Source organism: Nonomuraea sp. NPDC054003 (assembly GCF_055585125.1).
Genome location: NZ_JBVJKR010000003.1, coordinates 340,096 through 443,665 on the forward strand (window position 1 = coordinate 340,096; position 103,570 = coordinate 443,665).

Consider the following 103,570-nt stretch of genomic DNA (forward strand, 5'->3'; position numbering starts at 1 on the left):
GAACCTCGGCGTGGCCCACCCGCTGCACGCGGGCGCCTCGTCCAAGGCCTTCCTCGCCTTCCTCACCGAGGAGGAGATGGAGAACTACCTGTCGCTCGGCGCGCTGGAGCCGCTGACCGGCAACACCATCGTCGACAAGGCCCGGCTCCGCAGGGAACTGGCCTCGATCCGCGAGGGCGGCTACGCCCAGTCCTTCTCCGAGCGCATGTCCGGCGCGGCCTCCGTGGCGGCGCCCATCCTCGACCACCACGGCAGGCCGGTGGCGGTCGTCAGCGTCTGCGGGCCGGTGGAGCGCTTCCGCGCCGAGGTCGGGGAATGCGTCGCGAGGCTTCTCGAATCAACCGCACGACTGTCCGCCCAGATGGGCTGGAACGCATCCGAAAGGGGGTGACGGCCGGTACCCCCGGGCCCGGCCATCTCCATGTCTCGATACGACCTTCTCGTCAAGGGTGGCACCGTCGTCCTGCCGTACCACGGCGAAATCCGCGCAGACCTGGCGGTCTCCAACGGCAAGGTCGCCGCCCTGGCCGACGACATCCCGGCCGCCGAAGCCGATGAGGTGGTCGACGCCCGCGGCAAGGTGGTGCTCCCCGGCGCCGTCGACGCCCACTTCCACCTCGGCATCTACCGGGACCTGGCGCTCGACGCCTTCGAGGAGACCCGCTCCTCGCTGGTCGGCGGCGCCACCACGGTGCTGTCGTACTTCCGCACCGGCTCCCACTACCTCGACCGTACGGGACCGTACAAGGAGATCTTCCCCGAGGTGCTGAACGCGGTGGCGGGCCGCACCTGGACCGACTACGCCTTCCACCTGGCGCCGATGACGGTGGACCAGATCGCCGAGATCCCCATGCTGGTGGAGGAGCACGGGGTCACCTCGTTCAAGTACTACATGTTCTACAAGGGGTTCGACCTGGCGGCCAACAGCCGCGACGCGCGCTCCTTCACCATGGGCGACGAGTACGACCTGGGCCACCTCTACCTGCTGATGGAGCAGATCACCGCGGTCCAGAAGGCGAACCCGGACAAGCGGCTCTCGGTGTCGCTGCACTGCGAGCAGTCGGAGCTCATGCGGGTCTTCATCGACCGCGTACGGGCCGACGGAGACCCGCAGACGCTGCGCGCCTACCACGAGGGCCGCCCGCCGCTGACCGAGCGGGTCGCCATCGGCGAGGCCACCACGCTGGCCTCGCACACCGGCACCAACCTCAACCTGCTCCACCTGTCGAGCGCGGAGGCCGTGGACGCGGTCGCGCTGGCCCGCCGCTCGTTCGGCGGTGACCTGCGCGCCGAGACGACCCTGCACCACCTGTGCCTGGACCACGACACCCTGGACGCGACCGGCAGCCTCGGCGGCAAGGTCAACCCGCCCATCCGCACCAAGGCCGACAACGAGGCGCTGTGGCGGCACGCGGCCGAGGGCACCATCGACTGGGTGGCCTCCGACCACGCCTGCTGCATGGAGGCCGAGAAGGGCGACCAGCTCTGGCCGGCCCGCCCCGGCTTCGGCGGCACCGCCCTGCTCTACCCGGTGCTGTTCTCCGAGGGGCACCGCAAGCGCGGCCTGTCGCTGTCCAGGATCGCCGAGCTGGCCTCGGCCAACCCGGCCCGCGCCTACAACCTGTGGGGCCGCAAGGGCAGCCTCATGGTCGGCTTCGACGCCGACCTGACCGTGGTCGACCCCGAGCTGGCGCAGCCGGTCACCAACGAGGTGTGCCTGTCGGGCCAGGACCACACCCCGTTCGAGGGGGTCGAGCTCACCGGCTGGCCCGTCGTCACTGCCGTCGGCGGGCAGGTGCGCTTCCGTGACGGCGAGACCGTCGGCGAGCCCACCGGCCGCTACGCACGCCACTGACCTGCGTTGATCAGGGGTCGCTCAAACATCAGACCTATTGACAGGGTTCTTGGGCGACCCCTAGCTTTTTCCATTGAAACGCTGTTTCGTTTTGTGGAACGACTCTGGCACTACCCGTAACACCCCCGAGGAGCGGTGCTGATGAGCCCCGAGGCCATCATCGATGGGCTGTTCGCCGGTTCCATCTACGCCCTGGTCGCACTCGCCCTGGCGATCGTCTTCCAGCCGACCCGGATCATGAACTTCGCTCAGGGCGAGGCGCTGATCCTCGGCGCCGCCGTGGCCTACCAGATCGTCGCGCTGGAGAAGCTGGGCTGGGCCGCGGCGATCGGCCTGACCATCGTGCTGGCCTGCGTCATGGGCGTGCTCATGGAACGCATGATCACCCTGCCCATCAAGCTGTCCGGATCGCGCAACGCCTGGATCATCGCGACGCTGGCCGCGGCGCTGATCTTCCAGTCGGTGTTCAACCTGGGCTACTTCGACGTCGACGCCCTGAGACCCAGCCCGATCATCCCCGGCGGGTTCGAGGTCGCCGGGATGACCATCCAGTGGCAGGAACTGCTGACCATCGTCGCCGCGCTGGCCGTCATGGGGCTCTACGACCAGTTCCTGCGCCGCTCCGCCTACGGCAGGGCGATCCGGGCCACCGCCCACAGCTCCGACACCTCGGTGCTGATGGGCATCCCCGTGCAGCGCATCGTGGTGCTCTCCTTCGTCATCGCGGCCGTGATCAGCGCCGTCGCCGGCCTGCTCGCCGCTCCCGTGATCTTCGTGGCCCCGGCGGCCGGCCTGGTGTTCACCATCAAGGGCTTCACCGCCGCGGTCATCGGCGGCGTCGGGTCGCCCCGCGGCGCGCTCATCGGCGGCATGATCGTCGGCCTGCTCGACACGATCGTGCGCAGCCTGGTCGGCGGCTCCATCGGCAACTTCGCCGTCTTCGCCGCCCTCGCCGTGATCCTCGTCATCTTCCCGTCCGGACTCTTCGGCAAGCCCATGGAGGCGCACTGATGGCAACGGTGGAAACGACCCCCGCCCGCGCCGGCGGGCGCGGCGGCTCCTTCTTCGACTCCGCGGGCTACCACCGATGGCGCACCGTGGCCCTGGCCGGGCTGACGATCGTGGCCGTCGCCGTGCTGCTCGCCTGGCCGTACATCACCGACTACTACAGCTACAACGCCTCCTACTACAACGGGCTGGTCGCCTCGGCCGGCATCAGCGCGATCCTGACGATCTCCCTCAACCTGTGCATGGGGTACGGCGGGCTGCTGTCGATGCTCCACAGCGGCCTGCAACTGGCGGGCGGGTACGCCACCGGCTACATCGTGGTCAAGGCGAGCGGCTCGTGGCTGCTCGGCATCGTGGCCTCGACCGCCGTCGGCACCGTGATCGCCCTCATGGTGCTCGCGGTCAGCCTGCGGGCCACGTACCTGTACTTCGGCATGATCACCCTGGCCGCCAACCTCATCGTGGTCGAGGTCGGCCGCGAATGGGAGCCGGTCACCGGCGGCATCGTCGGCATCAGCGGCATCGCGCCCGCCGCCGGCGGCGAGATCATGCCCAAGGAGGTCTTCTACTACGTGGTGCTGGGCTTCCTCGTCCTCGCCTACATCGTGCAGCGCAACCTCGTGCGCAGCGGCGTCGGCCGCGCCTCGATGGCCGTGCGCGAGTCCTCCGACACCGCCTCCGCGATGGGCATCTCGCCGAACCGGGCCAAGCTCCTGCTGTTCGGCATCTGCGGCGGCATGGCGGGCCTGTCCGGAGCCCTGTACGCGCTGCAGCTCGGGTTCATCAACCCGGACGTCGGCCTGCTCGACAACGGCATCATCTTCTTCGTCGGCCTGTTCCTCGGCGGCAGCGCCACCCTGGCCGGGCCGATCATCGGCGTCGGGTTCATCGCCCTGATCGTCGAGCTGATCAAGGACCAGGCCCGCTACACCACCCTCGTCCTCGGCCTGCTGCTGCTGGCCGCCATGATGCTGATCCCCGGCGGCATCGTCGGCACCTGGAAGAACTCGCGCTTCGGCCGCGACCGGGTGACCGAGGCCAGGGACGAGGAGCTGCCCGAACAGGTGCCCGACGTGGTGCCCGAGCTGCGCGACGCCCGGCCGGACGTGCCCGCGCTGGAAGGCACCGGAATCGTCAAGCACTTCGGCGGCGTGCACGCGCTCGACGGCGTGGACGTGCGCATCATGCCCGGCACCGTGCACGGCATCATCGGGCCCAACGGGTCCGGCAAGTCCACGCTGGTGTCCTGCCTGACCCGCTATCACAAGATCGACGCCGGCACCGTGAAGGTGTTCGGCGAGGAGGCAGCCGCGACCGCGCACGGCGTGGCGCGGGCCGGGGTCACCCGGGTCTTCCAGGTCCCGCACCTGTTCGAGCGGGTCAGCGTGCTCGACAACGTGCTCACCGGCATGCGGACGCGCGAGTCCTACAGCTGGCTCGGCGCCGTGCTCCGCTCGCCGTCCTACCGCCGCCAGGACGAGGTCGAGCGGAAGGAGGCGCTGGAGCTGCTGGCCTTCGCCGGGCTCGCCTCCCGCGCCGACTGGCTCGCCTCGTCCCTTTCGCACGGCCAGAAGCGCCTGCTGGAGGTCGTCCGCGCGGTGGCCAGCCGGCCCAAGGTGCTCATCCTGGACGAGCCCGCCACCGGCCTGACCACCGGCGAGCTGGACGCCCTGGCCAGGCTCTGCCGGGCGCTACGCGAGCGCGGGCTGGCCGTCGTGCTGATCGAGCACAACGTGGACTTCGTGATGAACCTCTGCGACGAGATCACCGTCCTGGAGAGCGGAAAGGTGATCGAGCAGGGCAACCCGGAACGGGTGCGCAACTCGGCGGCGGTCCTCGAGGCGTATCTCGGCCGCCCGGACCTCATGGGAGACGAGTCGTGAGCAGACTGCTGGAACTGTCGGGGCTGGGCGCCGCCTACGGCGGCGTGCGCGCCCTCGACGGGCTCGACCTGCACGTCGACGAGGGCGAGTTCGTCGTCCTGCTCGGCCCCAACGGGTCGGGCAAGACCACGACCATGAAGTGCGTCTCCGGGCTGCTCAAGCCCGTGGCGGGGCGGATCAGCTTCGCCGGGAAGGACCTGGCCAAGGTGCCCGGCTGGAAGCGGCCCGCCCTCGGGCTCGGCCACGTGCCCGAGGGCCGGCAGATCTTCCCCGAGCACACCGTCATGGAGAACCTCACCCTGGGCGCCTTCCCGGTGCGGCGCAAGCGCGCCGAGACCGAGCGGCGGCGTGAGGAGATGCTGGAGCTGTTCCCGCGGCTGGCCGAGCGGAGCACCCAGCTCGCCGGCACGCTCTCGGGCGGCGAGGCGCAGATGCTCGCGGTCGCCCGCGCCCTGATGGGCGACCCGCGCCTGCTCATGCTGGACGAGCCGTCGCTGGGGCTGGCGCCGCTGAAGGTCATCGAGCTGTTCGGCTATCTCAAGCGGCTGCACGAGGAGCGCGGGCTCACCATCCTGCTCGTCGAGCAGCAGGCCAGCACCGCGCTGCGGCTCGCCGACCGAGGCTACGTGCTCGACCACGGGACGGTGGGGCTGGAGGGCACCGCGGCCGAGCTGCGCGACGACCCCCGCGTCCAGGCCGCCTACCTGGGACAGCTCCGAGAGTCCGCCTGACACCCCCGACGACGAACGTCCGGCACGGGCCCGCGAGGCCCGTGCCGGACGTTCTGTTCTGTACGGGTCCCGGTCAGCCGAAGGCGGTGGTGCCGGGCTTGACGACGCCGAGGAAGGCCGCCAGGAGCACCAGGAACCAGATCGCGTACACGTACGGCAGGCACGTCTGCACGGACGTGCGGATCCTGGCTTCGACCTCCGGCGTCGAACCCTCGGAGACCAGCTTGCCGAACGCCGGCCCGAACGGCTTCAGCCGCCAGCGGATCATCACGCCGGCGAGGATGCAGAGCCCGTAGGCGGCGAGCTTGGCGCCCAGCCACTTCGGGTTCGTCTGGACGCCGAACGGCTCCGGCACGACTAGCATGTACGCGCCGATGCCGACCAGCACGACCACCAGGCCGTACCGGACCACCAGGTCGAGCCGCTGCACGATCCGGCCGAGCGCGGTGGCGCCCTTGGTGTAGTCGTAGACGACCAGCACCAGCCAGCACAGCGCGGCCACCCAGACGAGGGCGACGAACCACCAGGGGAAGTAGTCCTCGGCGAACGGCCCGAGCGCCATCAGCGTCACGCCGCTGGGCAGGAACAGCACCAGGCAGATGCGCGGCGCCATGTCGACCGCGTGCATGATCTTGGCGGCCACCGACCGGGCCGGGGTGGGCAGGTCGGACTTGAGGATGAAGCGGCTGGAGTAGAAGACGCCGATGTCGCTGCCCAGCCAGTACACGAACAGGACGATGTGCAGGAAGATCGCCAAACTGTAGGCGTTGAGCCCATGAACCGGTTCGATGGGCGCGGCGAGGATCATGAGTGAGTCTCCGTAGGAGTGCGTGTGGCCGGGCCCCTCGGGACCCGGCCACGGTGATTCAACACGGTGATCTATGAGGTGTCAGGCGTGACTACATGCCGTCGCCGTCCCAGCGGCCGCGCGAGCGGCTGCGCACGGGCAGGCTGGAGAGGATCGGCGCGGGGATGGGGTCGCCCTGCTTCCAGACGCGGCCCGCGCCCCAGTTGTGCGCGTGCTCGTCGGTGCGCTGGTCGGGGTGCTCCAGGTCGGCCGGGGCCGCGCCCCAGTCGGCCTCCAGGGCCCCGTGGTCGTGGTCGCCGTGGTCGTGGTCATGACTGTGGTCATGGTCGTGGTCGCCGTGGCCGCCCTGCAGCCGGGCGGTGTCGAGGGCCTTGGCGATGGCGATCAGGCTGGCGTCGGTGCCGAGGCCGTGCTCCACGACGTCGCCCTCGTCGGCGCCCTGGCTGCGCGCGTACTCCAGCGACGCCCGCAGCATCTCCATGTCCTCGTCGCTGCGCCGGGACTCGCCGCCGAGCTCGTGGGAGGACTGCGACCAGCGCATGGCGCCGCCGCCGGGGCCGTAGTTGATGCCCTCGCCGCCCCAGCGCACCCACTCGTTCTGGGTGTACCAGTTGAACAGCTCGCCGTCGGAGCGCAGCAGCCAGGTCGCGCCGCCCTCCATCGAGGTGAAGTGGCCGTGCTTGACCCGGGCCGGGCGGAAGAAGTAGGTGCCGAGGTCCAGGGTGCCGAAGTTGTACTCCATGTGGCCCTGGGTGGTGTACGCCTCCTCGTAGCACGGGTGGTGGGCCAGGCGGTGGTCGGCCCAGCCCTCCTGGGCGTGCACCAGCCGGGTGTAGAAGCCGGTCACGGGGTCGACGTGCAGATACTTGATGAACAGGCCGGGCATCGGGCCGGGGTTCGGCACCGCGTCCCACTGCATGGCGTCGCTGTCGATGACGATGACGTCCTCGCGGGCGTCCGCCCAGCGCGGGGCGGCGAGCGAGTCGACCGCGTCGAAGCCGGCGTCGCCGTACTCGCGGTAGTGCAGGATGCGGGTGCCCTCGGCGAACGTGATCGCGTCGGCCGGCACGCCCTTCGGCGCGTACACGTATCCGCCCTTGCCGATCTGACGGCCGCCGTACGTCATCGAGCCTTCGAGCACGTAGTACTCGGTGTTGGCGTGGTGGATGCCCGGGCCGCGGCCCCAGTCGGTGTGGAAGTCGACCCGCAGCGACGAGGAGCCGTCCTCCTCGTCCACCGACAGGCGTCGCTCGCTGGCCCGTCCTTCCCCGCCGACCAGCTCGGCGCCGTGCCAGACGTAGTCATCTTCTTGGATCAGCTCGACATGCGGGCGCACTTGGTTGTCCTTCCACCGACCGTGAAGCCGATTGTTCCGGTATGCGAAACGTTGTTTCTTCAGTTGATTCGAGAGTAATTGTCTGATGTATTGCGGGTCAAGGGCCTAGGAGGCTCCCGCCTGCGCCTTCAGGTCCCGCTTGACGATCTTGCCGGCCGCGTTCCTGGGCAGCTCGGTGACGACCTGCCACCGCCTGGGGACCTTGTAGCCCGCCAGGCCCGTCCGGCAGTGCGCCTCCAGCTCGGGGAAGAGGCTCTCGGGCGCGGCCTCGACGCCGCGGCGCAGCACGACGTAGGCCATGACCTCCTCGCCCCACTGCTCGGACGGGGAGCCGACGACCGCCGCCTCGGCGACCGCCCCGTGCGTGGCCAGCACGTCCTCGATCTCGCGCGGGTAGACGTTCAGGCCGCCGGAGATGATCATGTCCTTCTTGCGGTCCACGACGTGCACGTAGCCCTCCTCGTCCCGGACGACAATGTCGCCGCAGGTCAGGAAGCCGTCCTCGGTCGTGCACGCGGCGGTGGCCGCCGGGTCGTCGTGGTAGCCGTTCATCAGGAAGGGGGAGCGGCTGAACAGCTCGCCCGGCTCGCCGGGGCCGGCCGGCGCACCCGACGGGTCCACCACCCGCAGCTCCGTCATGTACCAGGCGTGGCCCACCGAGCCCGGCTTGCGGTGCTGGTCCACCGGGCGCAGATTGGTCACGATGCCGGCCTCCGTGGACCCGTACAGCTCGTGCACGCCGCACGCGGGGAACGTCTCCATGACCCACTGCTTCAGCGTCCAGGGCAGCGCGGCGGCGTTGAAGTAGAGCGTGTCGAGGCTGCTCAGGTCGTGGCCCGCGAGCTTGCCGTCGTCCATCGTACGGAGCATCTGCGCGTGGGTCGGCACCAGGAACACCGACCGCGCCCGATCCCGCTCCACCAGGTGCAGCAGCGCCTCCGGGTCCCATTTACGGAGCATGGTGACGGTGCCGCCGGTGTAGACCGGGGCGTACCCGAAGGCGAACCCGGCCCCGTGGTACATCGGGGCCACCGCCACCGACACCCGGCCGGCGCCCAGCCCCCACTCCAGTGCCGAGCAGTAGAACGTGAGCGACCGGCTGCGATGACTGATCACCACGCCCTTGGGCCGGCCGGTCGTGCCGGAGGTGTAGGTGATGCAGAACGGGTCGAGCTCGTCCACCCGGACCCCGGGATCGGCCGCGCGGGCCGCGGCCAGCTCCTCCTCGTACGGCCGCCCGGCCTGCGCGCCGTCGATGGACAGCGCCGTCAGCCGCAGCTCCTCGATCGCGTCGCCCACCGTGGCGGCGCAGGCGTCGTCCAGGACGATCGCGCGGCTGCCCGAGTGCTCCAGGATGTAGCGGGCCTCGCCCGCAGTGAGCCTCGGGTTCAGCGGCACCATCACCAGGCCCGCCTTGGCGACGCCCGCGGCGATCTCGGGGTACTCCAGCCGGTTGCCGAGCAGCACCGCCACCCGGTCGCCGGTCGTCAGGCCCCGGGCCAGCAGCGCGCACGCCAGGCGGTTGGCGCGCTCGTCGAGCGCGGCGTAGGTGAGGGTGCGTTCCCCGTCGATCACCGCGGTCGCCGAGGGGGTGGCGCGGGCGAACTCGCGCACCCCGCCCGCGATCGACAGGGGGGCGCCTCCACGGAGGACGGGCATGGTCTCTTCCTTACGTCGGAGTGGGGGAAGTCAGCCGCGTGGCTGCCAGAGGGTGACGGCGATGCCGTTCGGGGTGTCGGCGGCGGCCACCAGGGCGCGCCCGTGCAGCGGGTCGTCGGTCTCGGCGGGGGAGGCCGTCACCGTGCCGCCGGTCGCGCGGACGCTCTCCAGCGCGGCCTCCAGGTCCCGGGTCCGCACCGACCAGCCGCTGTGGCCCAGCGAGCGGGCCGGGCGCTGGGTGGCCCGCCGGTCCACGCGGTGCTCGGTGGCGGCGCTGGTGACCTCGATCCTGGCGGTCTTCTCCCCGGCCAGGAACGCCAGCCGCATCTCGGTGCCCGGCGGCAGGCCCGCCACCTCGTCGAAGCCGGGGGCGGAGAAGACCACGTCGTACCAGACGGCCATGCCCAGGCCGTCAGGGCCCCAGAACGCGACCTCGGAGTCGGGGTCGGGCACGTGGCAGACGACGGAGGTCAGCTCGGTGTAGGGGCGCGCGGGGTCGGCGGCCCACGCCTCGGTGCCGCGGACCGCGGCCGGCTGCACGAACACCACGACCGTGCCGTCCGGCGCCGGGCAGACGCCCTGCGTGACCTGCACCTCGCGGTCCCCGACGCTGACGCCGTACGTGGTCGGCGCGGTGGTCCAAGCGCGGCCGGAGGCGGCGAAGCCCGCGTGCGCGGCCTCGATGTCGCGGGCGTACATGTCGATGCCGACCAGGCCGACGTCGAGGTTGTGCGGCGGCTGTGCGGGGGCGAGCGGCTCCGGCACGCGCACCAGGTGGATCCGCCCGGTGCCGGCCCCGGCCGCGGCCAGCGCCATCACCTCGACGTCCGCGGGGCCCGACCCCCACAGCGGGCCGGCGACCGACCCGGGCACCACGCCCTCGCCGGCCACCTCGTAGCCCAGCACGTCGCGGAAGAGTTCGAGGTGCGGGCCGAAGTCGGTGACGCCGACGATCGCGGCGGTGATCCCCTCGACCAGTGGCTCTCGGTCGTTCTCGGTCACATGCCCTCCGGGGAGCGAGGCTGTTCCTGTTTGCGGAACAGTGTTCCATTTTGGCTAGTTGTCACGCTAAGCTCGCCGCCATCTACCTGTCAACCGCCGCTGTGACCAGGAGGAATCATGCGCGCAGGAGTCCCCGGAATGCCGATCATGGACAAGCACCTCGGAGAGTGGCGTGGGGAGTACATCCACGTCGACGCCGATGGCAAGATCGTCGACCGGCACGCCTCCCACCTGTACTGCAGGATCCCCGAGGACGGCTCGTTCAGCTTCATCCAGACCAACACCTACACCTGGGACGACGGCCGCCAGGAGGTGTTCGACTTCGGCGGGCGCGTGGAGAACGAGATCGCCTACTTCGACACCGAGCGGATCACCGGCGAGATGAGCCAGGTGGACGACCTGACGATCGTGCTGACGTGGTCGTACAAGGAAGACCCCGACAACTACCTGTACGAGCTCATCCAGTTGTCCCGCGACGGCAGGCACAAGTGCCGCACCTGGCACTGGATGGACGGCGACCGCCTCGTCAAGCGGACGATCATCTCCGAGACCAAGGTCGCCTGAACCGGCGTCACCCGCGGCTTCACACGCGGCGGACCAGCGTCAGGACGGCCAGCAGGACCACCGCGAACGCCGACGCCAGCGCCGCGTACCAGCCGTAGCGGATCACCGGCTCGACCGAGAGCAGCTCGCCCACGTCGAGCGAGACCCGGTCGGCCGGACCGCGCGGGGAGGACACGAACATCACCAGCGCCAGCATCGCCAGCGCCCCCGGCACCGCCGCCACGGCCGCGAGCCTCGGCCGGGCCAGCATCCCGGTGATGCCGCAGCCGATCGCCGCCACCCCGGCGAGCAGGGCGTAGACGCCGAGCAGGTCGTCGATGCCGCGCGTGTCGCTGGTGATCGCGCCGCCGATGATGGCGCTGCTGGCCCGCACCCCCGACCACGGCAGCACCGCGCACAACGCCAGCACCGCCCCGGCCAGCGTGATCCCCGCCGCGTAGCCGCGGCTGCCCGCCCTGGCTTCGGCCACACGATCACGATAAGCCGCACCGGACACCCGCACCATCCACCGCCACCCACTCGTCACCGTCAGGCACCATCCCGACCGCCCTCTTCCCGGGCTTCCCCGGAACATCTCCACAACCGGCCCTCGTGGGACGTCACGGGCGGGTGCGCTCGCGGTCGGCTTTTTGGGGGTCTCTACGGGTGGTCTGCGGCGGGTGCGCTCGCGGTTGCTCTTCTCTGCGGAGCGTCGTGCCCGGGTGTCCTTGTGGCGGGCTTTCTTGGGGTGTGGCCTGTTTGTGAGGTCACCGCGGTTGGGCGTCGTGGGCGGGTGTGTTCGTGGGTCCTCCCGGGGTGTCGTGTCTTTTGATGTTTCGTGGTCGGCCTTCCTCGGGGACCTGATCCTGATGTGGGCCGTTGATCACGGTGGACTCGCCCCAGCGCAGCCTGGCGCGCAGTTCGACCGCGTCGGCGGCCAGCGCGGACACCAGCGTGCCCGGCCCGGCCAGGGGCAGCACGGCGACGCCATCCGCCACCAGGGCCTCCGGCGGGGCGGCCGGGCCCGTGATGAGCGTCGTGCCCACGCAGGCGGCGCCGCCGAAGACGGCGGGGGAGGAGTCCAGCGCCTCCTCTCCCACGGTGAACTCCTGCCTCAGCAGCGGCCGCCCGCCGACCGTGGCGTCGAAGCGGGTATGGCAGCGTCCCGGCCGCTCCCCGTACCGCCCGAAGACGATCTCCTCCCGCCACAGCACCCGCGCGTCCGGCGCGAGCTTGAGCCGTACGGACATGCGATGGGAACACCCGGCGGCCAGCACGGTCGGCTCCGGCGTGAACCGGAGCGTCGCCCCCTCGCCCACCACGGCGGTGATCAGCATCGACGAATCGCCCCGCCCCGGCAGGACGAGCGTGCTCGCCACCGACCCCACCTCCAGCGTGGTACCCGCCGCGACGACCAGATCGAGCGCCAGGTCGTCACCCCCCAGAGGCCCGGCCGCCGTGGAGACCAGATGCACGGCCGCCTCCCCGGTCTGCCGCAACGTCAACGGAGGATCGGAACGCAACAACGAGATCACGGTCCCACCCCCCACCGTCCCGCCGCCCCAGCCATCGGACGATCCCGCAGCTCGGCCGTGGGACGAACCCACCACCGTCGGGGGGCAGTCGTGGGGTGTTCCGAACGCCGCCGGGCTGGATCGGTTGTGGGATGGGTTCGCTGTCGGGGTGGGTTGGTCGTGGGACGGTCTCGCCGCGGCCGAGCAGGTGGTTTGGTCAGGAGGTGGTTCCGCCGCCGAGCCGAAGGCTGGATCGTGGGATGGTTCCGGTGTGGCTCGGTGGGTGGGCGGTCTTGCTGCCAGGGTGGTGGCGATGGCGGCTCTGGCGCGCATGTCAGGCGTACTCGTGGCGCCAGGACTTGACCTGGTCCGTCACCCAGGCGGCGACCTCGGCCACGGCGGGTTCCTGCCTGACCGAGGTGAACAGCACCGGCCTGCCGCCGCGCACCGCCGCCGCGTCCCGGTCCATGACGCCCAGGTCCGCGCCCACCATCGGGGCCAGGTCCGTCTTGTTGACCACCAGCAGGTCGGCCGCGGTGACGCCGGGACCGCCCTTGCGCGGCACCTTGTCCCCGCCGGACACGTCCAGGACGAAGATCTGCCGGTCGGCCAGCCCTCGGCTGAACGTCGCCGTCAGGTTGTCACCGCCGCTCTCCACGATGACCAGGTCGAGCGGGCCGAAGCGGTGTTCGAGCGTCTCCACGGCGTCCAGGTTGGCGGCGATGTCGTCGCGGATGGCGGTGTGCGGGCAGCAGCCGGTCTCGACGGCTGCGATGCGCTCCTCGTCGAGCACGCCGGCCCTTCGCAGGAAGTCGGCGTCCTCCGTGGTGTAGATGTCGTTGGTCACCACGCCGAGCTGCAGTGACGGACCGAGGGCCCGGCACAGCGCGGCCACCAGAGCCGTCTTGCCGCTGCCGACGGGACCGCCGACCCCGAGCCGCAGCGCCCTGCCGTGGCCGTCGGGGGCGTGATGGTGGTCGTCGTGGTTGGCGCCCATGTCGCGGGGTTCCTCCTTATGAGACGAAAAGTCTGACCGTCGCGTGCGCGTGCCGCTCGGCCAGCAGGTCCAGTCCTGGCGCGGACGGCGCCCCCAGCGCCGCCCATCCGCCCTCCTCCACCCCCGGATCAGCGGAGTATCCGGCCAGCTCGGAACATCCACAGCCTCCTCGCGCCGCACACCCATCCACCTCAGCAGCCCCGAACCCACCGGGTTCGTGAAGCCCGGCCGTGGAGGGCTGGAAAGTCCCGATCCCGCCCCGCTCGTGAAGCCCGGCCTCGGCCTGCTTGACAGCCCTCGTCGCGTCCGGTTCGTGACGAGCGGTCCCGTTCGGCTTGGGGAGCTTGGCATCGGCCGGTTCGGGAGTTTCGATCGCGCCCGATTTGGGCTGGGTGGTCTCCTGCGGCTGGGGGAGCCTCGAACCCGCAGGTTCGGGTATCTCTGTCGCACCTGGTTCGGGCTGGGTGATGTCGTGCGGCCGGAGGAGCACGGTGTCGGTCGGTTCGGGAGTCTTCGTCCCAGACGGCTTGGGATGGGTGGTCCCGTTCGGCTGGGGGAACTTGGTTCTGGCTGGTTCGGTGAGGGCGGTCAGGTCGGGTGTGAGGTCGGCGAGGATGCCGTGTACAGCAACCGGATCGAGGCCGAGCAGGCGCACCGCCGCCGTGGCCGGGCCGGTGATCGCGTGATAGGCCGCCGCCAGTGCGGCGTCCCCGGGTGTGGCTCCCGCCGCGTGCGCCGCCGCGCCGAGAGCGATCGGGTGGTGCGGGCTCGGGACCTCCTGGGCCAGCTCGTCGAGCACCGGTGACGGCCACAGTCGCCGCGCCACCCGCAGCAGCAGCCTCCCCTGCAACCGCGCGGCCTCCCGCTGCGCGGGCGACGCCGTCCGCGCATCGGCCTCTGCGTCCAGCAACTCCCAGGAGAAGCGCACCCCACCGACCGGCGAAACCCCATCTCCCCGTACGGTGCCGCTCGCCGAGCAAGGGGATCCCCGCGACAGGCCCTTCCGTACGGTGCCGTCCCCCGAACAAGGGGAGCCGCCCGATGGGACTTCGCCCCGCACAGGGCTGGGGCCGCTGACCGTGGGGTGAGGGCTGGCCTCTCCGCGGACAAGGTCTCCCGGGTGCGAGGGGCATCCCGCAGGAGGGGATCCGTCTGGCGGGCGTGGTACGTCTGGGCGGAATTCACCGCGTACGGGGGAGACGGCGAAGGTGCAGGCGGCGGTGGCGAGGGTGGCGGCGAGGGCGCCGGCCGTGTGGAGGCGGCCCCGCAGGAACGACGACAGGGACGGGAGGTCGTGGACCAGCCCCAGGGCGACCGCCTGCTCGACCCCGCCGGAGTGGGCGTGGCCGCCGGCCGGGAGGCGGGAGTCGGTGAGGAGGAGGATCGCCGGGTGCATCAGAACAGGAAGTAGCGCTGGGCCAGCGGCAGGGCCGGGGCGGGAGCGGGCTCGACGGGCTCGCCGTCGATGCGGACCTCGAACGTGTCCGGCGCCACCTCGATGCGCGGCAGGGCGTCGTTGAGCGGCATCGCGTCCTTGCCGCGTCTGCGTACGTCCGCCACGGGGACGAGGCGGCGGCGCGCCGCGAGCCGGTCGGCGAGCCCGGTCTCCAGCGCGAGCGGCGCCACGAAGTGCAGCGACGTGGCGGCGGCCGTCACCGGGACGGCGCCGAACATGGGCCGTGGCAGCACCGGCTGCGGCGTCGGGATCGAGGCGTTCGCGTCGCCCATCTGGGCCCAGGCGACCACCCCGCCCTTGAGCACCAGCGCCGGCTTGACCGCGAAGAACGCCGGGTCCCACAGCACCAGGTCGGCCAGCTTGCCCGGCTCCACCGAGCCCAGCTCGGCGTCCAGCCCGTGCGCCACGGCCGGGCAGATCGTGTACTTGGCGACGTAACGGCGGGCCCGCAGGTTGTCGGCGGGGCCGTCGCCGAGCTTGCCCCGGCGGGCCTTCATCACGTGCGCCGTCTGCCAGGTGCGGATGACGGTCTCGCCGATGCGGCCCATGGCCTGCGAGTCGGAGCCGATGATGGAGATCGCGCCGAGGTCGTGCAGGATGTCCTCGGCCGCCATCGTGGTGGGCCTGATCCTCGACTCGGCGAACGCCAGGTCCTCCGGGATGGCCGGGTTGAGGTGGTGGCACACCATGAGCATGTCCAGGTGTTCGTCCAGGGTGTTGACGGTGTGCGGCCGGGTCGGGTTGGTCGACGACGGCAGCACGTTGCCGTGGGAGGCGACGCGGATGATGTCGGGCGCGTGCCCGCCGCCCGCGCCCTCGGTGTGGTAGGCGTGGATCGCCCGGCCGCCGATCGCCGCCAGCGTCGACTCGACGAAGCCGGCCTCGTTCAGCGTGTCGGTGTGGATCGTCACCTGCACGCCCGTCGCGTCGGCCACGGTGAGGCACGCGTCGATGGCGGCGGGCGTGGTGCCCCAGTCCTCGTGCAGCTTGAAACCGGACGCGCCGGCCTTGAGCTGCTCCAGCAGCCCTTCCGAGCTGACCGTGTTGCCCTTGCCGAGCAGCGCGAAGTTGAGCGGGTAGGCGTCGAGCGACTCCAGCATCCGCTCCAGATACCAGGTCGGGGTGACGGTGGTGGCCTTGGTGCCCTCGACGGGGCCGGTGCCGCCGCCGATCACGGTGGTGACGCCCGAGCCGATGGCCTCGTCCAGGATCTGCGGGCAGATGAGGTGCACGTGGGAGTCGACCGCGCCCGCGGTGAGGATCTTGCCGTTGCCGGCCAGGATCTCGGTGGACGGGCCGATGACGATGTCGACGCCGTCCATGGTGTCGGGGTTGCCGGCCTTGCCGATGGCCGTGATGCGGCCGCCGACGACGCCGACGTCGGCCTTGACCACGCCCCAGTGGTCGAGGATGACCGCGCCGGTGATGACCAGGTCGGCGGCGCCCTCGGCGCGGGTGGCCCTGGACTGGCCCATCGACTCGCGGATGACCTTGCCGCCGCCGAACACGGCCTCGTCGCCCGCCCCCGCCGGGCCCATCGAGCGGTCCTCGGTGACCTCGATGAACAGGTCGGTGTCGGCCAGCCGCACGCGGTCGCCGGTGGTCGGGCCGTAGAGCGCGGCGTAGCGGGCGCGGGAGAGCTCAGCCATCGAGCGCCCCCGCCCGCTCGGGCCGCAGCCCCGGCACGATCCGGCGGCCGGCCAGCGGGACCAGCGTGACGTCGCGCGCCACGCCGGGCTCGAACCTGACCGCGGTGCCCGCGGGCACGTCCAGCCGCATCCCCCACGCGGCCTCCCGGTCGAAGTCCAGCCCCGGGTTCACGGCCGCGAAGTGGTAGTGGGAGCCGACCTGTACGGGCCGGTCCGCGGTGTTCACGACCCGCACCGTCACCCGCGCCCGGCCCGGGTTCAGCGGGATGGCGCCCTCGGGGTGCGCGTACTCGCCCGGGATCACGGGATCGGCCTGTGCACGGTGACGAGCTTGGTGCCGTCGGGGAAGGTGGCCTCGATCTGCACGCTGTCGAGCATCTCCGGTACGCCCTCCATGACCTCGTCCCGGCGCAGCACCGAGCGCCCCGACTCCATCAGCTCGGCCACCGTCCGGCCGTCCCTGGCCCCTTCCATCAGGAACGACGCGATGACCGCGGTGGCCTCCGGGTGGTTGAGCCGCAGGCCGCGAGCCTGGCGGTCACGCGCCACCCCGGCGGCGACGTGGATGAGCAGGCGTTCCTGCTCGTGTGGGGTTAGCCGCATGGCCCGGACCATAGGAACCGGCCGTTTCCCGGGTGTTGCCGGGGCATGTCGTACCGGTTTCCGTTGCCGAGCGGCCCAGATGACGAACACCCGCGTTCCGGTGAGGGCGTGGCAATCGGCAATTAACACGCGGGATCTATCCGTGACACGCGAGGGAGTCACCTTTCTTCCAATGGCAGGTCGGCAGGAAGGAACTGCTGGTGCGAACCCCCCGCGCCCTCGTCTCCGCGCTTCTCCTCACCACCCTCGCGGCCTGCGGGTCGCCGCCGTCCGGGTCCGGCTCCTCCGCCGGCGCCCAGGACGAGATCAAGGTCGGCGTCCTCCACTCGCTCAGCGGCACCATGGCCATCAGCGAGGTCACCGTACGGGACGCCGAACTGCTCGCCATCGAGGAGATCAACCAGGCTGGCGGAGTCCTCGGCAAGAAGCTGGTCCCGGTCGTCGAGGACGGCGCGTCCGACTGGCCGACCTTCGCCGAGAAGGCGACCAAGCTGATCAGGCAGGACAAGGTGGCCACCGTGTTCGGCGGCTGGACGTCGGCCAGCCGCAAGGCCATGCTGCCGGTCTTCGAACGTTACAAGTCGCTGCTCTGGTATCCGGTGCAGTACGAAGGCCTGGAGAGCTCCCCGAACATCTTCTACACCGGCGCCACCACCAACCAGCAGATCATCCCCGGCCTCGACTACCTGAAGGAGCAGGGCAAGAAGAAGATCTTCCTGGTCGGCAGCGACTACGTCTTCCCGCGCACCGCCAACAAGATCATCAAAGCGTACGCGGCCGCGAACGGGATGCAGGTGCTCGGCGAGGAGTACACCCCGCTCGGCCACACCGAGTACTCCACCCTCGTCAACAAGGTCGTCCAGGCCGGGCCCGACGCCGTCTTCAACACGCTCAACGGAGACTCCAACGTCGCCTTCTTCAAGCAGCTCAAGAGCGCCGGCGTGAGCGCCGAGGCGATGCCGGTGCTGTCGGTGAGCGTCGCCGAGGAGGAGGTCAAGGGCATCGGCGTGGACAACATCGCCGGCCACCCGGTCGCCTGGAACTACTACCAGACCACCGACACCCCGGCCAACCAGGCGTTCGTCAAGGCGTTCAAGGCCGCGTACGGCGAGGACAAGGTCACCAGCGACCCGATGCAGGCCGGCTACAACGCCGTCCACCTGTGGGCCGAGGCGGTCAAGAAGGCCGGCACGACCGAGGTCGAGGCCGTCAAGAAGGCGGCCGGCGGGATCGCCCTGGAACGCCCTGAGGGCCTGGTCACCATCGACGGCGAGAACCAGCACCTGTACAAGACCGCCCGCATCGGCGTCATCCGGCCCGACGGCCTGATCGAGCAGGTGTGGGACTCCGGCGAGCCGATCAAGCCCGACCCGTACCTCAAGGGGTACTCCTGGGCCGGCGGGCTGGCGGAGGAGTGATGACGGCCGTCGTCAACCAGCTCCCCATCGGGCTGTCCATCGCGGCCGTGCTGCTCCTGGTGGCGCTCGGGCTGACGGTCACGTTCGGCCAGATGGGCGTGATCAACATGGCGCACGGCGAGTTCATCATGGCGGGCGCGTACACCGCCTTCCTGCTCCAGGACCTGCTGCTCGCGCTGCCCGCGGCGTTCGTGGTCGCCGGGCTCATGGGCCTGGCGCTGGAGCGCGGCGCCATCCGCCACTTCTACGGCAGGCCGCTCGACACGCTGCTGCTCACCTGGGGCGTCAGCCTGGTGCTGCAACAGCTCGCCCGCGACCTGTTCGGCGCGCCGAACGTGCAGGTGCCCGCGCCGTCGTGGCTGTCCGGCGGCATCGGCATCCTCCCGTACAACCGCCTGTTCATCATGGCGCTCGCCGTCGCGGGCGTGGTGGGCATCTGGCTGTACCTCACCCGTACCGAACTGGGACGGCGCACGCAGGCGGTCGTGCAGAACCGGCGGCTGGCCGCCACCAGCGGCATCGACCCCGGCCGGGTGGACATGCTGACCTTCTTCATCGGCTCCGGGCTGGCCGGGCTGGCCGGGGTGGCGCTCACTCTCATCGGCCCCGTCGGGCCCGCGCTCGGCACCTACTACATCGTCGACGCCTTCCTGGTGGTGGTCGCGGGCGGGCTCGGGCAGCTGCGCGGGGCCGTGCTCGCCGCCGTCGGGCTGGGGCTGCTCAACTCGTACGCCGAGTTCTGGTCCGACGCGAGCCTGGCCAAGGTGCTCGTGTTCGCGGCCGTCATCGGCTTCCTGCAGGTGCGGCCACAGGGGCTGGTCGCCCTGAGATCGAGGGCGCTGACATGATCAAGAGGAACCTGCCGTTCGCCGCCATCGCGGTGATCGCCCTGGTCGCCGCCCCGCTGCTGCTGGAGCCGTTCCGGCTGAGCCTGCTCGCCAAGTACCTCTGCTACGCGATCGTGGCGCTCGGCATCGGGCTGGCCTGGGGGCAAGGCGGCATGCTCACCCTCGGCCAGGGCGTCTTCTTCGGCCTCGGCGGCTACGCGATGGCCATGTACCTCAAGCTCAGCGAGAGCGGGGGCGGCCTGCCCGACTTCATGGTGTGGAGCGGCGTGGAGGAACTGCCCGCGCTCTGGGCGCCGTTCGCCAATCCGGTGTTCGCGCTGACCATGGCGGTGGCCGGGCCGGTGCTGCTCGCGGTCGTGCTCGGCACGCTGGTCTTCAGGCAGCGGGTACGGGGCGCGTACTTCGCGATCCTCACCCAGGCGCTCGCCGCCGCCATGGTCATCCTGCTCGTCGGGCAGCAGGGGCTGACCGGCGGCACCAACGGCATGACGAACTTCTTCGAGCTGTTCGGCGCCGACCTGGCCGACGACTCCACCCAGCGGATGCTGTACCTGGTGGTCGCGGGCGTGCTCGGGGTGCTCTACCTGGCCACCCGGCAGCTCGTGAACAGCAGGTTCGGCAGGCTGCTGGTCGCCGTGCGCGACGGAGAGGACCGGGTGCGCTTCCTCGGGTACGACCCCGCCCTGGTCAAGACCGTCACCTTCGCCGTCTCCGCCGGGCTGGCCGGGCTCGCCGGAGCCCTGTTCGTCCCGGTCGTCGGCATCATCTCGCCCGCCCTGCTCGGCGTCGTCCCGTCCCTGGAGCTGGTCGTCGCGGTCGCCGTCGGCGGCCGGCAGGTCCTGGCCGGGGCGGTGCTCGGCGCGGTCGTCATGGGCTACGCCCAGACCACGTTCAGCGAGCAGTTCGCCAACGGCTGGCTCTACCTCCAGGGCGCGCTGTTCATCCTGGTCATGACGCTGGCGCCGAAGGGCATCGCCGGCATTCTGGGGAGGTTGCGCCGTGCTCGAACTGCGTGACGTGCGGGTGGTCTTCGACGGCTTCCACGCCCTCGACGGCGTGGACCTCACCGTCGCCGACGGCGAGCTGCGCTTCCTCATCGGCCCCAACGGCGCCGGCAAGACCACGCTCATCGACGTGATCACCGGCCTGACGAGGCCCGCAGCCGGGCGGGTCAGGTTCGGCGGGTACGACCTGGTCGGCCGGAAGGAGCACCAGATCGTCCGGCTCGGCGTCGGCCGCACCTTCCAGACCTCGGTCGTCTTCGAGGAGCTCACCGTCCTGGAGAACCTCGACCTGGCCGCCTGCTTCAGAAAACCACTGTGGTCGCTGGCCGGGCGGCGGCGAGGAGTGTCGGACGCCGTCGCGGAGGCGCTGGCCAGGACCGGACTCGAACCGCTCGCCGGCCGTTCAGCCGGTGTTCTCTCCCACGGCCAGCGCCAGTGGCTGGAGATAGGCATGCTGCTGGCACAGCGGCCCCGCCTGCTCCTCCTGGACGAGCCCGTCGCCGGCATGTCCAAGGATGAACGGGACCGTACGGGGCAGTTGCTCACCGAGATCGCCGACGACCACACGGTGATCGTGGTGGAGCACGACATGGAGTTCCTGCGCCGGCACGCCTCGGCCGTGACGGTGCTGCACGAGGGCAGGGTGCTCGTCGAGGGGTCGGTGGAGCAGGTCAGCGCCGACCCGCGGGTGCAGGAGGTCTACCTGGGGAGGAGGCCCAGCGATGCTGTCGGCAAGTGAGCTCGAATCCGGCTACGGCAGGGCCCGGGTGCTGTTCGGCGTCTCGCTCGACGTCGGCCCCGGGCAGCTCGTCTGCGTCATGGGACGCAACGGCGTCGGCAAGACGACGCTGCTCAACACCATCATGGGCGTGCTGCCCGCGACGTCCGGCGCCGTCACCTTCGACGGCCGCGACGTCACCCGGCTGCCCACCCACGAGCGGGCCCGGCTCGGCATGGGGTACGTGCCGCAGGGCCACCAATGCTTCCCCCAGCTGTCCGTGCTGGGCAACCTGCTGGTGACCATGGAGGCGGCCAGGACCGGCAAGGAGTCCGTCGACTCGGCGCTGGACCTCTTCCCCGGGCTCAAGCCGCTGCTCAAACGCCGGGCCGGGCACCTGTCCGGCGGCCAGCAGCAGCAGCTCGCCATCGCCCGCGTGCTCGTCACCCGGCCCCGGCTGCTCATCCTCGACGAGCCCACCGAGGGCATCCAGCCGTCGATCATCCTGGAGATCGAGGAGGCCATCGAACGCCTGCACGCCTCCGGGCTCGCCGTGCTCCTCGTCGAGCAGTATCTCGACATAGCGGTCCGGCTGGCCGACCGGTTCGTCATCCTCGACGCCGGCCAGGTCGTGCGCACCGGCGACGCCGGGGACCTGCACGGCGAGGACGTCCACCGGCTCCTCGCGGTGTGACCGTCACCCCGCCGCCCACCGGCGGGCCGACTCGACGATCTCGTCCAGCCGCCCGCCGTGGGCGCCGTGCCAGTAGACCTGGCCGCACTCGCGGCACCGCCCGTACGCGTCGTAGTTGCGCTCCGTGCCCGCCTCCAGCAGCGGCGCCACCTCGCCCTTGGACACCGCCACCAGCTCACCGTTGCAGGCCGTGCACCGCGTCCACGGACGCAGCGGCGGCGCGAACCGTTCCAGCAGGTCACGCAACTGGTCGTCAGGACGGGACCCGCGCACGTACGCGCCCAGCCACAGCGCCCGGCGGCGCAGCAGCCCGCGGTCCTGGGTGAGCAGCACCCGCCGCTCCGCGTTCGCCTGCGCCACCAGCGACGGGTCGTCCATGTCGTTGTGGTAGGCGGTGTCGAGCCCGAGCAGCCGCAACCGCCTGGCCAGCGTCCCCAGGTGCACGTCCAGCAGGAACCGCTCCTCCGGCAGCGCCTGCGGCCGCGGCACGGCCGCGACCTCCAGCACGTCCCCCGGCCGCGGCACGTACGCCGGCGTCACCGCGCGCCCGCCGGCCGTCATCGGCCCCACCTCGGTCAGCGGGACGCCGGCGGCCTCCACGTGGTGACCCAGCGTCGACGACCCGTCGGGGACGATGGGCCGCTGCGGCTCCCGCCGGCCCGCGGGCAGGAACAGCAGCAGCTCCGGGGCGATGCGAAGAAGCGCCGTCCGTTCCGTCACATCACCCATTCTGCCGCTCCCGCGGACAGGCCCGGTCATAGCGGAAGCCGCCACTCGTACCACTCGTCGAGCACCTCGAAGCCCATGGCCTCGTTGATCGCCAGCATGTGCCGGTTCGTGGTGGCGTTCCAGGTGACGATCCGGTCGATGTGCGGCTCGCTCTCGCGCAGCCAGAACAGGTTGGACAGCTTGAGCAGCAGGCCGAGCCGGTGGCCGCGGTGCTCCTTGAGCACCGTCGTGTCGCCCTGGTGGCCCCAGCGGCTCGCGCGGCCGGCGTCCAGGTAAATGCGGGTGATCCCGGCGGGCGCGCCGTCGGAGGCACGCCGGGCGAGCATGCTGTAACAGTCTTCGCCGTCCCGCCGCATCCGCTCCTCGGTGGCGCGTATCCGGTCGACCGGCAGCCGCTTGGGCTCCACGCCCGCGTCGCGCGGCGCGTCGTTCATGCCGTCGAGCACCGCCGCCAGCGCGGGCAGCAGGTCGTCGCCGGCCGGGCCCGTCCAGCGCTCCAGCAGGTAGCCGCCGGACTCGGGCATCATGCGGGCGAGCCCGTCCCAACCCGCTGCACCCAGGTCGAGCACGCTGCGCGCCTGCGTGACGGCCACCGAGCAGCCGCGGGCGGCGGCGAAGGCGGATCCCGGGCCGCCGACGAGCGTGGCGCCGCCGATCAGCAGATCGCGGCCACCCGCCCGCGCCCGGCCGGCGGCGTGGTCCAGCAGCGCGGTGCCCAGCCCCCGGCGCTGCCGCTCAGGATGGACCGTCAGCGTGAACAGGGTGGCGAGGTGGGTGTTGTCGTATCGAGGGAGGCCCAGCGCGTAGCCCGCGACGACCCGGCCGTCCTCGACCACGGCCCACGCCTCGGCCCGCGACCCCGGCGACCCCTCCAGCAGGTAAGCGCCGAACCGGGTCCGCGACCACAGAGGCCCGGGAATCCCCGCCATGCTCGCCACGTACGTCTCGTAGAGCCCGGTGGCCCGGTCACCCGACTCGATCCGCTGGATCAGCACGGCACCAGACAAGCGCACCTCGTCCGCCCACGCGAACGGTTTTACTGACGGTAGTTCTCCACCTGGCTCGCCGGACGGCTCGACGCGCCGTCGGGGTCCTCGCCCGCGCCGCGCCGGGCGCGCCGCTGCCGCAGCAGGTCCCAGCACTGGTCGAGCGCCGCCTCCAGCTCGTTGACCCGGGCGTTCTCCTCGTCCGTGGCCAGCTCGCCCGCCATCAGCCTGGTGCGCAGGCCGTGCTCCTCGTCGACCAGCGCCTTGATCCGGTCCAGAATCTCGTCGTCCCGCATAGGGGGACTCTAACTCCCACGTGATAGAACACGCCCTATGGCTGGTCTCGCCCTGGTAAGGAAGCCCGGCCCCCGCATCGCCGAGGGCATCGTCACGAACATCCCGCGCGAGCCCGTCGACCGCGAACTCGCCGCCGAGCAGCACGCCGCCTACGTCGCCGCCCTCGCCGCCGCCGGCTGGCGCCCGGTGCACGCCCCGCCCGCCGACGACCTGCCCGACGCCCCGTTCGTGGAGGACGCGGTCGTGGTGTCCGGCCGGCTCGCCGTACTGACCAGGCCGGGCGCGCCGGAGCGGCGTCCCGAGGTGGACTCCGTCGAGCAGGCCGTACGGGGCCTCGGGCTGAACACGGTACGGATCACGCGGCCGGGCACGCTCGACGGCGGCGACGTCCTGCAGACCGGCGACACCGTGTACGTCGGCAGGTCGGCCCGCACCGACGACCACGGCATCGCCCAGCTCGCCGCGCTGCTGCCCGAAAGGCGGGTGGTGCCGGTCGAGCTGTCCGGCGTGCTCCACCTCAAGTCCGCCGTCACCGCGCTGCCCGACGGCACCCTCATCGGCGACCCCGCGCACGCCCGCCTGCCCGGCCTGCTGGTGCCGCCGGAGGAGGCGGGCGCGCACGTCGTGCCGCTGGACGGGGACACGGTCCTGATGGCGGCCTGCGCGCCGCGCACCGCCGAGCTGCTGGAGAAGCGCGGTCTCGCCGTGGTCGCGGTCGACATCTCGGAGTTCGAGAAACTGGAGGGCTGCGTCACCTGCCTGAGCGTGCTCGTCCCCGACGCTCTCAGCATGTGAGATCTTGACCGGTCCACGCCGAGACGTCTGGTAGCGTGATTCGCATGCTGCGCGGGCTCCTTCTTAGCTGCCGCGGCGAGGGCCTCTAAAGGCCGGCTCCCTCGCCGCGGAGCCAGTCATGCGCGTCGGCCGCTTTCCTTCGACCGACACCCAGGAGCACTTCGATGACAGCTCAGCAGCCCAGCCGCATGCCGTTCCAGCGCTATCAACCCTTCGAGCCGATCCGGCTGACCGACCGCACCTGGCCCGACCAGGTCATCACCAAGGCCCCGCGCTGGTGCGCCGTCGACCTGCGTGACGGCAACCAGGCGCTGATCGACCCGATGGACTCCCACCGCAAGCTCCAGATGTTCGAGCTGCTGGTCCGGCTGGGCTACAAGGAGATCGAGGTCGGCTTCCCGGCCGCCTCCCAGACCGACTTCGACTTCGTACGGCAGATCATCGAAGAGGGCCGGATCCCCGGCGACGTGGTGATCCAGGTGCTGACCCAGGCCAGGCCCGAGCTGATCGAGCGCACCTTCGAGTCGCTGCGGGGCGCCAAGCAGGCCATCGTCCACCTCTACAACTCCACCTCCACGCTGCAGCGGCGGGTGGTGTTCGGCATGGACAGGGAAGGCGTCACCGCCATCGCCGTCGAGGGCGCCAAGCTGGTCAGGAAGCTGGCCGAGGCGAGCGACGTCGACGTCTACTACCAGTACTCGCCGGAGTCGTTCACCGGCACCGAGCTGGAGTACGCCGTCGAGGTGTGCGACGCGGTCAACGAGGTGTGGCAGCCCACCCCCGACCGCAAGGTGATCATCAACCTGCCGGCGACGGTCGAGATGGCCAGCCCCAACGTGTACGCCGACCAGATCGAGTGGATGCATCGCAACCTGAAGCACCGCGACTCGATCATCCTGTCGCTCCACCCGCACAACGACCGCGGCAGCGCCGTGGCCGCCGCCGAGCTGGGCTACATGGCCGGCGCCGACCGCATCGAAGGCTGCCTGTTCGGCAACGGCGAGCGCACCGGCAACGTCTGCCTGGTCACGCTGGGCATGAACCTGTTCTCCCAGGGCGTCGACCCGGAGATCGACTTCAGCGACATCGACGAGATCCGCCGCGTCGTCGAATACTGCAACCAGCTGCCCGTCCACCCCCGCCACCCGTGGGGCGGCGAGCTGGTCTACACCGCCTTCTCCGGCTCCCACCAGGACGCCATCAAGAAGGGCTTCGAACACCTGGAGGCCGACGCCGAGGCCGCGGGCGTCCCCGTCGACTCCCACACCTGGGCCGTCCCCTACCTGCCCATCGACCCCAAGGACATCGGCCGCACCTACGAGGCCGTCATCCGGGTCAACAGCCAGTCGGGCAAGGGCGGCGTCGCCTACATCATGAAGGCCGACCACCAGCTCGACCTGCCGCGGCGGCTGCAGATCGAGTTCTCCAAGGTCGTGCAGGCCCGCACCGACGCCGAGGGCGGCGAGATCACCCCGGCTGACATGTTCGCCATCTTCCAGGACGAATACCTGCCGACGCCCGGCAACCGCTGGGGCCGGCTCGGCCTGATGGCCCACCGCCACGACTCGACCGTCGACGAGAAGGTCCGCCTCAACGCCGACGTCCGCGTCGACGGCGAGATCCGCGAGATCGAAGGCGTCGGCAACGGCCCCATCTCCGCCTTCATCGACGCCATCGGAGCCGCCGGCATCAAGGTACGCGTCCTGGACTACGTCGAGCACGCGCTGAGCGCCGGCACCGACGCCAAGGCGGCCTCCTACATGGAGTGCGAGGTCAACGGCGCGGTGCTGTGGGGGGTCGGCATCGACGCCAACACCACCACCGCCTCCCTCAAGGCCATCATCTCCGCGGTCAACCGCGCCTCCCGCTGACCGTTCACCTGCACCGCCCTGCATGATCTGCGGGGTTCCGGTGCCCGGCATACCGCCCACAAGGCTCGATGCCTCTTTCTCGACCGTGCCTCTGCTGACCATGGGGGTGCGGTCGAGGTGTTTTATTTGGTGTTGAGGGTGCAGTTGTGGATTTGGCTGTAGCGGTTCTGGGCGATGCGCATGAGGTCGGTCAGGTCTTTCATGGCGTCTCGGCCTTTGGCGACTTGGGTCAGGTAGATGTCGATCATGCGTTCTTTGTCGCCGCAGGTGAATTTGGCGCTTACCTGGTACGGCTGGTCGGCCAATATGCTATCCGTCAGATAGGCGACCATGCCATCGCCAAGATCGGCGGGAAGAGCAACTCCGCCGTGGCGTGTATACAAGTTGCGCTTGCCGTTGATTAGAAATTCCAAGTGCTCTAATGGCATCCCTGACCCTTCCTGCCTCCACCACACTTCAAGGGGCGGTGTAGCTGTATCTGGGATCCGGCAGTCGCCATTTCTGTCAGTGCCCTTACTGGTATTGGTGAGGGGTGTGTTTATGCCGCTGATCAGGCGGAATGCTTGCTCGGGAATAAAACTACAAACGTATGGAGGTGTATCTATGGCCTGCCTCAGGTCTGGCGCCGGTGTGGCGACTATCAGCTTCTCCGGCGTACAGGAGGCGAGTACAGCAACTGCAGACAGGGCCACGATGAGCATGTGGAAACGGCTCATCTGCCACCTCCAGAGGAGGAACCACCGTCTAGGCCGAGGTAGTCGTGCACCTCGCTAGTCCGACGGAAAGTGCCGTTGAAAGTACCGAGAGTCTCGCTGCTTCCACCCGTTTTCCTCGCCCATTCGAGAAACAAGCTGTACTCCTGCCGGGTCATCTCATTGAAAGACTTGATCCTAGGAGGATTGCCGGTCACGAATGGTTCATGTTTCACTTCCATACCGTCAAGCATTCCTGTGTTTAGCATGGCCGTTCCAAACATTTGCTCTGCCAATCGCTCCACTCCAAGACGGTTGTCCGCCAATGTCCGATACGTCTCGTCGAGATCGTGGCGCAGTTCGGCCATTCGTTGGGCTACGTGTTGAGAGAGTTGGTCGTACGCGGCTCCGGCGAGCTTCTCGTAACCGTTGCCGGTCAGCTCACCGAACGCACCAGAAGCAAGGGTGCTCACTTGCTTGGCCCCGGGTATCGGTAGCAGACCGATAGCATCAGCCACCATCTGCTTCAGCGCCTCGTCCGCCTTCTTGTCGTCCAATCCTTGAGCGATCAGTACCTGGCGTCGGGTTTCCACGAGGTATTTGAAGGGAGTTGCCTCCTCTACGGCACGATCCAATAGATACTGTGCGGTGTCACCCTTGTCGATGCGTCCGTTCCCATTGAGGTCAAATCTCTCTACATCGGCTTTCGTAAAGCCGAATCGTTCAGCGTTGGAGGCATCGAGTCCGACAGGAGGAGCGCCTGCAAGCGCTGCTCGCATGTGCTCAGTCTGCGCCCGCACCAAGACTTCAAACCCTGGGTCGTTGGATGTAGCAAGCAGCAGGGCATATGCCATGTCTTGGGGAGCGACTTCGCCGAACGTTCCACGATTCAGGTAGAGCTTCGAGAGCTGGTCGATGTTGGCGGAGATGGCGCGAGCCAATGGGTAGCCCAGTGGTGCGTACCGGTCGAATGTCTCCCGGTCCTTGATCTTCAGTTTTTCGCCACCCTGCTTGAAGGCCCCGCGCACCTCGTTGGAAATGGTCTTCGTCATCTGCGCGGCCAGTTTTTGGGAGGTGGCGTCCTGCCCAGTCGTCGCCGTGATCAGCATGCCGTTGATCGGCTCGTAGTCGTCCAGGTACTGGGAAGCACCCCACCGGGTAGTAAGCAGATACTCCAGCACCGACTCCCCCCACCCCGGCGGAGTGTGATCCAGCAGAGCATGCGATGCCTCCCGGCTGGACTTCGCCGCATGGAACAGGCTCTCCACCATCGACGAGGGCTTCTCGGTGATCGGATCATTCGCAGATACTCCCCACCTCAACAGAGCCCCGAGGCCGAGCGAGCCGGCGAGGTCGACGATGGGGACCTGTGCACCGCCGAAGGCACGACCCAGCGCATCGTTGCTCGCCGCCCATGCGTCCTCACGCTGCTCGCGCTCGTAGACGATCACATCCCGCCCGACGACCTCCATGAACTCCTTCGAATACGGCGGCTCCCCGTCGTGAGCACGCCAGATGAGCGCCAGAGCCTGGTAACCCAGGTATGCCCCGCCGCCCGTACCATGCTGAGCCCGCCCTTCCCTCACCAACTCCTCCAGGAAGTCGTCCCCCTGGTACGCGGAGTTCTTCCGGTTGGTCCCCTTGGCCAGGATGGAGCTCAGCGTGGTGAGGACGTTCCGCCCCGAGATGGAGAGCCGATTCTTGCGATCGATGTCCCCGCGCGCCACGGCGTCGCGCAGCATCGTCGCGAGTGAGCCGGACATTCGCGTCACACCCCGGGCGCCGATCGTGCCGAGGAACGCCTTCACGAACTCCGAATCCCCCGTACGTGACGCGTACTTCTCCAGGTCCGCCAGCGCCTTGTCGTCCCCGTCGGCCACCTTCGAAGCCGCCCGCCCGGCGAGCGTCCCGTCCAGGAGGGCCTTGGCGTCATCCAAACGGTCGGGCATCTCCACGAAGCTTCCGGCGGGAGTGCTCCTGCCCAGTGACACCCTCTGCCGGTGCAGCTCGTGGGCGAGGTTCTGCCGCCGCCGCAGGTCGTCGGCCTGCGTGGTGACCCGCCGGGCCAGCTCGCGCAGCCGCGCCGCCGGTGAGGTGTCGAGCCCGGCGCTCTGAAGCTCGCGGTGGAGCGCCTGCGCGAGTTCCTCCAGCCGCCCGGCGGCCTCGGTGTGCTTGCCCGCCATCAGGTCGAACTCGGCCCGCTTGACCCCGCTGAACCCGCTCATGGCGTGACCGGGATCGAGGCCAGCTTCTGGTTGGCGCTGCGCACGGCCTGCGCGAGCATCGCCTGCAGTTCGCGCTGGTCAGCGCGGACCTGGGCGTCGAACCGGGTGCCCGCCGGCCCCACCCAGGCGTCGCACTCCATCAGACGGCAGGAGTGGGTGAGCGCCCACCAGTGCTCGTCCGACAGCCGCTGGATCCGCTCCGCCGCGGCCCGCATCGCGTCGCGATCGAGGTCAGCCACGATGATCCCCCCGTACGGCTCGCTCCACCAGAACCAGATCAGGAGGCGGCGTCCCCCATGTCGTTCAGACCGTAATCAACAACGCGTCAACAGAACAAGCGAAACAACGGTGAAAGTACGAGTGCGCGCGAGATCTGCCAGGGAATGTACGGCTTTGCTAGGTAAAACGGTGGCTGCCGCGTCACGGTGAAGAGAGGTCGCGCAGCAAGAATCGACCGAGATCAACGTCCTGAAAACAATGAAACCCTGGCCGTGATCGTTGAAAACAACGGAAAAGGCCAGGGTGATCAGGCACTCAGGATCATGTCTAGTCGAACTCGCCATCCTTCACGCCGCTGATGAATGCGGCCCACTCGCCGAGGGTGAAGATGAGGGCTGGTCCGGTGGGGTTCTTGCTGTCGCGGACCCCCCGGCGGCCGCCGGAGAGTTCGGCCACTTCGACGCAGTTGCCGCCGTCGGGCCCGGATCTTGTGGACTTACGCCACACGGCTGTGTCGAGTTCTCGCGTCAGCTCGTCCATCGCTGCAGCGTCTCCTTGATCAGCTCTAGGGATTCACGACGGGACAGTGCTTCAGAGCGAATCCCTTCATATCTGTATGTTAGGACGCTTACGTCCTCTGGTCGCTCTGTCACTCGGCTCATAACCCCAGCGGATTCGACATAGGCCGTGTCGAAGACGCCATGTGCCTGCGCGATGGCGAATCCTCCTGCGAGCCCGGTCGTGGAGTAGGCGTTGAGAGGAAGGACCTGAATCGTGGTCCGAGGGGTCCCGCCGGCTTCGAGGAGGCGGGTGAGCTGTGCTGACATGATGGCGGGGCTGCCGATCGGGCGATGCAGGACCGCCTCGTCGATCACGGCCCACAGCAACGGCGGCTTGGGGCGTCCGAGGATGGTCTGACGTTCCATGCGGGCGACCACCTGCTCCTGGACCTGCTCGGGTGTCACGCCGACATCGCCGCTCAGCACCGCCCTCGCGTAGTCCTCCGTCTGGAGCAGCCCAGGCACCACCAGCGGCTCCCACGTCCGGATGGCCTCCGCCGTCGCCTCCACGTCCAGCCACGGCCGGAACCACGGCGGTGCCGCCGCGTGACTGACCATCGGCCAGAGGCGCATCAGCGCGCCCTCCGCCTCCAGCGCCTCGTCACAATGGCGGGCGAACTCCTCCGTCGGCGACCGCCTGGCCGTCTCGATCATGCTGATCGTCCCGACGGAGTAGGACACCGCCTTCGACAGCCGGATCTGCGACCAGCCTCGGGCTTTGCGGTAACGCCGCAGCTCGAACCCGAAGAGCGCGGTCGGCGAATCGGCGGGGCACAGCTCGCTTTCCTTGGGCACCTGACCTCCCGGGGGGCTGCCGCCGCGTTTCAACAGCCCTTTCATCGAAACGGTTGATGGCACAGTGCAGTCAATTGACTACTGATCGTAGTCAATATTTGGGATGGTGGGAAGGTCGATCAGGGCTGAGTTCTCCGAATGGGTGAAGCAATGAAAACAGCGGGGCCAGAGTGGTCGGTTCGATTCGGTTGATGTGCCTTCGGGAGTCCGTCTCGTACGCCCGCGCGCACGTCCGCGACTGGCTGGGAGGTGATCATCCTGCCATCGACGATGTCGTGCTCGCGGTGTCCGAGCTCGTGACGAACGCCCTGCGGCATTCGGACGCACGGCCGGGCGACTTCATCGGCCTCACCGTCACGGACGTAGGAGGGCTGGTCCGCGTGGAGGTGCGTGACCCCGGTACGGCGTTCTCCGGGCCGTACGTCCGCCAGGAGCCGGAGGCAGAGGACGGCCGAGGATTGCTGATCGTCCGCGAGATCTCCCAGGACTGGGGGATCGGTGAGCATGGACGCGGGCTGGGTCGTACGGTCTGGTGCCTCATCCCGGCAGACGCGCGCTCCCGGGTCCGAGGGCCGCGCCGTGACACCCTGATGGCATGAGGATCGCGGTGACCGGGGCGACCGGGCATATCGGTGGCGGGGTGGCGCGGCGGCTGGCCGGGGCCGGGTCGGAGCAGTTGCTGCTCGTACGGGACGCGAGCCGGGCGCCGAGGCTGCCCGGGGCGGAGGTCGCGGAGGCGGAGTTCGGGGACCGTGAGAAGGTGCGCAGGGCGCTGCAAGGCGTCGACGTCGTCCTGATGGTGTCGGCGTCGGAGTCCGCCGACCGGCTGGAGCGGCATTTCGCCTTCGTCGACGCCGCTGCCGAAGCGGGCGTCCGGCACCTCGTGTACACGTCGTTCGCCAACCCGGGACCGGACGCCGCCTTCACGCTGGCGCGCGACCACTGGGCCACCGAGGAGCGGATCCGCGCCTCGGGGATGGCGTTCACGTTCCTGCGCGACAACCTGTACGCGGACTTCCTGCCCGACATGGCCGGGGAGGACGGGGTGATCCGCGGGCCGGCGGGGGAGGGCCGGGTGGCGGCGGTGACCAGGGATGACGTGGCCGACGTGGCGGCGGCCGTGCTGGGGGATCCGGCCGCGCATGAAGGAGGCACGTACGAGCTGACCGGGCCGGAGGCGCTCACGCTCGCCGAGGTGGCGAGGATCCTGACCGAGGCGACCGGGCGTGAAACCAGGTACCACGCCGAGACGGTCGAGGAGGCGTACGCGTCGCGCGCCTCGTACGGGGCGCCCCGGTGGCAGGTGGACGCCTGGGTGTCGACGTACACGGCGATCGCGGCCGGTGAGCTGGAGCGGGTGACCGAGGACGTGGCGCGCGTGGCGGGACATCCGGCGACGGGGCTGGGGGAACTTCTCCGCCGAGGCTGACCACCGAGATAGGCGACGGCTGAATAGTGAACGTTGCGTTTCTTAGCGATGGCGCTTACTCTCCTTAGAGAACGACTCGTTCTCTAAGGAGGTGGCGGGATGGTCGTCGTCCTGACCGGGCTGATGCTCTGCATGCTGCTCGGCGCGCTCGATCAGACGATCATGACGCCCGCGCTGCCGTCCGTGGCCGGCGACCTCGGCGGGCTCGACCAGATGCCCGCCGTGATCACCGCCTACCTGGTGGCCGCGACCGTCGTGATGCCGGTGTATGGCAAGCTCGGCGACCGGTTCGGCCGCAAGCCGCTCATGCAGGTCGCCATCGTGATCTTCGTGGTGGGCGCGGTCCTGTGCGCCACGGCCGCGAGCATGCCGCAGTTCATCGCGTTCCGCGCGGTGCAGGGCGTCGGCGGCGGCGGGCTGATGATCGGCGCGCAGGCCGTCATCGGCGAGGTCGTCAGCCCGCGCGAGCGCGGCCGCTATCTCGGGCTGATCGGGGCCGCCTATGTGGTGGCCGCCGTCGGCGGGCCGCTGATCGGCGGGTTCCTCATCGACAGCGCCGGCTGGCGGTGGATCTTCGCCATCTACCCGCCGCTGGGGCTGCTCGCCTTCGTCGTGCTCACCGTCACGCTCAAGCTGCCCAGGCCGGAGTCGCGCGCGCCCGTCGACATCGCCGGAGCGGTCACGCTCGGTCTGGCCGTCGTCGGCGTGGTCATGCTCGGCCAGACGAGGAACCCGGTGTTCCTCGCCCTGGCCGCGCTCGCCGTGCCGGCCTGGCTGGTCACCGCCCGCTACGCGACCGACCCGATCCTGCCGCTCCGGCTGTTCAGGGACCGGGCGTTCGCGGTCCCGGTGCTGATCAGTTTGCTCATCGGGTTCGCGCTCTTCGGCACCCTCACGTACATCCCCGCCTATCTGCAGATCGCCCACGGCGCCTCGGCGACCGGGGCCGGGCTGCTGGTCACCGCGCTCATGGCCGGCGTGCTGACCACCACCGTCGTCTCCGGCAGGCTCATCACCAGGACCGGCCGCTACAAGCGCTACCCCGTCGCGGGCACCGCGCTCGCCGCGGCCGGGCTGGCCGTGCTGCCGCTCGCCGCCGGCGACGCGGCCGCGCTGGCCGGCGTGCTGGCGCTGATCGGGCTCGGCGTCGGGCTCGTCATGCAGGTGATGGTGCTGGCCGCGCAGAACGCCGTCGCGTACGCCGATCTGGGCACGGCCACCTCGTCGGTGACGTTCCTGCGCCAGATCGGCGCCTCCGCCGGCGTCGCCCTGGTCGGCGCGCTCATCACCTGGCGCTTCGCCGGCGGCATGCCCGGCGCCGGCGCCCCCCTGGACACCGCCGCGCGCGCCGCCTTCGCCGAGGCCGTGCCGCCGGTGTTCGCGGCCATGTCGCCGCTGCTCGGCGTGGCCTTCCTGCTCGCGCTGGCGCTGCCCGCGCGGCCTCTCCGCACCACCGCTCACGCACAGGAGACCTCATGACACTCGTCGCCCCCCTGAGCTCGTTCCGCCGCGGCGACCTCGCCCTCGCGGGCGGGAAGGGAGCCAACCTCGGGGAGCTGATCGCCGGCGGCTTCCCCGTCCCCGCCGGATTCGTGGTCACCACCGCCGCCTACGACCTGGTCGCCGCCGGTCACGCCACGCGCGCGTACTTCGAGAAGCTGGAGATCCCGGAGACCCTGCGCGGGGCGATCCTGACCGCGTACCGGGAGCTCGGCGGCGGGCCGGTGGCGGTGCGCTCCAGCGCGACCGCCGAGGACCTGCCGGGCGCCGCGTTCGCGGGGCAGCAGGACACCTACCTCAACGTCGTCGGCGAGGACGGGCTGATCGACGCGGTCCGGCGCTGCTGGGGCTCGCTCTGGTCCGAGCGCGCCGTCGCCTACCGCGACCGGCTCGGCCTCGACCACGTCGAGGTGCGCATCGCGGTCGTCGTGCAGCGCATGGTGGCGGCGGAGGCGGCGGGCGTGATGTTCACCGCCGACCCCGTCACCGGCGACCGCGGGCGGCTCGTCGTCGACGCCGGCACCGGGCTCGGCGAGGCGGTCGTGTCCGGCCTCGTCACCCCCGACCACTACGTGCTCACGCCGCGGGGCGAGATCGCCGAGTTCGCGCCCGGCCGCCGTGAGGTGGTCGTCCGCGCCCTGGCGGGCGGCGGCGTCAGCCACGAGACCGGCGACGGCGCGCCCGCCGAGCGGCTGCCCGGCGGCGTGCTGCGCGAGCTGGCCGGGCTCGGCACCGGGGTCGCCCGTCACTTCGGCCGCCCCCAGGACATCGAGTGGACGTACGCGGGCGGCGAGGTCAGCCTCGTGCAGGCCCGGCCGATGACCGCGCTGCCGCCGCCCCCGCTCGGCAAGCTCGGCCCGATCCGCCGCAAGCTCGGCACCGTCCTGATGGAGTACTTGCCGGTACGCCCCTATCCGATCGACATGTCCACCTGGGTGCCGTACGGGCCCGCCGGGCTCATGGCGCAGGTGACCCGCAACTTCGGCCTGCGGGGGGCGTTCGACCACTTCATCGAGGAGCAGGACGGCGTCGCCTACCGGCTGGTGCCGCCCCGCCCGCACCCCTCGGCCAAGCTGCTCGTCGCGCCGTTCCTGATCTTCGCCAAGGCCCGCCGGTACGATCCCGCCCGGTGGAGCGGCGACCCGCGCTTCCAGAGCTACCTCGACGACGTGCGCGAGCTGACGAAGCTCGACCTGGCCGCGCTGCCCTGGCCGGAGCTGGTCAGGACGCCGCGCAGGGTGCTGGCCGTCGTGCGGCCCGTGGCCGGCCTGCGCACGGACTACCTGCCGCGCAGCGGGCTGTCGCTGCTGCGGCTGCGCGCCGCGCTCAAGCTGCTCGGACGTACGGACCTGTTCGGCGCGCTGATCGCCGGCGCCCGCACCCGCACCAGCGACGCCAACCGGGCCCTGGAGGAACTCGCCGAGCAGGCCAGGAACACCGGCGCGCTCGCCCGGGACCCGATGCCCGAGGCTTTCCAGGCGGCGCTCCGGGAGTTCCTGGCCGAGTACGGCCACCGGGAAGGCGCCAGTCCGCTCCTGGTCACCCCGCCGACCTGGGCCGACGGACCCGAGACCGTGCTCGACCTGATCAAGGTGCTGGCGGCGGAGCCACCCCGGTCCGAGCCCGGCGACGACGCGATGGACCGGCTGCTCGCCCACCCGCGGCTGCGCGGCGCCCGCAAGCGGGACAAGATGGTCCGCAAGGTGCACGCCGCCCGCGCGGGGATCGCCTTCCGTGAGGACAGCCACTTCTCCTTCACGATGCCGCTGCCCGCGCTGCGCCGGTCCATCGTCGAGATCGGCCGCAGGCTGCGCGACGCGGGCGTGCTCGACGCTCCCGAGGACGTCTTCCACCTCAGGCTGGAGGAGCTGGAGGCGATCGAGGACGTGAGCGCTCTCGGCGACGAGCAGGGCCGGCGGCTGCGCGCGAGCGCGACCGCCCGGGCCGCCCGGCGTGAGGAGCTCGCCGGCGTGCGGCTCATCGACCCCCGGGCCGTCTTCCCGGCCCGCGACGCCGGTGACGCGCTCGTGGCGGGCACGCCCGCGAGCGCGGGCACCGCCACCGGGCCGGTCAAGGTGGTGCACGACCCGTCGGAGTTCGGCAGGCTCGAACCCGGTGACGTGCTGGTCTGCCCCTACACCAACCCGTCGTGGACGCCGCTGTTCCAGCGGGCCGCCGCGGTGGTCGTCGACACCGGCGGCATCACCTCCCACGCCGCGATCGTCGCCAGGGAGTACGGCATCCCCGCCGTCATGGGCACCGGCGAGGGCACCTCCCTGCTGGCCGACGGGCGGCAGGTCACGGTCGACGGCGGCTCCGGTGTGGTGGTGGAGGCTCGGTAACATGGCTGAGATGGTCACCGACCACCGCAAGCTGCCCCGGCGCCGGGGCGAGGAGCTCGCCGCCGCCATCTACCGGGCGACGCTCGACGAGCTGGCCGAGAGCGGCTACGCCAAGCTCACCATGGAACGCGTCGCCGAGCGGGCCAGGGCGAGCAAGGCCTCGCTCTACCGCCGCTGGCCCACCCGCGTCGCGCTGGTCATGGACTCGGTCTACCACTCGCTGCCGGCCCTGTCCGACGTCCCCGACACCGGCAGCCTGCGCGACGACCTGCTGACCGTGCTGCGCGGCACGGCCGACATCCTGTCCGGCCCGGCGGGCGAGGCGATGCGCGGGCTGCTCTCTGAGGCGCTGCGCGACGAGGCCAGCGCCCGCACCTTCAAGGAGAACTCGCAGGGCGCGGGCCGCAAGATGATGGCCGAGATCGCCCGCCGCGCCGTCGAGCGCGGCGAGATCTCCGGGGACGCGGTCACGCCGCTCCGCCTCGACACCGGCCAGGCCCTGCTCAGGCAGCACTTCCTCTTCCAGGGGCCGCCCATCCCCGACCGGCTCGTCGTCGACATCGTGGACGAGGTCTTGGTGCCGCTGCTGACCCGTGTCTGACCCGGTGTACGAGGCGTGCGACATCGTTTGCCTTTTCACGGATGATTACGAAATCTTTTCAGTTACTGGATTGAAAGAGTGCCCTCCGATCGGGATCGCTTAAGTCGCGACAGCTGCAAGCAGTCGTCAAGTCGGCAGCGCTAACTTGTGCCGGCGTCACAGAGGGCTTGGGCGCGGCTTTTCTCTGACAGGGAAGTCTGATCCGTTCGAAGAGGGAGGATTCATGCTCGCCGAACTCGGGATCGGCATAATCCAAGGTGCAGCGCAGGCTTTGACGGACCGTTTCATCAAAGGTCGGGAGACTTCTGCCACGCTCCAGTCCTTGATCGATGAGGTGGCCGAGATCAAGGAGCTTCAAGCGCGCGATCGAGCAAGTCTGGCCGATATCCAACGCCAATTGGCTGAGATTCTCGACTACACGAGCGGGCTCGCGGTGCATCATAGTACGGTGGTGTTCACCCCGACTTCCGACGCTCCGAGTGTCGAATTCGCACTGGCCAATCTGGACTTGGAGATCAGTAGACTGCGGCACGCTCTTCTCAACGAGACCGCCGACCCAAAGGCCAGTGTGCAAAAGAGTCAGCACGACCCTTCGAGCATTCTCTACCGGCTGGACGAAGAGATAGAGCACCTGCGGCAAGACACAGAAGGGGATCGACGATGATGGTGTCCGAGCGGTTCACCCGGGCCGTAAGAGAGCATCTCGTGCTGAGTTATGTCGATCTGCCGGTCCATCCAGTGATCATGGGCATCTTCGGTGCGCCCGGCGAGGGAAAGTCCTTCCAGTTGCGTGCGATCCTCGACTCCCTCGCTGTGCGGACGGAGTCGATCAGCGCGGCGGACTTCGAGAGTGAACGCGCCGGAGTGCCGGGAAAGAATCTACTCGCCACCTACGTGGGCGCATCCCGGGCCATCCAGAAGAAGCGCCCGGCATGCATCGTCATCGACGACGTCGACACCACCGTCGGAGAGTGGGAGAACAACACCGGCACGGTCAATCACCAGCAGGTACTGGCTCAGTTGATGCATCTGGCGGACCGGCCCTGTGACGTAGAGAAAGTGGGTCACATCGACAGGGTGCCGATATTCGTCACCGGCAACGACTTCGGCAAGCTGTATCCTCCGCTGCGCCGGCCGGGACGCATGAGCGTGCTGCATTGGGAGCCGACGGCCGAGGAACGGCAGGGCGTGGTCGGTCATATTCTGGGCGGGCTCACCGACAGCGAGACGGTGGCGCGTCTGCTCGCCGCCTACCCCGCCCACCCGATCTCCTTCTTCGCGGAGTTGCGCGCGCAACTGGTGCGCACCGGCGCGGAGAAATTGATCGGGATCTTCGCGGACAATCTCTCGCTGATCTCAGGAGAACCCGATCGCTACCGTGCGCACGTGGAGAGGGTGGCGAACGGTCGACTCGATCCACTTCTCGTCGAGCGTGCGGCGGCGGTGCTGCATGAGCAACACCAGGCCGCCAACCGCACCTATCTCCATCCGGCCTACCTGACCCCTTCCTGTGATTAGGTGAGTGAATGAAAACCTACTCCTACACCGCTACCCGCAGCAGGACCGAGGCGGTCGTAGACCAATTCGACATCTTCCTGCGCTACGCGGGAATTCTGGATGCCGACCGGGTCAAGGTGCTCGGCGCCGTAGAAAAGAAATGGCTGGACAAAGTAGGCGTTTATCTGGTGGACCACAATCAGAAGCGTATTCTGGAGGTCTCCATATCGATCAGCTGGGAAGTCCACGCGCAGTTCGCTGCGATCAGCCCGCGCGTCAGCACCGACCTTCCAGGCTGGGAATCCGGCGCAGCGCCGGAGATTCGTGTGCTGGGCCACCGCTTCGGCAGGAAGGCTCGGGAATATGGCCAGACACCGCAGTACTGGGTGCTGTTCATCCCGGCGATACTCGGCGATGTCCACCTCCATCGCAGACGGTGCGACGAGACTGGCGTCAGCTTCTCCGGCACGTTGCCCGCGTGGCGGAACCCGCCAGTACGACAGGAGGACCGATCGGTGCTGGATCTTGAGGAACTGGGCATATCCGTCACCGAAGCATGAGCATGCGGCATCCTGGTGAGGCGCCGCCGGAGCGCTAACGCAGGCCCATGAGGGCGGCCAGGGTGCGCATCGAGTGGTCGAAGGCCGTGCGCCTTTCCTCGATGGCGTTGTTCAGCTGGCCGAACAGCTCGAAGCTGATCCACCCGTACAGGGCGGTCCAGGACGTGAGCGCGCGGAACATCAGCTCGTCCGGGACGCCCGCCATGATCGTGCGCAGGTTGTCCGCGTCCGCCCTGAGCGCGTCGGGGGGGAGCGGCCGCAGCGGGGGCGGGTCGACGGCGTCCGCCTCGTGCGCCTCGCGCAGGGTCGCGCCGAGCACGGTCACGTCGCGCAGCCGGGCCGGGACCGTGTCCTGCGGCGCCTGGTAGCCGGGCACCGGGGAGCCGTAGAGGAGCGCGTACTCGTGCGGGTGCGCCAGCGCCCAGTCGCGCAGGCCGTGGCAGGCGGCGAGCCATCGGCCGAGGTAGTCGTCGCGCGGGCAGGCGGCGTCGGCCCGCTCCACGGCCTCGCCGAGCGCGTTGTAGCCCTCGATGATCAGCGTGGTGAGCAGGTCGTCGCGGCTCGGGAAGTAGCGGTAGATCGCCGAGGACACCATGCCCATCTCGCGGGCGACCGCGCGCAGCGACAGCCCGCCCGCGCCCTCGGTGGCCAGTTGGCGGCGGGCGATGTCGGTGATCTCCCTGGTGAGCTCGGCTCTGACCCGCTCTCGCGCGGTACGGCTCGCTGTCATGCCCAGCACGTTACCAGAGCGCACGCCGGAAACGAGAGCACTGCTCTTGACGATGGCCGCTCTCTTGAGAGAGCATTGCTCTCGTAAGGGAACGGCAGTCACTCAGGAGGTCATCGTGCTCCCCATCGCCAAGGGCGCCAACCTGGCGCTGATGTTCTTCCTGGAGCTCGGGGTGCTCGTCTCCGCCGGCTACTGGGGGTTCACGCTGAGCCAGCACTGGGGCGTGAAGCTCCTCGCCGGGCTCGGCGCGCCCGCGCTGTTCATCGCCGCCTGGGCCCTGTTCGGGGCGGGAGGCGGCGCCAACGCCGTCATCCCGCTCACCGGCCTGGCGCGCGCCGCGCTGGAGATCCTCTGGTTCGGCGGCGGCGCGCTGGCGCTCTACGCGGCCGGCGCCGCCCTTCTCGCCGGGGCGCTCGCCGCCCTCTTCGTCGTCAACGCGGTCCTCCGCATCGTCTGGAAGCAGGTCTGATCATGGGCAAGCACGTCGTCGTGGGTTCCGGCCAGGTCGGTGCGCACCTGGCACGCCAGCTCCTGGACCGGGGTCACGAGGTCACCGTGGTGACCCGGTCCGGCAGCGGTCCCGAAGGAGCCGTCAAGGTGGCGGCCGACGTCGCCGACCGGCGCCGCCTCATCGAGATCACGAAGGGCGCGGACGTCCTCTACAACTGCGTCAACCCGCGCTACCACCGCTGGCTCACCGACTGGCCGCCGATGGCCGCGTCGTTCCTGGCCGCGGCCGAGGCCAGCGGCGCGGTGCTGACGATCCTCGGCAACCTCTACCCGTACGGCCCGGTCACCGGCCCCATGACCGAGGACCTGCCGCTCGCCTCCGCCAACCCCAAGTTCCGGGTACGGGCCCGCATGTGGGAGGACGCGCTGGCCGCGCACCGGGCCGGCCGGATCCGGGTGACCGAGGTGCGCGGCTCCGACTACTTCGGCCCCGGCGCCACCGACCAGTCCTACCTGGGCACCCGGTTCCTGCCCGCGCTCAAGGCGGGCAGGACCGTCCAGGTGGTCTGGCCCCTCGACGTCCCGCACAGCTGGACGTACCTGCCCGACGTGGCCAGGGCGCTGATCGTCGCCGGGGGCGACGAGCGGGCGTGGGGGCGGCCCTGGCACGTGCCGACGGCGGAGCCGATGACGTTCCGCCAGGTGGGGGAGGAGATGGCCCGGCTGCTCGGCCGGCCCGCGCCGAGGATGGTCCAGCTCCCGTGGCCGCTGGTGCGGGCGGCCGGGCTCTTCCAGCCCATGATCGGCGAGCTGCGGCACGTCCGCTACCAGTTCGTCGCGCCGTACGTGCTCGACTCGTCCGACTTCCAGCGGACCTTCGGGGTCGCTCCGACCCCCGTCGGCGAGGCGTTCAAAGCTACGCTCGACGCGTGAAGACCGCCCTGATCGGCCTCGGCGACATCGCGGAGAAGGCCTACCTGCCGGTGCTGGCCGCCCATCCCGGGCTCGACCTCCACCTGTGCACCCGTGACCGGGCCAGGCTGCGCCGCCTCGGCGACGCCTACCGGGTCGACCGGCGGTTCACCACGGTGGACGAGGTGGCCGAGGCCGGGGTGGACGTGGCGTTCGTGCACGCCGCCACCCCCGCCCACCCGGAGATCGTGGAGACGCTGCTGTCCGCGGGGGTGCACGTGTACGTGGACAAGCCGCTGGCCGACAACCTGGGCGACTGTGAGCGGCTGGCCGCGCTGGCCAGGGCCGGGGGCAGGTCCCTGATGGTGGGCTTCAACCGCCGGCACGCGCCGGGCTACGCCGCCCTGGCTGAGCTGCCCCGGCACCTGGTGCTGATGGAGAAGAACCGGGAACGCCTGCCGGGCGCCCCGCGCCAGGTGGTCTTCGACGACTTCATCCACGTCGCCGACACGCTCAGGTTCCTGGCGCCGGGCGAGGTCACCGATACCCGCTTCCGCACCCGGGTGAACGGCGACGGCCTGCTGGAGCACGTCGTGCTGGAGCTGTCCGGCGACGGCTTCACCGCAATCGGGGTGATGAACCGGGTGAGCGGGGCCTCCGAGGAGAGCTGCGAGGTGATGGGCGACGGCGTCAAGCGCCGCGTGGTCAACCTCGGCGACGTGGTCGACTACGCCGGCGGCGAGACGCTGCGGCGGCGGCCCGACTGGGTGCCGGTCGCCCGCCAGCGCGGCATCGAGGCGATCTGCGCGGAGTTCCTGGCCGCCGTCGGCGCGGGCCGCCTGGTCACCGCCGACGACGCCCTGGTCACCCACGCGCTCTGCGAGGAGATCGTCACTTCGATCGGAGCATGATCCGGTCGGCCTGCTCGTACATCCGGGTGAACGTCCTGCTGCCGAGCCGGCTGAGCACGGTGAAGCCCTTGTCGTCGCGGAGCGGGCTGGAGGAGGAGACGACGCCGGCCACCCCTCCCTCGTACAGCGCGGGGCCGCCGCTGCCGCCGGCCGCCGCGTGGCAGTTGCGGGTGACCAGCACGCCAGGCCCGCGTTCCTTGCCCTCCACCGCGTCGCCGACGCAGCGGTACATGCGGTTGCCCGGATACTGCTTGCCCGCCGGGTAGCCGAGCAGTTCCAGCCCGCGCAGCGGGGTGCCCCTGCGGGTCGGCAGCGGGCGCAGCCCCCGCCCGGTCAGGTCCTCCAGCCGGCCGCGCGGCTTGGCCGAGACCCCGGCCAGGCCGACGTCGTACGGCAGCAGGTCGGGCCCGAACCCCCGGCCGCGCCAGCGGGACGGCACCCACGTGCGCTCCACCGGCCACACGCCCTCGACCGGCCGGCCCCGGTCGTAGCCGGGCAGGAACGCGAGCTGCTCCAGCACCCGGCCGTGGTTACGCAGGCAGTGCGCCGCCGTCAGCACCAGGCTCCGGCTGCGGGAGCGCACCACGGTGCCGCCGCACGTGATGTGGCGGCCCGTCTCCCGGTCGCGGCCGACCAGGACGCCGGTCAGCCGCCGCGTGCCCGTGTAGGGCCGCGGCACGGGGGCGTAACCCAGCCGGTCGCCTTGGGGCGTGAGCACCTCCCGCGCCGGGATGTTACGCCGCGGGACCTCGGCGCCGCCGGAGGGATCGAGCAGGGCCAGACAGAGCACCAACCTCAACACCCACCTACTTCTAGCAGGAAACGATCAGCGCCCTGACCAGCGACATCAAGGTTTACCCAACCTGGGTACTTCTCACCCCCGCGGGGGTACGGCCTGCCCGTGGACCCGGCCAGGGCAGGCCTGCCCGGCGTACCGGCTCTACGGGTAGAGGCCGCGCATGCGGTGGGCCTCGGCGACCCGGCCGACGCCGATGACGTGCGCCGCCTCGCGGAGGGTGAGGTCGCGTTCGGCGGCCACCGACTTGACCTCGCCGTACGCGCTCTCCATCATGTCGCGGAGCTTGCGCTCGATCTGGCTCTCGCTCCAGGAGCAGGCCTGGATGTTCTGCACCCACTCCAGGTACGACACGATCACGCCGCCGGCGTTGGCCAGGATGTCGGGCACGATCGTGGTGCCGTTGGCGGCCAGGACGCGGTCGGCCTCCGGCGTGGTGGGCCCGTTGGCGCCCTCCACGATCAGGCGGGCGCGTATCCGGGGCGCGTTCGCCTCGGTGATGGCGCCCTCCAGCGCGGCCGGGACCAGCACGTCCACGTCCAGCTCCAGCAGCTCGTCCAGGCCGAGCGCGTCGGCGTCGCGATAGCCGCGCACCTGCCCGGACTCGGCGACCCAGGCACGCAGCCCGGCGACGTCGAGGCCCTCGGGCGCGTACACCGCCCCGGTCACATCGGAGACCGCGACGACCTTGCAGCCCGCGTCGGCGAGGTACTGGGCGGCTCCCGCGCCCACCTTGCCGAAGCCCTGCACCGCCACCGTCACGCCCTCGGGCGAGCGGCCGAGCGCCGACAGGGCGGCGATCTGCACGCCGCGCGAGGTGGCGCCGGCCCGGCCCAGCGAGCCGCCGAGCGGCATCGGCTTGCCGGTGACGACGCCGGGCACCGCGTAGCCGGCGTTGACGCTGTAGGTGTCCATGATCCAGGCCATGGTCTGCTCGTCGGTGCCGACGTCAGGGGCCGGGATGTCCTTGTCCGGGCCGATCAGCGGCAGGATCTCGTTGACGTAGCGGCGGGTGAGCCGCTCCAGCTCGCGGGTGGTGTATCCGGCGGGGTCGACGGCCACGCCGCCCTTGGCGCCGCCGTACGGGATGCCGACCAGCGCGCACTTCCACGTCATCCACATGGCGAGCGCGGTGACCTCGTGGATGTCGGTGGCCGGATGGAAGCGGATGCCGCCCTTGGCGGGGCCGCGCGAGACGTTGTGCTGGACCCGGAAGCCCTGGACGACGTCCATGCTGCCGTCTTCGCGCCGGACCGGCACCGCGACGGTCAGCGACCGGCGGGGCGTGGCGAGCATCGCGCGGAGCCCGTCGTCGAGCCCCAGCCGCTCGGCTGCGCTGCCGAGTTGGAAGTGAGCGGATTCGAGGGCCTCCTGGCCCGCGCTGATCTGTGCCGGCGTCATTGACGGCACCATGACACTCATGGAAGAGCTTCCTCCTGTTATGTACGCCCGTTACCGGGTAAGGCGCCGTTGCCTATAACCCATTTGGGCGTTCTTGTACGGATCATCCTAGAGCGGGGGGAATATGTAATGTGTGATCTCCTTGCGATCCAAGCCGCTGATCCAGATGCTTGGAAGGTGCCACTCTGGCAGGCTTGTGGCCCGGAGTGCGCCGAACTGTCGAAGTGGAGGGTGTGATGCCCGAACTGGTGGTCGGGCCGATGCTGCGGTACGTCGATTCTGCCAGCGCTTCGATTTTCGTGGAGACCGACGAGCCGTGCACGGTCCACATCGAGGCCGCAGGCGGCTCGTACGAGTCGGAAACCTTCACCGTCCACGACCATCACTACGCGATCGTCGACATAACGGAGCTTTCCCAGAATGTCGGCTCCTATGCCGTCACTCTCGACGGTGAGCGGGTGTGGCCGCTGGAAGGCCGTCCGCCCAGCCGGATCCGGCTCATCCCGCCCGACGGGCCCGCGCGGCTGATGTTCGGCTCCTGCCGCACGACCGCGCCGCACGACACGGCGCACCTCCTCACCCACGGGTACGACGTGCTGCGGTCCTACGGCTGCCATCTGGCCGAGGCCGGTGACGAGGAGTGGCCCGACCTGCTGCTGCTCCTCGGCGACCAGGTCTACGCCGACAACCCCTCGCCGGAGATGCTCGACTACATCCACGCGCGCCGCGACACCGAGCCGAAGAACGAGATCGCCGACTTCGAGGAGTACGCGGAGCTCTACCGCAGGGCGTGGACCGACCCGGACATCCGGTGGCTGCTGTCGACCGTGCCCAGCGCGATGATCTTCGACGACCACGACCTGCGCGACGACTGGAACACCTCGAAGACCTGGCGCGAGCAGATGGCCGAGACCGGTTGGTGGAGCCGCCGGGTGGTCGCCGGGCTCGGCGCCTACTGGGTCTACCAGCACCTCGGCAACCTGTCCCCGCAGGAGCGGGCCGCCGACCCGCTGCTGCGCAAGCTGCTCGACGGCGGCGGCGACGGGGCGGCCGAGCTGGACGCGTTCGCCTCGCAGGCCGACGCCGAGCCGAGCAGCAACCGGTGGAGCTACTCCCGCGACCTCGGCCACGCCCGGCTCATCATGATCGACACCAGATGCGCCAGGCAGCTCACCCCGGGCGACCGCCGCATGCTCGACCCGAGCGAGTGGGCCTGGCTGGAGGAGGAGCTCGCCAAGCCCGCCGAGCGGCTGATCATCGGCTCGTCCATCCCGTTCCTGCTCCCCGAGGGCGTGCACGGGGTGCAGAACTGGAACGAAGCCCTCTGCGACGGCGCCTGGGGCCGGCCGGTGGCGCGCGTGTCCGAGTCCTTCCGCCAGGCCGTCGACCTCGAACACTGGGCGGCCTTCCGGCGCTCGTTCGAGGACCTGTCGAAGCTGCTGGCCGCGCTGGGCAAGCCGGTGCTCATCCTCTCCGGCGACGTGCACTACTCGTACGTCGCCAAGGCCCGCACCGGCCCGATCTACCAGATCGTCTGCTCGCCCATCCGCAACCCGCTCAGCCGCCTGCTGCGCTGGGCCAACGTGCTGACCCAGTTCGGCGTCGCCACGCTGATCGGCGGCCTGCTGGCCCGCTCGGCCCGGCTGCCGCGGCCGCCCTTCCGGTGGCGGATCGTCAAGGGGCCGTGGTTCCAGAACGCGGTCGCCACGCTCACCTTCCCGGGCCCCGAGGCCACCTGGTACGAATCCACGGGCGACGACGTACGGAAGATCGCCACGTTACGGCTGGAGTGAGCCGCCGAGTCCGCGCGCCCGCGGGCGCGCGGACTCGGCGGGTCAGCGCAGGGAGTCGACCGTCTCGGCGAGCCGGTCGAGCGCCCAGAGGAGGTCCTCCTCCGAGATGACGATCGGCGGCGCGAGCCGGATCGTCGACCCGTGCGTGTCCTTGGCGAGCACGCCGCGCGCCATCAGCGCCTCCGACACCTGGCGGCCGGTGGCGAGCGACGGGTCGATGTCGACGCCCGCCCACAGGCCGCGCCCGCGCACCGTCACCACGCCGTGGCCGACCAGCTCGCGCAGCCGCGCGTGCATGATCCCGCCCAGCTCGGCCGCCCTGGCCTGGAACTCGCCGGTGCGGAGGATCTCCACGACCGCGCTGCCGACCGCGCAGGCGAGCGGGTTGCCGCCGAACGTGGACCCGTGCTGCCCCGGCTTGATCACGCCGAGCACGTCCTCGTCCGCGGCGATCGCCGACACCGGCACCACGCCGCCGCCGAGCGCCTTGCCCAGGACGTAGACGTCGGGCACGACGCCCTCGTGGTCGCAGGCGAAGGTCCTGCCGGTGCGGCCCAGGCCCGACTGGATCTCGTCGGCGATCATCAGCACGTTCTGCTCGGTGCAGATCTCCCGCACCTGGGTGAGGTAGCCGTCGGGCGGCACCAGCACCCCGGCCTCGCCCTGGATCGGCTCGACGAGCACCGCGACCGTGTCGTCGTCGATGGCCGAGCGGATCGCGTCGGCGGACCCGTACTTCACGATCGTGAAGCCCGGGGTGTAGGGGCCGAAGTCGTCGCGGGCGTCCGGGTCGGTGGAGAAGCTGACGATCGTGGTGGTGCGGCCGTGGAAGTTGTCCTCCATCACCACGATGTTGGCCTTGTCGCGCTCGACGCCCTTGACCAGGTAGCCCCACTTGCGGGCGACCTTGATCGCGGTCTCCACGGCCTCGGCGCCGGTGTTCATCGGCAGGATCATGTCCTTGCCGGTGAGGTCGGCCAGCCCGGCACAGAACCGGGCGAACTGGTCGTGGTAGAAGGCCCGGCTGGTCAGGGTCAGGTTCCTCAGCTGCTCCTGGGCCGCCGCGAGGATCTTCTCGTTGCCGTGGCCGAAGTTGAGCGAGGAGTAGCCGGACAGGAAGTCGAGATAGCGCCTGCCCTCGACGTCGGTCACCCAGGCGCCGTGCGCCTCGTGGAGGACCACGGGCAGCGGATGGTAGTTGTGCGCGCTGCGGCGCTCGCTTACTTCGATCAGCTCCGCGCTGGTGGTCATGTCAGTTCTCCCCCCTGATCTCGAGTGTGCAGCACTTGGGGCCGCCACCCGCCTTGCGCAACTCCGACAGATCGACCGGAACCACCTCGTACCCACGTCGCTTCAGCTCTAGCTGGAGATCGCCCGCCTCGGCGTTGATCACCACGTTGACGCCGTCGCTGACCGCGTTGAGCCCGAGCACGGCGGCGTCGTCGGCGGTGGCGAGCACCGCGTCGGGAAACAGCCTGCGCAGCACCTCCCGGCTGCCTTCGGAGAACGCGCCGGGGTAGTAGGCGACGTTGCGGCCGTCGAGCGGGAACAGCGCCGTGTCGAGGTGGTAGAAACGCGGGTCCACCAGCCGCAACGAGATCACCGGACGGCCCAGGAACTCCTGGGCCTCGTGGTGCGCGGCGACCCGGGTGCGGAAGCCGGTGCCGGCCAGGACGATCTCGTCCATGGTGAGGAAGTCGCCCTCGCCCTCGTTCACGTGCTCCGGCTCCAGCGTCGGGTAGCCGCGCTCGGCGAACCAGCGCAGGTAGGCCGGCCCCTCGGCGGCCCGCTGCGGGAACGCGAACCGGGCGCCGTACACGCGGCCGCCGACCACCAGCGCGCCGTTGGCCGCGAACACCATGTCGGGCAGGCCCTCGATCGGCTCGATCAGGCTCACCTCGTGCCCGAGGCTCTCGTACGCGGCTTTGAGGCCCTCCCACTGCCGGATCGCCACGGCGCGGTCGGCGCCCGCCGCGGGATCCATCCACGGATTGATCGCGTACTCGACCGCGAAGTGCTCCGGCGGGCACATGAGAAAGCGTCTGGGCATGCAGACTCCGTCGTCTTCGTCAGAGTGTTTCCCCATGTCAGGGGTCGAGCACAGCCTAAGAACGCCCCTCACGCGGCGGAAGAGGGCGGGATTGCGCGCGTGTGAAGTTCTGTTGCGAGTATCAGCCGGGGACGTGTGATCCGTTGCGCGCGTCCGGCAACGTGGTGCCGGGAGGGCTGTCGACCAGCCTCGACAGCACGATCGCGCTCTTCGTCCGCACCACGAACGGCTCCGCGGCGATGCGCTCGATCACCCGCTCCACGTGGCGCACGTCCGTCGCCCTGATGTGCAGCAGCGCATCGGCCTCGCCGGTGATCGTGGCCGCGCCCACCACCTCCGGATAGCGGGCCACGGCCAGCGCGATGTCGGACGGTTTCGTCTTGCCCTGGCAGAACAGCTCGACGTACGCCTCGGTGGTCCAGCCGAGCGCGGCCGGCGCGACCATGGCGCTGAAGCCGGTGATCGCGCCGCTCTCGCGCAGCCGGTCGACCCGCCGCTTGACCGCCGACGCGCTCAGGCCGACTTCCTGCCCGATCTCGGCGTAGGTCTGCCGGGCGTCCTCGACGAGCGCGGCGATGATGTCACGGTCCAGCCGATCCAGTTCCACGGGCTCTGTATATCGCCAACGTCGTGTGGCGCGCGACGATCGAACCGGGGCAAACTGGCCCCTTCGATGAGGCATGGCACGGGGAGTTGGCGAGTGATGAGCAGAGGGACGTTCCCTGATCGTTTCGTGTGGGGCGTGTCGACCTCCGCGTACCAGATCGAGGGCGCGAACGCGGAAGACGGCCGGGGGCCCTCCATCTGGGACGCGTTCTCCGACTCGCAGGCCGCCTGCGACCATTACCACCGCTACCCCGACGACGTGCGGCTGATGAAGGATCTGGGCGTGGCCGCCTACCGGTTCTCGGTGAGCTGGCCGCGGGTCCTGCCCGAGGGCTCGGGCCGGGTGAACACGGCCGGGCTCGACTTCTACGAGCGGCTGGTCGACGAGCTCCTCTCGGCCGGCGTCACCCCGTACGCGACCCTCTACCACTGGGACCTGCCGCAGGCGCTGGAGGACCGGGGCGGCTGGCCGGAGCGCGACACCGCGCTCCACTTCGCCGACTACGCCCGGGTCGTGCACGAGCGGCTGGGCGACCGGGTGCACACCTGGTTCACGCTGAACGAGCCGTGGGTGGCCGCGTTCCTCGGCTACGGCGCCGGGGTGCACGCGCCCGGCCGGAAGTCGGCCGCCGACGCCTTCCGCGCCGCCCACCACATGCTGCTCGGCCACGGGCTGGCCGCCTCGGCGCTGCGCTCGGCCGGCGCGGCCAGGGTCGGCGCGGTGCTCAACTTCGCGCCCGTGATGACCCCCGGCCAGGTCACCGACCCGTCCAGGGAGCTGTCGGAGGAGGACGCCGACGCGGTCGCCAGGATCGACGAGCTGGTGCACGGGCAGTTCCTGGAGCCGATGCTGCGCGGACGCTACCCCGAGCGACTGCTGAACGTCGTGGAGTCCGCCGCCGGGCTCGGCCACGTCCGCGACGGCGACCTGGCCGTCATCGCCCAGCCGCTCGACATGCTCGGCGTCAACTACTACGCGCCCAGCGTGGTGCGCGCGCAGCCGGGCGAGCCCGCCGACCCCGTCTACCCGGGCAGCGACGGCGTCCTGTTCTGCACCGTGCCGACCGCGGTGACCGCGATGGGCTGGCCGATCGTGCCCGGCGCGCTGACCGTGCTGCTGCGCCGGCTGTCCCGGGAGTACCCCGACCAGGAGCTGATGATCACCGAGAACGGGGCCGACTTCGTCGACACCGTGACCGCCGACGGCATCCACGACGTCGACCGCGTCAGCTTCGTCGAAGAGCACCTGCGGGCCCTGCTCGCCGCCCTCGACGAGGGCGCCAAGGTCCGCGGCTACCTGCTGTGGTCGCTGCTCGACTGCCTCGAATGGGCCGACGGCTACCAGCGCAAGTTCGGCATCGTGCACGTCGACTTCGCCACCCAGCGGCGCCGCCTGAAGGACAGCGCCCTGTGGTACCGCGACGTGGTGCGCCGCAACGGGCTCGGCGACGGCCGGCCCAAGCGGCCCACCCTGGAGACCGTCGCCGCCCGGGCCAAGGTCTCCAGGGCGACCGTGTCCCGCGTCGTCAACGGCGACGCCGCGGTCAGCCCCGAGGTCCGCGAGAACGTCCTGCGGGCCGTCAAGGAGCTGGGCTACGTGCCCAACGCCGCCGCCCGCAGCCTCGCCACCCGCCGCACCGACACGGTCGCGCTCGTCCTGTCCATCCCGCGCCCCGACGACGCGCTCACCGCCGCCGTCGTCCAGTACGTGACCAGCGTCCTGGAAGGGGCGGGCAAGCAGATCACGCTCATGCTCGCCGACACCTCCGAGAGCCACCGGCGCATCGTCCGGCACGTCGAGGCCGGGCTGTCCGACGGGGTGGTGCTGCTCCCGACGGACGGGGCCGACCCGCTCGCCGAGCGGCTCGCCCGCACCGACGTGCCGCTCGTCCTGCTCGGCCGGCCGGCGATCAGCTCGCTCGTGCCGTACGTGGACGCCGACAACACGGGGGGCGCCGCCGCGGCCACCGAGCACCTGCTGCGGCAGGGGCGCAGGCACATCGGCCTCGTCTGCGGCCCCACCCACCTGGTCGCCGTCCAGGACCGCATGGCCGGGCACCGCGACACGCTCCAGCGGGCCGGACGGCTGCCGCACGTCGCGCTGGCCGGCGACACGGCCGAGTCCGGCGCGGCGGCCCTCACCCGGCTGCTGTCCGACGAGCGCCGCCTGGACGCCGTCCTCGCGACCTCCGACCACCTGGCGATCGGCGTGCTCCGGGCTGCTGCCGAGGCCGGGCGGCGGGTGCCGGACGACCTGGCGGTGGTGGGCTTCGGCGACATCGAGGCGGCCGCGTACACCACCCCGGCGCTGACCACCGTACGGACGCCCGCCTCCGACCAGGCCATGGCCCTGGCCCGGCTGATGCTCTCCCGCCTGGAAGGCCGCCACGCCACCCCGGTGGTGCTCCCCGCCAGGCTGGTGACACGCTCCAGCGGCTGACCGGCACGGAGGGACGGTCCGGGAGGGCGTGGGGCGGTTAGCATCGAGGGACAGTGTCGTCCGGAGGGTCGTCTGGAGGCCCGATGCGCCTGTCACGCCGCCGTCCCACGCAGCCCGACGAGCCCGCGCAGGTCATCCGCGTGGCGCCCGCGGTCGCGTACGACGGAGACCTCTACCACCTGCCCGACTGGACGGCGCGCCGCGACGCCGAGCGCGAGCTGGGGCGGCGGCACGCCGCCGACGGCCAGATCGACACGCTCACCCTGCAGACCGGCAGCGTGCCCCGCTTCCACGAGCTGGAGGACGAGCGGCTCGGCGAGCTGGCCCGCATCGAGGACCTCACCGAGCGGGAGCTGCGGCAGGCGCGCGCCGCGCTCGAAGGGCAGAAGATCAGGCTGGCCGAGTCGCAGCGCGCCTTCGCCGCCGCCCGCGCGGCGCTCGACGACACCCGGCCACGGGTCGCCGAGCTGGAACAGCCCAGCCGCCGCCCCGGCGACGGCCGCCCCAGCTCGATCGCGATCTCCGGCAGCCGGTGGCCCGTCGTGCGCCGCTGGCTGCCCGCCGCGCTGCTGCTGCTCCTGCTGGTGATCGTCGAGGTGCCGATCCTCTACCAGGTGATCCTCGACTGGGGCGACAGCGTCGCGATGACCGCGCTGCTCGCCGCGGGCGCCGCCCTCATCATGCTGGTCGCGCCGCACATGTACGGGCGCGCGTTCCGGTCCTGGCAGGAGCACGGCGGCTCGGCCAAGGGGCGCTGGCTGCTCATCGGCGTGGCGCTGGTGTGGCTGGGCTTCATCGTGGCGGTGGCCGTGCTCCGGCGCGACGCGCTGGTCCGGCCGCTCGTCGTGGACGGGGAGGAGATCGGCCCCACCGCCGAGGGCGCCGGCACGCTGCCGACCATGGTGCTGCTGCTGGCCCTGCTGATCGCCACCGCCCTCATCGCCGCCGACCTGGGCCGGCGCATGCACAACCCGAACGACCGGACGCTGCGGGAGCTGCGCGCCAAACTGGACGCCGAGTCCAGGGCGTTCGCGACCGCGCAGGGCGTCTACCAGCAGGACGCCGGATACGCCGAGAGCATCGCCCAGTACGTGGAGTCGGTCGACCGTCGCCTGGCCGGCCGGACCCGGCAGCTCGACCGCGGCTTCGACAGCCTGGCCACCGCCTACCTGGGCGGGGTGGTTGAAGGGTTACGGGACCCGGAGGCGGCGAGCTGGGCCGAACGGATCGTGGCCAGGCGCCGTGCGGCGCCCGGCCGGTGATCCCCTTAGGTGGTGGAGAAGGTGAACCAGTTGACGTTCACGAAGTCGGCGGGCTGGCCGCTGCTGAACGTCAGGTAGACGGTGTGCGTCCCGGTCGTCGGCGTGATGTTGGCCGGGACCGTGCGCCAGCTCTGCCAGCCGCCGGTGTTCCCGATCGCGAAGTCGCCGATCGGCGGCGCCGTCGGGCTGCCCAGCCTGACCTGGACGAGCCCGCTCACGCCGGTGCCCGCCCCGGAGGCCACCCTGGCCTTGAACTGCTGGGCCGCCGTCGAGCCGAACCGGACGTTGTCGAAGCGGAGCCAGTCGCCGTTGCGGATGGCGCCGACGTTCTGCCCGCCGCCGGAGTCCGTGGTGGTCTCCGTGATGGTGCCCGACTGGGCGCTGTAGCCCTCGGCCTGGATGGTGGAGCGCGCGTCGAACCCGTCACCCGGGGGGTCGGTCGGCGGGTCGGTCGGCTGGGTGCCGGTGCCGCTCTGCCACACGGCCACGTAGTCGACCAGCATCGGCCGGCCGGACACGGTCGCGGCGGTCGGCGTGCCGAAGCCCGCCACGCCGTTCGGGAAGGCGCCGCCCATGGCCACGTTCAGCAGCAGGAAGTAGCCGGCGTGACCGGTCATGTTGGTCCACGTGGTGGCGTCGAGCTGCGACTGGCTCACACTGAAGAACTGCTGGCCGTCCACGTACCAGCGCAGCTGGTTGGGGCTGACGCTGCGGTCCCACTCGAAGCGGTAGGTGTGGAAGGACGACTGGCAGGTCGAGCCGGGGCAGGCGCGGCTGCCGCCGATGCCCTGGGTCTCGTTGCACGGGCCGCCGGGGTTGACGCCGCAGTGGAGCACGGCCCAGACGGTGTTGAGGCCGTTGACGTTCTCCATGATGTCGAACTCGCCGATGGCCGGCCAGTTCCAGTAGTTGCCCCGGTAAGGGGAGCCGAGCGCCCAGAACGCGGGCCAGTAGCCGAGCGCGGCGTCGCCGGTGACGTTCGGCATCTGGATGCGGCCCTCGATGCGCAGGATGCGTCCGTCGGCGGGCTTGAAGTCGGAGCGCCGGGTCTCGATGCGGCCGGAGGTCCACTCGCCGTTCGAGCCGCGCAGCGGGGTGATGCGCAGGTTGCCGGAGCCGTCGAGGCTCAGGTTGGCGGGGTTGGACGTGTAGTTCTGGATCTCTCCGGTGCCCCAGTTGCCGGGGCCGCCGGGGTAGCCGTGGCCGGTGTCGATGATCCAGTTGCTGGACGAGGGCAGCGAGCCCGACGAGCCGTTGAAGTCGTCGGCCCAGACCAGCGACCAGCCGGACGGGGTGGCCGGGACGGAGGCGGCGGCGCTCGTGGCCACCTGGACGAGCAGGCCGCCGACGGCGGCCAGCGCCACGGCGGCGGCCGCTATGCGGCGGCGCACCCTGGACGGTGGTGATGTCATCACTGCTCCTGGGGGGAAGGGAGGCGGAGTGAAGAGAGCGCTCTCACGCCGAACGAAAACACAGTTCCTTACCTGTTGTCAACAATCGTCACCGCAGGCGTTGCAGGAAGGTGAACAGTCCGGCATGCTGTGAGAGAGCGCTCTCCCTACAGGAGGTCGGCGGCCGTCGTGCCGGCCGCCTCGAACGCCTCTGCCCAGAACGCCTCCAGCAGCGGGAACCGGTCCGGGTTCGCCGTCCGCTCCCGCAGGAACCCGTGCACCGTCACCGCGTACCCGCCCATGGCGGGCAGCAGTCCGGCCCGCCGCAGCTCCTCGACCTTCCGCTTCCGCGCCGCTTCGCCCAGATCCAGGCGGTTGATGTTCAGCTCGCCGCGGTTGTTGCTCAGATCGCTGAACACGATGAGCCGGTGCTCCTTGTCCGGCTGCCGCCGCGCGGTCATCTGCTTCACCATGTACCGCAGCGCGCCCAGCACGTCCGAGCCCTCGCCCTCCGCGGGGCAGTCGAACAGCCGCACCGCCCGGGGCACCACCTCTTTGATCCGGTGCGTCCTCACCCGTTCCTCGACGACCGGGTTGTCGTTCGGGTTCTCGGCGCGGGTGGCGGCCACGGTGACCGGGTCCTCCCGGCACGAACTGCTCTCCGACGCGCCGGTGACGGCGGCGAACCCCACCCAGTCGCACCCCTGGGCGAACTCGGGCAGCTTCGAGGTCACGTCCTCACGGGACGTGGCGGGCTCCGCGTAGCTCGTGGAGTCCACCACCACCCCGCACACCGCCCCCGCGTCCGTCCCGCACCCCGCCACGCCACCGGCCACCAGCGCCGCGACGCCGAGCACGGCCACCCTTCTGCTCCCTAACCCGGCCAACGCCGCTCCTCTCCGTCGCCGTCACGTGGTGTGCTGGGCGATGCGGCGCTCGGGTCGCCGAACGCCTCCCGCCATGGATAGGTCCGCCGCTGCCCTCTGGCACGGTCCTGTCCGGTTGGGGTGCTTGTTGCAGTGGTGTCTTGTGTGGGTGGGGTGTGTGGTTCGGCGGCGCGGTCGTGTGCCGGTGGGGTGCGTGTTTCTGTGGTGCGATCGTGTGCCGGTGGGGTGCGTGTTTCTGTGGTGCGGTCGTGTCCCGGTGTGGTGCCTGTCTCGGTGGCGCGGTCCTGTGCCGGTGGGGTGCGGTTGGTGTGGTCCTGCTTGCGTGTCTCGGTGGCGTGGCCCGGTCCGGGATGGACGTCGGTTTCGGCGTCCTGGTGTGGTTCCCGCGGGCCGTCGTCGGCTGGCTCGCCGACGTCGCTGTCCGTACGAGGGGAGCCGGGCCCGGCGCTCGCCGGCCCGTCGGCGGAAGCCTCAGAGTCGTCATGCCCTGGATGCTCATCGCTCGTCGGCGAAGGCGTGAGGGCGTCGGTCTCGCGGGTCTCCACCGCCTCACCTGGTACGTAAGCGGTCTCGTGCAGAGGATCCGGGGAGGGGTGGGCGGCTTGCGGCGGTGACGGAGCCATGCCGGAGGTACCTGCCGGGGGAAACGTGACCTCCGCAGGGTCCGCTGCCGTACGTAAGGAAGAGACGGCTTCTGGAAGAGACGTGGGGGATCGGTCCATCGTGGGCCGGGCGGCTGGCGGCGGAGATGTGGTGGCGGTTGGATCCAGTGCGGGGTGGGTGGTCTCCGGCGGGGAGACGGTGGAGGCCGTCTCGGGTCGGGCGGCTTGCGGCGGGGATGGGGTGGCGGTGGGGTCCACCGTGGGATGGGTCTCCGGCGAGGAGACAGTGGGGGCCGTCTCGGGTCGGGCGGCTCGCGGCGGAGGTGGGGTGGCGGTGGGATCCAGTGCGGGGTGGGTGGTCTCCAGCGGGGAGACGGCGAGGGCCGTTTCGGGTCGGGTGGCTTGGGATGTGGTGGCGGTGGGATCCGCCGGGAGATGAGTGGTCTCCGGAGGGGAGACGGTAGGGGGCGTTTCCGGTCGGGTGGTTTGGGACGGGGATGTGGTGGGGGTGGGGGTCGGGTCCGCCGGGGGTTGGGTGGTCTCCTCCGGAGATGTGGTGGGGGTGGGGGTCGGGTCCGCCAGGGCTTGGGCGGTCTCCGGTGGGGATGCGGTTGGGGTGGGGTCCGCTGGGGGTTGGGGGGACTGAGTCCGGTGGGGAGGTTCGAGCGGGGGGAGGCGGAGGGCTGAGGGTAGTTCGTGGGGGAGGACCTTGGTGTGCCAGTCCGCTACCCGGGCTTCCACCTCGTGGAGGATCCGGCCTAGCTCGTCGCGCCCCGAGATGCCGAGCCGGGTCTCGCCGGTGGGTTCCATGGCGATGACCTCGCCCTGCCAGAGCGGCGGGATCTCTTCCCGGCGCGGGTGGGTCTCCATGACGCCGCTCCGGTAGGCGGCGATGATCTGCTCGGCCCGGGCGTGCACGGCCTCCACCTCGTGGTCGTGCTCGACCAGGGCGTTCTCCCACTCCTGCGCGTACTGGCCGATGCGGGCGCCGGCGCGTTGCACGCTCTCCTGGCTCTCCCGCACCGCCTCCCGCCGCCGCGCCTCACCCCGCCTCCATCGGGCCTCGGCGATGGAGATGAACGCGTCCTCCTCGTAGGGAGCCGCCGGGCGCCCGCCGCGATCACCGTACGATCCCGCCGCACGTGCCCCTGAGCCACCGTACGGTCCTGCTGCGCGTGCCCCTGAGTCACCGTACGGTCCCACGGAATCGGGGTCTGGCGGATCGCCGCACGATCCCGGCGGGTCAGGTGAAGACCCAGGCTCTGGCGGATCGCCGTACCGTCCCGCCGGTTCAGGTGAAGGCATGGACTCTGGTGGATACGGATCAGCGGGTGGGCCGGGGTGGCCGTTGGGTGGGGGCTGGGGGAGGAGGTCGGTGCGGCTGAGCTCCAGGAGGATCGCTTCCCGCGCGGCCAGGGACTGGTCGAGTAACTCGCCGCGCCGGGCGGCCAGCCGGCGGCCGGCGTCGGCGATCTGCTCGCGGGCGCGGGCCCGTACCTCGGCGACGAACGGGGGCCGGCTCTCGGGGTCGGTGAAGGTCGTCAGCGGGTGTCGCCGGGCGTCGCGCATGCCCTGCCGACGCGCCTCCGCACGCTCGGCCAGCGGGTCGCCCCGCTTGAACAGCCGCGACAAGAACGCCATCCGGCTCCTCCGGCTCAGAGTCCCTGAGTCCCCAGCCTAAACGCTCCCCTCGCGGAAGCCGGGGTGCCGGAGGAAACGCGAAAGGCGGGGCCGTGAGGGCGGCCCCGCCTTTCGCGTAGGGGAGATCAGGCTTTCTCGGCCTCGCCGGTGGCCTGCTCCAGCGCGTCCTCGGGGGACTGCTCCAGGTCCTGCTCGGCGTCGGCGGCCGCCTGGGCCGACGCCTTGTCCAGGCGGACCCAGCTCGTCACGCTCTCGACGGCGAACAGCACGAACAGGTAGGCCGTCAGCACCGCCAGCACCGGCGTGACCAGGCCGAACGCCGCGCCCGCGCCGATGATGAGCAGCCGCAGCTCCCAGCCGAGCCCGGCGTAGAACACCCAGGCCGGCGGCCAGATGCTCTGCCGGGTCCGGTAGACGGTGTCGTAGGTGTGGTAGCCGACCACGTACACCAGCACGAACAGCAGCCACTTCGGCGCCCCCGCCGCGAGGCCGACCACGATCATGGCGAGGAACTCGGCGGCGCGCAGCAGCGGCGGCGTGAGCCAGTCGAAGCGGCCCAGGTGGTCGCGCGGCGCGGTCGGCAGCACCAGCAGCAGCACGATCAGCGACGGCAGCAGCATCGTGAAGCCCGGCTGGACCAGGCCGGTCACCGTGACGGCGATGACGGCCAGCAGCGCGGCCAGCGTGGCGGGGACCGGCGGCAGGCCCTTGCCGAGCCTGCCCGACAGCACGTGGACGAGGGGACCGTCGTCGCGGTAGGCGAGCAGGCGGGCGGTCTGGATGCGCCGGCGCTCCTCGTCGGGGTCCGGCGTGGGGGTTGCGGCGGCCTGCGGCTGGGTGATCATGCGAGCGACCTCATGAGGCGTCCGGTGAGAGTGTAAACGGCGGCGACGGAGCCCCAGATCACCAGCGTGAGGAAGGTAATGCGGGCGTCGAAGAGCGCAGCGGTGATCGCGATGGCCGCGAACCGCTCGCCGATGGGGAACACGATCATTTTACGCGCCCAGTGGACCGCGCGGTACTTGCCGGCCTTGGACCACATCTTGAGCATGCGCTTGACGCCACTGCTCTGCTCGACCTTGCGGCGCTCCAGGGCCTGGCGCAGGTCACGGTCGTCGCGGGCGTCGAGCGCCAGTGTGGGCAGCTTGGCCGGGGGCTTGCGGCGGTTGGAGATGCCGAAGGAGAAGTCGAGCAGGTGGCGCACGGACTGCAGGCCGATGGCGGCCAGCGCGAAGATCCAGATGTCGTCGCCGCCGTTGCCCGCCACGACCCAGCCCACGGCCAGGCCGGCGAAGACGACGTACTCCTTGAACCGGTCGAACGTGGCGTCGAGCCACGCCCCCAGCACCCCGAACTTGCGGGCGTAGCGGGCGACCTGGCCGTCGACGCAGTCGAACACGAAGGCGAAGTAGATCAGCAGCCCGCCGGCGATCATCCACGGCCGCTGGCCGGTGGCGAAGCAGGCGGCGGCGGCCACGCCGAGGGCGATCGAGATGAGCGTGACCTGGTTGGGCGTCAGCCCCCGCCGGGCCGCCCAGCGGGCGATGAACCGGGAGTAGGTCGAGACGAAGTAGGTGGTGAAGAAGCCGTCGGCGCCCTTGACCGCGTTGTTGAGCCTGGCGCGGTCCTCGTCGAAGCCGGACATCTCGACGGCGGCCTCGTTGGCCTGCTCCTGGGAGGTGACGCGGCGGTAGAACAGGTCGCGGCGGCCCCGGATGCCGACCGACACGCCCTTGCGCACCAGGCCGAAGGCGATGATCTGGACCAGGTCGTCGTCGTCGCCGAAGGCGGACGCCATCGCGGCCAGCTCGCGGCAGGTCTCGGCGAGCATCGGCGCGTTGCGCGCGCTGATGTACATCGGGCCGAGCAGCACGGCGTTGGGCCTGGTCACCAGGTGGGTGGCGGTGCCGACCGAGATGACCCGGGTCTTGCCGATGCGGGAGCGGACCGGCAGGCCCTCCACCTCGTTCATGCCGATCTCGGGCTCGGCCTCCGCTATCGGGACGTTACCGTTGAGCTGGTCGTCCTCTGTCTCCTCGCCCTCCTCTTCCGCCACCGGGCGCGGCTCCTTGGCGACGAGGACCAGCGCGCCGCGCTTGGTCTTGTTGATCTGGTAGATCAGCTCGTCGTGGATGACCGAGTTCTCCGGGATGATGAACAGGGGCTCGGTCGCGGACTCCGCGACCTCCGCCAGTGCGCGCAGGGCGGCGGCCACGTCGCCGGAGCCGATCGTGGCGGGCGTCGGGTCCATGGTGAGGACCTGGTTGCGCAGTCGCTCCGCGACGGTGGGATTGCCGGGAAGTGCGGCGAGCCTCAAGCCGGTCGGAGCGGTGTCGGGGCCGGGTGAAGAGCCCAGCAGGACCACGCGGGTCATGACTACCTTTCGGCGGTAACGGAGGGGTGAACAGTGGGCAATGCGGAACAGGCGTCAAAGTCTAGTGACGGTTGCGGAAAGGCGTGTCACACCGCCATGGGAGTAGCACGAAGTGTCGTCACTTTGATACGACCGTAGGATGGCCGGGTGAGTCTCTATCGTGACGAGGGCGTGGTCCTGCGCACGCAGAAGCTCGGCGAGGCCGATCGCATCGTCACGGTTCTGGCCAAGCGCACCGGCAAGATCCGGGCCGTCGCCAAGGGGGTGCGCCGCACCACCTCGCGCTTCGGGGCGAGGCTGGAGCCGTTCACCCACGTCGACCTCCAGCTCCACACCGGCCGCACGCTCGACGTCGTCACCCAGGCGGAGACGATCAGGCCGTACGGCGAGGCGCTGGCGAGCGACTACCCGCGCTACACCGCCGGCACCGCGATGCTGGAGACCGCCGACCGGCTGACCCACGGCGAGAAGGAGCCGGCCCTGCGGCAGTTCCTGCTGCTGGTGGGCGGGCTGCGCACGCTCGGCGAGGGCGATCACGAACCCCGGCTGGTGCTCGACGCCTATTTCCTGCGCTCGCTGGCCGTCGCCGGATACGCGCCCGCGCTGGAGGCGTGCGCCAAGTGCCGGGCGCCCGCGATCCGGGCGTTCGCCATCGTGGCGGGCGGCGTGGTGTGCGGGGCGTGCCGGCCCGCCGGCGCGGCGGTGCCCGCCGGTGAGACGATCGGCCTGATGACGGCGCTGCTGCGCGGCGACTGGGCGACGGCCGACGCGTCCGAGCAGCGACACCGCAGCGAGTGCAGCGGCCTGGTCGCCGCCTATCTGCAATGGCACCTCGAACACGGGATACGCTCGCTCCGCCACGTAGAAAGGGAGCCCGTTTGAACGTCCGCCCGCCGACACCCCATCCGTCCGGCGCGACCCCGCCGCCGATCCCGCGTGAGCTGCTGCCCCGCCACGTGGCCATCGTCATGGACGGCAACGGCCGGTGGGCCAAGGCCCGCGGGCTGCCCCGCACCGAGGGGCACAAAGCGGGGGAGTCGTCGCTGTTCGACGTCATCGAGGGCGCTCTGGAGCTGGGCATCCCCTACCTGAGCGCCTACGCGTTCTCGACGGAGAACTGGAAGCGCTCGCCCGACGAGGTGCGCTTCCTCATGGGCTTCAACCGCGACGTGATCCGCCGTCGCCGCGACGAGCTGCACGCGATGGGCGTGCGGGTGCGCTGGGCGGGCAGGCCGGGCCGGCTGTGGAAGAGCGTGATCTCCGAGCTGCAGTCCGCCGAGGAGATGACCCGGGCCAACCGCAAGCTGACGCTGCAGTTCTGCGTCAACTACGGTGGCCAGGCCGAGATCGTCGACGCGGCACTCAGGCTGGCCGACGACCTCCAGGCGGGCCGGGTCAAGCGGTCCAAGGTCGACGAGAAGGTCTTCGCCCGCTATCTCGACGAGCCCGAGATCCCGGCCGTCGACCTGTTCGTGCGCTCGTCGGGCGAGCAGCGCTTCTCCAACTTCCTGCTGTGGCAGTCGGCCTACGCGGAGATGGTCTTCCTCGACCGGCTCTGGCCCGACTTCGACCGCAGGGACCTGTGGGAGGCGTGCGAGATCTACGCCAAGCGCGACCGGCGTTACGGCGGAGCTCTGCCCAACCCGGTCTAACCGTTCCCCGCGCGGGGAACTCTTCCCGCATGCGGCGACTCGCCTGGCACACCGCGCTGATCATCGCGGCCTACTACGTGGTGCCCCTGCAGGAGGACCAGCCCGACTGGGTGCGGTTCCTGCGGGTGGCCTGCGTGATCGCCGGTCTCGCCCTGGTGTGCTGGAGCGTCGTGAGGGAGGCCAGGCAGCAGTCGGCCGGCGACGAGGGCGGGCTGACCCCGGCCACGCTGGCGCTGATCACCGTGGCGGGCGTGGTGCTGTTCGCGCTCGCCGACTACAACGTGGCCTACTGGCGACAGGGCGAGTTCGCGGGCCTGGAGACCAGGACGGACGCGCTCTACTTCGCGGTCTCCACGCTGGCCACCGTCGGTTTCGGCGACGTGCACGCGCAGGGTCAGCTGGCCAGAGGGCTGGTGCTGGTGCAGATGGCGTTCAACCTCATCGTGCTGGCCACCGCCGCGACCCTGCTGACCGGCAAGCTCAAGGCGGGTCAGGCGCGGCGGCGGGCGCGGTAGGCGGCGACGTGCATGCGGTTGCCGCAGGTGCGGCTGTCGCAGTAGACGCGGCTGCGGTTGCGCGACTCGTCGACGAAGACGTGCTCGCAGTCGGGCGCCGCGCAGGTGCGGAGCCGCTCCCACTCGTCCTCCACCAGCAGGTGGGCCAGGGCGACGCCGCAGTCGGCGGCCAGGTGCTCGGCCAGCGTGGCGTCCGGGGCGAAGTAGTGGACGTGCAGCGGATGGCCGTCGTGCTCGGCCAGGCGCGGCGTTATGCGCGTCTCGGAGAGCAGCCCGTTGAGCAGGCGCACCGCCGTCGGCTGGTCGGCCGCGGTGAAGACGCGGTAGAACGCCTCCCGTATCATCCGGACCTGGCCCAGATCACGCGCGGTGAGCCCGCCCAGACCGCTGACCTGCCGCCCCTCGACGAAGGACTGCAGCTCGGTCAGAGTGGCGAGCCGGTCTTCGCCGCCCGTCGACGGGGAGGTGTTGACGAGCTCGACGACGGTGCCCAGGGAATGCTGCATGTCATGGCCAAAGGGCATGTTGACTCCTGTCGGGGCCGGTTCTAGCGTGGTCGCAGCGTATCTCTCCCACGGGGGGCCTGGGATTTCCGATGAGTTCACACCGCCGAATCGTGCTGATCGCGATCGCAGGCGCTCTGATCATTTCCACCTCCGGGCCGCTCGTCCGGCTCGCCGACGTGGCGCCGGCGACCTCGGCGATCTTCCGGTGCGCGTACGCGATCCCGCCCCTGATCGTGCTCGCCACGCTGGAGCGGCGCCGGCGCGGGCCGTTCAGGGGCAGGCCCCGCCTGCTGGCCTGGGTCGCGGGCCTGATGTTCGCGCTCGACCTGTTGTTCTGGCACCACTCGATCGCGTACGTGGGCGCCGGGCTGGCCACGGTGCTCGGCAATCTCCAGGTGTTCATCGTGGCGTTCGCCGCCTGGGCGATCTTCCGTGAGCGGCCGTCGCGCGCCCTGATGGCGGCCACCCCGGTGGTGTTCGGCGGCGTCGTGCTGATCTCCGGCGTGTTCGACCGGGCCGCGTACGGCGTCGACCCGGTGCTCGGGGTGGTCACCGGCGTCGCCACGTCGCTCTCGTACGCGGCCTTCCTGCTGCTGATGAAGAGCGCCTCCGACCGCTCGGCGGCGCCGCTCGCGCACGCCACCGTCGTGGCCACGCTCGCCATGACGGCGCTCAGCCCGGTCTTCGGCGGCGCCGACCTCACCGTCAGCTGGCCCGAGCACGGCTGGCTGCTGGTGCTCGCGCTCGGGCCGCAGGTGCTCGGCTGGTCGCTCATCACGTACTCGCTGCCCCGCCAGCCCGCCGCGCTGACCGCGCTGCTGCTGCTCGTCCAGCCGATGACGACGGTCGGCCTGTCGGCGGCCGTGCTCGGCGAGCGTCCGTCGGCGCTGCAGCTCGCGGGCTGCGCGGTGGTCGTGCTCGGCGTGCTGTGGGGGTCACGTCGCGATCAGCCCGCCTCCGGCGGCTTGGAGCAGGACGAGCAGGTGCCGAAGACCTCGACGGTGTGAGTGATCTCGGTGAAGCCGTGGTCGGCGCCGATGGTCTCGGCCCAGCGCTCCACGGCGGGGCCCGCCACCTCGACGGTGTGGCCGCAGCGGCGGCAGACCAGATGGTGGTGGTGCTCGCCGGTGGCGCACGCGCGGTAGACCGACTCGCCTTCGTCGTTGCGCAGCACGTCGACCTTGCCGTGGTCGGCCAGCGTCTGCAGCGCGCGGTAGACCGTGGTCAGCCCGATCTTCGCGCCGTGCTGGCGCATCTCCGTATAGACGTCCTGGGCGCTGCGGAACCCCTCGCTCTGACGCAGGGTTTCGTGGACGGCCTGCCGCCTGGAGGTCATCTGACCTCCTTGACGCGGACGCTGCCTGCCTGCTGGCTCACGTTCGACTCCTGGGATCGGCCTTGACGTACGAATCTACCGACACCGAGGGCCAGGACGAAGCCGGCCAGGGCGAGAAGGACGATGGCCGCCCCCGGCGGCACCCGCGTGGAGGCGGTCGAGGCGAGCAGCCCGCCCACCGACGCCACCACGCCGAACACCATGGCCAGCAGCATCGTCGTGCGGAATCCTCTGGTGAGCTGCTGGCTGGTCGCCACCGGGATCACCATGAGCGCGCTGACCAGCAGCAGGCCGACCACCCGCATGGCGATGACCACGGTCAGCGCGGCCGTGACCGCGACCAGCACGCTGAGGAAGCGCACCGGCAGCCCGCTGGCCCTGGCCATCTCCTCGTCCTGGCAGAGCACGAACAGCTCCCTGCCGAAGACCGTGACCACCCCGAGCACCAGCACGGCCAGGCCGCCGATGACCCAGATGTCCTCGGTCGTGACGCTGGCGATGGCGCCGAACAGGTAGGAGTTGAGCTTGGCGTTGCTGCCGCCGGGCGCGATGCCCATGAGCATGACGCCGCCCGCGATGCCGCCGTAGAACAGCAGCGCCAGCGCCACGTCGCCGCTCGTGCGGCCGCGCGCCCTGACCAGCTCGATGGCGAGGGCCCCCGCGATCGCCACCACGACGGCCGTCAGCACCGGGGCGGTGCCGGTCAGGAAGCCGAGCGCGACGCCGGTCAGCGCCACGTGGCCGATGCCGTCGCCGAGCAGGGCCAGCCTGCGCTGCACGATGAACGTGCCCACGGCGGGCGCGCAGAGCCCCACCAGCAGGGCGGCGATCAGCGCGAGCTGGAAGAACTGCTTGTCGAGCAGGCTCAGGTCGATCATGGTTCTCCCTGCCAGCCGCGGAGCGGGCCCGCGGTGGCTTCGGCGGCGTGCGGGTGCACGTGCTCGTGACCCGGTCTGGCGCAGTCGCCCTCCGGCTCGGGGGGCGGCCCGTCATGGGCGATGCGGCCCTCCCGGACCACCACGCCGCGCGTGATGAGCGGCTCCAGCGGGCCCAGCTCGTGCGCGACCAGGACGATGGTCTTCCCGGCGGACACCAGGCGGGCGAGCGTGTCGGCGAGCAGCCGCTGGGTCCCGGCGTCGACGCCGGCGGTCGGCTCGTCCATCACGTAGGTGTCGGGCTCCCCGGCCAGCGCGCGGGCGATGAGCACCCGCTGCTGCTGGCCTCCGGACAGGGCCTGCGCCGAGTCGCCGGCCCGGTCGGCCAGCCCCACCGCATCCAGGGCGCGGGCCACGGCCTCCCGGTCCTCCTGACGGTAGGGGCTCAGCCTGCGCCGCCGGGCGACCCGGCCGGAGGTGACGACCTCCCGTACGGTGGCGGGCACACCGCCGCCGATCGCCAGGCGCTGCGGCACGTAGCCGATGCGCCACCAGTGGCGGAACCGCGCGGGCGGTGAGCCGTAGAGCAGGGTCGTGCCGCCGGACAGCGGCGTGAGCCCGAGCAGCGCGCGCACGAGCGTCGACTTGCCCGAGCCGTTGGCGCCCATGATGGCCACGACCTCGCCCTCGCGGACGGTCAGGTCGACGCCCGCCAGCACGGGCCGGCCGTCGAGCGCGACCCGCCCGCCGGTCATCGCGAACGCGGTCTCGCTCATGTGGTGCACCCCAGCGCTGTCTGCAATGTCTTCAGATTGTCGCGCATCGCGGACGCGTAATCGCCGGAAGGCGCGCTCTCCAGCGGGTCGAGCACCGCGGTCTTCGCGCCGACCTCGCCGGCCAGCACCTCGGCCACCTTGGGGCTGACCAGCGCCTCGGTGAAGATCGTGGTCACCTTCTCGCGCTTGGCCAGCTCGGCCACCTCGGCCAGCCGGGCGGGCGAGGGCTCGGACTCGGGGTCGAGCGTGATGCCCACCTGCTCCAGCTTGTAGCGGTCGGCCAGGTAGCCGAACGCCTCGTGCGCGGTGACCATCGTGCGCGTCGAGCAGGTGGCCAGGCCCTGGCTGAACTCCTCGTCCAGCGCGGTGAGCGAGGCGGCGGTCTTGGCGGCGCGGTCCTTGAACGCCTGCGCGTGCGCGGGGTCGGCGGCGGCCAGCCGCTCGCCCAGCTCCGTGGCGACGGCGGCGAACCTGGACGGGTCGAGCCACAGGTGCGGATCGTAGGAGACCTCGTGGTCGTGGGCCTCCTCGCCTTCCTCGTGCTCGTGCTCGTCGTGCCCGCCCGCCGGGATCGTCCGGACGGCGGTGGCGGCGTCGAACGCCGTGTCGGGCGTGACGGCCTCGTCCACGGCGGGCTGGACGCCCTTGATGTAGACGGTGAGCGCCGCGTCCTCCAGCTGGGCCATCTGGTGGGCGCCCAGCTCCATGTCGTGCGGCTCGACACCGGGAGTGGTCAGGCTCGACACCTGGACGTCGGAGCCGCCGACCTGCTCGGTGATCCACTGCAGCGGATAGAAGGCGGCGACCACCTGCGGAGTGTCTCCGGTGGCCGCGCCGGTCCCGGCGTCGGCGCCGCACGCGGTCGTGGCCAGCAACGTCGCGCCCGCGAGCGCCCCAGCGACCCGCATACGGGAATGTCCTGACATCATGTGAGTCAGTATGCCGGGGAATGAAAATGGTTGTCAAAGTCGATGGCTTGGGATGCCGGACGGCGGCTGGGGGCCAGGCCTTCCGCACGGCATCCCGCCATCACCTCGGGGGAGGTACGCCGGCTGAGCCGTAGCCGGCACCCGAGGTGAGGTCCAGCCGCTGTTCGCCCGCGTAGACGTTCATCGAGTCCCCGCGCAGGAACCCGATGAGCGTCAGGCCCTCCTCGGCGGCCAGCTCGACCGCGAGGGAGGACGGGGCGGAGACCGCGGCGAGCACCGGGACGCCCCCCATCACCGCCTTCTGCACCAGCTCGAAGGAGGCCCGGCCGGACACCATCAGGACGGTGCCGCGCAGCGGCAGCCGCCCGTTCCTGAGCGCCCAGCCCAGGAGCTTGTCCACCGCGTTGTGCCGGCCCACGTCCTCGCGGACGCAGAGCGGCTCCCCCTCGGCGGTGAACAGACCGGCGGCGTGCAGCCCGCCGGTCCGGTCGAAGACCCGCTGGGCCGCGCGCAGCCTGCCGGGCAGGGCCGCCACGGTCGCCCGGCCGAGTTCGACGGGGTCGTCGTGCGCGGCCCAGCGGGCGACGGTGCGCACCGCCTCCAGCGAGGCCTTGCCGCAGACCCCGCAGGAGGAGGTGGTGTAGAAGTTGCGCGGTGCCGGGGCCTGGACGCCCGGAGCGAGCCGCACGTCCAGGACGTTGTAGGTGTTCTGGCCGTCGGCCAGGGCGCCCGCGCAGTAGCGGATCGTGGCGATGTCGTCCGCCGAGCCGACGGCCCCCTCGCTGACGAGGAAACCGGCGGCCAGGTCGAAGTCGTCGCCCGGGGTCCGCATGGTGACGGTCAGCGGGGTGCCGTCGAGCCGGATCTCCAGCGGCTCCTCCGCGGCGAGCGAGTCGATCCTGCGCGTCGGGGCGGCGTCCCTGATGCGCAGGATGCGGCGCTTGACGGAGACCCTAGACATAGCCGAACCCGAACCGTCCCTTGACGCAGAGATTGCCATGGGTGACCGGGTTGTCGTGCGGCGACGTCACCTTCACGATCTTGTTGTCCTGCACGTGCAGGGTCAGGTTGCAGCCGACGCCGCAGTAGCTGCAGATCGTCGTGGTCTCGGTCTGCCGCGACTCGTCCCAGGTGCCCTCGGCCCGCATGTCGAACTCGGTCTTGAACGACAGCGCCCCGGTGGGGCACACCTCCACGCAGTTGCCGCAGTAGACGCAGGCCGAGTCGGTGAGCGGCGCGTCGAATTCGGTGGAGATCGTCGCGTCGAAGCCCCGGCCGGCCACGCCGATGGCGAACGAGTTCTGCCACTGCTCGCCGCACGCGTCGACGCACTTGTAGCAGAGGATGCATTTGCCGTAGTCGCGCACGTACAGCTCGTTGTCGACCTTGGCGGGCTGCTCGACGGTGGCGGCGTCGTCGCCGAACCGGCCGGGTTCGGCGCCGTACTCCTCGATCCACTCGGCCGCCCGCGGCGTCGTGGACAGGTCGACCGACGAGCCGAGCAGTTCCAGCACGACCTTGCGGCTGTGGCGGGTGCGCTCGGTGTCGGTGCCGACCGTCATGCCCGGCTCCACCTTCCTGGAGCAGGCGGGGGCGAGCGTCCGCGACCCCTCCACCTCGACGACGCACACCCGGCAGGCGTTCTTCGGGGTGAGCGTGTCGCCGTAGCAGAGGGTCGGGACGTCCTTGCCCGCCGCCGCGCAGGCGTCCAGGATCGTCGAGCCTTCAGGCACGCGGACGTTCTCGCCGTCGATCTCGACGTCGACGAGCCGCCGAGGCGGCTGCAGCGGGATCACCGGTACACCCCCAAGCGGTCGATGGCTGATTCCACGGCGTTCCAGGCGGTCTGGCCGAGCCCGCAGATCGAGGCGTCCCGCATGGTCTGCCCGACCTCGCGCAGCAGCAGCAGGTCCCGCTCGTCCACCCGCTCCGACAGGCGGTGCAGCGCCTCCTCCTGCCGTACGGTGCCGACCCGGCAGGGCACGCACTGCCCGCACGACTCGTCACGGAAGAACTCGGCGATGCGCAGCAGGATCGCCTTGAGGTCCACGCTGTCGTCCAGCACGAGCACCACGCCGGAGCCCAGCGTGGCGCCCGCCTGCCTGGTGCCCTCGAAGGTCAGCGGGATGTCGGGATCGGTCACGAACGCCCCGGCCGCGCCGCCGAGGAGCACCGCCCGCGGCTCGCCCACCGGGCCCGCCAGGTCCATCAGCTCGCGGAGCGTCGCCCCGAACGGCAGCTCGTAGATGCCGGGCCGGGCGACGCCGCCGGACACGCAGAACAGCTTCGTGCCGGTCGAGGACCCGGTGCCGGTCGCGGCGTACGCCTGGGCGCCGTGCTCCAGGATCGGCAGCACGTTGACCAGCGTCTCCACGTTGTTGACCACCGTGGGCTTGCCGAACAGGCCCTTCTCCACCGGGAACGGCGGCTTGCTGCGCGGCTCGCCGCGGAAGCCCTCGATGGAGTTGAAGATCGCGGTCTCCTCGCCGCAGATGTACGCGCCCGCGCCCCTTCTCAGCTCGATGTCGAAGTCGAAGTCGTGGCCGAGGATGCCGGCGCCGAGCAGGCCCCTGGCGCGGGCGGTGGCGATCGCGTGCTCCAGCCTCCGGACGGCCCTCGGGTACTCGCCCCTGATATAGAGGTAGCCCTTGGTGCAGCCGGTGGCGTAGGCGGCGATCGTCATGGCCTCGACGAGCGCGTACGGGTCGCCCTCCATGATCACGCGATCCTTGAAGGTGCCCGGCTCGCTCTCGTCGGCGTTGCACACCAGGTAGTGCGGGTGGTCGGGCTGGCGTGCGGCGGCGTCCCACTTGCGGTCCGTCGGGAAGGCCGCGCCGCCCCGGCCGACCAGCCCCGACTCCAGCACCTCGCGGATCACCCCGGCGGGGCCGAGCCGGAAGGCCCGGCGCAGCGCGGCGTACCCGCCGTTGGCCCGGTAGTCGTCCAGGCTCGCCGGGTCCGCCACGCCGATGCGGCGCAGCAGGACGAGCCCGTCCTGCCCGGCCTGGGGCACGGCGGCCTCGGCGGGAGGCTCCCCGGCGTCCCCCGTCTGCCTGGCGCGCGGCCCGTCGGAGGCGGCCGTGCCGTTCGCGGCCGCGCCGTTGGAGGTCGTGCTGGGGGAGCCGTTGAGCGGGACGCCGCCCGGGTCGGGCAAGCCCGTCCAGATTCCGTCCCCGATCGTCTCCGGCAGGATCGGCCCGTACACGTCGGCCGTGGGCGGGTCGCCCGCCTCCAGGGCGAGGGCCGCCGGGGCGCGCTCGCACAGGCCGAGGCACGGGCTCGGCTGCCAGGACTCGCCGGGCGGGCCGAGCCGCTCCTCGACGCGCCGCCGTACCGCGTCCGCGCCCTTGGCGTGGCAGGCGAGGTCGGTGCAGACGTGCAGCACCCGGGGCGGGCGCGGTTTCACGGAGAGCAGCGAGTAGAAGGTCGCCACCCCGTACGCCTCGGCGGGCGGCACGGTGAGGCGGCGGCAGATGTAGTCGAGCGCGCCCTCGCTGATCCACCCCACCCGGTCGTTGACCGCGTGCAGGGCCGGCAGCAGCAGGTCGCGGGAGCTCTCGGCGCGGGCCGCGACCCGCAGGTCGGTCGCGGTCCGCTCGCCGCCGTCCCAGGCGGAGGCGGGCGGCCCGAGCAGCGCGTCGACCGCCTCGCGCTCCTCGGCCGTCGGCTCCGCGTCACGGAATCGCAGATCCATCGCTCACCCGACCTTGACGAGCTTCTCGACGCGTACGGCGGCCGCCTTGAACTCGGCGGTGCCCGCGATGGGACAGGTGGCCTCGATGGTCAGCGAGTTGACGTCGACCTCGTCCGGGAAGTGGAACGTCATGAACACCAGCCCCGGCCGCAGGGCGGGGTCGATGTACACGGGCGCGACCACCGAGGCCCGGCGCGAGGTGATGCGCACCTCCTCGCCGGCCACGAGGCCGAGCCGCTCGGCGTCCTCCGGGCACATGTCGATCGTCTCCCCGCGCCGCAGCGGCGAGGCGAACCCCGAGGACTGCACGCCCGTGTTGTACGAGTCGAGCCTGCGCCCGGTGGTGAGGCGGAGCGGGTACTCCTCGTCCAGCAGGTCGACCGGCGGCGAGTGGCGCAGCACCGCGAACGCGGCGGGCATGCCGCGCTTGACCGGGTCGGTCTCCCACAGCCGCGCGTGCAGGTACGGCGGCTCCAGCGTGTCCTCGGAGAAGCACGGCCACTGGATGCCCTGGTGCTCGTCCAGCCGCCGGTAGGTCATGCCGTGGTGCACGGGGGAGACCGAGCGCAGCTCGTCCCAGACCTGCTCGGCGCCGTCGTAACTCCAGTCGTGGCCCAGCCTGCGGGCCAGCTGGCAGAGGATCTCGATGTCGTCGCGGGCCTCGCCCGGTGGATCGAGCGCCTTGCGCACCCGTTGCACCCGCCGCTCGCTGTTGGTGAACGTGCCGTCGGCCTCGCACCACGCGGCGCTGGCGGGCAGCACCACGTGGGCCATCTGGGCGGTCTTGGTGAGGAAGATGTCCTGCACGACGAGGTGGTCGAGCATGGACAGGCGCTTGATGCAGGCCAGCGAGTCGGCCTCGGACTGCACCGGATTCTCACCGATGAGATAGCAGGTGGTGACGTGGCCCTCGGCCATCGCCTCCAGCATCTCGGTGAGGTTGTGGCCGTACTTCGGCTGGATCGGCGCCCCCCACGCCCGCTCGAAGGTGGCCCGGATCTCCGGGTCCAGGATGTCCTGGAAGCCCGGCAGCCGGTTGGGAATGGCGCCCATGTCGCCGCCGCCCTGCACGTTGTTCTGGCCGCGCAGCGGCGACAGGCCGGAGCCGTAGCGGCCGACGTGGCCGGTCAGCAGGCTGAGGTTGATCAGCGCGCGGACGTTGTCGGTGGCGTTGTGGTGCTCGGTGATGCCGAGCGTCCAGCAGAGCTGGGCGCGGTCGGCGCGGGCGTAGGCGTGTGCCAGCTCCCTGATCGCGTCCGCGGGCACGCCGGTGACCTGCTCGGCCACGCCGAGCGTCCACGGCTCGACCGACGCGCGGAACTCCTCGAAGCCGGTCGTGGCGCGCTCGATGAACGCCTCGTTGTGCAGCCCGGCGTGGATGATCTCGCGGGCTATGGCGTGGGCGAGCGGGATGTCGGTGCCCACGTTCAGGCCCAGCCACAGGTCCGCCCACTGCGCGGTGCCGGTGCGCCGTGGATCCACGGCGAACATCCGGGCGCCGTTGTGTATGCCCTTCAAGACGTGCTGGAAGAAGATCGGATGCGCGTTCCGGGCCGCCGAGCCCCACATCACGATCACGTCGGTGTCCTCGACCTCCTGGTATGAGGAGGTGCCGCCGCCACTGCCGAACACCGCGGAGAGCCCCGCCACGCTGGGCGCGTGACAGGTGCGGTTGCAGGAGTCCACGTTGTTGGTGCCGATGACCACGCGGGTGAACTTCTGGCCCACGTAGTTCATCTCGTTCGTCGAACGGGCGCACGACAGCATGGCGAAGCTGTCGGGGCCGTGCTCGGCGACGTTGCGGCGGAAACCCTCGGCGGCGCGGTCGAGCGCCTCTTCCCAGGTCGCCCTGCGCAGCACGCCGTCCTCGCGCACCAGTGGATGGGTCAGGCGGTCATAGCTCATGATCCCTCCATTCTGTATACAGACTACGGTATGTGTCCTCAGACCGCACGGACAAGGTTCTCGTTGAGCAGGTCGCTCACCGCGTGGATGGCGCGCAGCGTGGGCACGTCGGCCCCGGTGAGATCGGCCAGCTCGACCACCGCCGCGAGCAGCACGTCGAGCTCCAGCGGTTTGCCCTTCTCCAGGTCCTGGAGGGTGGAGGTCTTGTGCTCGCCGGCCTTCTCCGCTCCGCGCAGGCGGCGCTCGATCGAGATCCCGGGATCGCAGCCGACCCGCCTGGCCACGTCCACCGTCTCGGTCATCATCGATCTGACCAGCTCCCGCGCGCCGTCGTGGCGGCAGATCCCGGCCATCGTGGCCCGGGCCAGCGCGCTGATCGGGTTGAAGGCGATGTTGCCCATGAGCTTGATCCACACGTCCCGGCGCAAATCCGTCTCCACCGGGCACTTCAGCCCGCCCGCGACCATGGCCTCGCTGAACTCCGCGCAGCGCGCGGTCGGCTCGCCGCTCGGTTCCCCGATGGAGAAGCGGGTGCCCTCGTAGTGACGGATGACTCCGGGCCGCTCGATCTCGGTGGCCGCGTAGACGACACATCCGACAGCCCTGTGCAGGGGGAGCGCGGCGGTGACCGTGCCCCCCGGGTCGACGCTCTCGATGCGGTAGCCCTCGTAGGGGCCCTTGAGCCCGTGGAAGTACCACCACGGGATGCCGTTCTGCGCGGCGATGACGCTCGTGGCCTCGTGCAGCAGCGGCTTGATCATGGGGCCCGAGGCGGCGTAGTGGTTCGCCTTGAGGCCCAGGAAGACGTGGTCCACCGGGCCGACCTCGGACGGGTCGTCGGTGGCATGGGGGTGGGCGACGAAGTCGCCCCGGGGGCTGAGCACCATCACACCGGACTTGCGTATGGCCTCGAGGTGCGGCCCTCTCGCGATGAGGTGGACCTCGACTCCCGCCCTGTGGAGGGCGGCCCCCACATACGCGCCGATGGCGCCGGCGCCAAGAACAGCGACCTTCATGCTCTCGCTCCGTTCTCGCGTCGGATTTGCATTCGGTATACAGTATGGAAAAATTCGGGTCAAGGAGCACGTCGATGACCGTTGTTCGACATGAGGCCGCCGTGCGCGCGCTCTCGTGGCCGGCCGCCCGCGACCTCGCGGCCCGCTCCGCCCGTCCGCTGCCCCCGGCTGACCTGCCCCTCTCCCGCGCGCTCGGCTGCCGCCTCGCTGGGCCGCTGCGTGCCCTGGTGGCGGTGCCCGGCTCGGACGTGTCGGCGATGGACGGGTACGCGGTGGCGGGGGCGCCGCCCTGGCGCGTGGTGGGCCGGGTCCTCGCGGGAGGTCTCCCGTACGGGGACGCGCTGCGGCCTGGTGAGGCGGTGGAGATCGCCACGGGCGCCCCGGTCCCGCCCGGGTCCGAGTCGGTCCTCCCGTACGAGCGGGCGTCGGGCGGGACGTGGGTGGACGGGCGGATCGAGGCCGGGCGGCACATCCGGCGGCGGGGCGAGGACATCGCCGGGGGCGCCGTCGTGCTCGGGGCCGGGGCCGTCGTGACGCCTGTCGTCGCCGGGCTCGCCGCCGCGCTGGGTCACGACATCCTCACCGTACGGCCAGTGCCGTCCGTCGCGGTGCTGGTGACCGGCGACGAGGTGGTCGACCACGGCCTCCCGGGACCGGGCCGGGTCCGCGACGCCATCGGCCCGTTCCTCCCGGGACTGATCGCCTGGGCCGGAGGACGCCTCACCTCCCACACCCGCCTCCCCGACGGCGCCACCCCCCTCCACACAGCCCTGTCAGCCTTTGTTTCGCCACCCTCCTCCAGACAGAACCTCCAAGAACACCTCAGGTCCCGCCCCGGCGAGAACCCCCCACCCCGAGAAGGTTCTTCTCCCAAACCCCGAGGTGATGAGCCTTCGCGAGAGGGGTTCTCTCCCGGAGAGAACCCCCAACTCCGAGAAGACCTCCGGTTCCGATCCGGCGAGAAGTCCCCGCCCTCGGAGGGTTTCCGTTCCCGCGAGGAGCTTCCTCTCCGCGGAGACCTGCCGCTTCTTCCCGAAGAGGGCCGTGAACCCCGAGAAGACCTTCGGTTCCGCTTCGGTGAGCAGCCTTCGCCTCGAAGGGGGTCTTCTCCCGAAGAAAGTCCCGAACCCCGAGGTGATGAGCCTTCGCGAGAGGGGTTCTCCCCCGGAAAGACCCCCCAGCTCCGAGAAGACCTCCGGTTCCGTTCCGGCGAGGAGTCCCCGCCCCCGGAGGGCTTCCCTCCCCGGGAGGGACTTCCGCCCCGCGAAGACCCGCCGCTCTTTCCCGATGAGGGCCGTCCACTCCGAGAGGACCTCCGGTTCCGTTCCGGTGAGGAGTCCCCGCCGCGGGAGGGACTTCCGTCCTGCGAAGACCTGCGGGTTCTTGCTGATGAGGGTCGTGAAGCCCGAGAGGACCTCCAGGTCCGTTCCGGGGAGGGAGGTGGGGTGGAGGTGGTGGTGGTTTGTGGGGCGTCGTCGCGGGGGCCGGCTGATCATTTGCGGGGGGTGCTGGGGGAGTTGGGGGCGGAGGTGCTCGTGGACGGGGTGGCGGTGCGGCCGGGGCATCCGCAGCTGCTCGCCCGCCTGCCCGGGGGGACGCTCGTGGTGGGCCTGCCGGGGAACCCGTTCGCGGCGCTGGCCGCCGCCATGACGCTGCTCGTTCCCGTACTGCGGGGGATGCGGGGGGCAGGGGTGCGGCGGGAGAGCAGCGCGCTGGCGGGGGCGGTGCGGGCGCACGAGCGGGACACCCGGCTGGTTCCGGTGCTCAGGTCGGGCCGGGGCGCGATTCCCGTCGGGCACGACAGGCCGGGGTCGTTGTGGGGAGCGGCGCTGGCCGAGGCCCTGGCGGTGGTGCCGCCGGGGTGGTCGGGGGAGCAGGTCGAGCTGATCGAGTTGCCCACTGGGGGCTAGACAGCTCGGTGAGGAGAGGGTAACCATTGCCTTCATACGGTATGCAGTATGCGATAGACAGTCGCCGGAAAGGGTGCACGATGTCGGAAACGATCTCTGGCGGTCATCTGGTAGCCAAAGCGCTCAAGGCCGAGGGCGTGGAAGTGATCTACACGCTCTGCGGCGGCCACATCATCGACATCTACGACGGTTGTGTCGATGAGGGCATCGAGGTCATCGACGTACGACACGAGCAGGTGGCCGCGCACGCCGCCGACGGTTACGCCCGCATCACCGGCAAGCCCGGTTGCGCGGTCGTCACCGCGGGGCCGGGCACGACCGACGCGGTGACCGGCGTGGCCAACGCCTTCAGGGCCGAGAGCCCGATGTTGCTGATCGGCGGCCAGGGCGCGCTGAGCCAGCACAAGATGGGCTCGCTGCAGGACCTGCCCCACGTCGACATGATGGCCCCGATCACCAAGTTCGCGGCCACGGTGCCGACCACGGAACGGGTGGCCGACCTGGTGTCGATGGCCTTCCGCGAGTGCTATCACGGCGCGCCGGGGCCGTCGTTCCTGGAGATCCCGCGTGACGTGCTGGACGCCAAGGTGCCGCTCGACAAGGCCAGGATCCCGAAGAACTACCGGGCCTCCACCCGCCAGGCCGGCGACCCGGAGTCGATCGAGCGCCTGGCCGACATGCTGGCGCACGCGGAGAAGCCGGCGATCCTGCTCGGCAGCCAGGTGCAGACCTGCCGGGCCACCGACGCGGCCATCGACTTCGTGCGCGGCCTCGACGTCCCGGCCTACATGAACGGCTCGGCGCGCGGCACGTTGCCGCCGGGCGACCCGATGCACTTCCAGCTCAGCCGCCGCTACGCCTTCACCGAGGCCGACCTGATCATCATCGTCGGCACCCCGTTCGACTTCCGCATGGGCTACGGCAAGCGCTTGTCGCCCACCGCCAAGGTCGTCCAGATCGACCTCGACTACCGCACCGTCGGCAAGAACCGCGACATCGACCTCGGCATCGTCGGCGACCCCGGCCTCATCCTGTCGGCCGCGGCGCAGGCGGCCAGCGGGCGGGTGGAGAACGGCGCCGCCCGCCGCAAGGAGTGGATCGAGGAGCTGCGCGCGGTCGAGACCCAGGCGTACGAGAAGCGGCTGCCCCGCCAGCTCTCCGACGCCCAGCCCATCGACCCGTACCGGCTGGTCCACGAGATCAACGAGTTCCTCACCGAGGACACCATCTACATCGGCGACGGCGGCGACATCGTCACCTTCTCCGGCCAGGTCGTGCAGCCCAAGTCGCCCGGCCACTGGATGGACCCGGGCCCGCTCGGCACGCTCGGCGTCGGCATGGCGTTCGCGATGGCCGCCAAGAAGGCCCGCCCGGACAAGGAGGTGCTCTGCCTCTTCGGCGACGGCGCCTTCAGCCTCACCGGCTGGGACTTCGAGACCATGGTCCGCTTCGACCTGCCGTTCATCGGCGTGATCGGCAACAACTCGTCCATGAACCAGATCAGGTACGGCCAGGCCGCCAAGTACGGGGAGGACCGCGCCCGCGTCGGCAACACGCTGGGCGACGTCCGCTACGGCGAGTTCGCCAAGCTGCTCGGCGGCCACGGCGAGGAGGTCCGCGACCCGGCCGACATCCGCCCCGCGCTGGAGCGGGCACGGGAGTCGGGCAAGCCGTCGCTCATCAACGTCTGGGTCGATCCCGACGTGTACGCCCCGGGAACCATGAACCAGACCATGTACAAGTAGGCAGGTCCGAACATGAAGGCACTCGAAGGTGTCCGCGTCCTCGACATGACCCATGTCCAGTCGGGTCCGTCCGCCACCCAGTTGCTCGCCTGGCTGGGCGCCGACGTGGTCAAGCTGGAGTCCATCACCGGCGACATCACCCGGCAGCAGCTGCGTGACCTGCCCGGCGTCGACAGCCTCTACTTCACGATGCTCAACTGCAACAAGCGCAGCATCACGCTCAACATGAAGTCTGAGCGCGGCAAGGAGATCTTCACCGAGCTGGTGAAGCAGTCCGACGTCCTGGTGGAGAACTTCGGCCCCGGCGCCGTCGACCGCATGGGCTTCACCTGGGAGCGGCTCCAGGAGCTCAACCCGCGCCTCATCTATGCCTCTATCAAGGGCTTCGGCCCCGGCCGCTACCGCGCGTTCAAGGCGTACGAGGTGATCGCCCAGGCGATGGGCGGCTCGATGACCACCACCGGCTTCGAGGACGGCCCGCCGCTGGCCACCGGCGCGCAGATCGGCGACTCCGGCACCGGGATCCACGCCGTCGCCGGCATCCTGGCCGCGCTCTACCAGCGCCAGACCACGGACCGGGGCCAGCGGGTGCAGGTGGCCATGCAGCACGCGGTGCTGAACCTGGCCCGGGTCAAGCTCCGCGACCAGCAGCGGCTGGCGCACGGCCCGCTGCGCGAGTACCCGAACAAGACCTTCGGCGACGAGGTGCCCCGCTCCGGCAACGCCAGCGGCGGCGGCCAGCCCGGCTGGGCGGTGCGCTGCGCGCCCGGCGGGCCGAACGACTACATCTACGTGATCGTCCAGCCGGTCGGCTGGAAGCCCATCTCGGAGATCATCGGCCGCGCCGAGCTGGCCGACGACCCCGAGTGGGCCACTCCCGAGGCGCGGCTGCCCAAGCTGGACAAGATGTTCCAGCTCATCGAGGAGTGGACGATCAGGCACGACAAGTGGACGGTCCTCGACAAGCTGAACGCGGCCAACGTGCCGTGCGGGCCGATCCTGTCCACCAAGGAGCTGATCGAGGACGAGTCGCTGCGCGAGGAGGGCATGGTCGTCGCGGTCGACCACCCGGAGCGGGGCGAGTTCCTCACCGTCGGCAGCCCGCTGCAGCTGTCCGACTCCCCGGTGGAGGTCAGGACGTCGCCCCTGCTCGGCGAGCACAACCAGGAGATCTACGGCGAGCTGGGCGTGAGCGCCGACGAGCTGGCCGAGCTCAAGACGAACGGAGTCATCTAGTGGAGCAAGGGGCGCGCGGCGCGGTCAGGGACGTGCTGGACAAGGCGCTGGCCGAGGGCCGCACGGCACTGACCGCCCCCGAGGGGCGCGGCATCTGCCAGGCGTACGGGATCGCCACCCCCGGGGAGGGTCTGGCCACCTCGGCGGGGCAGGCCGCCGAGCTGGCGGCCGAGATCGGCTTCCCGGTCGTCCTGAAGATCGTCTCACCGGACATCCTGCACAAGACCGACGCCGGCGGCGTGCTGGTCGGGGTGAAGACGGCCGAGGAGGTACGGGAGGGCTTCGACAAGATCCTGGCCAACGCGCGGGCGTACGACCCCGACGCCCGCATCGACGGCGTCCAGGTGCAGCAGCTCGTCGGCGGCGGCCACGAGGTCATCGTGGGCGCGGTCACCGACCCCACCTTCGGCAAGGTCGTCGCGTTCGGCCTCGGCGGTGTCCTGGTCGAGGTGCTCAAGGACGTCACCTTCCGGCTTGCCCCGGTTTCGGGTGATGAGGCGCTGGGGATGCTGGACGACATCAAAGCGGCTGAGGTGCTGCGTGGGGCACGCGGTGCGGAGCCGGCCGACCGCAAGGCGCTGGCGGAACTGATCGAACGCGTGAGCAGGCTCGTCACGGACTTCCCCGAGATCGCCGAGGTGGACCTCAACCCGGTCTTCGCCGACGCGCGCGGGGCGGTCGCCGCGGACGTGCGCATCATCATCGGCGAGCCGGCCAGGGAACCCGACCGGCTGCCGAGGGAGGAGATCCTGCGGCAGATGACGCGGATCTTCAAGCCGCGCTCGGTGGCCGTGATCGGCGCCTCCGCCGAGGACGGCAAGATCGGCAACTCGGTCATGCGCAACCTCATCAACGGCGGCTACCAGGGCAGGATCTTCCCGATCAACCCCAAGGCCCCCGAGATCATGGGGCTGCCCGCGTACCAGAGCATCTCCGACGTGCCGCACGACGTGGACGTGGCCGTGTTCGCCATCCCCGCCAAGTTCGTCCCGGCCGCGCTGGAGGACGCCGGGCGCAAGGGAGTGGCCGGGGCGATCATGATCCCGTCGGGGTTCGCCGAGACCGGCAACGTCGAGGGCCAGCAGGAGATCGTGGATATCGCCAGGCGGCACGGCGTGCGGATGCTCGGCCCCAACATCTACGGCTACTACTACACGCCGGAGAACCTCTGCGCGACGTTCTGCACCCCGTACGACGTCAAGGGCAGCGTGGCGCTGACCTCGCAGAGCGGCGGCATCGGCATGGCCATCCTGGGCTTCAGCCGGACCACCAAGATGGGCGTGTCGGCGATCGTCGGCGTCGGCAACAAGGCCGACGTGGACGAGGACGACCTGCTGACGTTCTTCGAGCAGGACGACAACACCAAGGCCGTCGCCATGCACCTGGAGGACCTCAAGGACGGCCGCGGCTTCGTCGACGCGGCCCGCCGGGTCGTCAAGGAGAAGCCGGTCATCGTGCTCAAGGCGGGGCGCACCGCCATGGGCGCGCGGGCCGCCGGCTCCCACACGGGGGCGCTGGCGGGCGACGACAAGGTGTACGACGACATCCTGCGGCAGGCCGGAGTGGTGCGCGCGCCCGGGCTCAACGACATGCTCGAGTACGCGCGGGCGCTGCCGATCCTGCCCGCGCCCAAGGGCGAGAACGTCGTCATCATCACCGGGGCGGGCGGTTCCGGGGTCCTCCTCTCGGACGCCTGCGTGGACGCCGGGCTGACGCTGATGGACATCCCGCCGGACCTGGACGAGGCGTTCCGCGCCTTCATCCCGCCGTTCGGCGCGGCCGGCAACCCGGTCGACATCACCGGCGGCGAGCCGCCGTCGACCTACCAGAACACGGTCCGGCTCGGCCTGGCCGACGACCGGATCCACGCGCTCGTCCTGGGTTACTGGCACACCATCGTGACCCCGCCGATGGTCTTCGTGGAGCTGATCGCCCGCGTCGTGGCGGAGGAGCGGGAGAAGGGCAACGTCAAGCCCGTCGTGGCTTCGCTTGCCGGAGACACCGAGGTCGAGGAGGCGTCGGAGTACCTGTTCGAGCACGGCGTGGTCGCGTACCCCTACACGACCGAGAAGCCGGTGGCGGTGCTGGGCGCCAAGTACCGCTGGGCAAGAGCGGCCGGGCTGCTGAGCTAAGAGCCGAGCTCATCACCTGGCGAGGGGGCGATCGGGGCAGCGCAGGAGAACAACCAACCCCCCAGGAGGTCCGTAGGTGGACACATCCAACACCCCGGCGACGTCTGCGCCGCCGGATGAGGACAAACGAGTATGGAAAGCGGGCCGGCTTGAGCCGATGCCCATCAGGAAACTCCCCGATGCGCCTCCCTCGGTGCACATCCTGGGGCCCACCGTCTTCCTCGTCGCCCTGGGCGTGGGGATGGGCGAGTCCTACATGTGGCCCAGGCTCGTGCTGCTGTTCGGGCCGGAGATCAGGTGGCTGTTCCTGATCGGCGTCACCCTGCAGGCCGTGGTGATGCTGGAGATGGCGCGGTACGCCATGGCCACGGGGGAGAGCATCTTCTCCGGCGCGGCCCGGGTGTTCAAGCCCATCATGTGGTTCTTCTTCATCGTCGCCGTCCTCGTCTACATCTGGCCGGGCCACCTTTCGGCCGGCGCGGCGGCGTTCGAGCAGATAACCGGGATCCCGTGGATGGTCACGGCCATAGCCGGGCTCATCCTGGTCGGGGTGATCTTCAGCCTGGCCAAGGTGATCTACAACGTCCTGGAGAACGTGCTGTCCTTACTCATCGGCACGCTCGTGATCGGCACCTCCGTGGTCGCCGCGATGGTGGGCTCGTGGAACGACGTGGTCACCACCATCACCGGCATGTTCGCCTTCGGCTATCTTCCGGAGGAGGCCATGACAGCGGCGTGGTTCCCGGTCATCGTGGGCGCCTGCGCCTTCGCCGGACCGTCGGGCATGCAGCAGATGTGGTACACGCTGCACCTGCGCGACTCCGGCGCCGGCATGGGCGCGCACATCCCGAAGGTCCGCGGGCTGCGGCACGCGGGCGAAGAAGAGGCCATGCCCTCGCGGGGCTTCATGTTCGACACCGAGGACCCCGCGGAGATGGCCAAGTGGAAGGGCTGGCGGCGCTGGGTCACCTTCGACGCGCTGGCGCTCTTCTGGGGCATCACCATGCTGGTCACGATCTCCTTCACGGTGATCGCCCAGTCGGCGGCGCGGCTGAACCCCGAGGTGCAGACCGCGCTGCGGGGCGACGACCGGGACGTGGCGCTGAGCGCCATGTCCGAGGCCGTCTCCTCGGCGGGCAGCTCGGTGCTCGGCGGCGTCTTCCTCGGGTTCATCGCGCTGATCGGGCTCAACGCCACGCTGGGGCTCTTCGACTCGTTCTCGCGCGGCCAGGCCGACATGACCTACAACTTCGTGCCCGGCGCGAAGAAGCTGCGCATGTCGCACCTGTACGCGGGCTTCCTGTGGGGCGTGATCATCTTCGGCATCCTGATCCTGCTCTTCGGCCCGGCCGACGGGCCTGAGGGGATCCTGGACACGCTGGCGTTCCTGTCGACGTTCGCGATGGGCGCGTACTGCGTGACGCTGCTGCTGGTCAACAACCGCATGCTGCCCAAACCGATCAGGCCGAAGTGGTGGACCAACGTGATCATCGGCCTCGGCGCGGTGTTCTATCTGGGCATGCTGTTCTACAGCCTGTTCGCCTTCGGGGTGGTCGTGGGTTGATGATCGATCGGGACGACCTCGAACTCGCCCTGCCCGGGGCGACGATCGGAGCCGTCGCCGGCGCGCTGGCCGGCGGGCTGACCCTCCTCGCGGAGGTCCCCGCCGGCCTGGCCGCCCAGTCCGCGCTCGCACTGTCCGCGCCGCTCGCCTTCTTCGGCGGGCTGTACGGGGTGCTGCTCGGACGCGGCGTGTTCCGGCCCGGCACGTTCGGCCCCACCGGGCTCTACTGGATGGCCGCTTTCCCGCTGTCCCGGCTGCTCCAGGAGAGCGTCGCCGGGGCCGGGGCGAACGACGGCGTGCTCACCTTCCTGCTGTTCCAGGCGATGGTGAGTCTCGGCTTCGCGATCGGCTTCGTTTTTCTGCACGAAAGGGTCATGCCGCCCTGGCTGATGCGCCGTCGCGCGGGCAACCCCCGCGCCGAGGCGCTGTTCGGCCTGTACGTCCGCCATGCCCAGGTCATGCAGACCAGGAAGGGAGCTCGTCGATGAACCTGCCCGCCTGGGTCTGGCTCGCCACGATCGGCGGTTTCGCGATCGTGCTCGCGCTGGACTTCTACCTCGTCGCCCGCAACCCCCGCGAGCCCTCCTTCCGGGAGTGCGTGGCCTGGGTGTCTTTCTACGTCGCCCTGGCCATCGCCTTCGGATGCGGGCTGCTCTTCGTCTCGGGGGCGCAGCACGGCGGCGAGTTCTTCGCGGGATGGATCACCGAATACTCGCTCAGCGTCGACAACCTGTTCGTCTTCATTCTGATCATGAGCAGGTTCAGGGTGCCCCGGCAGTACCGGCAGAAGGTGCTGCTCATCGGGATCGTCCTGGCCCTGTTGATGCGCGGCGCCTTCATCGCCGCCGGCGCCGAGGCCGTGGCCAGGTTCGACTGGCTGTTCTACGTCTTCGGCGCCTTCCTGGTCTACACCGCCTGGAAACTGATCGGGCACGAGGAGGACGAGGCCGAGTTCAGCGAGAACGCCGCCCTGCGCGCGGTGCGCCGGGTGCTCCCGACCACGGACACTTACTACGGCGCCCGGCTCACCGTGCACCTGGGCCGCAGGATGGTGACGCCGATGCTGATCGTCATGGTCGCCATCGGCACCACCGACCTGCTGTTCGCGCTCGACTCGATCCCGGCCATCTTCGGGCTCACCAAGGAGCCCTACCTCGTGTTCACCGCCAACGCCTTCGCCCTCATGGGGCTGCGGCAGCTGTTCTTCCTGATCGGCGGCCTGCTCGACCGGCTGGTCTACCTGAGCAAGGGACTGTCGGTGGTGCTGGCCTTCATCGGAGTCAAACTCATCTTGGAGGCGATGCACCACGACGGCGTGTCGTGGGCGCCGGAGATCCCGATCCTGGTCTCTCTGGGCGTCATCCTCGGGACTCTCGCCGTGACCACGGTGCTGAGCCTGATGAAGTCGGCCCGCGACGCGAAGGCGGCAGGGGAGCCGCTGGAGGAGGACTCGGCGTCGTCCGATCCGGTGCGTTCGGACTCGGAGCGCTGAGGCGCGCCGCGCGCGGGGGGCGCCACCCCTGTGCGCGGCACCTCAGCCGTCAGCGCGCGCTCTTGTGCACGTGGCGCTGCTCGGCCCACCGGGTCAGGAACCGCTCCGCGTCGTCGGCGGAACGCTGCTTCCTGAGCGCGGTGGCCAGGCCGATCCCGATCGGCCGGCCGTCGGCGGGCTGACCGAGGGGATCTCCAAGGAGGAAGCGGGCAAGCTTCTTCATCTCTGTTCACCTCCTTTCGTCGCCTGGTTTCAGACAAAAATCGTCCCAAACCTCTGCTCGAAGTGCCGGGGGCGACTTCCGCGTCCCCATCCTCTGCCCGAGGTGTTACGGGATAGGCGTCCAGGTGTGAACGCCGGGTCAACCGGTGGCCGGCGTCCGCGGGCGGCGGCGCCGGACCGGCTTGGGTGCGGGCTCCACCGGCTCGCTCTCGCGCTGCTCCATGTAGGAGGCGCGGGTGTGCTCGGTGTGCTCGCGCATGATGTGGGCGGCCCTCTCCTGGTCGCCGCGCTCGATGGCGTCGATCAGGGCGGTGTGCTCCTCCCAGGAGGCCATGCCGCGCTGCCGGGCCACGGGCGTGTGGTACCACCGCACGCGGCGGGCGACCTGGCTGGCCAGCTCGGACAGCACCTTGTTGCCGGACAGCTCGGTGACCAGGGCGTGCAGCTCGGAGTTGGTGGCCACCGCGCCGTCCACGTCGTCGGACTGGACGGCCTCGATGCCGCGCCGGCACAGGGCGCGCAGCCGGGCCACCCCGTCCTCGCCGGCGTGCCGCGCGGCGAGCCTGGCGGACTCGGTCTCCAGCAGCGCGCGGACCGCGAGCAGCTGGTCGGCCTCCTCCATCGTCGGGATGTGCACGAACGCGCCCTGACCGGGGTGCAGGTCGACCCAGCCCTCGCCGCTGAGCTGCTGCAGCGCCTCGCGGACGGGCTGCCGCGACACGCCGAGCAGCTCGGCCAGCTCGCTCTCGACCAGGTGCTGGCCGGGCTTGAGCTGGCCGGAGACGATGAGCTCCTGGATGGCCTCGATCACGCTCTCCCGGAGCGTGGCTGGGCGGGGGATCTTGGGGGCCGCCGCCCGACCGGCCTGATCCGACAGCAACATGATTCTGACTCCAGGGGCTGACGAAATGGTTTTGGTCGACTGCCTACAGCATACCGCCCCGTACCTTCGGCTGATCGTGAGTCTCATCACAGAGACCGAGGTCACAGGGGCATCATGACGGGGAGGCCCGTCATAGGGGGATCGTGACGGGCCGGCCCGTCACAAAGGGATCGTCGCGGGCAGGCCGGGGGTGCGCAACCGCGTCGACGCCAGCGCGGGCAGCGCGGCGAGCCCCGCGGCGAGCAGGAGCGCCGTCGCGGGCGCGGTGAGCGCGTACGCGGCCATGGCCACACCGAGCACTCCTGCCACGGCCTTGGCGCTGTAAACGACCGCGTGGATCTCGCAGGTCTGCCGTTCGCCGAAGAACTCCCTGACCAGGCTCGCGACCAGCGGGTAGAACGCCCCGCCGCCCAGCCCGGCGGCGATCGCGCCGAGCCAGAGCAGCGGGCTCCCGGCCGCGACCCCCAGCACGGCCCCGGCGTCCAGCGCGGCCCCGGTCCCTGGCGCGGTCCCCGCGTCCAGCGCGGCCGCGTTCGCGGCTTCCGGGGGCAGGCCCGTCACGCCGCCGGCCGGCCTGGCGGTGGGGTTCATGGCGCCTGCCAGGAGGACCTGGCCCAGCGCGAGGAGTCCGAGCACCGAGGCCAGCACCAGGCGGCGGCCGAGGAACTCCGACAGCCGCATCGCGACCGCCCGCCCGCCGCCGTTGAGCGCCACCATGAGGGCCAGCGCGCCCCACGCTCCGGTGCTCGCCACGACCACTACGTCGAACACCGACACCGCGCCCGCGCAGGCCAGGATCACTGCCAGGGCCGGCAGCGCCCGGGTGCGCAGCGCCTGGGCCAGCCCGAACTGCCGCACCGCGCCGGGCGTCCTGCGCAGCCGCGCCGCCTCCAGCGCGTGCGCGCGGGGCTCCACCGTCTCCGGCCACCAGCCCTCGGGGGCCAGCCGCAGGGACCTGGCCGCCGTCCCGATCGCCGCCGCGGCCAGCAGCGCCGCCACCGCGAACACGGCCGGCGTCATGGCGGGCGCGAGCCCGGCCCACACCAGGAGCGGCGCGGACCCGTACCCGAAGGCGCCCGTCACCATGCTCACCCGGGCGGCGGGACGGTCGGGATACCAGGAGGAGACCACCTCGCCGCAGACCCCGTACACGGCTCCGGCGCCGAGCCCGCCGAGCACGGCGTATCCGAGCAGGGCGAGAGGGAACGCCGCCGTTCCGGTTCCGGCGCCCACGACGGCGGCCGTCAGTAAGCCGAGCGTCGTCAGGGCGGCGCCGGCGGCCAGCGCGGCGCGGACCGGCAGGCGGCCGCGGCGGACCAGTCGCAGGGTGGGCAGCGCGCCCACGGCCTGGAAGACGATGCAGGCGGCCAGCAGGATCAGCCCGTTCGCGTCCGTGGCCAGCAGGGCCGCGAAGCCGTACTGCAGGGGACCGATCGCGGCCATGGCGGCCAGCGCGAGACGGAACATCCGGGTGCGGTCGGCGGGCACCGGTCCCACGAGGTAGGAGCGCCCGCGCCAGTCTCTGACAGTTGTTGCATTCTCCATACCGTATGGAATATCCGGTACACCGCGCCCTGTCGAGGGTCTGGACGAGGGATATTCCATACGGTATACCGTCTACAAAGGAGGCTCGAATGGACCTGTACGAGTATCAGGCGAAGGAGCTCTTCGGGCGCCACGGGATACCGATCCCCGCGGGCAGGGTCGCGGCCACCCCCCAGGAAGCCCGCGCGATCGCCGCCGAGCTGGGCGCGCCCGTCGTCATCAAGGCCCAGGTGAAGACCGGCGGACGCGGCAAGGCGGGCGGCATCAGGACCGCCCCCGGCCCGGCCGCCGCCGAGGACGAGGCCGGCCACGTGATCGGCATGGACATCAAGGGGCACACCGCGCACCGCGTGCTCGTCGAGACCGCCACCGTGCCCTTCGAGGAGTACTACGCGGCCTTCCTCGTGGACCGGGCCGAGGGCGGGTTCCTCGCCATGGTGTCCGCCCAGGGCGGCATGGAGATCGAGGAGCTGGCGGCCACCGACCCCGACGCCATCGTGCGCGTCCAGATCGACCCTGAGACCGGTGTGGACGCGGAGACGGCCCGGCAGCTCGCGGCCAAGGCGGGGCTGCCGGAGGCCGCCGCGCAGGTGCTGGAGCGGCTGTGGCGGGTGATGGTGGCCGAGGACGCCGTCCTGGTCGAGGTGAACCCGCTGATCTGCACCACCGACCAGCGGATCGTGGCCCTCGACGGCAAGGTGACGCTCGACGGCAACGCCGCCTACCGCCACTCCTGGGAGTACGCGGAGCCCGCGGACAGCCTGGAGGACAGGGCCAGGGCCAAAGGGCTCAACTACGTGAAGCTCGACGGGCGGGTCGGCGTCATCGGCAACGGCGCCGGCCTGGTGATGAGCACGCTGGACGTGGTGGCGGGCGCGGGCGCGGCCCCGGCCAACTTCCTCGACATCGGCGGCGGCGCCTCGGCCCAGGTGATGGCCGACGGGTTGGAGATCATCCTGGCCGACCCGGACGTGCGCTCGGTGCTGGTGAACGTCTTCGGCGGCATCACCGCCTGCGACGCGGTGGCCAACGGCATCGTGACGGCTCTGGAACTGCTCGGCGAGCGCGGCCTCGGCCGGCCGATCGTCGTACGGCTGGACGGCAACAACGCGGAGGCCGGGCGGCGCATCCTGAGCGAGGCCAGGCACCCGGCGGTCCGGCAGGTCCCCACCATGGACGGCGCCGCCGAGACGGCGGCCAGACTCGCGGCAGGTGCGTGATGGCGATCTTCCTGACCAAGGACAGCCGGGTGCTCGTGCAGGGCATGACCGGCGCGGAGGGCACCCGGCACACGGCCCGCATGCTGGCCGCCGGCACCGACGTGGTGGCCGGGGTGACGCCCGGCAAGGGCGGCCGCACGGTCGACTTCGGCGAGCGCACGGTGCCGGTGTTCGGCTCGGTGGCCGAGGCCGCGGCGGAGACCGGCGCGGAGGTGTCGGTGGTGTTCGTGCCGCCGCGCTTCACCTTCGGCGCCGTCGAGGAGGCCGTCGCCGCGCGGGTGCCGCTCTGCGTGGTCATCACCGAGGGCGTGCCGGTGCACGACACGGTACGGTTCCGCGCCCTGGCGGCCCGCGCCGGCACGCGGATCATCGGCCCGAACTGCCCCGGCCTGATCAGCCCCGGCCAGTCGTCGGCCGGGATCATCCCCGCCGACATCACCTCCGCCGGGCGGATCGGCCTGGTCTCCAAGTCCGGCACGCTCACGTACCAGCTCATGTACGAGCTGCGCGACCTCGGCTTCTCCACCGCGGTCGGGATCGGCGGCGACCCGGTGGTGGGCACCACGCACATCGACTGCCTGGCGGCCTTCCAGGAGGACCCCGGCACCGACGCGATCGTGATGATCGGCGAGATCGGCGGCGACGCCGAGGAACGGGCCGCCGCCTACATCGCCGGGCACGTCACCAAGCCGGTCGTGGCCTACGTCGCCGGGTTCACCGCGCCGGAAGGCAAGACCATGGGGCACGCGGGCGCGATCGTGTCCGGCTCGTCCGGCACCGCCCAGGCCAAGAAGGAGGCCCTGGAGGCGGTCGGCGTCCGGGTCGGCCGCACCCCGTCCGAGACGGCGCGGCTGCTGCGCTCGGCGCTCGGGAGGCTCTCGCCATGAGGTTCGACGTCAACCTGTCCATCCTGTTCACCGACCTGCCGCTGCTGGAGCGGCCCGCCGCCGCGGCCAAGGCCGGGTTCGACGCGGTGGAGCTGTGGTGGCCGTTCGGCACGGCCGAGCCGTCCCGCGCCGAGCTGGACGCGCTCCGCGCGGCCATCGAGGACGCCGGCGTGCGCCTGGTGGGGCTCAACTTCGACGCCGGGGACATGGCGGCGGGCGAGCGCGGCCTGCTCGCCCGGCCGGACGCCTCCGCGCGGTTCCTGGCCAACGTCGGCGTCGCCGCCGGCTTCGCTGCCGAGCTGGGCTGCGGCACGCTCAACGCGCTGTACGGCAACGACCCGGGCACCGACCGGGCGCTGGCCCTGACGAACCTGCGGGCGGCGGCCGACGCGGCGGCGGACGCCGGCGCCACCGTGGTCGTCGAGGCGCTCAACTCCCGGGAGAACCCGCACTACCCGATCACCTCGTCGGCCGCCGCCTTCGACCTGATCGACGAGGTGGGCCGGGACAACGTGGCCTTCCTGGCCGACCTGTACCACCTGCACGTGATGGGGGAGGACGTGCTCGCGCTCATCGACGCGCACGCCGCCAGATTCGGTCACGTGCAGATCGCCGACGACCCCGGCCGCGGGCAACCGGGCAGCGGGCGCATGCCGTACCCGGAGATCTTCGCCCGGCTGGCGGTGGCGGGCTACCGGGGGCACGTCGGGCTGGAGTACCGGCACGAGGGGCCGGGCGCGTTCGCTTGGAGGCGGCAGTGACCATAGCTTTCATCGGCCTCGGGATCATGGGCAGCCCGATGGCCGCCAACCTCGTCAAGGCCGGGTACGACGTCGTCGGCTACGACGTCAGCGCCGAACGGGTCGCCGAGCTGGAGGCCCGCGGCGGCAAGGGCGCGGCCGGGGTCGCCGAGGCGGTCGCCGACGCGGACGTGGTGATCACCATGCTGCCCGACTCGCCGCAGGTCGAGGAGGTCGCGCCGGTCGTCGTCGCGCAAGGCGCGTCCGGCCTGATCTACCTGGACATGAGCACGATCAGGCCGGACACCTCCCGGTGGGTCGCCCGCGAGGCCGCCGCCAAGGGCGTCCGCGCCCTGGACGCGCCGGTGAGCGGCGGCGAGCGCGGCGCCGTCGACGGCACCCTGTCGATCATGGTGGGCGGCGACCCCGAGGACTTCGCGGCGGCCCGGCCGGTGCTCGGCGCGCTCGGCACCACGATCGTGCACGTCGGCCCGCCCGGCGCGGGCCAGACGGTCAAGGCCGCCAACCAGCTCGTGGTGGGCGGGATCTACGGCCTGGTGGCGGAGGCCATCGTGCTCCTGGAGGCGTCGGGGGTGGACCCGGTGGCCGGTCTGGACGTGCTCGCGGGCGGTCTGGCCGGCTCCCGGATCCTCGACATCAAGCGGCACACCATGATCAGACGGGAGTTCGCCCCGGGCTTCCGCATCGACCTGCACCACAAGGACATGGGCATCGCCGTGGCCGCCGCCCGCGAGGCCGGCGTCGCGCTGCCGCTCACCGCGCAGGTGGCCCAGCTCGTCGCGGCCGCCCGCGCCCAGGGCCACGGCTCGCTCGACCACTCCGCCCTGCTCAAGGTCGTCGAAAGGTTCAACGGATGAACGCCGTCCCGTGCATGGAGGCCGTGGTCAAGGTGCTGGAGTCGGAGGGTGTGGACACCGTCTTCGGCATCCCGGGCGCCGCCATCCTGCCGCTGTACGCGGCGCTCCAGCACAGCTCGATCCGGCACATCACGGTCCGCCACGAGGAGGGCGGCACGCACGCCGCCGACGGCTGGGCCCGCGTGACCGGGAACGTGGGCGTGTGCATCGGCACCTCGGGCCCCGCCGGCACCAACATGATCACCGGGCTCTACACGGCGATGGCCGACTCGATCCCGATGATCTGCGTCACCGGTCAGGCGGTCAGCTCGAAGCTGCACCAGGAGGCGTTCCAGGCGGTCGACATCGTGGAGATCGCCAAACCGGTCACCAAGTGGGCGGTGCAGCTCAAGGAGCCCGCGCAGGCGCCGTGGCTGTTCCGCGAGGCGTTCCGGATCGCCCGCTCGGGGCGGCCGGGGCCGGTGCTCATCGACCTGCCGCTGGACGTGCAGCGCGGGACCTGCCGGTACGATCCCGCGGTCGACGCGCCGCTGCCCGTCGAGCAGCCCAGACCGCTGCCCCAGGCGGTGCGCAGGGCGGTGGACATGCTGGCCGCCGCCAAGCGGCCGCTGATCCTGGCCGGCGGCGGTGTGATCATCGCGGACGCGCACGAGGAGCTGCGCCGCCTGGCCGAGCACCTTCAGGTGCCGGTGCAGGTGACGCTCATGGGCAAGGGCGCCTTCCCGGAGGACCACCCGCTGTTCGCCGGGATGGCCGGCATCCAGACCCAGACCCAGTGGGGCAACGCCGCCTTCCTCGACAGCGACCTCGTGCTGGCCGTCGGCGCCAGGTTCGGCGACCGGCACACCGGCGACCTCGACGTCTACCGGGGGAACCGGCGGTTCATCCACGTGGACATCGAGCCCATGCAGCTCGGCCGGGTCTTCGAGCCCGACCTCGGGATCGTCGGGCACGCCCGGCCGGTGCTGGCCGGGCTGCTGGACGAGGCGCGCTCCCGGCACCCCGCGCCGCGCCGGCCGGGCAAGTGGGTGCGCCGGGTCGGCGAGCTGCGCGCCACCCTGGTCCGCAGGGACGACTTCGAGGACGTGCCGATCAAGCCGCCCAGGGTGTTCCGCGAGATCAACGAGCACTTCGGCAGGGACACCACGTTCGTCACCGCCATCGGGCTCTACCAGATCTGGTCCGGCCAGTTCCAGACGACCTACCTGCCGCGCCGCTACCTCGTGTGCGGGCAGGCCGGGCCGCTCGGGTGGGAGGTGCCGGCCGCGATCGGGGTGAAGACCGCGCACCCGGAGCGCGACGTCGTGGTGGTCGTCGGCGACTACTCCTTCCAGTTCCTCATGGAGGAGGTCGCGGTCGCCGCCCAGTACAACATCCCGTTCGTGATCGTCATGATCAACAACGAGTATCTGGGTCTCATCAGGCAGGCCGAGATCCCGTACGGCATGAACTTCGCGGTGGACCTGCACTACGGGGAGGGCGGCATCGACCATGTCAAGGCCATGGAGTCCTTCGGCTGCCCGGCGCGCCGGGTGGAACTGCCCGGCGACATCCGCGACGCGCTGGCATGGGCGTCCGGCGAGGCGGCCCGCCGGCGGCTTCCGGTGCTGGTGGAGGTGATGGTGGAGCGCGAGGCCAACGCCGCCATGGGTCCCTCGCTGGACGCCGTCAAGGAGTTCGAGCCGCTGCCCGAGCTCGTCGCCGTCGACTGGTCAGACTGAGAGGAAGGCTCATGCAGGTCAAACCGGGCACGTCCTGGCAGGACGCGTACGACAGGTGCTGCGAGGCGGCGCCGGAGGCGTTCCACCACGACAGGGTGCTCAACCACTGGGGCGGGTTCTGGCAGCGGGACGGGCGGCCCGCGCCGGTGTTCTCGCCGGTGGACGGCACCGCCATCGCCGGGCCGCCCCGGCTGGACCGGGCCGGCGCCGCGCGCGCCGTGGCGGGCGCGGTGGAGGAGCACCGGCGGTGGCGGCACGTGCCGCTGGAGGAGCGCAAGGCGCGGGTGTCGGCGGCCGTGGAGTCCATGGCCGCGCACCGCGACCTGCTCGCGCTGCTGCTGGTGTGGGAGATCGGCAAGCCGTGGAAGACGGCCCGCGCCGACGTCGACCGCTGCCTCGACGGGGTGCGCTGGTACGTGGAGGAGATCGACCGGATGGCGGCGGGGCGCGCCCCGCTGCCCGGCCCCGTCAGCAACATCGCGAGCTGGAACTACCCGATGAGCGTGCTCATGCACGCCATGCTCGTGCAGGCGCTGGCCGGCAACGCGGTCATCGCCAAGACGCCGACCGACGGCGGGCTGTGCTGCCTCACCCTGGCGTGCGCGCTCGCGGTCCGGGAAGGGCTGCCGTTCACGCTGGTCAGCGGGAGCGGGGCGGAGCTGTCACCGGTGCTGGTGGCGGGCAGGTCGCTGGGCTGCGTGTCGTTCGTGGGCGGCAGGGACGCCGGCGGGCACGTCGCGGGCTCGCTGTCCGACCTGGACCGGCGGCACGTGCTGGAGCAGGAAGGGCTCAACTGCTGGGGCGTGTGGGAGTACTCCGGCTGGGAGCTGCTCGGCCGGCAGATCAGGGCCTCCTTCGACTACGGGAAGCAGCGGTGCACCGCCTACCCGCGGTTCGTGGTGCAGCGGTCACTGTTCCACGAGTTCCTCGGGGCCTACCTGGAGGCGGTGGGGTCGCTGCGGTTCGGGCATCCGCTCGCCGTCGCCCATCCCGGCGATCCGCTGCCGGAGCTGGACTTCGGGCCGTTGATCAACGCCTCGAAGGCCAAGGAGCTGGCCGACCAGGTGGACGAGGCGGTGGCGCGGGGGGCGGTGCCGCTGCACCGGGCGTCCGTGGAGTCCGGAAATTTCCTGCCCGGTCAGGATATTTCGGCTTACTTTGCGCCGGTGGCCCTGCTCGACCCGCCCCGCTCGTCCCCACTCCACCACGCCGAACCGTTCGGCCCCGTCGACAGCTTCGTGCTCGTCGACACCGAGGCGGAGCTGCTGGCCGCGATGAACGCCAGCAACGGCGCGCTGGTCGCCACGCTCTCCTGCGACGAGGAGGACACGTACCGCAGGCTCGCCCCGGACGTGCGGGCGTTCAAGGTCGGCCACAACCGGCCACGCTCGCGGGGCGACCGCGAGGAGCTGTTCGGCGGGCTCGGCGCCTCCTGGCGCGGCGCGTTCGTCGGCGGCGAGCTGCTCGTCAGGGCCGCCACCCAGGGCCCCGACGGCGAGCGCCTGCCGGGCAACTTCCCCGGCTACACCCTCATCCCTACTTGAACCCGAACCGGGTCAAGACCACCAGCACCAGGAACGTCAGCATCGCCACCCGCAACAGCTTGCCACCCACCCCGAGCGACGGCCACGACAGATAGGCCAGCCAGCCGACGAACACCACGACCGGCAGCACGGCCAGCCCGCCCAGCCAGCTCTGCACCGCGAACCCGGCCAGCAGCAGCACCACCATCACGGCGGGCGTCACCCAGCGCGGCACCTGCGTGAACAGGAACGCCATCGGCGCCGCGCTGCGCCGCTCCACGGCCTTGCGCATCCCCGTCGCCCCGGGCGTGAAGAACTGCTCGCCCGGCGGCAGCGGCCGCTTGGGCTTGCCCTGGATCTCGCGGGGCTGCGCCATCGGATGCCTGAGGCGGTCGTCGTCAGTGGCCACGGCCCGAGCCTAGCGCCGCCCGAATCGCCCCGGCATCCATCGAACGTCTGACATGCTGGGGGCGTGCTCGCCGTGATCCGTTACACCGTTCCAGAGGCCCAGTCGCAAGGCTTCGCCAAGCAGGCCGAGGTCATCCTCGACACGCTCGCCGCCCAGCCCGGCTACCTGCGCGGCAGGCTCGCCAGATCGGTCGACGAGCCCAACCTGTGGGCCCTGGTCACCGAGTGGGAGGGCGCCGGGTTCTACCGCCGGGCGCTGTCCACCGCCCGGATGGAGATGTACCCGCTCATGATCCTCATGGTGAACGAACCGTCCGCCTTCGAGGACGTTCTCGTCCAAGACGGGGCGTAGCGATAGTCGGGCGCGGAGCCGCTCGCCCTTCCCCTAAGCTGGGATCTCACACATTCATTTCCTCGCCGACCTCCAGCCGGAAAGAGATCCGATCAACATGGCACGACGCACCGACGTCATGGACACCATCGTCAGCCTCGCCAAGCGCCGCGGGCTCGTATACCCGTCGAGCGAGATCTACGGCGGACTGCGCGCGTCCTGGGACTACGGCCCGCTGGGCGTCGAGCTGAAGAACAACGTCAAACGGCAGTGGTGGCTGTCGACGGTCCAGTCGCGCGACGACGTGGTGGGCCTCGACTCCAGCGTCGTCCTGGCCCGCGAGGTCTGGCAGGCCAGCGGCCACGTCGAGACCTTCACCGACCCGCTCACCGAGTGCCAGTCCTGCCACAAGCGCTACCGCGCCGACCACCTGCTCGAGGCGTACGAAGAGAAGAACGGCAAGGCCCCCGAGCGCGGCCTGGCCGACGTCACCTGCCCCAACTGCGGCAACAAGGGCGCCTTCACCGAGCCGCGCCAGTTCAGCGGCCTGCTCAAGACCTACCTCGGCCCGGTCGAGGACGAGTCCGGCCTGGCCTACCTCCGGCCGGAGACCGCGCAGGGCATCTTCATCAACTACCTCAACGTGCAGCAGTCGGCGCGCAAGAAGATCCCGTTCGGCATCGGCCAGATCGGCAAGTCGTTCCGCAACGAGATCACGCCCGGCAACTTCATCTTCCGCACCCGCGAGTTCGAGCAGATGGAGCTGGAGTTCTTCGTCAAGCCCGGCTCTGACGAGGAGTGGCACCAATACTGGATCGACGAGCGCTTCCGGTGGTACTCCGATCTCGGCATCGCCAAGGACAACCTGCGTCTCTACGAGCACCCGCGGGAGAAGCTCTCCCACTACGCCAAGCGCACCGTCGACATCGAGTACCGCTTCAACTTCGCCGGCGGCGAGTGGGGTGAGCTGGAGGGCATCGCCAACCGCACCGACTTCGACCTGACCGCCCACTCTAAGGCGTCCGGCACCGACCTGAGCTTCTTCGAGCAGGAGACCGGCGAGCGCTACGTGCCCTACGTGATCGAGCCGTCGGCCGGCGTCGACCGGGCCACGCTCACCTTCCTCATCGACGCCTACACCGAGGACGAGGCGCCCAACGCCAAGGGCGTCATGGAGAAGCGCACGGTCATGCGGCTCGACCACCGGCTCGCCCCGGTCAAGGCCGCGGTGCTGCCGCTGTCGCGCAACGCCGACCTGTCGCCCAAGGCCCGCGACCTGGCCGCGGCGCTGCGCAGGCGGTGGAACGTCGAGTTCGACGACGCGGGCGCGATCGGCCGCCGCTACCGCCGCCAGGACGAGATCGGCACTCCGTTCTGCATCACGGTCGACTTCGACACGCTCGAGGACAACGCCGTGACCATCCGCGAGCGCGACTCCATGGGCCAGGAGCGCATCTCCATCGACCAGGTGGAGAGCTACCTGCGCCAGCACCTCAACGACTGACGCGCGCCGCGTCGCGGGGGGCCTCTCTACGGAGGGGCCCCCTTCCGTTGTGTGCCGCGCCGCTCACTCCAGACCCCGTACACCGAAAAATCATGTAAAGGCCGGTGTTACGCCCCTTTTCGCGTGCGCTTGATGGAGTGGCCCCCATAGCTGAAAGACAGGGGGATCCATGGCACGCACAACACTTCTCGCGCTCGTCCTGGCCGCCGCCGGTGCGCTCCTCGCGACCGGCGGCGCCGCCATGGCCGAGCCGGAGCCCTCGGCGCTGGAACTGCGGGTCGTCGTCGACGACTGCCCCGAGGCCAGGCCATGACCGAAGCCGCGCTGCTCGAACGGGCGCTGTTCGAGGTCAAGAGGGTGATCGTGGGGCAGGACCACATGGTGGAGCGGCTGCTCGTCGCGGTCCTGGCCCGCGGGCACTGCCTGCTCGAAGGGGTGCCCGGCATCGCCAAGACGCTGGCCGCCGAGACCACCGCCACGGTCGTCGGCGGCACGTTCTCGCGCATCCAGTTCACGCCCGACCTGGTGCCGTCCGACATCGTCGGCACCCGGATCTACCGGCCGTCGACCGAGACCTTCGACATCGAGCTCGGCCCGGTGATGGTCAACCTGCTGCTCGCCGACGAGATCAACCGGGCGCCCGCCAAGGTGCAGTCGGCGCTGCTGGAGATCATGGCTGAGCGTCAGGTCAGCATCGGCGGGCGCACCTACGAGGTGCCCAAGCCGTTCCTGGTGCTGGCCACCCAGAACCCCATCGAGTCGGAAGGCGTCTACCACCTGCCGGAGGCGCAGCGCGATCGGTTCCTGCTCAAGGTCGACGTCGGCTATCCCAGCGAGTCGGAGGAGCTGGCGATCGCCTACCGGATGAGCGTGGACCCGCCGCGACCACAGCCGGTCCTCACCCCCGACCAGGTGGTGGCGCTGCAACGGCGCGCCGACGAGGTGTTCGTGCACCACGCCGTCGCCGAGTACGCCGTCCGCCTCGTCCACGCCACCCGTGAGCCCGAGCGTTACGGGCTGCCCGACCTGCGCGGGCTGCTCGCCTTCGGCGCCGGCCCGCGCGCCACCCTCGGTCTGCTCGCCTCCGGCCGGGCGCTGGCGCTCATGCGGGGTCGCGAGTACGTGCTGCCGGAGGACGTGCGAGACCTGGCGCACGACGTGATGGCGCACCGGCTGGTGCTGTCGTTCGACGCGCTGGCCGACGACGTCCCGCCGCGGGCCGTCGTGGACCGGGTGCTCGCGGCGGTGCCGCTGCCGGTCGTCGCCCCGCAGCAGGAGTCAGCGGCATGAGCTCCTACCTGACGGCCGAGCCCGCGCTGCGCAGGCTGGAGCTGACCATCACCAGGCGGCTGGACGGGCTGCTGCAGGGCGAGCATCTCGGACTGTTCCCCGGGCCGGGCAGCGAACCCGCGGAGGCTCGCCCGTACCAGGCCGGAGACGACGTGCGGCGGATGGACTGGAACGTCACCGCGCGCACGAACGAACCCCATGTGCGCGAGCTCGTCGCCGACCGCGAGCTGGAGATCTGGGCGCTGCTCGACGCCAGCGCCAGCATGGACTTCGGCACGGCGTCGATGGAGAAGCGGGAGCTGGCGCTGGCCGCCCTCGCCGCGGTCGGCTTCCTCACCCAGCGCACCGGCAACCGCATGGGCGCGCACCTGCTGCACGGAGGCGGTGTCCGGGTGCTGCCGGCCAGGACCGGGCGGCCGCACCTGATGGCGCTGCTCCGAGCCGTGTTCTCGCTGCCGCGCACCCCGCCCGGCACCCCTGGGTCGCTCCTGGGCGCCGCCGCCGATCAGCTCTGCCGGACTGTCAGGCGGCGCGGCCTCGTGGTCGTGGTGTCGGACTTCCTGGACGCGCCGCGGACGTGGGAGGGGCCGCTGCGACGGCTCACCGCCCGGCACCAGGTGCTGGCGGTCGAGGTCCTGGACCCGCGGGAGCTGTCGCTCCCCGACGTGGGCGTCCTGACGCTCGTCGACCCGGAGACGGGGCGGCGGTGCGAGGTCTCCACGGCCGGCGCCAGCCTCCGCCTGCGCTACGCCGAAGCGGCCGCCGGCCAGCGGGCCGCCATCGAAGCCGGTCTGCGCCGCGCGGGGGTCGCCCACCTGCGCCTGCGCACGGACGGCGACTGGGTACGCGACCTGGTGCGCCACGTCCTGAAACACCGCCGCCTCGCCCACCGCTCCGCCACCGCGGGGCCTTCCCCCGCACCCCTTTCAACCACCACGACGGCAGGCCGTCCTTCCGGAAACGGCCCCTCACCCGAGCCCGCTGGATCCGGAGAGAGCCGGAGACGGGGGCTTGCCCGGCTCGCCGCCTTCCGCCGCGCCCTCGCCCGCTCCGACGCCCCGTCTGAGGAAGACCGTCCGCTCGGTCAGGGGCGGCCGGCCGGGAGGGGGCAGGTCGTCGGTGAGGGGCCTCCGCCGGGAGGGGGTGAGGTCGCATGACGCTGCTCTCGCCGATGTGGCTGCTGTTGCTGGTGCCCGTCGCGTTGCTCGCGGCAGGGTACGTGGTCGCGCAGAGGCGGCGCACCGAGTACGCGGTGCGGTTCACGAATCTCGATCTGCTGGACAAGGTCGCCCCGCGCGGGCCGGGGTGGCGCAAACACGTGCCGGCGGCGTTGTCACTCGCCATGTTCGTGCTGCTGGTGGCCGGGTTCGCCAGGCCGACGGCCGAGGTGACGGTGCCGAGGGAACGGGCCACGATCATGGTGGCGTTCGACGTGTCCGCCTCGATGGCGGCCACCGACGTCAGCCCTGACCGGTTCAGCGCGGCCAGGCAGGCGGCCACCCAGTTCGTGGAGCACCTGCCGCCCCGGTTCAACCTGGGCCTGGTGGCGTTCTCCGAGAACGCTTCGGTCGTCGTGCCGCCGACCACCGACCGCCCGGCCGTGCTCGGCGCGCTCGACCGGCTGACCACCACCGCGGGCACCGCCATCGGCGAGGCCGTCTACTCCTCGCTGGACGCCATCGAGGCGCTCGACACCGAGGAGCAGGCCCCGCCCGCGCACATCGTGCTGCTCTCCGACGGCGAGAACACGACCGGCCGGACCGTCGAGGAGTCGGCGCGCGAGGCGGCGGCCCGGGGCGTGCCCGTCACCACGATCGCTTATGGCACGCAGGAGGGCGTCATCGAACTCCAGGGAAGACAGTTGCCCGTGCCGGTGGACGGCCCCGCGCTGCAACGGCTCGCGGAGACGGCCGGTGGCGGCTTCTACGAGGCGGCCAGCGGCGATGAGCTCCAGGCCGTGTACGAGGACATCGGCACCTCGGTCGGCTATCGGACCGAACGGCAGGAGATCTGGCAGTGGTTCGTCGCGGCGGGGCTGATCGCGGCGCTGCTGGCGGCGGCCACCTCGATGCTCTGGTTCGCGAGGCTGCCGTGAACGGGCTCGGCAGGCCCAGCGGCCCCGCCTTCACGCAGGTGCCCCTGGCCGTCCCGCCGCCCTCCCGCCCCGTGGAACCCGCGCGCCGGGGCGGTCGTCTCCTGGTGACCGCCGTGCTCGTCGCGGCGGTCACCGGTGCGGCGGCCGGACTGGCGGGGGCGGCCGCCTTCCGATACGGGGAACCCGCCACCGCACTGCCCCGGGCGGCGCCGGCCGCCTCGGGCGGCGCGACCGGGCTGAGCGCGACGGCCGCGATGGTCCTGCCGAGCGTGGTGTCCGTCGAGGCGGGCCGGGCAGGCGGGTCCGGCTTCGTGGTGGACGGGAGCGGCCATGTCCTCACCAACGCGCACGTGGTGCGGGGCGCGTCCGACGTGACGGTGGTGCTCAGCGACGGCCGCAGGCTGGGCGCGCGGGTGCTCGGCTCCGACGACGACGAGGACCTGGCCGTGCTGGAGGTGGTGGGCGCGGGTTCCGCCCGCCTGCCGCCGGCCACGCTGGGCCGGTCGGCGGACCTGTCGGTGGGGGAGCAGGTGCTCGCCATCGGCTCGCCGCTCGGCCTGTCGGGGACGGTCACCGCCGGCATCGTCAGCGCCACCGATCGGGAGGTGCGGCTGGGCGGCGCGTCCCGTACCGCGGTGCAGACCGACGCCTCCATCAACCCGGGCAACTCCGGCGGCCCGCTGGTCAACGCCCGTGGCGAGGTCGTGGGGGTGAACACCGCGATCGCGGCCGGGCGGGGCGGCGGCAACATCGGCATCGGGTTCGCCATCCCCATCGACCGGGCCGCGCCCATCGCGGACCGCCTCATCCGAAACTAGGGTCCGAAGTATGCGATTGCTGGTCGTCGAGGACGAGGAAGACCTGGTGGAGGCGTTACGCGTGGGCCTGGTCCGGGCCGGATACGCGGTCGACGTGGCCGCCGACGCCCTCACCGCGCACGAGAAGCTCCAGGTCAACTCCTACGACCTGGTGCTGCTCGATCTCAACCTGCCCGGCGGCGACGGTTTCCAGCTGTGCCGGGCGGTCAGGGCGACGGGCGACGGCGTGCGCATCATCATGGTCACCGCGCGGGACCGGCTGGACGACCGCGTGCGCGGACTCGACGAGGGCGCCGACGACTACCTGGTCAAGCCGTTCGCCTTCCCCGAACTGCTGGCGAGGGTCAGAGCCCTGCTGCGCAGGGACACCGGCGGCACCTCCGTCCTCGAGGTGGGAACGCTGCGGATCGATACCGCGAGGATGGAGGTGTCGCTGGACGGGCGGGCGCTGGCGCTCACCCCCAAGGAGTACGGCGTCCTGCACTACCTGATGACCAGACCGGGCTACGTGGTCTCCAGCGAGGAACTGCTGGAGCACGTCTGGGACGAGCACGCCGACCCGTTCACCAACACCGTCCGGGTGACCGTCGGCAACCTGCGCCGCAAGCTCCAGGCCGACGGCCTGATCGAGACCGTCATCAGCCGGGGGTACCGGCTCAGGGAGCCCGCATGATCCACACCATCCGGTTCCGGCTCACCGTGCTCTACTCGGGGCTGCTCTTCCTGCTCGCGGCGCTGGTGCTGGGCGGCATCTACTACGCGGTCTCCCGTACGACCGAGCAGCGCTCGTACGCGACCGAGATCGCGAAGACGTACCGGGACGGCGAGTACGTCGGCAAGCAGGAAGTGGTGTTCATCGAAGAGGTGGAGAACGCGATCAACGTCGGGACGCTCGCCACCCTGCGCGACTACTCGCTGTACACGCTGGGCGGGCTGTTCGCGGCGAGCCTGGGCATCGGCTGGCTGCTGTCGGGCCGGGTGCTGCGGCCGGTCCGGTCGATCACCCGTACCACCGAGGAGATCCAGGCGACGGACCTGTCACGGCGGATCACCCTGCGCGGCCCGAGCGACGAGTTGAAGGACCTGGCCGACACCATCGACACCATGCTCGACAGGCTGGAGGAGGCGTTCCGGGCGCAACGGCAGCTCATCGACGACGCCTCCCACGAGCTGCGCAGCCCACTGACGATCATCAGGGCGAACGTGGACGCGGTGCTGCTGTCGCCGGAGGCGAGCGAGGAGGAGCGCGGCCGGGCCGTCGCCGTCGTGGACCGGGCCACCACCCGGATGACCCGCCTGGTGGAGGACCTGCTGGCCAGCGCCCGCAGGCAGGGCACCGCGTTCGCCGACACCGACCTGGGCCTGTCGCGGGTGGCCGTCGAGGCCTGCGAGGAGTACGCGGCTCTGGCCACCGCGCGCGGCCTCACCATCACCAGGCGGCTGATGCCCGGCCTGGAGACGACCGGCGACCAGGACGCGCTCCGGCGGGCGGTGGCCAACCTGCTGTCCAACGCGGTGCGGCTGTCCCCGCCGGGCGGGCGGGTGCGGGTGGCCGCCGGCAGGTGGGGGGCGACGGACATGATCTCCGGCGGAGCGTCCCGCCTGCGGCCGCTGCACCGCGCGGCGGGCTGGGCTGCCGCGAGGTCCGGCCACCAGAAGGCCGGTCACCGGGAGGCCGCCGTGGACGAAGCCGGCGGCTGGCTGTGGGTGGCCGTGCGCGACGACGGCCCGGGGCTGGCGGCGGAGGACCAGGCGCGGGTGTTCGACCGGTTCTGGCGCGGTGAGGCCAGCCGCCGCGACCGGCACACCGGGCTGGGGCTGGCGATCGTCAGGCAGATCGTGGAGTCGCACGGCGGCAGGGTGGCGGTGCACTCGCGGATCGGGGAAGGGGCCACGTTCGTGCTGTGGCTACCGGCCCGCGGCGGCGCCCCCGGCCCGGCGCCCGACCACAACCCGTTCCCCTGACGGTCCGGCCTGCTGCCATCGTCGCGCCTGCGGCATCTGTGCGCCGCCGCGCGGGTGCCGGCTGATCTCCATGACCGACGCGTACGCCAGCCCTTCCGACGGCTTGTATAGCAGTGATCCGATTCTGCGCCCGATGCTCAAGAATTGGTTTGAACCATTGGTATAAACCACTTCTCGAAGTGGTCGGAATAATGAATGGATTAGACCTCTGGAGGGCGTCTGAGCTGGGGAAACGTTGACTTAACCGAAGAGTGCAGTTTCATCATCAATTCCGCCGGTAGAGTCCGAGTAGAAGCGTTGATTGGAGCTGTGGTGGCCAAGTACGTTTACGACTTCACCGAGGGCAACAGGAATCTCAAAGATCTCCTGGGCGGAAAGGGCGCCAACCTCGCCGAGATGACCAATCTCGGGCTGCCCGTTCCTCCGGGGTTCACGATCACTACTGAGGCGTGCCGCCACTACCTGGCAGAGGGCGCCCTGCCCGAAGGTCTCGACCGGGAGGTCGAGGAGCACCTGCGGGCGCTCGAGGAAAGCATGGGCAAGCGGCTCGGCCAGGCCGACGACCCGTTGCTCGTCAGCGTGCGCTCGGGTGCCAAGTTCTCGATGCCGGGCATGATGGAGACGGTGCTCAACATCGGGCTCAACGACGAGTCCGTGCACGGCCTCGCGAAGCAGGCGGGCGGCAACGACCGCTTCGCCTGGGACTCCTACCGCAGGCTCATCCAGATGTTCGGCAAGACCGTGCTCGGCATCGACGGCGACCTGTTCGAGGACGCCCTCGACGCTCTGAAAGACGGCCGCCAGGACACCGACCTCGACGCCGGTGAGCTCCAGCGCCTGGTCGAGTCGTACAAGGGCATCGTCCGCGACCAGACCGGCGACGACTTCCCCGCCGACGCGCGCGAGCAGATGCGGATGGCCGTCATGGCCGTCTTCGACTCCTGGAACGCGCCGCGCGCGATCCTCTACCGCCGCCAGGAACGCATCCCGGCCGACCTCGGCACCGCCGTCAACATCTGCTCCATGGTCTTCGGCAACTGCGGCGGCGACTCCGGCACCGGCGTCGCCTTCACCCGCGACCCGGGCAGCGGCCGCCAGGGCATCTACGGCGACTACCTGCAGAACGCGCAGGGCGAGGACGTCGTCGCCGGCATCCGCAACACGATCCCGCTGCAGGAGCTGGAGCGGCTCGACAAGCGCTCCTACGACGAACTGCTGTCGATCATGGAGACGCTGGAGAACCACTACCGCGACCTGTGCGACATCGAGTTCACCATCGAGCGCGGCAAGCTCTGGATGCTGCAGACCCGCGTCGGCAAGCGCACCGCCGGCGCCGCCTTCCGCATCGCCACCCAGCTCGTCGACCAGGGCCTCATCACCATGGACGAGGCCGTCACCCGGGTCACCGGCGACCAGCTCGCCCGCCTCATGTTCCCCCGCTTCGACGCCGGCGCGGACAAGCGGCGCATCGCCAAGGGCATGAACGCCTCGCCGGGCGCGGCCGTCGGCAAGGCCGTCTTCTCCTCCGAGCGGGCCGCCGAGCTGGCCGCCCAGGGCGAGGACGTCATCCTGGTGCGCCGCGAGACCAACCCGGACGACCTGTCCGGCATGATCGCGGCCCGCGGCATCCTCACCAGCCGCGGCGGCAAGACCTCGCACGCCGCCGTGGTCGCCCGCGGCATGGGCAAGACCTGCGTGTGCGGCGCCGAGGAGCTGGACGTCGACACGGCCGGCCGCACGTTCTCCGCCCCCGGCGGCGTGGTCGTCAACGAGGGCGACGTGATCTCCATCGACGGCACCAGCGGCGAGATCTTCCTCGGCGAGGTGCCGGTCGTCGCCTCCGCCGTGGTCGAGTACTTCGAAGGCGCCGAGCCCGAGGACGACCTGGTCAAGGCGGTCGACCGCATCATGCGGCACGCCGACGGGGCGCGCCGCCTGGGCGTGCGGGCCAACGCCGACAACCCCGAGGACGCCGCCAGGGCGGTCCGCTTCGGCGCCGAGGGCATCGGGCTGTGCCGCACCGAGCACATGTTCCTCGGCGACCGCCGCCAGCTCGTCGAGGACCTGGTGCTCGCCGCCGGCGCCGAGGACCGGCAGGCCGCGCTGGACGCGCTCGAACCCCTCCAGAAGTCCGACTTCGTCGGCATCTTCCAGGCGATGGGTGACCGGCCGGTGACCATCCGGCTCATCGACCCGCCGCTGCACGAGTTCCTGCCCGACATCGTCGGGTTGTCCGTCAAGGTCGCCACCGGCGAGGCCACGGACAAGGACCGCGCCCTGCTGGCCGCCGTCAAGAGACTGCACGAGCAGAACCCGATGCTCGGCCTGCGCGGCGTACGGCTCGGCCTGGTCATCCCCGGCCTGTTCGCCATGCAGGTACGCGCCATCGCCCAGGCCGCCAAGGAGGTCCCCGGCGCCCGGCCGGAGATCATGATCCCGCTCATCGCCGCCGTCCAGGAACTGGAGTGCGTCCGCGAGGAGGCCGCCGCCATCCTCGCGGAGGCGGGTGTCGACGCGCTCATCGGCACCATGGTCGAGACTCCCCGGGCCGCCCTGACCGCCGGGCAGGTCGCCGAGGCCGCCGAGTTCTTCTCGTTCGGCACCAACGACCTCACCCAGATGGCGTGGGGCTTCTCCCGCGACGACGTCGAGGCCTCGTTCTTCTCCCGCTACCTGGAGCTGGGCATCTTCGGCGTCTCCCCGTTCGAGACCCTCGACCGCGAGGGTGTCGGCCGGCTGGTCGCGATCGCCACCGAGGAAGGCCGTGCCACCAGGCCCGACCTCAAGATCGGCATCTGCGGCGAGCACGGCGGCGACCCGGACTCCGTCCATTTCTGCCACGACACCGGGCTCGACTACGTCTCCTGCTCACCCTTCCGCATCCCGGTCGCCCGCCTCGAAGCCGGCCGCGCCGCCCTCAGCGACACCGACTCCGACACCCGCTGACCGACCTCCCCCGGAGCTCCACCCACCGGAACTCCCCGTCCGAGAAAGTCCTCGTACGGGGAGCTCCGGGGACGGGTCCTGTCCGGGGAGGTCTCGTGCGAGGAGAGGCCCCCGTACGGGGAGTTTCCGGCGGACGATGGTCCCCTACGGAGAGTTTCGGGGACGCGCCCTATCTGGGGGAGATTCCGTACGAGGAGAGGTCTCGTACGGAGAGTTTCGGGGACGCGCCCTATCTGGGGGA

96 protein-coding genes and 2 pseudogenes (1 of these 98 cut by a window edge) are annotated in these 103,570 nt (G+C 70.9%); 55 read left to right on the forward strand and 43 right to left on the reverse strand.

The features are described 5' to 3' along the window. The 5 genes from ACZ6YG_RS09170 to ACZ6YG_RS09190 all read left to right on the forward strand — a co-directional run. Positions 1–391: the 3' end of an IclR family transcriptional regulator gene (locus ACZ6YG_RS09170; RefSeq protein WP_148033450.1), read on the forward strand. The gene continues 440 nt to the left of window position 1, outside the view; the window shows 391 of its 831 coding nt (coding positions 441–831); the start codon falls outside the window, past its left edge; its stop codon occupies positions 389–391. 30 nt (positions 392–421) lie between these two features. Continuing rightward, entirely contained in the window at positions 422–1,855 is a 1,434-nt protein-coding gene (locus ACZ6YG_RS09175; RefSeq protein WP_271280145.1) for a dihydroorotase, read from the forward strand. Positions 1,856–1,996: 141 nt separating this feature from the next. Next, positions 1,997–2,866, forward strand: a complete 870-nt coding sequence (locus ACZ6YG_RS09180) for a branched-chain amino acid ABC transporter permease (protein ID WP_219549186.1) — start codon at positions 1,997–1,999, stop codon at positions 2,864–2,866. Continuing rightward, entirely contained in the window at positions 2,866–4,746 is a 1,881-nt protein-coding gene (locus ACZ6YG_RS09185; protein WP_466017631.1) for a branched-chain amino acid ABC transporter ATP-binding protein/permease, read from the forward strand. The genes ACZ6YG_RS09180 and ACZ6YG_RS09185 overlap by 1 nt, the downstream gene beginning before the upstream one ends. Continuing rightward, the gene (locus tag ACZ6YG_RS09190) at positions 4,743–5,477 is read left to right on the forward strand and encodes an ABC transporter ATP-binding protein (protein WP_397198124.1); all 735 of its coding nucleotides are present in this window, start codon (positions 4,743–4,745) and stop codon (positions 5,475–5,477) included. The genes ACZ6YG_RS09185 and ACZ6YG_RS09190 overlap by 4 nt, the downstream gene beginning before the upstream one ends. Positions 5,478–5,550: 73 nt before the next feature. On the opposite strand, the gene ACZ6YG_RS09195 is transcribed toward ACZ6YG_RS09190, so the two are convergent. From ACZ6YG_RS09195 to ACZ6YG_RS09210, 4 genes are all read right to left on the reverse strand, one after another. Continuing rightward, complete coding sequence (locus ACZ6YG_RS09195) at positions 5,551–6,285, reverse strand: hypothetical protein (RefSeq protein ID WP_466017632.1); 735 nt, start codon at positions 6,283–6,285, stop codon at positions 5,551–5,553. Positions 6,286–6,376: 91 nt separating this feature from the next. Next, entirely contained in the window at positions 6,377–7,621 is a 1,245-nt protein-coding gene (locus ACZ6YG_RS09200; RefSeq protein WP_466017633.1) for a DUF4437 domain-containing protein, read from the reverse strand. 105 nt (positions 7,622–7,726) lie between these two features. Beyond that, positions 7,727–9,280, reverse strand: coding sequence for a class I adenylate-forming enzyme family protein (locus ACZ6YG_RS09205; protein ID WP_466017634.1), 1,554 nt, complete (start codon positions 9,278–9,280; stop codon positions 7,727–7,729). Between the two features lie 30 nt (positions 9,281–9,310). Further along, the gene (locus ACZ6YG_RS09210) at positions 9,311–10,282 is read right to left on the reverse strand and encodes a VOC family protein (RefSeq protein WP_148033444.1); all 972 of its coding nucleotides are present in this window, start codon (positions 10,280–10,282) and stop codon (positions 9,311–9,313) included. A 117-nt stretch (positions 10,283–10,399) separates the two neighbouring features. On the opposite strand from ACZ6YG_RS09210, the gene ACZ6YG_RS09215 reads away from it, so the two are divergent. Continuing rightward, on the forward strand, positions 10,400–10,846 hold the full coding sequence (locus tag ACZ6YG_RS09215) for a hypothetical protein (protein ID WP_466017635.1): 447 nt from the start codon (positions 10,400–10,402) through the stop codon (positions 10,844–10,846). A gap of 19 nt (positions 10,847–10,865) precedes the next feature. Here the strand turns inward: ACZ6YG_RS09215 and ACZ6YG_RS09220 are convergent, their stop codons facing one another. From ACZ6YG_RS09220 to ACZ6YG_RS09250, 7 genes are all read right to left on the reverse strand, one after another. After that, positions 10,866–11,315: a hypothetical protein gene (locus tag ACZ6YG_RS09220; RefSeq protein ID WP_148033442.1), complete on the reverse strand. Its 450-nt coding sequence runs from the start codon at positions 11,313–11,315 to the stop codon at positions 10,866–10,868. A 277-nt stretch (positions 11,316–11,592) separates the two neighbouring features. Beyond that, a complete protein-coding gene (locus ACZ6YG_RS09225) occupies positions 11,593–12,330 on the reverse strand; it encodes an urease accessory protein UreD (protein ID WP_466017636.1) in 738 nt (245 codons plus the stop codon). Between the two features lie 343 nt (positions 12,331–12,673). Then, on the reverse strand, positions 12,674–13,336 hold the full coding sequence (gene ureG / locus ACZ6YG_RS09230; protein WP_148033440.1) for an urease accessory protein UreG: 663 nt from the start codon (positions 13,334–13,336) through the stop codon (positions 12,674–12,676). A gap of 16 nt (positions 13,337–13,352) precedes the next feature. Then, positions 13,353–14,246, reverse strand: coding sequence for an urease accessory UreF family protein (locus ACZ6YG_RS09235; RefSeq protein ID WP_466017637.1), 894 nt, complete (start codon positions 14,244–14,246; stop codon positions 13,353–13,355). Between the two features lie 485 nt (positions 14,247–14,731). After that, a complete protein-coding gene (locus tag ACZ6YG_RS09240) occupies positions 14,732–16,441 on the reverse strand; it encodes an urease subunit alpha (RefSeq protein WP_466017638.1) in 1,710 nt (569 codons plus the stop codon). Next, complete coding sequence (locus ACZ6YG_RS09245; RefSeq protein ID WP_148033437.1) at positions 16,434–16,745, reverse strand: urease subunit beta; 312 nt, start codon at positions 16,743–16,745, stop codon at positions 16,434–16,436. The genes ACZ6YG_RS09240 and ACZ6YG_RS09245 overlap by 8 nt, the downstream gene beginning before the upstream one ends. Further along, positions 16,742–17,044 (reverse strand): urease subunit gamma, encoded by a 303-nt coding sequence (locus tag ACZ6YG_RS09250; RefSeq protein WP_148033436.1) that lies wholly within the window; start codon positions 17,042–17,044, stop codon positions 16,742–16,744. The genes ACZ6YG_RS09245 and ACZ6YG_RS09250 overlap by 4 nt, the downstream gene beginning before the upstream one ends. A gap of 200 nt (positions 17,045–17,244) precedes the next feature. Between ACZ6YG_RS09250 and urtA the strand changes: the two genes are divergently transcribed. Genes urtA through urtE form a run of 5 tightly spaced genes read left to right on the forward strand, consistent with a single transcriptional unit; the run spans position 17,245 to position 21,726 of the window. Then, positions 17,245–18,462: an urea ABC transporter substrate-binding protein gene (gene urtA, locus ACZ6YG_RS09255; RefSeq protein ID WP_397198118.1), complete on the forward strand. Its 1,218-nt coding sequence runs from the start codon at positions 17,245–17,247 to the stop codon at positions 18,460–18,462. Next, a complete protein-coding gene (gene urtB / locus ACZ6YG_RS09260) occupies positions 18,462–19,310 on the forward strand; it encodes an urea ABC transporter permease subunit UrtB (protein WP_466017639.1) in 849 nt (282 codons plus the stop codon). Before urtA ends, urtB begins: the two co-directional genes overlap by 1 nt. Continuing rightward, positions 19,307–20,326 carry an urea ABC transporter permease subunit UrtC gene (gene urtC, locus ACZ6YG_RS09265; protein WP_466017640.1) on the forward strand — a complete coding sequence of 340 codons (1,020 nt, stop codon included), beginning with the start codon at positions 19,307–19,309 and terminating at the stop codon, positions 20,324–20,326. The genes urtB and urtC overlap by 4 nt, the downstream gene beginning before the upstream one ends. Continuing rightward, entirely contained in the window at positions 20,310–21,053 is a 744-nt protein-coding gene (urtD, locus tag ACZ6YG_RS09270) for an urea ABC transporter ATP-binding protein UrtD (protein ID WP_148033433.1), read from the forward strand. The genes urtC and urtD overlap by 17 nt, the downstream gene beginning before the upstream one ends. Further along, positions 21,037–21,726 carry an urea ABC transporter ATP-binding subunit UrtE gene (gene urtE / locus ACZ6YG_RS09275; RefSeq protein ID WP_271277781.1) on the forward strand — a complete coding sequence of 230 codons (690 nt, stop codon included), beginning with the start codon at positions 21,037–21,039 and terminating at the stop codon, positions 21,724–21,726. Before urtD ends, urtE begins: the two co-directional genes overlap by 17 nt. Positions 21,727–21,729: 3 nt before the next feature. Here urtE and ACZ6YG_RS09280 read toward each other — a convergent pair whose 3' ends face one another. Genes ACZ6YG_RS09280 through ACZ6YG_RS09290 form a run of 3 tightly spaced genes read right to left on the reverse strand, consistent with a single transcriptional unit; the run spans position 21,730 to position 23,737 of the window. Beyond that, the gene (locus tag ACZ6YG_RS09280; RefSeq protein ID WP_466017641.1) at positions 21,730–22,446 is read right to left on the reverse strand and encodes a Mut7-C RNAse domain-containing protein; all 717 of its coding nucleotides are present in this window, start codon (positions 22,444–22,446) and stop codon (positions 21,730–21,732) included. A 35-nt stretch (positions 22,447–22,481) separates the two neighbouring features. Beyond that, positions 22,482–23,462 (reverse strand): GNAT family N-acetyltransferase, encoded by a 981-nt coding sequence (locus tag ACZ6YG_RS09285; protein ID WP_466017642.1) that lies wholly within the window; start codon positions 23,460–23,462, stop codon positions 22,482–22,484. 29 nt (positions 23,463–23,491) lie between these two features. After that, positions 23,492–23,737 (reverse strand): DUF2630 family protein, encoded by a 246-nt coding sequence (locus tag ACZ6YG_RS09290; RefSeq protein ID WP_219549217.1) that lies wholly within the window; start codon positions 23,735–23,737, stop codon positions 23,492–23,494. 37 nt (positions 23,738–23,774) lie between these two features. Between ACZ6YG_RS09290 and ddaH (ACZ6YG_RS09295) the strand changes: the two genes are divergently transcribed. Both ddaH (ACZ6YG_RS09295) and leuA read left to right on the forward strand, forming a co-directional pair. Next, complete coding sequence (gene ddaH, locus ACZ6YG_RS09295; protein ID WP_466017643.1) at positions 23,775–24,533, forward strand: dimethylargininase; 759 nt, start codon at positions 23,775–23,777, stop codon at positions 24,531–24,533. Between the two features lie 164 nt (positions 24,534–24,697). Next, the gene (gene leuA / locus ACZ6YG_RS09300) at positions 24,698–26,404 is read left to right on the forward strand and encodes a 2-isopropylmalate synthase (protein WP_466017644.1); all 1,707 of its coding nucleotides are present in this window, start codon (positions 24,698–24,700) and stop codon (positions 26,402–26,404) included. A 122-nt stretch (positions 26,405–26,526) separates the two neighbouring features. Here the strand turns inward: leuA and ACZ6YG_RS09305 are convergent, their stop codons facing one another. The 5 genes from ACZ6YG_RS09305 to ACZ6YG_RS09325 form a co-directional block, all read right to left on the reverse strand. Then, the gene (locus tag ACZ6YG_RS09305; protein WP_466017645.1) at positions 26,527–27,120 is read right to left on the reverse strand and encodes a hypothetical protein; all 594 of its coding nucleotides are present in this window, start codon (positions 27,118–27,120) and stop codon (positions 26,527–26,529) included. Then, the gene (locus ACZ6YG_RS09310) at positions 27,117–29,321 is read right to left on the reverse strand and encodes a hypothetical protein (RefSeq protein WP_466017646.1); all 2,205 of its coding nucleotides are present in this window, start codon (positions 29,319–29,321) and stop codon (positions 27,117–27,119) included. Before ACZ6YG_RS09310 ends, ACZ6YG_RS09305 begins: the two co-directional genes overlap by 4 nt. Then, entirely contained in the window at positions 29,318–29,560 is a 243-nt protein-coding gene (locus ACZ6YG_RS09315) for a hypothetical protein (protein ID WP_148033424.1), read from the reverse strand. Before ACZ6YG_RS09315 ends, ACZ6YG_RS09310 begins: the two co-directional genes overlap by 4 nt. 307 nt (positions 29,561–29,867) lie before the next feature. Beyond that, entirely contained in the window at positions 29,868–30,080 is a 213-nt protein-coding gene (locus ACZ6YG_RS09320) for a DUF397 domain-containing protein (protein ID WP_397198111.1), read from the reverse strand. Next, entirely contained in the window at positions 30,068–30,895 is an 828-nt protein-coding gene (locus tag ACZ6YG_RS09325) for a helix-turn-helix domain-containing protein (protein ID WP_397198110.1), read from the reverse strand. Before ACZ6YG_RS09325 ends, ACZ6YG_RS09320 begins: the two co-directional genes overlap by 13 nt. A gap of 191 nt (positions 30,896–31,086) precedes the next feature. Here ACZ6YG_RS09325 and ACZ6YG_RS09330 point away from each other — a divergent pair, with 191 nt between their 5' ends. From ACZ6YG_RS09330 to ACZ6YG_RS09365, 8 genes are all read left to right on the forward strand, one after another. After that, the gene (locus ACZ6YG_RS09330; protein WP_466017647.1) at positions 31,087–31,494 is read left to right on the forward strand and encodes an ATP-binding protein; all 408 of its coding nucleotides are present in this window, start codon (positions 31,087–31,089) and stop codon (positions 31,492–31,494) included. Beyond that, positions 31,491–32,324: an SDR family oxidoreductase gene (locus ACZ6YG_RS09335; RefSeq protein WP_466017648.1), complete on the forward strand. Its 834-nt coding sequence runs from the start codon at positions 31,491–31,493 to the stop codon at positions 32,322–32,324. The genes ACZ6YG_RS09330 and ACZ6YG_RS09335 overlap by 4 nt, the downstream gene beginning before the upstream one ends. Positions 32,325–32,423: 99 nt before the next feature. Beyond that, positions 32,424–33,803 (forward strand): MFS transporter, encoded by a 1,380-nt coding sequence (locus ACZ6YG_RS09340; RefSeq protein WP_466017649.1) that lies wholly within the window; start codon positions 32,424–32,426, stop codon positions 33,801–33,803. After that, positions 33,800–36,166, forward strand: a complete 2,367-nt coding sequence (locus ACZ6YG_RS09345; RefSeq protein WP_466017650.1) for a PEP/pyruvate-binding domain-containing protein — start codon at positions 33,800–33,802, stop codon at positions 36,164–36,166. Before ACZ6YG_RS09340 ends, ACZ6YG_RS09345 begins: the two co-directional genes overlap by 4 nt. A 1-nt stretch (position 36,167) precedes the next feature. Beyond that, on the forward strand, positions 36,168–36,767 hold the full coding sequence (locus tag ACZ6YG_RS09350) for a TetR/AcrR family transcriptional regulator (RefSeq protein WP_466017651.1): 600 nt from the start codon (positions 36,168–36,170) through the stop codon (positions 36,765–36,767). Between the two features lie 223 nt (positions 36,768–36,990). After that, entirely contained in the window at positions 36,991–37,431 is a 441-nt protein-coding gene (locus ACZ6YG_RS09355) for a hypothetical protein (RefSeq protein WP_466017652.1), read from the forward strand. After that, the gene (locus ACZ6YG_RS09360; protein ID WP_466017653.1) at positions 37,428–38,285 is read left to right on the forward strand and encodes an AAA family ATPase; all 858 of its coding nucleotides are present in this window, start codon (positions 37,428–37,430) and stop codon (positions 38,283–38,285) included. Before ACZ6YG_RS09355 ends, ACZ6YG_RS09360 begins: the two co-directional genes overlap by 4 nt. 8 nt (positions 38,286–38,293) lie before the next feature. Further along, the gene (locus ACZ6YG_RS09365) at positions 38,294–38,824 is read left to right on the forward strand and encodes a hypothetical protein (protein ID WP_466017654.1); all 531 of its coding nucleotides are present in this window, start codon (positions 38,294–38,296) and stop codon (positions 38,822–38,824) included. A 34-nt stretch (positions 38,825–38,858) separates the two neighbouring features. On the opposite strand, the gene ACZ6YG_RS09370 is transcribed toward ACZ6YG_RS09365, so the two are convergent. Further along, positions 38,859–39,554: a TetR/AcrR family transcriptional regulator gene (locus ACZ6YG_RS09370; protein ID WP_271276959.1), complete on the reverse strand. Its 696-nt coding sequence runs from the start codon at positions 39,552–39,554 to the stop codon at positions 38,859–38,861. Between the two features lie 115 nt (positions 39,555–39,669). Here ACZ6YG_RS09370 and ACZ6YG_RS09375 point away from each other — a divergent pair, with 115 nt between their 5' ends. From ACZ6YG_RS09375 to ACZ6YG_RS09385, 3 genes are read left to right on the forward strand one after another with little or no spacing between them, the layout of a single operon-like run. Beyond that, the gene (locus ACZ6YG_RS09375; protein WP_466017655.1) at positions 39,670–40,023 is read left to right on the forward strand and encodes a YrdB family protein; all 354 of its coding nucleotides are present in this window, start codon (positions 39,670–39,672) and stop codon (positions 40,021–40,023) included. A 2-nt stretch (positions 40,024–40,025) separates the two neighbouring features. Next, complete coding sequence (locus tag ACZ6YG_RS09380) at positions 40,026–40,937, forward strand: NAD-dependent epimerase/dehydratase family protein (protein ID WP_466017656.1); 912 nt, start codon at positions 40,026–40,028, stop codon at positions 40,935–40,937. Beyond that, the gene (locus ACZ6YG_RS09385; protein WP_466017657.1) at positions 40,934–41,827 is read left to right on the forward strand and encodes a Gfo/Idh/MocA family protein; all 894 of its coding nucleotides are present in this window, start codon (positions 40,934–40,936) and stop codon (positions 41,825–41,827) included. The genes ACZ6YG_RS09380 and ACZ6YG_RS09385 overlap by 4 nt, the downstream gene beginning before the upstream one ends. Here the strand turns inward: ACZ6YG_RS09385 and ACZ6YG_RS09390 are convergent. Further along, positions 41,808–42,629: a trypsin-like serine peptidase gene (locus ACZ6YG_RS09390; protein ID WP_466017658.1), complete on the reverse strand. Its 822-nt coding sequence runs from the start codon at positions 42,627–42,629 to the stop codon at positions 41,808–41,810. The genes ACZ6YG_RS09385 and ACZ6YG_RS09390 overlap by 20 nt on opposite strands. A gap of 138 nt (positions 42,630–42,767) precedes the next feature. Beyond that, positions 42,768–44,024 (reverse strand): Glu/Leu/Phe/Val dehydrogenase, encoded by a 1,257-nt coding sequence (locus ACZ6YG_RS09395; protein ID WP_397198090.1) that lies wholly within the window; start codon positions 44,022–44,024, stop codon positions 42,768–42,770. A gap of 236 nt (positions 44,025–44,260) precedes the next feature. Here ACZ6YG_RS09395 and ACZ6YG_RS09400 point away from each other — a divergent pair, with 236 nt between their 5' ends. Beyond that, the gene (locus tag ACZ6YG_RS09400) at positions 44,261–45,817 is read left to right on the forward strand and encodes an alkaline phosphatase D family protein (RefSeq protein WP_397198089.1); all 1,557 of its coding nucleotides are present in this window, start codon (positions 44,261–44,263) and stop codon (positions 45,815–45,817) included. 42 nt (positions 45,818–45,859) lie between these two features. Here the strand turns inward: ACZ6YG_RS09400 and rocD are convergent, their stop codons facing one another. The 3 genes from rocD to ACZ6YG_RS09415 all read right to left on the reverse strand — a co-directional run bounded on the left by rocD (position 45,860) and on the right by ACZ6YG_RS09415 (position 48,474). Next, a complete protein-coding gene (rocD, locus tag ACZ6YG_RS09405; protein WP_466017659.1) occupies positions 45,860–47,068 on the reverse strand; it encodes an ornithine--oxo-acid transaminase in 1,209 nt (402 codons plus the stop codon). 1 nt (position 47,069) lies between these two features. Continuing rightward, entirely contained in the window at positions 47,070–47,867 is a 798-nt protein-coding gene (gene ddaH, locus ACZ6YG_RS09410) for a dimethylargininase (protein ID WP_148033391.1), read from the reverse strand. A gap of 121 nt (positions 47,868–47,988) precedes the next feature. Further along, positions 47,989–48,474 carry an Lrp/AsnC family transcriptional regulator gene (locus tag ACZ6YG_RS09415; protein WP_148033390.1) on the reverse strand — a complete coding sequence of 162 codons (486 nt, stop codon included), beginning with the start codon at positions 48,472–48,474 and terminating at the stop codon, positions 47,989–47,991. A 96-nt stretch (positions 48,475–48,570) separates the two neighbouring features. On the opposite strand from ACZ6YG_RS09415, the gene ACZ6YG_RS09420 reads away from it, so the two are divergent. Both ACZ6YG_RS09420 and ACZ6YG_RS09425 read left to right on the forward strand, forming a co-directional pair. Continuing rightward, complete coding sequence (locus tag ACZ6YG_RS09420; protein ID WP_466017660.1) at positions 48,571–50,913, forward strand: GH1 family beta-glucosidase; 2,343 nt, start codon at positions 48,571–48,573, stop codon at positions 50,911–50,913. A gap of 83 nt (positions 50,914–50,996) precedes the next feature. Next, entirely contained in the window at positions 50,997–52,175 is a 1,179-nt protein-coding gene (locus ACZ6YG_RS09425; protein ID WP_219549712.1) for a hypothetical protein, read from the forward strand. 5 nt (positions 52,176–52,180) lie between these two features. Here the strand turns inward: ACZ6YG_RS09425 and ACZ6YG_RS09430 are convergent, their stop codons facing one another. The 4 genes from ACZ6YG_RS09430 to ACZ6YG_RS09445 form a co-directional block, all read right to left on the reverse strand. Then, entirely contained in the window at positions 52,181–53,587 is a 1,407-nt protein-coding gene (locus tag ACZ6YG_RS09430; RefSeq protein ID WP_466017661.1) for a glycoside hydrolase family 16 protein, read from the reverse strand. 146 nt (positions 53,588–53,733) lie between these two features. Continuing rightward, positions 53,734–54,429, reverse strand: a complete 696-nt coding sequence (locus ACZ6YG_RS09435; RefSeq protein ID WP_466017662.1) for a vWA domain-containing protein — start codon at positions 54,427–54,429, stop codon at positions 53,734–53,736. Between the two features lie 2,392 nt (positions 54,430–56,821). Then, positions 56,822–57,541 (reverse strand): DUF5941 domain-containing protein, encoded by a 720-nt coding sequence (locus tag ACZ6YG_RS09440; protein ID WP_397198084.1) that lies wholly within the window; start codon positions 57,539–57,541, stop codon positions 56,822–56,824. Further along, a complete protein-coding gene (locus tag ACZ6YG_RS09445; protein ID WP_148033383.1) occupies positions 57,538–59,070 on the reverse strand; it encodes a CDP-alcohol phosphatidyltransferase family protein in 1,533 nt (510 codons plus the stop codon). The genes ACZ6YG_RS09440 and ACZ6YG_RS09445 overlap by 4 nt, the downstream gene beginning before the upstream one ends. 147 nt (positions 59,071–59,217) lie before the next feature. Between ACZ6YG_RS09445 and recO the strand changes: the two genes are divergently transcribed. Genes recO through ACZ6YG_RS09460 form a run of 3 tightly spaced genes read left to right on the forward strand, consistent with a single transcriptional unit; the run spans position 59,218 to position 61,237 of the window. Then, positions 59,218–59,952, forward strand: coding sequence for a DNA repair protein RecO (gene recO, locus ACZ6YG_RS09450; RefSeq protein ID WP_148033382.1), 735 nt, complete (start codon positions 59,218–59,220; stop codon positions 59,950–59,952). Further along, complete coding sequence (locus tag ACZ6YG_RS09455; RefSeq protein ID WP_466017663.1) at positions 59,949–60,722, forward strand: isoprenyl transferase; 774 nt, start codon at positions 59,949–59,951, stop codon at positions 60,720–60,722. The genes recO and ACZ6YG_RS09455 overlap by 4 nt, the downstream gene beginning before the upstream one ends. A 29-nt stretch (positions 60,723–60,751) precedes the next feature. Further along, a complete protein-coding gene (locus ACZ6YG_RS09460) occupies positions 60,752–61,237 on the forward strand; it encodes a potassium channel family protein (protein WP_364228424.1) in 486 nt (161 codons plus the stop codon). Here ACZ6YG_RS09460 and ACZ6YG_RS09465 read toward each other — a convergent pair. Continuing rightward, on the reverse strand, positions 61,213–61,761 hold the full coding sequence (locus tag ACZ6YG_RS09465; protein WP_466017664.1) for a CGNR zinc finger domain-containing protein: 549 nt from the start codon (positions 61,759–61,761) through the stop codon (positions 61,213–61,215). The two genes, ACZ6YG_RS09460 and ACZ6YG_RS09465, sit on opposite strands and share 25 nt — an antisense overlap. A gap of 92 nt (positions 61,762–61,853) precedes the next feature. On the opposite strand from ACZ6YG_RS09465, the gene ACZ6YG_RS09470 reads away from it, so the two are divergent. Then, complete coding sequence (locus tag ACZ6YG_RS09470; protein ID WP_308249181.1) at positions 61,854–62,750, forward strand: DMT family transporter; 897 nt, start codon at positions 61,854–61,856, stop codon at positions 62,748–62,750. Here the strand turns inward: ACZ6YG_RS09470 and ACZ6YG_RS09475 are convergent. The 9 genes from ACZ6YG_RS09475 to ACZ6YG_RS09515 all read right to left on the reverse strand — a co-directional run bounded on the left by ACZ6YG_RS09475 (position 62,690) and on the right by ACZ6YG_RS09515 (position 72,274). Next, a complete protein-coding gene (locus tag ACZ6YG_RS09475; protein WP_219549718.1) occupies positions 62,690–63,079 on the reverse strand; it encodes a Fur family transcriptional regulator in 390 nt (129 codons plus the stop codon). The genes ACZ6YG_RS09470 and ACZ6YG_RS09475 overlap by 61 nt on opposite strands. After that, positions 63,076–63,957 (reverse strand): metal ABC transporter permease, encoded by an 882-nt coding sequence (locus ACZ6YG_RS09480; protein WP_148033376.1) that lies wholly within the window; start codon positions 63,955–63,957, stop codon positions 63,076–63,078. Before ACZ6YG_RS09480 ends, ACZ6YG_RS09475 begins: the two co-directional genes overlap by 4 nt. Next, positions 63,954–64,730: a metal ABC transporter ATP-binding protein gene (locus ACZ6YG_RS09485; protein WP_466017665.1), complete on the reverse strand. Its 777-nt coding sequence runs from the start codon at positions 64,728–64,730 to the stop codon at positions 63,954–63,956. Before ACZ6YG_RS09485 ends, ACZ6YG_RS09480 begins: the two co-directional genes overlap by 4 nt. Beyond that, positions 64,727–65,638, reverse strand: coding sequence for a metal ABC transporter substrate-binding protein (locus tag ACZ6YG_RS09490; protein ID WP_397198082.1), 912 nt, complete (start codon positions 65,636–65,638; stop codon positions 64,727–64,729). The genes ACZ6YG_RS09485 and ACZ6YG_RS09490 overlap by 4 nt, the downstream gene beginning before the upstream one ends. Before the next feature lie 121 nt (positions 65,639–65,759). Then, positions 65,760–66,620: a formate dehydrogenase accessory sulfurtransferase FdhD gene (gene fdhD / locus ACZ6YG_RS09495; RefSeq protein ID WP_364228432.1), complete on the reverse strand. Its 861-nt coding sequence runs from the start codon at positions 66,618–66,620 to the stop codon at positions 65,760–65,762. Next, positions 66,613–67,452, reverse strand: coding sequence for a 2Fe-2S iron-sulfur cluster-binding protein (locus ACZ6YG_RS09500; protein WP_261808883.1), 840 nt, complete (start codon positions 67,450–67,452; stop codon positions 66,613–66,615). The genes fdhD and ACZ6YG_RS09500 overlap by 8 nt, the downstream gene beginning before the upstream one ends. Further along, positions 67,452–69,353 carry an NAD(P)H-dependent oxidoreductase subunit E gene (locus tag ACZ6YG_RS09505; RefSeq protein ID WP_466017666.1) on the reverse strand — a complete coding sequence of 634 codons (1,902 nt, stop codon included), beginning with the start codon at positions 69,351–69,353 and terminating at the stop codon, positions 67,452–67,454. The genes ACZ6YG_RS09500 and ACZ6YG_RS09505 overlap by 1 nt, the downstream gene beginning before the upstream one ends. Positions 69,354–69,356: 3 nt before the next feature. Beyond that, on the reverse strand, positions 69,357–71,258 hold the full coding sequence (locus ACZ6YG_RS09510) for a molybdopterin oxidoreductase family protein (RefSeq protein WP_271274740.1): 1,902 nt from the start codon (positions 71,256–71,258) through the stop codon (positions 69,357–69,359). 38 nt (positions 71,259–71,296) lie between these two features. Beyond that, positions 71,297–72,274, reverse strand: a complete 978-nt coding sequence (locus ACZ6YG_RS09515; protein ID WP_148033370.1) for a 2-dehydropantoate 2-reductase — start codon at positions 72,272–72,274, stop codon at positions 71,297–71,299. Between the two features lie 74 nt (positions 72,275–72,348). Here ACZ6YG_RS09515 and ACZ6YG_RS09520 point away from each other — a divergent pair. The 8 genes and pseudogenes from ACZ6YG_RS09520 to ACZ6YG_RS09555 all read left to right on the forward strand — a co-directional run. Further along, a pseudogene (locus ACZ6YG_RS09520) lies at positions 72,349–72,783 on the forward strand (molybdopterin molybdenumtransferase MoeA); the annotation flags it as partial. A gap of 864 nt (positions 72,784–73,647) precedes the next feature. After that, a pseudogene (locus tag ACZ6YG_RS09525) lies at positions 73,648–74,184 on the forward strand (molybdopterin-binding protein); the annotation flags it as partial. 80 nt (positions 74,185–74,264) lie between these two features. Next, entirely contained in the window at positions 74,265–75,929 is a 1,665-nt protein-coding gene (locus ACZ6YG_RS09530) for a thiamine pyrophosphate-binding protein (RefSeq protein ID WP_466017667.1), read from the forward strand. A 12-nt stretch (positions 75,930–75,941) separates the two neighbouring features. Further along, complete coding sequence (gene frc, locus ACZ6YG_RS09535; protein ID WP_148033368.1) at positions 75,942–77,165, forward strand: formyl-CoA transferase; 1,224 nt, start codon at positions 75,942–75,944, stop codon at positions 77,163–77,165. Beyond that, a complete protein-coding gene (locus tag ACZ6YG_RS09540) occupies positions 77,165–79,297 on the forward strand; it encodes an acetate--CoA ligase family protein (protein WP_466017668.1) in 2,133 nt (710 codons plus the stop codon). Before frc ends, ACZ6YG_RS09540 begins: the two co-directional genes overlap by 1 nt. A gap of 157 nt (positions 79,298–79,454) precedes the next feature. Next, positions 79,455–80,861, forward strand: a complete 1,407-nt coding sequence (locus ACZ6YG_RS09545) for an Nramp family divalent metal transporter (RefSeq protein ID WP_148033366.1) — start codon at positions 79,455–79,457, stop codon at positions 80,859–80,861. Continuing rightward, positions 80,861–81,349 (forward strand): hypothetical protein, encoded by a 489-nt coding sequence (locus ACZ6YG_RS09550; protein WP_148033365.1) that lies wholly within the window; start codon positions 80,861–80,863, stop codon positions 81,347–81,349. Before ACZ6YG_RS09545 ends, ACZ6YG_RS09550 begins: the two co-directional genes overlap by 1 nt. Then, the gene (locus tag ACZ6YG_RS09555; protein WP_148033364.1) at positions 81,346–82,353 is read left to right on the forward strand and encodes a TerC family protein; all 1,008 of its coding nucleotides are present in this window, start codon (positions 81,346–81,348) and stop codon (positions 82,351–82,353) included. The genes ACZ6YG_RS09550 and ACZ6YG_RS09555 overlap by 4 nt, the downstream gene beginning before the upstream one ends. A 49-nt stretch (positions 82,354–82,402) precedes the next feature. Here the strand turns inward: ACZ6YG_RS09555 and ACZ6YG_RS09560 are convergent, their stop codons facing one another. From ACZ6YG_RS09560 to ACZ6YG_RS09570, 3 genes are all read right to left on the reverse strand, one after another. Beyond that, complete coding sequence (locus ACZ6YG_RS09560; protein WP_187281307.1) at positions 82,403–82,576, reverse strand: hypothetical protein; 174 nt, start codon at positions 82,574–82,576, stop codon at positions 82,403–82,405. Between the two features lie 138 nt (positions 82,577–82,714). Next, entirely contained in the window at positions 82,715–83,458 is a 744-nt protein-coding gene (locus tag ACZ6YG_RS09565) for a GntR family transcriptional regulator (RefSeq protein WP_219549729.1), read from the reverse strand. Between the two features lie 159 nt (positions 83,459–83,617). Further along, the gene (locus tag ACZ6YG_RS09570; protein ID WP_466017669.1) at positions 83,618–85,003 is read right to left on the reverse strand and encodes an MFS transporter; all 1,386 of its coding nucleotides are present in this window, start codon (positions 85,001–85,003) and stop codon (positions 83,618–83,620) included. 89 nt (positions 85,004–85,092) lie between these two features. On the opposite strand from ACZ6YG_RS09570, the gene sucC reads away from it, so the two are divergent. The 6 genes from sucC to ACZ6YG_RS09600 are packed head-to-tail and all read left to right on the forward strand — an operon-like array spanning position 85,093 to position 91,993. Continuing rightward, entirely contained in the window at positions 85,093–86,223 is a 1,131-nt protein-coding gene (gene sucC, locus ACZ6YG_RS09575; RefSeq protein ID WP_148033361.1) for an ADP-forming succinate--CoA ligase subunit beta, read from the forward strand. Then, positions 86,223–87,110: a succinate--CoA ligase subunit alpha gene (gene sucD, locus ACZ6YG_RS09580; protein WP_219549733.1), complete on the forward strand. Its 888-nt coding sequence runs from the start codon at positions 86,223–86,225 to the stop codon at positions 87,108–87,110. Before sucC ends, sucD begins: the two co-directional genes overlap by 1 nt. Next, complete coding sequence (locus ACZ6YG_RS09585) at positions 87,107–87,871, forward strand: hydroxypyruvate isomerase family protein (RefSeq protein WP_466017670.1); 765 nt, start codon at positions 87,107–87,109, stop codon at positions 87,869–87,871. Before sucD ends, ACZ6YG_RS09585 begins: the two co-directional genes overlap by 4 nt. Beyond that, entirely contained in the window at positions 87,868–88,728 is an 861-nt protein-coding gene (locus ACZ6YG_RS09590; protein ID WP_466017671.1) for a 2-hydroxy-3-oxopropionate reductase, read from the forward strand. Before ACZ6YG_RS09585 ends, ACZ6YG_RS09590 begins: the two co-directional genes overlap by 4 nt. After that, positions 88,725–90,449 (forward strand): glyoxylate carboligase, encoded by a 1,725-nt coding sequence (gene gcl / locus ACZ6YG_RS09595; RefSeq protein ID WP_466017672.1) that lies wholly within the window; start codon positions 88,725–88,727, stop codon positions 90,447–90,449. Before ACZ6YG_RS09590 ends, gcl begins: the two co-directional genes overlap by 4 nt. An 11-nt stretch (positions 90,450–90,460) precedes the next feature. Next, positions 90,461–91,993, forward strand: coding sequence for an aldehyde dehydrogenase family protein (locus tag ACZ6YG_RS09600; RefSeq protein ID WP_466017673.1), 1,533 nt, complete (start codon positions 90,461–90,463; stop codon positions 91,991–91,993). Here the strand turns inward: ACZ6YG_RS09600 and ACZ6YG_RS09605 are convergent. Then, positions 91,986–92,381, reverse strand: coding sequence for a DUF6703 family protein (locus ACZ6YG_RS09605; RefSeq protein WP_466017674.1), 396 nt, complete (start codon positions 92,379–92,381; stop codon positions 91,986–91,988). The two genes, ACZ6YG_RS09600 and ACZ6YG_RS09605, sit on opposite strands and share 8 nt — an antisense overlap. A gap of 63 nt (positions 92,382–92,444) precedes the next feature. On the opposite strand from ACZ6YG_RS09605, the gene ACZ6YG_RS09610 reads away from it, so the two are divergent. From ACZ6YG_RS09610 to ppdK, 10 genes are all read left to right on the forward strand, one after another. Beyond that, on the forward strand, positions 92,445–92,732 hold the full coding sequence (locus ACZ6YG_RS09610) for an antibiotic biosynthesis monooxygenase family protein (protein ID WP_148033355.1): 288 nt from the start codon (positions 92,445–92,447) through the stop codon (positions 92,730–92,732). 97 nt (positions 92,733–92,829) lie between these two features. Continuing rightward, entirely contained in the window at positions 92,830–94,215 is a 1,386-nt protein-coding gene (locus ACZ6YG_RS09615) for a glycine--tRNA ligase (protein ID WP_466017675.1), read from the forward strand. A 169-nt stretch (positions 94,216–94,384) separates the two neighbouring features. Further along, positions 94,385–94,528: a hypothetical protein gene (locus ACZ6YG_RS09620; protein WP_271274750.1), complete on the forward strand. Its 144-nt coding sequence runs from the start codon at positions 94,385–94,387 to the stop codon at positions 94,526–94,528. Continuing rightward, complete coding sequence (locus ACZ6YG_RS09625; protein ID WP_466017676.1) at positions 94,525–95,505, forward strand: AAA family ATPase; 981 nt, start codon at positions 94,525–94,527, stop codon at positions 95,503–95,505. The genes ACZ6YG_RS09620 and ACZ6YG_RS09625 overlap by 4 nt, the downstream gene beginning before the upstream one ends. Next, positions 95,502–96,662, forward strand: coding sequence for a DUF58 domain-containing protein (locus tag ACZ6YG_RS09630; RefSeq protein ID WP_466017677.1), 1,161 nt, complete (start codon positions 95,502–95,504; stop codon positions 96,660–96,662). Before ACZ6YG_RS09625 ends, ACZ6YG_RS09630 begins: the two co-directional genes overlap by 4 nt. Beyond that, complete coding sequence (locus ACZ6YG_RS09635; protein WP_219549747.1) at positions 96,659–97,600, forward strand: VWA domain-containing protein; 942 nt, start codon at positions 96,659–96,661, stop codon at positions 97,598–97,600. The genes ACZ6YG_RS09630 and ACZ6YG_RS09635 overlap by 4 nt, the downstream gene beginning before the upstream one ends. Beyond that, complete coding sequence (locus ACZ6YG_RS09640) at positions 97,597–98,418, forward strand: S1C family serine protease (RefSeq protein WP_466017678.1); 822 nt, start codon at positions 97,597–97,599, stop codon at positions 98,416–98,418. Before ACZ6YG_RS09635 ends, ACZ6YG_RS09640 begins: the two co-directional genes overlap by 4 nt. 10 nt (positions 98,419–98,428) lie before the next feature. Continuing rightward, positions 98,429–99,091 carry a response regulator transcription factor gene (locus ACZ6YG_RS09645; RefSeq protein ID WP_148033350.1) on the forward strand — a complete coding sequence of 221 codons (663 nt, stop codon included), beginning with the start codon at positions 98,429–98,431 and terminating at the stop codon, positions 99,089–99,091. Beyond that, the gene (locus ACZ6YG_RS09650; RefSeq protein WP_466017679.1) at positions 99,088–100,383 is read left to right on the forward strand and encodes a sensor histidine kinase; all 1,296 of its coding nucleotides are present in this window, start codon (positions 99,088–99,090) and stop codon (positions 100,381–100,383) included. Before ACZ6YG_RS09645 ends, ACZ6YG_RS09650 begins: the two co-directional genes overlap by 4 nt. Positions 100,384–100,695: 312 nt before the next feature. After that, positions 100,696–103,329: a pyruvate, phosphate dikinase gene (gene ppdK, locus ACZ6YG_RS09655; RefSeq protein WP_466017680.1), complete on the forward strand. Its 2,634-nt coding sequence runs from the start codon at positions 100,696–100,698 to the stop codon at positions 103,327–103,329. Positions 103,330–103,570: the final 241 nt, after the last annotated feature.

Coding starts and splice junctions, on each gene's coding strand:
- ACZ6YG_RS09175 (WP_271280145.1), top strand. CDS start 422: ATGTCTCGATACGACCTTCTCGTCAAGGGTGGCACCGTCGTCCTGCCG.
- ACZ6YG_RS09180 (WP_219549186.1), top strand. CDS start 1,997: ATGAGCCCCGAGGCCATCATCGATGGGCTGTTCGCCGGTTCCATCTAC.
- ACZ6YG_RS09185 (WP_466017631.1), top strand. CDS start 2,866: ATGGCAACGGTGGAAACGACCCCCGCCCGCGCCGGCGGGCGCGGCGGC.
- ACZ6YG_RS09195 (WP_466017632.1), bottom strand. CDS start 6,285: ATGATCCTCGCCGCGCCCATCGAACCGGTTCATGGGCTCAACGCCTAC.
- ACZ6YG_RS09205 (WP_466017634.1), bottom strand. CDS start 9,280: ATGCCCGTCCTCCGTGGAGGCGCCCCCCTGTCGATCGCGGGCGGGGTG.
- ACZ6YG_RS09215 (WP_466017635.1), top strand. CDS start 10,400: ATGCGCGCAGGAGTCCCCGGAATGCCGATCATGGACAAGCACCTCGGA.
- ureG (WP_148033440.1), bottom strand. CDS start 13,336: ATGGGCGCCAACCACGACGACCACCATCACGCCCCCGACGGCCACGGC.
- ACZ6YG_RS09240 (WP_466017638.1), bottom strand. CDS start 16,441: ATGGCTGAGCTCTCCCGCGCCCGCTACGCCGCGCTCTACGGCCCGACC.
- ACZ6YG_RS09250 (WP_148033436.1), bottom strand. CDS start 17,044: ATGCGGCTAACCCCACACGAGCAGGAACGCCTGCTCATCCACGTCGCC.
- urtB (WP_466017639.1), top strand. CDS start 18,462: ATGACGGCCGTCGTCAACCAGCTCCCCATCGGGCTGTCCATCGCGGCC.
- urtC (WP_466017640.1), top strand. CDS start 19,307: ATGATCAAGAGGAACCTGCCGTTCGCCGCCATCGCGGTGATCGCCCTG.
- urtE (WP_271277781.1), top strand. CDS start 21,037: ATGCTGTCGGCAAGTGAGCTCGAATCCGGCTACGGCAGGGCCCGGGTG.
- ACZ6YG_RS09290 (WP_219549217.1), bottom strand. CDS start 23,737: ATGCGGGACGACGAGATTCTGGACCGGATCAAGGCGCTGGTCGACGAG.
- ddaH (WP_466017643.1), top strand. CDS start 23,775: ATGGCTGGTCTCGCCCTGGTAAGGAAGCCCGGCCCCCGCATCGCCGAG.
- leuA (WP_466017644.1), top strand. CDS start 24,698: ATGACAGCTCAGCAGCCCAGCCGCATGCCGTTCCAGCGCTATCAACCC.
- ACZ6YG_RS09305 (WP_466017645.1), bottom strand. CDS start 27,120: ATGAGCCGTTTCCACATGCTCATCGTGGCCCTGTCTGCAGTTGCTGTA.
- ACZ6YG_RS09310 (WP_466017646.1), bottom strand. CDS start 29,321: ATGAGCGGGTTCAGCGGGGTCAAGCGGGCCGAGTTCGACCTGATGGCG.
- ACZ6YG_RS09320 (WP_397198111.1), bottom strand. CDS start 30,080: ATGGACGAGCTGACGCGAGAACTCGACACAGCCGTGTGGCGTAAGTCC.
- ACZ6YG_RS09330 (WP_466017647.1), top strand. CDS start 31,087: ATGTGCCTTCGGGAGTCCGTCTCGTACGCCCGCGCGCACGTCCGCGAC.
- ACZ6YG_RS09335 (WP_466017648.1), top strand. CDS start 31,491: ATGAGGATCGCGGTGACCGGGGCGACCGGGCATATCGGTGGCGGGGTG.
- ACZ6YG_RS09340 (WP_466017649.1), top strand. CDS start 32,424: ATGGTCGTCGTCCTGACCGGGCTGATGCTCTGCATGCTGCTCGGCGCG.
- ACZ6YG_RS09345 (WP_466017650.1), top strand. CDS start 33,800: ATGACACTCGTCGCCCCCCTGAGCTCGTTCCGCCGCGGCGACCTCGCC.
- ACZ6YG_RS09350 (WP_466017651.1), top strand. CDS start 36,168: ATGGCTGAGATGGTCACCGACCACCGCAAGCTGCCCCGGCGCCGGGGC.
- ACZ6YG_RS09355 (WP_466017652.1), top strand. CDS start 36,991: ATGCTCGCCGAACTCGGGATCGGCATAATCCAAGGTGCAGCGCAGGCT.
- ACZ6YG_RS09360 (WP_466017653.1), top strand. CDS start 37,428: ATGATGGTGTCCGAGCGGTTCACCCGGGCCGTAAGAGAGCATCTCGTG.
- ACZ6YG_RS09365 (WP_466017654.1), top strand. CDS start 38,294: ATGAAAACCTACTCCTACACCGCTACCCGCAGCAGGACCGAGGCGGTC.
- ACZ6YG_RS09370 (WP_271276959.1), bottom strand. CDS start 39,554: ATGACAGCGAGCCGTACCGCGCGAGAGCGGGTCAGAGCCGAGCTCACC.
- ACZ6YG_RS09380 (WP_466017656.1), top strand. CDS start 40,026: ATGGGCAAGCACGTCGTCGTGGGTTCCGGCCAGGTCGGTGCGCACCTG.
- ACZ6YG_RS09395 (WP_397198090.1), bottom strand. CDS start 44,024: ATGACGCCGGCACAGATCAGCGCGGGCCAGGAGGCCCTCGAATCCGCT.
- ACZ6YG_RS09400 (WP_397198089.1), top strand. CDS start 44,261: ATGCCCGAACTGGTGGTCGGGCCGATGCTGCGGTACGTCGATTCTGCC.
- rocD (WP_466017659.1), bottom strand. CDS start 47,068: ATGACCACCAGCGCGGAGCTGATCGAAGTAAGCGAGCGCCGCAGCGCG.
- ddaH (WP_148033391.1), bottom strand. CDS start 47,867: ATGCCCAGACGCTTTCTCATGTGCCCGCCGGAGCACTTCGCGGTCGAG.
- ACZ6YG_RS09420 (WP_466017660.1), top strand. CDS start 48,571: ATGAGCAGAGGGACGTTCCCTGATCGTTTCGTGTGGGGCGTGTCGACC.
- ACZ6YG_RS09425 (WP_219549712.1), top strand. CDS start 50,997: ATGCGCCTGTCACGCCGCCGTCCCACGCAGCCCGACGAGCCCGCGCAG.
- ACZ6YG_RS09430 (WP_466017661.1), bottom strand. CDS start 53,587: ATGACATCACCACCGTCCAGGGTGCGCCGCCGCATAGCGGCCGCCGCC.
- ACZ6YG_RS09440 (WP_397198084.1), bottom strand. CDS start 57,541: ATGATCACCCAGCCGCAGGCCGCCGCAACCCCCACGCCGGACCCCGAC.
- ACZ6YG_RS09445 (WP_148033383.1), bottom strand. CDS start 59,070: ATGACCCGCGTGGTCCTGCTGGGCTCTTCACCCGGCCCCGACACCGCT.
- ACZ6YG_RS09460 (WP_364228424.1), top strand. CDS start 60,752: ATGCGGCGACTCGCCTGGCACACCGCGCTGATCATCGCGGCCTACTAC.
- ACZ6YG_RS09465 (WP_466017664.1), bottom strand. CDS start 61,761: ATGCCCTTTGGCCATGACATGCAGCATTCCCTGGGCACCGTCGTCGAG.
- ACZ6YG_RS09475 (WP_219549718.1), bottom strand. CDS start 63,079: ATGACCTCCAGGCGGCAGGCCGTCCACGAAACCCTGCGTCAGAGCGAG.
- ACZ6YG_RS09480 (WP_148033376.1), bottom strand. CDS start 63,957: ATGATCGACCTGAGCCTGCTCGACAAGCAGTTCTTCCAGCTCGCGCTG.
- ACZ6YG_RS09485 (WP_466017665.1), bottom strand. CDS start 64,730: ATGAGCGAGACCGCGTTCGCGATGACCGGCGGGCGGGTCGCGCTCGAC.
- ACZ6YG_RS09490 (WP_397198082.1), bottom strand. CDS start 65,638: ATGCGGGTCGCTGGGGCGCTCGCGGGCGCGACGTTGCTGGCCACGACC.
- fdhD (WP_364228432.1), bottom strand. CDS start 66,620: ATGTCTAGGGTCTCCGTCAAGCGCCGCATCCTGCGCATCAGGGACGCC.
- ACZ6YG_RS09505 (WP_466017666.1), bottom strand. CDS start 69,353: ATGGATCTGCGATTCCGTGACGCGGAGCCGACGGCCGAGGAGCGCGAG.
- ACZ6YG_RS09510 (WP_271274740.1), bottom strand. CDS start 71,258: ATGAGCTATGACCGCCTGACCCATCCACTGGTGCGCGAGGACGGCGTG.
- ACZ6YG_RS09515 (WP_148033370.1), bottom strand. CDS start 72,274: ATGAAGGTCGCTGTTCTTGGCGCCGGCGCCATCGGCGCGTATGTGGGG.
- ACZ6YG_RS09530 (WP_466017667.1), top strand. CDS start 74,265: ATGTCGGAAACGATCTCTGGCGGTCATCTGGTAGCCAAAGCGCTCAAG.
- frc (WP_148033368.1), top strand. CDS start 75,942: ATGAAGGCACTCGAAGGTGTCCGCGTCCTCGACATGACCCATGTCCAG.
- ACZ6YG_RS09545 (WP_148033366.1), top strand. CDS start 79,455: ATGCCCATCAGGAAACTCCCCGATGCGCCTCCCTCGGTGCACATCCTG.
- ACZ6YG_RS09550 (WP_148033365.1), top strand. CDS start 80,861: ATGATCGATCGGGACGACCTCGAACTCGCCCTGCCCGGGGCGACGATC.
- ACZ6YG_RS09555 (WP_148033364.1), top strand. CDS start 81,346: ATGAACCTGCCCGCCTGGGTCTGGCTCGCCACGATCGGCGGTTTCGCG.
- ACZ6YG_RS09560 (WP_187281307.1), bottom strand. CDS start 82,576: ATGAAGAAGCTTGCCCGCTTCCTCCTTGGAGATCCCCTCGGTCAGCCC.
- ACZ6YG_RS09565 (WP_219549729.1), bottom strand. CDS start 83,458: ATGTTGCTGTCGGATCAGGCCGGTCGGGCGGCGGCCCCCAAGATCCCC.
- ACZ6YG_RS09570 (WP_466017669.1), bottom strand. CDS start 85,003: ATGGAGAATGCAACAACTGTCAGAGACTGGCGCGGGCGCTCCTACCTC.
- sucC (WP_148033361.1), top strand. CDS start 85,093: ATGGACCTGTACGAGTATCAGGCGAAGGAGCTCTTCGGGCGCCACGGG.
- sucD (WP_219549733.1), top strand. CDS start 86,223: ATGGCGATCTTCCTGACCAAGGACAGCCGGGTGCTCGTGCAGGGCATG.
- ACZ6YG_RS09585 (WP_466017670.1), top strand. CDS start 87,107: ATGAGGTTCGACGTCAACCTGTCCATCCTGTTCACCGACCTGCCGCTG.
- gcl (WP_466017672.1), top strand. CDS start 88,725: ATGAACGCCGTCCCGTGCATGGAGGCCGTGGTCAAGGTGCTGGAGTCG.
- ACZ6YG_RS09600 (WP_466017673.1), top strand. CDS start 90,461: ATGCAGGTCAAACCGGGCACGTCCTGGCAGGACGCGTACGACAGGTGC.
- ACZ6YG_RS09615 (WP_466017675.1), top strand. CDS start 92,830: ATGGCACGACGCACCGACGTCATGGACACCATCGTCAGCCTCGCCAAG.
- ACZ6YG_RS09620 (WP_271274750.1), top strand. CDS start 94,385: ATGGCACGCACAACACTTCTCGCGCTCGTCCTGGCCGCCGCCGGTGCG.
- ACZ6YG_RS09625 (WP_466017676.1), top strand. CDS start 94,525: ATGACCGAAGCCGCGCTGCTCGAACGGGCGCTGTTCGAGGTCAAGAGG.
- ACZ6YG_RS09630 (WP_466017677.1), top strand. CDS start 95,502: ATGAGCTCCTACCTGACGGCCGAGCCCGCGCTGCGCAGGCTGGAGCTG.
- ACZ6YG_RS09635 (WP_219549747.1), top strand. CDS start 96,659: ATGACGCTGCTCTCGCCGATGTGGCTGCTGTTGCTGGTGCCCGTCGCG.
- ACZ6YG_RS09645 (WP_148033350.1), top strand. CDS start 98,429: ATGCGATTGCTGGTCGTCGAGGACGAGGAAGACCTGGTGGAGGCGTTA.
- ACZ6YG_RS09650 (WP_466017679.1), top strand. CDS start 99,088: ATGATCCACACCATCCGGTTCCGGCTCACCGTGCTCTACTCGGGGCTG.